A 115,343-nucleotide genomic window follows, 5' to 3' on the forward strand; every position below is an offset into this window, starting at 1 on the left:
GCGCTCACCTGGCGGCAATACATTCGCGCCATCCCCGACTCCATCGCATTCTCCGCCCTCTCCATCATCGGCCGCTTCATCGTCCTCGTCTTCTTCGTTGGCGACGTCCTCATGAGCGCGCGCCTCATCATCGTCGGCATCTTCGCAGTCATCGATCGCCTTCGCCGGCCCCACCGCCAGGCCTCTCCGGGCTTCAATCCCCGCGTCGCCGTCTTCATCCCCGCATACAACGAAGAGAAGGTCATCGTCCGCACCATCCGGTCCGTCCTCAACTCGGACTACCCAAATCTCCACGTCATCGTCATCGATGACGGTTCCAGCGATCGCACCTTTCAAGTTGCCCGCGACGCCTATGCAAAGGACATCGCCCTGGGACGCGTTCAAGTCCTCACCAAGCCAAACGGAGGCAAAGCGGCGGCGTTGAACTTCGCGCTAGACCGCATCGACGAAGACTTCTACGTCGGCATCGACGCCGACACCGTCATCGCCATGGACGCGATCTCCAAGCTCATCCCTCACTTCGAAGATGAGCGCGTCGGCGCAGTTGCCGGCAATGCAAAAGTTGGCAACCGCGTCAATCTATGGACCCGCTGGCAGGCCCTCGAATACATCACCAGCCAGAATTTCGAGCGCCGCGCGCTCGACGCTCTCTGCGCCGTCAGCGTTGTGCCGGGCGCCATCGGTGCATGGCGCGTCTCGGCAGTGCGCGAAGCCGGAGGCTACCACCTCGACACCGTCGCGGAAGACGCCGATCTCACCATGGCTCTGCTGCGTCGCGGCTATCGCGTTGAGTACGAGGATCTGGCCCTCGCCTACACCGAGGCGCCGACCAACGCGAATGGCTTGATGCGCCAGCGCTTCCGCTGGTCGTTCGGAATTTTGCAGGCCGTGTACAAGCATCGAGCAGTTTTTGCCCGCAAGGGCGCGCTGGGATGGGTGGCGCTGCCGAACATCGTGATATTCCAGATTCTGCTGCCGCTGGTGTCGCCGCTCATCGACATCATGTTTGTCGTCGGCACGATCTGGTATTACGTTCAGAAACATTTTCATCCCGACTCGACCGACCCAGCCGACTTCCACAAGCTGGTGCTGTTTTTCTTCGCATTTCTGGTGATCGATTTCATCGCCTCGGCGATCGCTTTCGCCCTGGAACGCCGCCATCCCGACGACAAGGAAGACGCCTGGCTCCTCAGCCAGGTCTGGCTGCAACGGTTCGCCTACCGCCAGCTATTTTCGATCGTCCTCTTCAAGACACTGAAGCGGGCGCTGGAAGGGCGCAAGTTCGCCTGGGACAAACTGGAGCGGACAGCGGCGGTGAACTATGTGCCGGCGGAAAACCGCGACCACGTCAATGTGCCGTAAGCACGCTTTGTCATTCTGAGCAGAACAATTGTGTCGAGGAATCCCACACTCCTCACCGGAACAGCAGCGGTGCAAACTCCGTCAGATTCCTCCGCCAAACCATCCAAGTATGCATCCCCGGCGTTTCGATATCGACGTGCTGCACGCCCTTGGACTTCAGCCATCCGCGCAACTTGCGGTTCACGGTGATCAGACGATCTTCAGTGCCGCACGCGATCCAGAGCAGTTTCAACTGTTGATTCGCCTTGATATCGACCCCGGGAAAATCTTTTTCAAACTCGTCGGGAAGTCCGCCCGAGCTGAAGGCTCCAACCCACGCGAACTTGTCGAGATTATTCAGCCCGGTCAGCAATGACTCCGATCCACCCATCGAAAGCCCCGCTATTGCACGCGACTTGCGATCAGTAGCCACGCGGTATTCGCTTTCAACCTTCGGCATGACTTCCGTCAGCAACGCTTCGCGGAACTTCGAGAAATTCTGTTCTCGCACTTCCGGATGGTTAGCGAGGCCTCCCCAGCCGTTGCGAATAATCTCCATGGTGCCGTAACCGAGCGGCATCACGACAATCATCGGCTTCGCTTTGCCCTGCGCGATCAGGTTGTCGAGAATCACGTTGGCGCGTCCTACCGCGGTCCATCCGCTGGCATCGTCGCTATAGCCGTGCAGCAGATACAGCACGGGATATCTCTTCTTCGCTGCAGAATCGTAACCCGGCGGCGTGTAGACATAAAAATCGCGCTGATCGTCGGCCACGGCGGAGCGATAGAAGTGATGATGAATCTCTCCGCGCGGGACATCCTTCGTTTCCCACGGCATCGACTGCTCGCCGGAAACCTGCACCATATTCTCGGTCGCAAGCAGATTCGGCTTCAGCAGATGATTGTAAGGATCAATCATCCGCACGCCATCAACGATGATCGAGTAGCCGTAAAAATCCGGCGGCAGCGGCGTCGTCACGATCCAGACGCCCTTGTCGTCTTTTGTCATCGTGGCGGGTTCCGCGCCTTCGCGCGCCAGCTTTACTTCCTGCGCGTTGGGTGCGAGAAACTGGAACGTTACACTATCGTCCGCGTGCACTTGTGGAGTATTCAGCGAGGGCGGCCGTTGCGGAGGTTGTGGTTGCGCGGGTTTGGCGTCCTGCGCGGTGGCGAAATTCAAAAGAAGGAAAGAAACAAGATAAACCGAAAGTTTCACGGTGCCGTCTCCACGAGCGCACGAATGACGAAACTGCACCATTGTAAGCCGAGGATGTAATCCGAGGAGCGGGCTTTTGGATTTGCGCTATTTTTTCTCGGCAACGTCGAGACGGGTTTCGGCGCGATGCAGCGCGTCGAGGGCGCGCTCGACGTCAACTTCGGTGTTGCCGCTGGCTAAGCGTTGTTCCGCCCGCTCTTTACTTTTCCGCGCGCGCTCCACGTCGATTTCAGTCGGACGCTCGGCCGTCTCCGCCAGAATTGTCACCTTATCCGGTAGTACTTCCGCGAATCCCCACGCCACCGCCAGCAGAAACTCTTTGGAGTTTTCGCAGTACTTGATTTCGCCGACCGCCAGTTCGGTAATGAGCGGCGCGTGCCCCGGCAAAACGCCGAGATAGCCGTTCTTCCCGGGAATCTGAACTTCCTCGACCGCCGCGTCGACAACTTTCTTTTCCGGCGTCACGATCTCGAGTTTCAAGGAATCTGCCATAGGTCGTTGGTCGTTGGTCGTTGGCCCTCAGTCCGCGTCAGCGATGCTATGCCAGCGACTAGCGACCATTGACTAACGACGCCTTTACGCTGCCGCCTTCATCTTCTCTGCCGCTTGCAGCACTTCCTCGATCGGGCCTTTCATGTAAAACGCCTGCTCAGGGATGTCGTCGTACTTGCCTTCGACAATCGCCTTGAAACCCTTTACAGTGTCGGCGATTTTCACATAACGTCCCGCCGCGCCGGTGAACTGCTCGGCGACATGGAACGGCTGCGACAGGAAGCGCTGGATTTTGCGGGCCCGCGCCACCGTGAGTTTCTGATCTTCGGTCAATTCGTCGATGCCCAGAATCGCGATGATGTCCTGCAAATCCTTATAAGTCTGCAACGTCTTCTTCACGGTCTGCGCCACGTCGTAATGTTCCTGGCCGACGATGCGCGGATCCAAAATGCGCGACGTCGAGGCCAGCGGATCGACCGCGGGATAAATTCCAATCTCCGTCAACGCGCGCGAGAGCACCGTCGTGGCGTCGAGGTGAGCGAATGTGGTCGCCGGCGCGGGATCGGTCAAATCGTCAGCTGGCACATAAATCGCCTGCACCGATGTGACCGACCCTTTCTTCGTCGATGTGATGCGCTCCTGGAGTTCGCCCATCTCCGTCGCCAGATTAGGCTGATAACCGACGGCGCTCGGCATGCGCCCGAGCAGCGCGGATACTTCCGAGCCGGCCTGCGTGAATCGGAAAATGTTGTCGATGAACAGCAGCGTGTCGGCGCCCTCGGCGTCGCGGAAATATTCTGCCACCGTCAGTCCGGTAAGCGCTACGCGTAAACGCGCCCCAGGAGGCTCCGTCATTTGCCCATAGATCAATGCCGCCTTCGACTGCGCTGGGTTGCCTGGCTTGATCACGCCCGACTCCGTCATCTCCAGCCACAAGTCGTTGCCCTCGCGCGTGCGCTCACCGACACCGGCAAACACGGAGAAGCCGCCATGATTCTTGGCGACGTTATTAATTAGCTCCATGATAACTACGGTCTTGCCCACGCCCGCGCCGCCGAACAAACCAATCTTGCCGCCCTTCAAGAAGGGCTGAATAAGATCGACGACCTTCACGCCGGTCTCGAACATCTCCGCGCTCGTCGCCTGTTCGTCAAAGGCAGGCGCAAGACGGTGAATCGGATCTCGCTCTTTAAACTCGATGGGGCCAAGGTTATCGACCGGTTCGCCGATCACGTTCATGACCCGCCCCAACGTCCCTCGGCCAACTGGCACGGAGATCGGGCCGCCCTGATCGATGGCCTTCATGCCGCGCACCATGCCATCGGTCGGTTGCATGGCGATGCAGCGCACACGTCCTTCGCCGAGATGCTGTTGCACCTCGAGAATTACACTGATAGGGCTGGGCACCGTGAACCCATCGCTGACGACTTTAACGGCCTCGTAGATCGGCGGCAGCTTGCCTTCATGAAACTGCACGTCGACCGCCGGTCCCGCGATTTGAATTACATGTCCTACGTTTTCCATAAAACCTCAGCTCTGGCTATTAGCTCTTGGCCTTTAGCTTGAAACCTTTTCACGGCCGCTTGCCGCCACCTCGACTCAGACAATTAGGCGGCCCGCCCGAACCTTCACGGCAAAGCTAATAGCTAAAGGCTAATAGCTAAAAGCTTCTTCCCTACATCGCCGCCGCGCCGCTGACGATTTCGATGATCTCTTTCGTTATCTTCGCCTGGCGCGCGCGGTTCATGACCAGCGTCAGCGAATCGATCATGTCGGTGGCGTTGTTCGTCGCTGAGTCCATTGCGGTCATGCGCGCGGCATTCTCGGCCGCGACCGACTCCAGCAGCGCACGAAAAATCTGGATGCTCACATACTTCGGCAGCAGCGCGCGGAACAACTCTTCCGGCGGCTGCTCGTAAATGTAATCCACCTGCGCCGTCCCGAACTGCGTGGCGGCTTCCTCCACGTTGCGATCCGGCCCGCGCATGCCCACACCGGCGGTAATCGCCGCCTCTTTGGCTTTTTTCTTCTCTTCTTCCGTCATCTCTTCGGACATCCGAACTGCCTGCTGCCCGATCTGCTCGATGGGAAGAATCTGCTCAACGACAAGCCGTTGCGCGATCACCGACTTGAATTCGTTGAATACCACGTAGACCGCGTCAATGTCTTCGTGCCCGTAGCGCTCAATCACGTTCTCCGCGAGCGCCGAAGCCTGCGCGAATTCAACTTTCCCCAGCACGCCAACGTGCTCGCCGGTGATCTGCGTTTCTCCGGCCCGGCCGCTCGGCTCTGCCTCGGGCTCGTTCGATTCCCCGAGTTCCGCCAGACTTTGCGTCTGCACCTTCGCCGCGGGATATCTCCGGCGCAGAAAGTCGCGTCCCTTGCGGCCGATGGCCTCAATGTCGACGTTCTTGCCTTCTTTCGATTCCAGAAAGCGCGCTGCGGCTTTCGTAATGTTCGCATTGAACGCGCCCGCTAAACCTTTGTCTCCGGTCACTACGATCAGCAGAATATTCTTTTCTTCGCGATGGGCCAGCAGCGGATGCTTGGGCTCTCCAGTCTCAGGATCGTAAATCTCCGTCCGCGCCACCAGCGACTTCAGCACATTCGTCAACATCTGCGCGTACGGACGCGCCGCCAAGGCCCGATCCTGCGCTCGGCGCAACTTCGCCGCCGAGACCACCTTCATGGCCTTGGTGATTTGCCGCGTGTTGATCACGCTGCGGATGCGGCGACGAATGTCGAGGATGTTTGGCATGAATCAGTCGTTGGTCGCTAGCTGTCAATCGTTAGTCGTTGGCCGTTAGTCGTTTCTCGCTAGTCGTCGGTCGTCAGTCGTCGGTCGTCCGCCAAAACCTTGTCATCCTGAGCGGCGATCTTTGCCGCGAAGGACCTATGCATTTACTTCGCTACCGCTTGCCGCGACGCTACAAACTGCTGCTTCGCCTCTTTGATCACACTCTGCAACTGGCCCTTCAGGCCGTCGTCGAGAATTTTCTTCTCCATGATCGTTCGCAGGATGCCGGGATTGGTCGAATCCACGTACTTGTACAACTCTGCTTCGAACTCGCGCACCTGAGCAACCGGCAAGTCATCCAGGAATCCGCCGGTACCGGCCATGATGATCAGAATCTGCTTGGAGAAGGGCAGCGGCGAAAACTGATTCTGCTTCAGCAGTTCGACCAGTCGCTGTCCGCGATTCAACTGCGCCTGCGTCGCTTTGTCGAGATCGCTGCCGAAGGCCGCAAATGCTGCCAGTTCGCGATACTGCGCCAGTTCCAACTTCAACGTACCAGCCACTTGCCGCATCGCTTTGATCTGCGCGCTGCCACCCACGCGGCTTACCGACAGTCCGACGTTCACCGCCGGGCGCACGCCCTGGTTGAACAGATCGGTTTCCAGATAAATCTGGCCGTCGGTAATAGAAATCACATTAGTCGGAATGTACGCCGAAACGTCGCCCGCCTGCGTCTCGATGATGGGTAATGCGGTCAGCGATCCTCCGCCGTTCTTGTCGCTCAATTTCGCCGAGCGCTCCAACAAGCGCGAGTGAAGATAAAAGACGTCTCCAGGATAGGCTTCGCGTCCCGGCGGCCGTCGCAACAGCAGTGAAATTTCGCGATACGAAGCCGCGTGTTTCGACAGATCGTCGTAAATCACCAGGGCGTGCCGCTTCGAATCGCGGAAGTACTCACCCATGGCGGTCGCAGCGTACGGCGAGATGTACTGCATTGGGGCCGGTTCCGACGCCGATGCGGCGACGACGATGGTGTAGTCCATCGCGCCCGCGTCTTCCAGAATCTTCACCACCTGCGCAATCGACGAACGCTTCTGCCCGATCGCGTTGTAAATGCAAATCAGATCGTTGCCCTTGCTGTTGATGATGGTGTCGAGAGCGACGGCGGTCTTGCCAGTCTGGCGGTCGCCGATAATTAACTCACGCTGGCCACGGCCCACCGGAATCATGCTATCGATGGCCTTCAGTCCAGTCGCCATTGGCTCGCGCACCGGCTGCCGGTCGATCACGCCCGGGGCAATGCGTTCCAGAGCGACGAACTGATCGGTCGCGATGGGCCCCTTGTCGTCGATCGGCTCGCCGAGCGAGTTCACGACGCGGCCGATCATGGCGTCGCCCACGGGCACGCTCATGATGCGCCCGGTGCGCTTCACTTCATCGCCTTCCTTCAGTTCGGTGTATTCGCCGAGGATGACCACGCCGACCTGATCTTCTTCCAGGTTCATGGCGATGCCGGCCACGCCGTGCGGGAACGAGAGCAGCTCACCGGCCATGACCTTGTCGAGTCCATAGACGCGCGCTATGCCGTCGCCCAGCGTGATGACCGTGCCAGTTTCGTCTACGGAGATCTGCGTCTCGTAGTTCTCGATCTGCTCGCGGATCAGCTTCGAAATTTCGTCTGCCTTGATTTGTGCCATAGAATCAGCTCTTAGCCTTTAGCCATTAGCTACATCGCTCTAGCCACATCCCAGTCCTCTCCTCGGAGTCTGGTTCAAGGGGACTCGGTTCAAGCTAAAGGCACAAAAGCCAATAGCTAAGAGCTAATAGCATCTTTAATCTTCTCCAACTGCCCCTTCACCGAACCATCGTAAATCGTGCTGCCTACTCGGACTACTGCTCCGCCCAGCAACGAGGCATCCAATCCAAACTGCGCGTGGACTTTCTTGCCCGTAACTTTTTCAATCTGCGCTTCGAGAGTCCGCTTCTCCGCGTCGCCCAATTCGCGCGCGCTGGTGACGTAGGCCTCGGCAAAACCCATGCGCGCGTCGAGTTCTTTTTTCAGTTGCTCGACGATGCGTCCCAGAAACTGCACACGCCGGTGATCGATCAGCACCGCCATCAGATTGCGCGCGTGCTGCTCGATGCCCTCGCGGCGCGCAATCGCATCCAGCAGTTTGCGCTTCTGCTCGGCAGGAACCGCGGGATTCTCCCACACCCGGCGCAGATCTTCGCTGTCGGCCAGCAGGCCCTCAATCCGCCGCAATCCGCCCACTTCCCGATTCGCATCGAGATGCGCGCTGAAAACTACGTCCGCAAAAGCCCGGGCATAGGTGCTGGCGACAGAAGCCATGGCCTAATTCTTGTCCTTTCCCAAATCGCCGGGAGATGACGACGCGCTTAACTGCCCGGCGAAATTCCGCACCAACGCCTGATCGGTGGCGGCGTCCACGTGAATTTGCTTCCGCGCCAGGCCGACTGCGAGATTGGCCGCATAGGCAGTCAATTGCCGCCGGGCGGCCTTGGCCGCAGCCGCAATTTCCTGTTCTGCTGAAGCAACAATCTTGCGCGCATCTTCTTCGGCCGCGGCCTGGATCCGCGCTTCCTCGGCAGCGCCTTCTTTTTCGGCGGCATGGCGGATCGCTCCGATTTCGGCATCCAGCTTCGCCAATCGCGACTCGATCTCGGTCAATCTGCGGCGCGCCTCTTCGCTCGCCATCTGCGCCTCCTGTATCGCTTTCTGAATCGCCGCAGTGCGATCGCGGAACATTCCCGGCAGATATTTGCGCGCGGCCCAAATTATGACAGAGGCAATCACCGCAAAGTTCAGCAACAGGCTCAGCCAGTACGATTGCTGCAGATTCAGTCCGGTTACCCTGGCAATTCCGCGCACTGACGCCGATTGCTTGAACTCTTCCATCTCATCTTTTCCTTCTCCGGCGGCTTCGTTGCTTTCATGCGCGAGTTGCCGGCCCGGCCCCTGGCCTCGTTCAGCGGAAGCGCCGGTTGCCTGCTTCTGCTCGGAAGTGACGGGAACCTTGGGCTCTGAAGAAGAAGAAGGCGAGGAAGAAGGGGAAGCTGGCTGGCCCTGTGGGGGCCGATCTTGCGCATATAACGATCGCGCCGACGCGCCACTCAACAGCAGCAGCGCCGCCAAACCAGCTCGGACGATCCAGCTCGCGGCGGCAGGTTGAGCGGCCTTCACTCCGGCTGATCTCATCATCGTCCTGCCCCAGATCGTCCCGCCCCAGCAGGTTGCAACACGCGGCGCACAATTTCCTGCGCCAGCGCGTTCGCTTCGGCCGGCAAGCCGGCCTCTGCTGCCGCGCGATCTTTTTCAATGTCTAGCCTCGCCGCCTGCACCTGCGCCTGGGCCTTGCTGCGCGCGTGGCTCAACGCGCCCGCTCGGGCCTGGAGCGCTTTCTGCCGCTTCGCTTCCTGGTCCCGGAAAATCACGGAACGCGCCTCGCGCATCTTTTGTTCGTACTCCGCGGTGCGCGATTCCGCCGCGGCAATATCCGCCCGCGACTTTTCCACCGCACCTTCAGTCTTGCTGCGCCGCTCCGTGAGCACACGCTGCAACGGCTTATGGACGATCAGGGCATAGAGCACATACAACAGCGTCAACAGAATCACCGTCGGAACCGATCCGAGCAGTAATTCGCCTAGTTGTTGAAGCGTCTGATCCATGTGGTGCTGAACTTAGTGCGTTGACTAGCTGACTTAATTAACTGATCTGGAGCGTAGACCAGATTCGTTCTCCAGATCGGTGATCCAGAATCGTTGATCCGAACCGCAGTAATGAGGGCTTTGAAAACTGATAAGTCTAACGTCCCGAAGGAGTTTATGTCAACGCAAAGAACGTCTTTTTAGCCGATGAGGGAGGACCCTGCGGCGAAGGTGGCTCTTCAGGATGGCGTCATGCATGCATGGCAGCTGTAAACCTCGGCCGTCATGATGGGGGTTAGGCGTGGCTAGGAATTCTTGTTAGCTATGTCGGTAAGCCTATAACAACAATGGTTTTAGCAGATCATTAATATTTTACGGAAGCGCCCTGCAGATTCCTGCACATAATCCTTGACTTCGTCGCAAAGAGGATTAGCATTGAACTATCACCTCCGATCCAATTCAGGATCGAATGGGCCGATAGCCAAGGAATGTCACCGCTTCTTGGTTGCCGGCCCATTTAAATTGCAGCCGTCTTCGCGTGATCCGGAAGCGCCAGGATCCAACATCGGGCATCCCTCGTGTTCCGCCGCAGCAAGCAAAGATCTGTCAGAGGAGATTGAAGATTCTGGGAGATTCGCAGCTCTACTTCCTTGATGCTCAAACTGCGCATAGACTCTTGCGCACCTGTCAAGGGCAATCTTGCTCTCGGCGCACCACGTAGTTGGCCATTCTCCTCACCACGGATTCAGCAGCCTCCACGTCCAACTCCACCGCCCCATCCTTGTACTTTCGCGAATAAATCCGCGCCTTGGCTTCCAGCAGCGCCAGCGTCTTTCCTTCTTTCTGCGGCACGCGCAGATGCACGCGGCTGACGCGGTCTTCTTCGATCAATGAATCGATGCGCTCTAACAGTTTGTCCAGGCCGGTGCCTTCCGCCGCCGAAACGTAAACCGTCCTCGAATCTTCACGCATCGAATCCGCCAGCAACGACTTCGCAACTTCATCGTCCAGCAGATCGACTTTGTTCATCACCCGCAGGCGCGGTTTCTTCTCCGCTTCCAGTTCCTTGAGAACAATTTCCACCTGCGCATCCTGCTCGGCCGAAAGCCGGTTGCTCGCGTCGGAAACATGCAGAATTAACGACGCCCGCTGCACTTCCTCGAGCGTTGCGCGGAAGGCCGATACCAGAGTGTGCGGCAGGCTGCGAATGAATCCGACGGTGTCTGACAGCAGAACTTTCCGCTTGGATGGCAATTCCACGCCCCGAATCGTGGGATCGAGCGTGGCGAACATGCGGGACGATTCCAGCACCTTCGCATTCGTCAGCGCATTAAACAGCGTGGACTTGCCAGCATTCGTATAGCCGACCAGAGCGATGGTCGCCACCGGCGCGGATTCCCGCCGCTGCCGCTGCTGCGTTCGAATGCGACGCACGTTCTCGATTTGTTGCTCGACATGCCGCACGCGCCGCGCGATTTTACGGCGATCGGTTTCGAGTTTGGTCTCACCCGGACCGCGCGTGCCGATGCCGCCGCCCAGTTGCGACATCTCGATACCGTGCCCCGCCAGCCGCGGCATCATATACTGCAATTGTGCCAACTCCACTTGCAACTGGCCTTCCCGGGTGCGCGCGTGCCGAGCAAAAATATCGAGGATGAGTTGCGTGCGGTCAATCACCCGCCGCTGGATAATTTTTTCGATATTGCGCTGCTGTGAAGGACTGAGGTCGTGATCGAATAGAAGGACATCCGCGTTGACCGCGGCGGCCGCACCGCTGATTTCTTCGAGCTTGCCCGCGCCAATCAAGGTCGCGGGATCGGGCCGGTCCCGCCGCTGCAATATCTCGCCCACCACCTGCGCCCCGGCGCTCTCGGCCAGCGTGCGCAGCTCCGCCAGCGATTCATCGGCGTCAAACTCAGGAATCGTGGGCTTCGACTTGGCGGCCCCACCCGGTTGCATTGCCGCCGCATCGCGCGCGGCTCCAGCCTGAGAAGTAACGGCCGCGCCTTTGGCACCGCTTCGTCCGCGAGTGCGCACTTCCATCCCCACGAGAAAAGCGCGCTCGCGCTCCGGCTCCGCGGGTGCGGCTGCACGTTTGGCATCGCGCCAAAGCGGCACACGTTTCCCGGCACGCGCCGAACCGCGGGATTTCATGCCACGAGAACTCGACAACCGAAAACGCCCTATCCTTCGGTCCCCGAAGCGCTTGCCGCCGCCGTCGATACAGGTCCGGCGCTGGCCACTGCCTTCTCCGGATGCGAAACGTGAACGACATGCGTCGACGCCACCCGTCCCATCACCACGGTCGAGATGGCATGCTTGAAAATGAGTTGCTCCTGACCGTTCGCCTCCAGAACGACCGAGTACTTGTCAAAGGAGCGGATGCGGCCCGTCAACTTCACTCCACTCAGCAGATAAATCGTAATGCTGAGTCGCTCCTTGCGGGCCGTGTTAAGGAAGGAATCCTGAATGTTCTGCGCCGGCTTATTGCTGTCCATCGCCGATCTCCTTGATCTAATCGAGAACGTTCGATCGAGAACGCTTTGTCGACAACGAGATTTGTAGACTGCGAACTTGCCACCATCAGCCCACAGGCGCCCATGGACCGCTCAATATCACAGCATATTCCTCGCGGCCTTCCCGCTGCCACTGGAACAAGGGAACAACCCGGCTGAGAATGCGCCCAAATCCGCGGACCGCATCGCAGCAGGTGGATGTCAGTACCATACGGCGATCTCCGCCGCTTTTCAACTGGAATTGGAAAGTAGCCTAAACTGCTTTGTCATCTTCGGTGCAGCCGTTCTTCTAAGCCGAAGGAGTCTCAGGCTTATCCAGTCCGGCGCGTGAGCGGAACGAACCTGCCGCAGACGGACTCCAATCTGACCCGGTTGACACCGCCCGCAACAAAAGCGCAGACTTGGCGAACAATTTTACTGCGGAAAATTTCTTAGCGAACCGTTGGGTGGAGGAAATCCTATGCACCATTTCGCCGCGGCAGCATCTGTGGTCATGCCCACCATTACCGGCAAGGAAGCTGCCCAGCTCATTATCCGCTGGTTCCACATCATCGCCGGCATCACCTGGGTCGGTCTGCTCTATTTCTTCAATCTGATCAACGTCCCGTTCATGAAGCAGGTGGACGCCAGCAGCAAAGCCAAAATTCTTCAGTACCTCACTTTGCCCACTCTGAACTGGTTTCGCTGGAGCGCGCTGGCGACGGTCTTTCTCGGCTTCTGGTATTGGGGAGAGTTCTACGTGGGAGCCGACGCGCAACGCCAAGGCGGAGGCGAAGGCGCCACCATGGGCCTCTTCTTGCTGCTCTGGATCGGCGCATGGGCCATCCTGTTTCTCATCATTAAGAAGATGACCCCCAGCGGCTACGTTCTGGGCGCGATCACGACCGTGCTCGTCTATGCCGCAGGCTGGATCTTTGTTCATTACACCCCCGTCGGCGGAGACGACAATCACGTGCTCGCCATCGGCGTCGGCGGAGGCATGGGCATCGTGATGCTGTTCAACGTCTGGGGCATCATCTGGCCCAACAATAAAAAGATCATCCGCGGCACCCTAGCCGGCACTCCACCCGCCAACGCCGCCATCATGGCCCGCCAGGCCTTCCTGGCCTCGCGCATGAACTTCTTCCTGTCGGTGCCACTGATCTTCTACATGGCCGCCAGTTCGCATTTTTCAAGCACGGTAATCTTTGGAAAGTAGGACGTATAATCAGTACCAGCAACTACGAACCCGCCGGGCAGCAACCTTTCAAAAGGCCAAAACGCTCGGAGAAGGATTTTTGCTCCCATGAAGGTGCTTTCGATATCTCCGCTTCTTTTGCTGTTGTGTAGTCCAATTCTAGTTCAGGGTGCTACCACTCCTGAGCCACCGCAAGTAGGCACGACTCAATCACAGTCTGAAATGCCGGCTGGAATCGATGTCGCATTGAAGAAGTACATCTCCGCGTATGAACAGCGAAATATGCAAAATCTCTTGGCGGTTTGGCCCGATTTGGAAACCGACAAGAAGGAATTCGGCTCAATCAAGAAGCATTTTGATGATGGCAGCGTTTCAAATGAGCACATGAGCCTGCATCCGCTTGAGACGAAGTCCATGAACAATGAAGCAGTCGTCAAGTGCGAGCGCACTGAGAAATTTGCGAAGGCTGAAACTCTGGAGAGCGGCGGCGATCTGATGATGAACCGTTCCCCAGCCCAGAATCCGGGCAACAGGGAATCAACGAAGACGGTAAAAAAGACGGACAAGGTCTGGATGAAGCTGCACAAGCAAAATGATGACTGGGTCATCACTGCGGTCAGCAGCAAAGAGCTTTCGCTCTAACAGGCGGCGGAAAAACTCCCATTCAATGGTGCTTTGAAAGGCGCCTTTCAGCACTTGATGCCTTCAAGTGAGTGGACGCGTCTGCCCACATGGCTCTGCGTTTGTCTGCCGCTTGTAAGTAACTCTCTTCAATAAGCATGAACTTTGCTTTAATAAAAGGGGCGGCCTCATTCGAGGCCGCCCAAGTTTTTACAGTTGCCGAATCGGTTAGAAGGTCAACCGAGCCTGCACTTGCAGTAACCGTCCAGATACCGCAGATCCAACGAACGCACCATACGGGCTGGTCGGCGGCTCCACAGTGGACCGAATTGTTCCGAATTGACTGCTGCTGGTATCCGAAACCGGGTTTGCGAAGCTCGGGTGGTTGAACACGTTGTACGCGTTCGCGCCGAGCCCAAGACTGATCCGCTCCGTCAACGGAATATTTTTCAAGATGCTAATGTCCGAATTGAAGTAGTGAGGGCCGCGGAAGGAATTCCGAGGAATATTACCGAAATTGGTTTCAGACCCGACTGGGGTAAACTGTGAGCCCTGAAGGCACTGGGTCGGATTCGCCCCGATCCCGGGATACAGGCAGCTCGGCGTTGAGCCGCCCAGGAAGTCGGGCAGAATCGTGAGACTGCTTGCATTGCCAAGTCCAGAAACAGCGCCCGCCGGGGCGGCGCTGTCGTAGACTGTGTATGGATATGCGCTGCGCCAGAAGAAGGTCTCGGAGAGTACCCAACCGCTAACCGCTTTGTTCAGGAATCCGTTCGCCTTGAACGGAAGCTCCCAAACATAGTTCGCGCTGATGTTGTGTCGCACATCATAATCCGAATTGCTGTAGTTCAGGCTGCGCAGGCTAATGGGACTAATTTGGTTGAGGAAGCTGTCGCCATTGCTAAAAGGCAGGACTCCACCGTTGGAGACGTCATCCAAAGCATGTGACCAGGTGTAATTGAAGGTGCCTGTAAACCCAGCCGTGAAGCGCCGGGTTACGGTGCCAGTCAGACCATTATAGTTGGAAATGCCGCTGTTGTTCAGCAAGGTCACAATCCCGAAGTGGTCATCGGGCTTCGTGCTCGGCAAGCCAACAAAGCCATTCGTGCTATACGAGTTCTCGAAAGCGTTATTGATGAACTCGTCATATCCCTTGTTTCCGACATAGTTCAGACTGAGCGACGTCTTCGGGCCGATCGCCTGCTGAACCTCGAAGTTCCATTCCAGATACTTCGGGTTCTTGAGCGTGTTTACGACCGAATTGTAAGTGGGGCGAGCAGCTCCTGGAGGTAAGGTTTGCGAATTGCCTCCATTCGTGAAGTTGGCGGCGAATGCAGCATTCGTGCTCTGCGCTGTAGCTTCTGCGCTAATCGCTCCTTCGTCCGGAGAATACGGCAGCCCACCCAGGACGAAGCTGTTGAGGTTCGGAGAAGTGCGTGCGAAGGTATCCACGATTGTGCCGGGATACAGGTCGGAGAACAGGCCAACCCCTCCCCGAAGCACCGTTTTCTGGTTTCCTCTCGGATCCCAAGCGAAGCCGAACCGGGGCTGCATCACAACTCTCTCGATATTGGGGAAGGCCGAATGCTGGTTGGCGATAATGAGTTGGTTGTAGGGTGTTGCGGTGTCATGCGTGATCTGGCTGAAATCCCCGCCTGCGAGTTTAGAGAAGCAATTCGTTTGGCAGACCATGTCTGAGTTGCGATCGGCTCGCAGAGTCATGGTCAGCTTGAGATTCCTATTCACTCGCCATTGGTCCTGGAAATACAGACCCATGCTGTACATCGCCATGGGCTGTTCCAATCTCGTCGGAAACCGCTGGGCAAAAATGTCAATGAACCCTGAGACGAGATCGGTAGTGGAAAATACCTCGTTCAGAGGCGTGACCGCGCGGACGCCGAAAATTCCGTCGGTAATGTCGAGACGCTTGAAGTTGACGCCCATTTTCAGTTCATGCGAGCCTCGCGTTATTGAGAGGTCATCCACGAACTGAGCTTGAGTTACATTTCGTCCCTGCGGAAAATCATAGTTTATGCCGCCCACATCCGACCACGAGGAAGTGTCGAAATCCAGCATCGCGTAGGGGAAAAGGGCAGTCGCCGCCGATTGGTTGACCGATTTGAAGAATGCGCTGTAGTAAAGACCCGACATGATGAAGGAGTTCAACACCCTGGGACCAAAGGTGTGCGTCCAGTTCATCTGACCTTCGTCCTGGGGCTGACCGCTGTTGTCATTAAATACCGGACTAACAGGGTCGGTGTACGTAGCTTGCAGTCCACGATCGGCGCGGAACCTGAAGTTCAGCTTGTCGCTTTCAGAAGCAACCCAATCCACCTTGCCCACGATAATGTATTCGTGGCTAAGCTGTCCGGCATTGGAGTGGAATTGCTGGGAACAGGGAACCCCACCGCCGCCGTTGTTCACGCCGTAAGCTGAGTTGAAAGTGGTAGGAAGACCACCGAATTGTGCCAGCGACGGCAGGAAATTCCCACCCACGTTCAGGTCGCCGCAGCCAAGATTAAGCGTCGAATCGAAACTATCGTCGACAGGCACCGCTCGGTTGATCCCGGGCGCGCTAAGGTACGCATTGAACATCTGCGTGTAAAAAGCCGACGAGTTATTGAGTGTCTCCCCCGCCAAAATCGTGGAGTTCGCCGCTAGATTGTTCTCCACGGCCGTTGCAAAAGCTGCCGTCGGCAGCACTGTCTGCTGGGCGGTCCCGAGGATGTACCGCAGACCTTCCGTATCGAAGAAGAAAAACAGCTTGTCCTTCTTGATCGGCCCGCCAATAGATGCCGCCCACTGATTATTATTCTCCTGCGGAAGCGGAGTTCCCGACTGAACGTTGAACCAGTCGTTGGCGTTCATGCCGCCGCTGTTGAAAAAGTACTGAGCGTTTCCGTGCCAATTGTTGGTACCGGATTTGGTTGCGTAGTCAACCTGCGCACCCGCCATGCGACCGTATTGGCCGGTGTATCCGTTGCTGACAACCGATACTTCCTGAACTTCGTTCTTACCCAGCAGCAGGTTGGTTGCGCCAGAATTGTTCAGGTTCAGGTACGGATCGTTTTCGTCGTTGCCATTGACCGTAAACAGGTTCGACGTTGCGGGGAGGCCGAAAGCCGTGAAGTTGCCGTAACCACCGCCGCTCGAAGTGTTGATTTGAACTCCAGGCGAAGTATTGGCAACCGCCGTCAGATCGTTGCCGCCGTTGGGGAGCAAGTCGACCTGCTTGGCTGAAAAGGTGGTGGAAAGGTTGGCATCCTCTGTTTGGATGAGGGGGGCTGCGCCGCTAACTTCCACAACTTCCGCGCCGGATCCAATCACCAGTTGGATATTTACCGTCGTCGTCTGTCCTACCGCTACTGGAGCCGACTTCTCGGTGGTGCGAAACCCCTCACGCTTGACACTGACTTTGTAAGCGCCGGGCTGTAACAGTGGAAAGCCGAACGCTCCCGAGGCGTTCGTGGTCGCGGTAGCCGTAACTCCAGTCTCGCTATTCGTCAACGCGACCGTCGCGCTGCCGACCACGGCATTCGACGGATCGGTCACCGTGCCCGAGATCGCGCCTGTCGTTGCACTTTGCGCCAACAGCGCACCGGGGATCAACAGGGCTGTCACCGTCAAAATTACGAGCAATTTGCTCAATTTTGTAAACCGCATTTCCTGCCTCCTTCGAAATTTTTCGCCACTAAAGACTGACAATGACAATCGGATGCCAGCGCCTTGGCCGGTTTCCCTGGGCACAAGCGGGCGTTCCGCTGAATTGCAAGCCTAGACTGCAACCACTGGATTGCAAGACCTCTGAGACTTCTTGAAATAATGTGAGAGCTTGGGCTTTCAAGCGCCTGCAAATTACTCACCCGTCTATGCGGGCTTCATGATATCTGTCGTACAACAACAATGCTCACACTGGAACGCAACCTTTAGTGCAAGTCACGATCCAAACACTCCTACAAACAAACAGTTTGTTTTCAATGATTTAGTATTGGAACGACTGACTCGAATACAAAAATCAGTAGAAGCTATCGAGGAATGGTATGACATTTGGAAGGTGGCGGTGGCCGAGGCTTGTCGCGAACCAGCTTGCCCAATGGGGAAAAAATGTGACGGAAACTGCCGTTAGCGCCGTCGTTTCGTCGTTCCTCGCGACAGGACTTCACCGGGCGCCAGCACTCTGCGGACGATCGGCGTGTTCAACTTGTACTTTCGCTCAGTAACATTGCCCGCATCGTCTTTCACTCGCAGGATGAACACTGGCAAAGTTCCTTCTTTATCGAACTCCTGCTTGGTCACCGTGACCGGGAGAACTCCGTTAAGACCGTGCTCGCGATATGCCGTTTCATAGCGATGCTTGCGGGTGTTCCAGGTAAAGACGCGCACCTGATCGTAGTCGTAGGGCAGGCCGTCGTGCGGATCGGTCATCACGCAAAGGTATTGCGGCACCTGTTTCTGCACTCCCTTGTCGTTGTCGGGCACCTCGTTCAGCGCGAAGAAGGCGACGAAGCGCTGGCCTTCGGCATATTGCGCGATGTCGAGTGGGACGTCAACATCCACCATGCGCGCCAGCACCCATCCCACGCGGCCCTGCTCGTCGCGCACCAGCCACCAATCCTCTAGTGGCGGGCCCGACGGTGCGGCCTTTCCGGGCTTCGAGGCTTTCAGAGCCGGCGCCGCGCCCGGCTGTCTCTCGGCAGTCGCCCGTTTCAGGATCGCCACCTTCGCCCCCGACGCCAACTGATAAAGATGTTCCGTTTCGCGGCCCGGCGTCACGTGCATATTCGTTTCGTTGCGCAGAATTCCCGGGGCCTGGATGGGATCCGCCTGATTATCCGCGCTGAGCTTCTGGAGGGCGTCAAAGGTTTTCTGGTCGACCAAAGAGCGCTGTTCAATCCAGCCTTCGAGTCCGCTGCCAGTGCGCACCCGGGCGAAACGCTTCTCGCGCTCCAGCACCTCGACGCGTTCTCCATTTTTTACGCTGCCCACGCGACTAAAAGCCACCGCAACCTGGTCGCGCAGCGACGCCTGTGGGGCCGAGACATACGCCACCTCCAGCACCCGATGCCGGCCCCGGCTACACCCTGGAACAAGCAGAAGCGAAAGTACGACGGCCGCCGGCAAAACCAGCAGAACGAGTCTGCCTGAGCGGAAATGAGCACGAATTCGCATGATGAGTGCTAAGTGCTAAGCCGCAAACTTTTACTATAGCGCGTTGCCGGTGTGAGTTTGCTGGCTGAGTAGTGACGCTCTAGGGACAGCCCAAGCATCCTTTTAGGCACTTTGACTATCATTCTTGGCACTGCGGTTTTAAGATGCTTCACCGCAAAAACGCGAAGAACTGCCGCGCAAGAACGCGCAAGGATCCGCAAATATCCAACAACACAATCTTGAACGATCAAAACATCGGAACCGGTCTCGGTTATCATCGTTTGGCAAGGCGTCGTTGGCAAGACGTCGAGGTAGGGAAATTCCTGGACGCGGGCTGCCGCTGGAAGGGCTCCAGCGTTTAAAATAGAAGCGGTTAATAAGGAAATAGCTCCGCCATCGACAAGTATCGCTGATAAAGATCTAGAGATCCCAATGAAGAACAAACAGTTTCGCACTCGTCTGGATATCTCGTTCCTCGTCACTTGCCTCGCACTCGCCGCCGCGGTTTGCGCCTCGGCCCAGGATACCGTGGATACCGTCCTGCGTCCCCCCAAGGGATCGCAGGTTGCCATTGTGGTCTTCGAAGACCTACAGTGTCCTATGTGCCGCCGCCTGGCTCCGCTGGTCGAACAGGCTTCCAAGACCTACAAGATTCCCGTGGTGCGACACGATTTTCCGCTGCCTATGCACAACTGGTCGTATCAGGCCGCGGTGATGGCGCGTTATTTCGATACAAAATCTAAGGCCCTGGGCAATGAGTTCCGCGATTACATTTTTGAGAACCAACTCGAGATCGATCCATCGAACCTGCGCTCTTACGCCGAAAAATTCGCCGCCGCGCACAAGGTGGACCTGCCGTACGTCATCGATCCCGGCGGGAAACTGGCCGCCGAAGTGAACGCCGATCGCGATCTCGGCAAAGCCATCAAGCTCGACCACACCCCCACGGTCTACATCGTCAGCAGCCGCAATCCCAACCGCCCTTACGTCGAAGTCAAAGACAACAGCCAGCTTTATTCCACCATCGATGCGGTGATGAAAGAGTAGTCGACGATTGCAGATCTTTTGATTTTTGGATTGCAGAATGAAAAAAAGTCAAAAGCATGTCCTGGCCGCGTTCAAGCGCATTCGCGCGCGAGCTCATCGGCTGCACAAAACTCGGCTGCACGAGACGAAGACCGGTAGAACTGCCTTTGACTGGCCTGCTCTGAAGAAGCTGAGAGATGAAGATCGCCCGTAATTAAGCTCCCGTAAACCTTCCTGCTGGGTGCGTGATGTTGCCCGTTCGGCTTTCGTAACAGAAGATACTTTACTTTCTTTCAGCATGCATCCGGCCGAGTGCTAGGCTCGGTCCCTCTGGCTAGCCCAAACACTGAAACTCAACGTGGTCGGGACGGCCGACACCGCCATGTCGCTGGGCTGGTCGGGGACTCCTGCGGACTCCGCGACGTCGGTGTCCCTCGTCGGCTACGACGCGAACTGAAGGCCGACTCGGATGCTCCCAAGAGAGCGCAACGCCCCATTTCTCGCGCGAAGAACGTGAGAAATGGGGCCGCCTTGTTCATCTTGGCGTGCGTACACCTATTGTGTGACGTTCAGAGTTGCTTTACCCACTGCGTTGGTACCTGGATAGCTGGCAACGACGTTATATTGCGCGCTTGTTGCGCCAATCAACGGCTCAAACCCTTCGCCTTGGCCAGCCACGTAGGTAAGCGTGAAGTTCGCGGTCTGATCGGTGCCACTCAAATCCTGAACGGTCCAGACTGCACCTGCGTTGGTAATATCGGTCCCGCTGGGCTCAGCGGTTGCGCTGAAATAGGCTGAGGTTTGATTGACTGTGGCACTTCCGCTGCTCGGGCTGACCGTGATCGAGGTCACGTTGGTCAGGACGACGGTGACCGTCGTCGATCCAGTGCACGCGGAACATGAGCCAGAGGAAGCTGTGATCGTAGCAGATCCCGTTTGGACTCCATCCACTATGCCGGAGGATTGTCCGACAGACACGGTCGTGGAATCACTGGATGACCACGATACTCCTGATGTCAGCGTCTTCTGGCTGCCATCGTTATAGGTACCGGTCGCGCTCATTTGATAGGTCTGGGCTACGTTCAGGGTTAGACTCTGGGGACCGACCGAAACACCGGTTAGTGTCGGATTCACGAAAAATCCCCGGCAGCTTACTGCCAGGGCTAGGGTTGCCAGCGCGGCCAAGGCGCCGATCAGCCGGAGTTTCTGCTTCGTCGATGACATAAATGATTGAGACTCCTCGGTCGCGCCCCGCTGCGATCTTTAGAACGATATCTATGGATTCGACCCGCTAGATCTATCCGCCCACAACCTGCAAAAATTGTAGCAGAGATGATTTCGCCTGGCAGACACCGTGGTACCTAGGCCGCGGGCGCGGAACCATCTCTGCTAATCACCCTCCGACCGCCCTAGCCACTTGCTCCCGGTTAGAACGCCGAGGGCAATTCAGCTTGCAGAAAATGTCAGGCCTTCACCAACTCTCGGTTCGGTGGAACAAGAAATTATGTGGGGACAGCCGCCCTCGGCTGTCCGGCCGGGCAAAGCCCGGCTGGGTCTTTGCATAAAAGTTAAGGATGGGGCAAAAGTCAAAAACCAGCGGAGCTTCGCTCCGCCGGACAGCCGGGGGCGGCTGTCCCCACATTGCTCTTTATTCTCTTTCGTCTAGTAATTCCTTATCGCCCCTTCTTGGGACCACTCTGCTTTCGGGGTGGTGGACTTGATCTGTGGGAATTCTGCCTCGGCGCGCTCGGCTTCGACGCCGTGGAATGGTGCGCACTCGATCCGTTATTTTTCGATGGCGGCGTAAACGCCCGGAAGCCGTCGTTCGATGCCCCCTTATTCCCCGCGGGCGCCCCTACCCGCGCCTCTTTCGGAGACATCGCGGGCGCGTGATATTCTCCGCCCGCAGACCGCGCCGGAACTGCCGACCGGCTGCTGAAATCGGCAGCCCTGGACGTGGCCGCAACCGCCGGACGCCCTTGATTTTCCGACGCGAAGTTCTGCCGATTCTGGCTGGCTGCCTGCTCGTGCTGCGTCTGCTCCGCCAGCGGAGCGGTGTGCGGTTCGTGCGCAGCCGCTTCTTCCTGCGGAGTCGGCGCGGCCTTCACTCCGCCTTCGCCGCCGTTATAACTTGTGGTGTTCGTTGTGTCGACCGCGACCGAACGGTTGTAGACCGTGGTCACGTTCGTCACGCTGACGTTGGTGACATAGCGGTTGTAATAGAACCCTCCGCCGCGCCACTCGCCGCCGACGAAGCCGACGCCGCCATAACCGAATCCGTAGTTAATTCCGCCATAGAAGCCGACGTGCGGCCCCCAGTATCCCGGATGCCAGGCATAGAATCCGCCGCCCCATCCCCAGTAACCGGGCGTCCACAACATGCCGACCGGCGCCATCACCCAGGTGCCCGGCACCCAGTAGTAACCGCCATCATCGCTCCAACCCCAGTACCCCGGGGTCCACAGATATCCCGGCCCGGGGCAGAGCGGCTGCGCGTAAACCGGCAACGCCGGCGGACCAACGCGCACCGAAACGCCCACCCCGATCTGCGAAAACGATGTAACCGAAAACGACAAAAACGATAAGATGACGACTGCCACCAACAGCCACCGCACCGCGGCCCGATTCGTGTTCATCGCCGATCCCCTTGCTAAGATCTCAGGTTTAAGGAAGCTGCTTCATGGAAGCTTGTCTGCACAGATTCAGGTCTGGCAACTCCACCGGCCCTCATAAAATTGTGCCAGCCTATTGTGCCGCAATAGTCCGTGTTTGGCCTGATTGCACTTCTAGCCTGTAAACCCTGAACTTTGGAGTATGTTGCTGCAAGATAAGAAACTTTTTAGATTCGAGCAGATTTAAGAGGCAGGCGTCGGCACTGGGCGTCAGTTCCAGCGAGGAAAGGTCTGAGGTCTGAGGCCTGACGCCTGACGCCGACGCCTGCCCTAATTCGCCCGCTTCCCACGCGCAATCCGCTCGTCGATCGGCTTGCGCCCCGCGAATCCTTCCTGCGTCCCATGCCAGTGGGTAATGGACTTCTCGCCCATCTTCCAGCACAGCAGAATCACCTGGCCGTCAATGTCGCAGGGAAAGTCGAGTAGCCCGATGTCGATGTCTTTCACCTGCACGCCGATCGAGTCGATCTCCGCCAGCGCATCTTTGGCGCGCTGCTCGGCTTTCACGCGCTCGGCCTTGCGCCGAGCCAGAGGCACGACATCGACGAACATGCCGCCATTGAGAAAAATCCGGTGGCCGAGAGCCTGTTGTTCGGCCTCCACCGCTTCCATCAGGCTCTTGGCCGCAATCGCGGTGCGCAGCAGGGACTCCAGCACCGGCAGCAACGACTGCGCTTCCTCCAAAGTAAAAGTACGCTCCGCCATGCCTCTATTCTACTGCACGCCGAACGTAGCCTCGCCGCTTGTCGCCCTAGTGTTGCGCGACTACGGGAAAATAGGCGAGACACCGGTGCGGGCAAGCTTGAATCCCCATGGGCTATAATTTTGTTCGTCCTTGGAGGTGTGATTCCAATGAAATATCTTGCTTCTGGCGCCTTGGCGCTCGCCTGCGTGTTACCCATGATCGCTAAGTCCCCCGCGATGCGAGTAATACAGCTAATGAACGCGGAAGGGAAATCTGTAGGCACGATTGATCTATGGACGCAAGGGCAGGGTGTCGGCCTTGAACTGCATTTGCATGACCTGGCTCCAGGGGAACATGCCATACACTTCCATCAAATTCCCAAGTGCGATGGTCCCGACTTCAAATCGGCGGGGGGACACTTCAATCCCGGTGGCAAGAAGCACGGGTTCGATAATCCAGATGGACACCACGCCGGCGACATGAAGAATTTCATCGTCGATGCAATGGGAAAGGCGAACGGGATCAAAATGCTGGACAACGACGTGACCCTTGGCGGCGACGGCCACTCGCTCTTCAGCAACGGAGGCACGGCGATTGTGATCCATGCCAAGGCCGACGATTACAAGACCGACCCGTCCGGCAATTCCGGCGACCGGATAGCGTGTGGCGTCGTCACGAAAGTAGAGATCACGAAATAGCCTTTCCTCCGCTCCATTATCATCAGGATGCTTTGTCATTCCGAGCGCAGCGAGGAACCCGTTGTTCGCCGGGCAACTCCTCTGCTCTGTTCCTCTGTGCGGGCCTGTGAACTCAGCGCGTCAGCTTGCGCAGTTTCACGGCGGCCGCATCCAGCGTCTCCGGCCTCTTGCAGAAGGCAAATCGCACCTGTCGCGCCCCGTCTCGCGGATCGCGATAGAAACTCGACCCCGGAACACAGGCCACGCCGATTTCCTGCACCAGATATTTCGCAAACGACACATCGTCGTCGAATCCGAATGCCGAAATATCCGTCATGACGTAATATGCCCCGCGCGGGCGAAAGCATTGAAAGCCCGCTACCGTCAGCGCCGGCATCAGATGATCGCGCCGCACACGATATCCCTCCGCCAGCTTCGCGTAATATTCCGCGGGCAGGGTCAGCGCGACCGCACCCGCTTCTTGCAACGGCGCAGGTGCGCCCACCGTCAAAAAGTCATGCACCTTGCGGATCGCATTGCTAATCTTCTCCGGTGCAACTGCCCATCCCACGCGCCATCCCGTTACGCTGTAGGTTTTTGACATGCCATTGATGGTCACCGTCCGCTCGCGCATGCCTTCGAGCGATACCATTGAAATATGCTTGGTGCCGTCGTAAAGAATATGTTCGTAGATCTCGTCGGTAATCGCGAGCACATCGAACTCGACACACAGATCGCGAATCAACTCCAGTTCGGCCCGCGTGAAGACCTTTCCGGTAGGATTGTTGGGCGTATTTAGTATGACGGCCTTGGTGTGTTTGTGGAAGGCGCGCCGCAGTTCCCTTTCGTCGAACGTCCACTCTCCGCCATCGGTTGCCGGCGGACGTAGCTTCACAAACTTGGGCCTCGCCCCACTGAGAACTGAGTCCGGCCCATAGTTTTCGTAAAACGGTTCGAAGATCACAACTTCATCGCCCGCGTTGCACACGGCGAGCAGAGTCGAAATCATCGCCTCGGTCGAGCCGCAGCAAACCGTAATTTCTTTTTCGGGATCAACCGTAATCCCTTGCCACACGCCCATCTGCCGTGCAATCGCATTGCGCAGATTCTTCGCGCCCCAGGTGATCGCGTACTGGTTCACGTCGGCTGCAACCGCCTGCTGCGCTGCCTGTTTGATCTCCGCCGGAGCGGGAAAGTCGGGGAAGCCCTGCGCCAGATTAACCGCGCCATGCAGCATCGCCTGCCGCGTCATCTCGCGAATGACGGACTCGGTGAATTGCCCGACCTTATCGCTGAGAAATTGTTTGCTGGTCGTTACTTTGGGTGCCCCATTTCTCGCGTTCTTTGTGAGAGGCGGGGATTTGGATTGGGAAGATTTCACTGAAGTCCGCGAGCGACTTGCCTTGCCCTTGCTGGAAGTTCTGTCCGCCATATGAGGCAGACTAGCATACCGTTATGCGCGAGAGTCGGCTCTTTACGCTCCTTCCAGAATGTTTTCATATCCATGACGAAACTCTTGCTGGCGCGGCCGTCAAGAAACTACTTTTTCACTGAAATTCCCAACTCCCTCAGTTGCTTCTCATTCACCGGCGTCGGGGCATCCACCATCAGATCCACCGCGCGGGCAGTTTTGGGGAATGGAATCACTTCGCGCAGGCTCTCCGCTCCGGCCAGAATCATCACAATGCGATCTAGGCCCAGCGCGATGCCGCCATGCGGAGGCGTGCCATACTCCAGCGCTTCCAGAAAGAATCCGAAACGTGCGCGGGCTTCGTCTTCGGTCATGCCGAGAGCGCGGAAGATTTTGCTCTGAATGTCCTGGCGATGAATACGAATCGAGCCCGAGCCCAGTTCGGTGCCGTTCAGCACAACGTCATAAGCCAGGGCGCGCACCGCGCTGAGCGGCGATTGCGGATCGTTCACCGACTCCACGCCCGCCTCGAGCAATCCCATGTCCTGCTCGTGCGGTGATGTAAACGGATGATGCGCTGCCATCCATTGCTTTTCGCCTTCGTCCCACTCAAACATGGGGAAGTTGGTAACCCACAAGAAACGGAAGTCTTTCGCGGGATCGCCGCTCTTTTTGAAAATGCCGTGGCGCTCGGCATATTTCTGCGCCAGCGCCAGTCGCAGCAGACCGGCCGACGCATAAATCGACAACTCCGCAGGCGTCACCTTGCGGTGAATGGGCATTGCAGTCTGCGGCCCAGCCTGCGCCGACCCGGCCACCAGCACGACGAGATCTCCATCTTCCGTTGCGATCTTCTTCGAGATTGCCTCCGCCGCGTCGGGAAACTTGTTGCCGATGCGCTTGAAGTCTTCGAACAACTTCGCGCCGCCCTTGGAGTGGAACATCGGTTTGATGTCGTCGCGCTCTTTGCGGGAAAGTTCGCCAACTTTCGGCGTGCGAACGGCGATGACCGGCAAATTTGCGTTGATCGCCAGTTCCTGCAAATTCTCCGCCGTGAAGCAGTCGCGCACGTCGGTAAAAGCCGGCAGCCGCAAATCTGGCTTGTCGATACCATACAAGCGGATGGCCTCGTCATAATCGATGCGCGGAAACGGAGTCTCAATTTCACTTCCCGCCGCGCGAAACGCAGCCGTCAGAAATCCCTCGACCACTTCCCACACTCGTTCCGCCTGCGGATACGACATTTCCAGATCGATCTGCGTGAACTCCGGCTGGCGATCGGCGCGCAGGTCTTCATCGCGGAAGCAGCGCACAATCTGAAAATACTTGTCGAATCCGGAAATCATCAGGATCTGTTTGAACAACTGCGGCGATTGCGGCAGCGCATAGAACGACCCCGGCTGCACGCGGCTGGGCACCAGATAATCGCGCGCCCCCTCGGGCGTCGAGCGCGTCATGAACGGCGTCTCGATCTCGAAAAATCCCTGAGAGGAAAGATAATCGCGGATCGCCTTCGCCACCTTGTGCCGCGTTTCAATGTTGAACTGCATCACGTCGCGCCGCAGGTCGATGTAGCGATACTTCAGCCGAGTCTCTTCGTTAGTGAGCGCCGTGTCGGAAGGAAGGAATGGCGGCAGCTTCGATTGGTTCAGAATGCGTAACTCGTCGACCACCAACTCGACTTCGCCCGTGGGCATATTCTTGTTCACAGTGTTGGCGTCGCGCAGCTTTACCGTTCCGATCGCGGCGATGACGTACTCGTTCCGCAGCTCACCCGCCTTTTCGTGAATCGCCTTGTCGCGCTCGACGTTGATGACGATCTGGGTCACGCCCGTCCGGTCGCGCAGATCGATAAACAGCAGATTGCCGTGGTCGCGCCGCTTGTTCACCCATCCCATAAGCACGGCTTTGTTGCCGGCGTCTGAAGCGCGCAGTGCCCCGCACATATGAGTCCGTCGTAAATCGCCTAAGAAATCGAGCAAAATGTGTCCTTATCGTTAAGGCCAGATCGTTAAGGCCAGGATTGCGGCAGAGTGCCGAAACTCAAGATTATATCTGGACTTGCTGTATTGGACTCGTGCGGAGCTCGCGAACAGAATCCGATCGGCCGGATCGAAGATCACTTAGCGATGCTAGCGCCCTTGCGTTTTTCCAGGGCTGCGTAAATCGTAGGGTCGGTGCAGACTTCGTAATACTTCCGCTCCGTCCATCCTTTCAACGAGAAATCCGCTGGATCGATCCGAGGGATGCGGCTTTCTCGCACCACGATCTTGCGGAAGATATCGCGATCGACCGGCACCGTGGCATTGAAAAGGACATACTCGCCCTTGTCCGAAGAAGCGATCGATGCGGGCAGGCGCACCTTCAAGGGCTCGAGCGTAATTTCTTTCTGCAATTTGTTAAAGGCAGTTTCATTCATGCGAATTCCGCCCAGGTTGAAGCTCACGATTACGTCCTCCGGGTTCCCATCCTCGTCCAGTTCCGCCGACTGAAAGGCGTAGACGTGGAAAGGCCCCGCCAGGGGCTCCATGACCTTCCGCGCTCGCTTGTTGCAGGAAGATAGCCGGTCGCTTTCGTTTAGCGCTTCGGAAATCATGATCTGATGCTCGCCATCCATCAGATAGAGCGGAGCCGAGTCCTGCGCCGTGATGCCGAGCCCCAGTTCCAACTGCGGCATGCCGGAGCGCTGCATCAGTTCGTTATATCCGCGCACGATTTCGATGATCTCGCGAGCCAGTACGCACATGCGGCTCACGGCCAGCCCCGGCTCGCCTTCGCGCTCCAGGATCGCCAGAATGATCGCGTCGCCTTCCAGGAAGACCTTCCGAGCGCCATACTTCTCCAGCAGTTTGTTCACCGGATCGTAAAAATTCAAGCTGAAGTATGACGCTGGGTTCAGGCCCTTTTCCATCATCGTCCGCGTCAGCCGGGTTGAGTCGCGCACGTCAGCCTTAAGTACAACGTGCCTCAGCACGCGGTCGGAATCGGTCTGTCCCTGCTCTTCCGGAAGCAAAAACTCATAAAGAGTTCCGTTCACCAGCGACAATTCCCGAATCCGCTCATTGCTGACGAGGCTTACGGTATCGAGCGCGGCGTTCATAACCTCCAGACGCCGCAAGTCGCGATGGTAGTGAAAGAAATCCCCCAGAAAGCGCGCCGCCACTTTCGCCCGTTCCGCTCCGCGGCAACTGGCGACCTTGGCCACCGCCGCATATAAGCTGCTTGGAGAAAGCTTGCCGTGCTCCTGAATCATGCGCTCCACGCGGTCGCATTCGGCGCGGTCGATCAGCGCATTTTTCAGCTGCTGCGCATTGATTCTCGGCGCATACTCGTTCAGCAGAGGCACCACGTGATAGGAAGCGATTACGTTTTCCATCACCGCTTCGTCTTCCAGCAGGCGTACCCATGCCGCGAGCCGATCCTGCTGCGCCAGCCCTTCGTCGGAATTGTCCGGCGTGCCGGTCCCCACTAATTCCCGCGCATTGTCCGGCACGTTCATCCAGGAATCGAGCGTGTCGGCGCTTACCTCTTCGCCATATTGCGAGCGCAGAAACGCCGACGCCACTTCCCGTATGCGGCCATAACGGTCCGGGTCGCGATCCCAATTGCCCAGCATGACGTAGTGTTCGGCGCATAGATGGTCGTCCCGCCCGTCTTCGGAAAACAGCAGCCGGTTCAGGAACAGCGGATAAGTAAAAAATGCCCCGCCAGTCGACTCCTCGCCGAAAAGCGACCGCCGCATCCGGGCCAGAGTACTCTTTTCCACTTCGCGCAGGGTCTCGAAGATTTCTTGTCCGGTCTTGCGCAGGATGACTTTCTTTCGCACCTGGAAAGCCGCCAGCCGCTCGCGATATTCGTGCGCCTTGCCCTGCCGCATTCCGTCATAGCTTTTCAGCAGCAGGCGGCAGCGCTCAAGCACCTGCGAGAATTGCACGTGCATCTCGGTGCGCAGAAACTTGGTAACGGCCAGCCGAGCAAGAAGGTCCACCGACAATTTGAATTCTTTTTTTGCCCGATTGAGCGAATTGACTTGTAGTTCGGTCAGCGCCGACTTCCACGCGCTGGAATCGTTTTTCGGCCTCACTGTCTTTTCGGCCTGGCGTGCCATCCACGAGGGTCCCTGGCTCACCCGCGTAGTCTCTGCGGAAAGCAATCCTTCGAGATCACCGTGACGTGCGATCAAGTGCGCAATCTGCGCTCGCGCGGCCTCTACGAACTTCGGACTCAGCACGACGTCGTGCCGCAGGTTATCGACCCCAACCGAAATTCCTTCGAGCGAAATGAACGGAGTCGACGCTGCCAGGTTCGGCGGCGCCGGTTTATCCGGCGCTCCACCCAAACGAAAAATGGGAATTCTCGGCATCCTAAGTCAGGAATCTTTGCGGAAGTTGCTGATTTCAAACGGACATGTCGAGGTTAACACGCTCCGAGAGAGGACCAAAGTTACCTAGGTTACCGGGATAATGCGCTGGGTGCCCCATTTTTCGAGTTCTTTGCGAGAAGTGGGGCTTTTCCATGAAACTAGGATGTGGAAATTTGGGGGCTATAAATTTTACGTGCTGCCCGCTATTGACTCTTCATCCTTGCGGCTTCGAACTCATCGCCCTTCAGCCATTCCACCCGTTGTGGCAGGCTCGCCGCCTCCCATCCCAGGGCAAATCCAAACCGCGCCATGGCGGAGTCGCCGACGAAATCCATCTCCGGATGGTATTCGTCGCTGGGCTGGTGATAGTGCTTTTCCACGTAGTCGCGCTCCTGCTCGAGCCCCCAAGCTTCGGTGTGGCCCTTGTACTTCATGCCTTCATTGATGGAGAAAGACGGAATCCCGACGCGCGCCAGGCTGAAATGATCGGAGCGGTAGAAGTGCCCGGCCTCGGGCAGTGCATCCGGACGAATCGCGAGCCGAAATTCCTTTGAAGTCGCTTCCACCGCGGGATAAAACGTCGTCCGCTCCGCTCCGGCAACTTCCACTTCTTCCGGCGCGCCCAGCGGCTTCACGTCGTCATAGTTCAGATCGAGGGTAATCTTTCCCGCCGGAATTGGCGGATGCTTCCCCAGATATTCCGATCCCAGCAACCCCTGTTCCTCAGCCGTAACCGCGGCAAAGATGATCGAACGTCGCGGCCGCTGGGCTGCGCCTCCGAAGGCTCGCGCTAATTCGAGCAGAATGCCGCAGCCGGTGGCGTTATCGTTGGCCCCATTGAAAATGTTGTCCCCCGGCATATCGGGACGAATGCCGAAATGGTCGTAGTGCGCCGTATAAATGACGGCTTCATCGCTCTTGCGATCCGACCCCGGCAGAATCGCTACAACATTGCTCGATTCGAAATTGCGAATCTTGCTGACCATGTGCGCCTGAAGCCGCGCGCCCAGATTCACAGGATGAAAATCTTTCGATTGCGCATCCTTCAACATCTTCTCCAGACTCGTGCCCGAGGCCGAAGCCAGACGCGTCGCCGCATCCAGATGCACCCACGCCGCCACTTTCAGCGGCGAGCCCTCGACTCTCAGAAACGACTTCTCGCCCGAAAATGAATTCCTCACTACATCCCAGCTATAGCTCGCCATCTGCGTCTGATGGATAAGGATCGCCCCGACAGCGCCCTTGCGCGCGGCCTCCTCATACTTGTAAGTCCAGCGTCCGTAGTAGGTGAGGGCCTTGCCTTTGAAAAACTTCGGATCGTCCGAGGGCGGTTCGTTCACCAGCATCAGCAGAACTTTGCCGCGCACGTCGATGCCCTTGTAGTCGTCCCAGCCATATTCGGGCGCTTCGATTCCATAGCCCACAAAAACGATGTCCGCGTCCACATCCGACTGCGCCTGCTGAGTGTGATCAAAGGCCACGTACTCGTCGAGCGCTTTCAGATGCATCGTCTCGCCGTGTTTCGGCACCAGCGAGAATTGCGTGTCGGGAAGCGTCGTGATACCCACTAGCGGCACCTTCTGCATGTATGTGCCGTGGTCGCCGGCGGGCTTGAGTCCATATTCGGCGAACTGTGTCGCTATGTATTCCGCAGCGACATCGCCGCCGCGCTGCCCGGTGCCGCGTCCCTCAAGCAGATCGTGCGACAGGTAACGCACGTGCCAGCGAATGTGGTCGGGAGTAATCGTCTCTAGAGCGTTAATGGCCGGGCTCGGCAATTTCGCCGACGCCACAATCTTCGCTCCCTTGGAACCGCCCGCCCCGCCCTCGGCCCATACTGGTTTTGCGCAGACCAAACTCGCGCATGCCAGCAGAGCAGCCGAAATGGAATTCAGCATTCCTCGCATAAAACGGATCTCTCCCCTAACCAAGCGGCGCGGCAGATGGAAGTTCTTAATGAAAGTCTTACAAGAATTGTAAAGCAGCGTTTATCGCGAACAGCAGGAGAAATGGCCTGACCGCAGCACGAGAGTTCACTACACTGTCGGAATCAGCGTGCTTCAGGCGAGCGACCGGACATGTCTGCAACGCGAGGGTTACTCAGTGTCCCTCCGCGGGCCTCTGTGGTTAAGATTTTGATTTGGTATCCCGCCGACCGGCGGTCAGTTTTTCGATCCTCAACCAGCCCGAAAATCCCGCACATCTTCACCGGGATTGAACACCGACGCAGGCGCTGTTTTTCCCGCGTCCGCGATCCTACGGTTAATCTCTTCGAAATCCGCTTTCACCCACCCAACGCTGGAGACTTCGATCTCCGAGTCCTGCGCGACCCAAAACACAGTCGGAACGTTGGTTAGCCCGTAGGCATTCGAGACCGGATAGGAGTGGATGTCATCGAGCAGCACCGGAAGGGTGATGCCGAACTCCTTCTTAAACGCCGCCGTATCTTTGGCGCTGTTCTGTGAAACTCCAAACAGCCGCACTCCCTTCGCCCCATAGATCTCATGCAACCGCTCGAGAAAAGGCAGCGCATACTGGCAAGTCGGACACGACACTTTGAAGAACGCCAACACCACCGGCCCGCGAGCCAGTTCCTCGCTGAGCAAGAATTTCTTCCCATCCAAAGTCCTTAACTCAAAGTCGGGAGCTTTCGTCCCCGTAGTTAGTGCCGCCATTGATCGTTCCCTCGGTTTTAAGAATGCTCGCCTCGTGCGGGTCTTCGCGCGCCGCATCAGTCTTGGTTTTAGATGATGCGGGGCCTCATTTGGAATCGAGATAAGCTTCGCTTCAATAAGAGGCTTCGGTCTCGACGCACGTAGTTGATACCAGAATTGCCACTTGGCCTTGCGACTGTGTCACTGCTGGGGGCCGGTTCTCGGGACAAAGCCAGGAAGTGCTTCGTCGCATGCCGCACTTCCACAAGAAGAGGCATTTAGACGAATGCACGCTTCGCTCCTGATCAACCTTTCTGTAGCCGTTGTCCAGAAACCCGAACGTATAGGTCAATGAATATGACATCCCGGAGTCGGTACACCTACGGCACTCGAACTGCGACTTCTGCGCGCTATCCAGCGCCGCCTGCTTGAGCATGGGATGCCCGCTGACCACCTCGGCAGATTCGACGCTTCCATCCGTCCCGATCGTGAGCTGGATTCTGACGTCGCCCACAACCCGCGCCTGCCGCGCCAAGGGAGGATAGACCGGCGGAAACAACCTGGTCATCACGACGCCGGTCGGCGAATCTTGTGCTGCTGCCGCGTTCGGCGTGTCAGCGTTCTTAGCGGACACGGAGATCGGCAGGGAAACAAGCAGCGCCGAGAGTAGCAGAAACCGTCTCATAGGCAAGAGTTTAGACGTAGTTGCTCGCAGCAACGATGAGATTCGCCTTGCGCAGAATCTTCCGTGCCAAACCGGTTAGCGCAATCCGACTCAAACGGTGCACTCCAACCCATTCGCCGTGCAGTCCTTCCGGTGCAGCCATCCGCCAAACCTGCACCACATAATCCGTGACCGTGATCGAATGCCGCAGCGTCATTGAAGGTTTGTTATTCCGAGCCTTAGCGAAGCGAAGGGGAGGAACCGGCTTTTTCCTCGCCGATGGCTCCGGCGCTGCCAGTTCGGGCAAGTCCCACATCCCCGCCATCAGCCGCGCATCGCCCGCCCGTTGCACCAGAAAAACCGCGCCATCACGAAAGTGAAGCGCATAATGAATTTCCCGTTTCTTCTGCCGCTGCGATTTTGCCGATCCGGCAATCTCTCCGCGAGTGGCGCACAATTCCACCACCGGACAAGTAAGGCAGGTCGGCACTCGCGGTGTGCACACTGTCGCCCCTAATTCCATCATCGCCTGATTGAAATCGCCCGGCCGCGTGCGATCCAGCAAAGCGTCGGCTGCCCGCCAGAAATCCTCCCCTACCAGCCGCCTCCCAGAAAACCGCTGCAATACCCGCTCCACGTTTCCGTCAACCACTGCAACCGGCTCATCGAACGCGATACTACCGATCGCCGCGGCAGTATACCGTCCAATCCCCGGCAACTCGCGCCAATCCGTCGAACTCTGCGGAAATCTTCCGCCCAATTCCCGCACGATAACCTTCGCCGTCGCATGCAGCATGCGCGCCCTCCGGTAATATCCGAGGCCGCTCCACGCCGCCAGTACCGAAGCCTCGCGCGCCCGAGCCAACTTCTCCACGGTCGGGAACCGCCGCAGAAATTCGTGATAATGCGCAATCACCGCTGCGACGCGCGTCTGCTGCAGCATGATTTCCGATACCCACACCCGATACGGGTCGCGGCTTTCCCGCCAAGGCAGATCGCGCGCATGCGCGTCATACCACGCCAGCAGCTGCCCACGAAATGCCGACTCGCGTGCGGTATACGCTTTCGTTTCGGAATTCATCGTCAGAGGCTGCATTTTAGCGCAGGCGAGAACCACCGAATTCCGCTCTTGCCCATTGACCCTATCTCTCAGTCCACGAAATAATAACCCTGCCTGGCATCCGCTACACCGCGTGGACCAATTCACGCCGAATTTTCGCGAGGAGCACCATGAGCGACTTCAACCGCAAGGTGGAAGGCGCATCGGCACGCGTCAGCCAAACCATTGGCGACGCTGCCGAGCGCCTGGAAAAAGAGATTCCCGAATTCATCAAGTATCTCAACGACGAAGTGGTTCCGGCGGTGCGTACGCACTCCACCAAAGCCCTGCGGACCGCGTCGGAGAAGCTCGCGGAATTCGCCGACTACATGGAGCAGCACCCGCATCCACACAAGTAGAGCATCCAAGCACTCGACTCGCAGGCACGCCACGCCGCTTCGTCAAAATGGCTATGCTGTTGATCGTTCTGATCGCGATCCTATTGCTGAGCGGCTGTGGTCATCCCAAGCAGGCGCATGTCGATGTACCGCCGCCTCCGCCGCCAGCAACCAATCCTGAGCCTGTAGCTCCACCGGTCGCCAACGTTCCCTCCGCCAAAGCGCCTATCGCTTCCCGATCAGAGAGAGAAGCGGACCAACCCGACTCCGACCTCGCCGAGCCCACGCTTCCCGCCGACGCCAAGCCTCTCGCCGTCGAAACCGGACTCGCCAGTTGGTACGGCCCTCCCTATCACAACCGTCGCGGATCGAACGGCGAAGTCTACAACATGCACGCCATGACGGCCGCACACCGCACCTATCCCCTCGGCTCGATCGTGCGCGTCACCAACCTCAAGACCGGACACACGGCCCTCGTGCGCATCACCGACCGCGGTCCCTTCATTTCCGGACGCGTTCTCGATCTCTCTCTGGCCGCCGCTCACAAGCTCGACGTCTGGCAACCGGGCGTGGCCGAAGTGAAAGTCGAATTGATGCAATCGGGTGCATCGCCGGGTTCACCCGGCAAATGGGTCGTGCAAATCGGCGGATTTCCCCACGAGCCCGCCGCGCGAAAACTCGAGTCCCGCCTGAAGCGCCGCTATCGCACCGCGCAGGTCTTATGTTTCGCGAGTCCCGCCGGGGATTGGTGGATTCGCGTCCGCGTCCTCAACGACGATCGTGACCGAGCCCAAAAACTTGCCGCCGAAACCGCAACCCCCCAAGGCGCCGTTTTCCTTGTCCGACTCGACTAGTGTCCTCCCTCGTCATCCTGAGGCCCGCGCCCTTTGCGGGCCGAAGGACCCATGCAACTTGTCTCCTGTAGCACATTAAGAGACTACATCCCGTTTGCATATATCCCTCGACCGCTCAGGCTGGCTCTTCGCTTCCTCGCGGTTACAAACTTGGCACACTCGCACGCGTGCTGACATTTGGCTGCGTCCAATGCTATCGTTGCCGAAAAGGTGATCAAACCATGACCGATCCCGACTGCCTCTTCTGCCGCGTCCTCCGCGGCGAGATTCCCGCGAAAAAAGTTTACGAGGACGACCACGTCTACGCCTTCGAAGACATCAATCCGCAAGCCCCCACGCACGTGCTCATCATTCCGAAGAAGCATTTTGCGGGACTAAAAGAAGCCGAAACCGCCGACGCCGAGATCATCGGCCGCTGCCATCTGGCCGCCGCCCAGATCGCCCGCCAACGCAACATCGAGCAGGGATATCGTACAGTCCTCAACGTCGGCCCCGGCGCCGGACAGTCCGTGTTCCATCTCCATGTCCACCTCTTAGGCGGACGCCCGTTGTCTTGGCCTCCGGGATAATGGGAACGAAACTCGGATGACGCGACGATGTTGGGCAGTCCTACTTTTGACTAGGAATTCGGCAATCCAGCCGCATTTCGATGGAGAACATGAAAGTCTTGAGAATATTCGTCTCGGCGGTTCTCATTGTCGTTCTCGTCGGAACGGTTATGGTTCTTCTTTTGCTTCGGCGGGGCTTCCGAGCAACTGCGACGCCTTCTCCGCTGGAAGTTGCCGTCGCCCGCGCCGCCCGCAACGCGGCAATCCCGAGTGATGAGCGGCACAAGACGAATCCGTTGCCCGCAACTTCGGACGTGAAGCAGCAAGGGCGTGAATATTTTCTGAATCAGTGTGCATCGTGTCATGGCATTGATGGCAGCGGGAAGACGCAGATCGGCCTGAATCTGTTTCCGAGGGTTCCCGATCTACGTGCGGCTGCGACGCAAAATCTTACTGACGGAGAAATTCACTACATCATCGAAAATGGAGTTCAACTCACAGGAATGCCCGCTTGGGGGAATCCGCATACTGAATCCTCTGGCACCAGTTGGAAACTCGTCAGCTTTATCCGAAGCCTTGGGGCAGTTACGAATAAGGAGCAGTCACAACAGTTGACCGCTGCTGCGAGGCATTACGTCGGATCCCAGGCGTGCGAAAAATGTCATGCGGAGATTTATGGGCGTTGGAATAAAACGCCGATGGCCAATGTCGTTCGTGATCCACGTACACATCCCGACGCCTTTGCCGCTGATCCGTCCTCGAGCACGATAGCGAAGTTCACGAAGGATCAAGTGGCCTTCGTCTACGGAAGTATCTGGAAGCAACGTTATTTCACCAAGGTCGGTGACGATTATTTTCCTCTTTCTGTGCAGTGGGACTTCGCCAATCACACATGGTTGCCCTATATGGTCGCAAAGGGAGGGGATTGGTGGGCTTCGCTGTACCCTCCCGACAACATGCAAAGACCGACTGGCCCGCTTTGCGATGGCTGTCACTCCGTCGACTATGACATTCACACGAAGCAGGTCGCGGAGTGGAATGTCGGCTGTGAACGTTGTCACGGGCCGGGAAGCGAACACGTCGCACATCCTTCACGAGCGAATATCCTCAATCCAGCCCAGATGGACAATGTCGCCGGGACGGACACATGTATCTCCTGTCACTCGCAAGGACAACCAGTCCGCAATCCGATAGAAGGGAAATTTTACGACTGGCCCGTCGGCTACCACGTTGGCGCGAAGTTACAGAGCTACTGGCGACTCGAAGATTGCACGCTCGGGCAAACGACGTTCTACTACTTCCCGGACTGCACGGCGCACAAGAACCGGATGCAGGGGAATGATTTCGTCCAGAGCGTGATGTACCGGCATGGAGTAACGTGCGCGTCCTGTCACGATGTCCACGGCACAGCGAACTATGCACAGTTAAGAAAGCCCGCCAATCAAATCTGCTTGGACTGCCACGGGCCGTCGTCTCCGAACGGGCCGCACACGGCGACACGGGAAGAACATAGTCACCACAAGGATGGTAGTCCGGGCAGTGAATGCGTCTCGTGCCACATGCCGGCGATCGAAACTGAAGGTGTACCGGGAGCGTTCGTCCATGCTCACACGTTCCGAGTGGTCTCACCGAACATGACCGAAAAGTACGGCATTCCCAACCCGTGCACATCCTGCCACAAAGACAAATCGACAGGGTGGGCCCAGGACGCGATGCGACAGTGGCCCGAGCACTCGTGGCAAGAGAGGTTCTGAGCCGGGACGACCAAAACTTGCTACTGCACCGTTGGCTCCGAATCTTCCGGCGCTCCATGCCGGCGCAGCAATTGCGGGAGGTTTTGCGAGAATGCCGATCGCGGCAGCACCATGTCGCAGCCCACTTCGTGGGCTTTCTGCTTTAGGTCGCCCTGCACGTGCGACAAGAAGCCGATGATCGACGTCCCCTTCTTCAGCTTGCTTTTCAATTTTGGAATCAGGGTGAGCGGTTTCACGCTGGCGTTATTCAGGTCAAAAATAATCAGCGACGGTTTCTCTTCGCCGTTCTGCTCCATGCGCTCCATCAGGTCTTTGTCCGATTTCACGAACTCGACTTTGACATTGAGCTTGCGCGCCGTTTCTTGAATCTTCGCCATAAAAAAAAGATCTTCGATAAAGGCGAAAATGCGCGAGTTCGTCTCTTCCGCGCTGGCCGGGAGCGGCTCGGGATCTGGTTGAGCGTACGGCGCGGCGAACCCCGGCCTCTGGCGTCCGCCTTTGTGGCCATTGCTGCTATGGTTGCCTCCGGCCAGTGCCGCGCGGTAGCTGTGGTCCATGGGCGCGGTGTAAATGCCGTCCTTGTTTTCCCGGCTCAAGCCCGGTCCGGGGCGCTGACCGCGTTGGTTGTGGGGACGGCGTCCGCGCCGTCGTCTTCGTCCTCCTCCGCCACCGCCGGAGGGTCTTCCTGGTCCTGCGTTCATAGTCCTCTCAAACTTTTTCGCACCTGTTGCGGAATTTTATAGAATCCTAAGGTCCTGCTCGTCGCGCCAATCCCCGCTGCTGAAAAGCTTCCGAGCAAAGCTCCGCACGGCCAACAGAATCGCATCTGCGCAGTTGTGGGTACTGACTGGACACACTATGGAACGAACCCCAGCTCTTGAAACAAACTGCTATTCGAGAATGAAACCTTTACTTTTTGACTTCGTATCGCGATTTTCCGTTTATCGGATCCGTCAGGCGCCGCCTCGGATCGGCTGGCGCGGAAGGCCTGCGCGGGAACGAGGCCTAAATGAGAACATCTTTATCGTACTCGTCCTTCCTATGGAGCGCAAGGCCCATCCCCCTCATGTTTTGCACAGAGGGGCATGAACGACCGGAGGCGTACCGGCTTCAGGCTTTCGGCTTCAGGGAATCTCGCTTTCGAGGCACATTTGCGACTTGGACAAAAGCCGGAAGCCGAGAGCCAAAATCCCATTTCACCCTCCCGCGGAAACCTGGCGCGCCCATTGCTGCGCCTGCCAGTAGTATCCGGCAATTTCCTCCGAATCCAATTTCACGCTCCGGCTCAATTCTTCGGCCGCTTCCCAGTCCCCGCTCTCATGCGCCAGCATCAACTGAAACACCGGACGCAAGACGCTCGGCTGTCCCAACAGCACGGACTTGGTCGGCTGATCCACAGGAATCCTGTCGAGCACTTCTGCCATCGGCATTTCCAGCATGGCATCGATCAGCGACAACAGGCCCAGCAGAAATAAATCCGATTCGCCGTGGGCCACGCGCGGAGCGAGTAACTCCCCAAATCTTCCTCGCACCAGCGCCGACAAAACCAGATCGGTGGTTTTTTCCTGACCCGCACCCACGGCCGCGACCAGCCGCACCCATCGCCGCGCATCGCGCTCCCCCAGAACTGCGAGCGCATGTCTCACCGACTGGATGTGCTGCTGGAAGCCGAAAATTGCAGAATTCAAATATCGCAACAGGCGATAGCACACCGACGCCTCTGCCTTCACCAGCTTCTCTAATTCTTTCAAATTCAACTCAGGACGCGAAACCTCCTGCAGCATCCGCAGATAATTCATCCGATTGGCCGGCATGTCCCGGGTATTCATGATCTCCGGACGCCGAAAAAAATAGCCCTGAAAATATTCAAAGCCCATATCCTTCGCGCGCTGAAACTCGGCGTGGGTCTCAATTTTCTCTGCCAACATTCGGCAGCGCCAGGGCCCGAATCTCCGGATCAACCCCGCTCGCTCCTCTTCCGTCGTCAACTGCATTTCCACTTTAATGATGTCCGCGATCTCCGCCAGCGCCGCCCGCGGATCGTTGGCCACGTAGTCGTCCAAGGCGATCATGTATCCCGATTGCTTCAAACTCTGACAGGCCCTTATCACCTCGGAATCGACGGCAACTGTTTCCAGAACCTCGACGACTGTCGTGGTCGAAGGCAACAGCGTAACCAGTCCCTTGACCAGAGTGTCGCGCGTGCAATTCACAAACGCCCGGCGCCCATCGCACAAAATGTCGAGGCCCATCAGCAACGACCGGTCGAGCGTTGCGCGGGAAGCCTCATCCGTGTCCCCGTGGAAGGTATTTTCCAGGCCGTCGCGAAACAACAGTTCATATCCGAATACGTTCTCTTCCCTGTCGAAGATCGGTTGCCGCGCTACATATCGCAACGGTTTCAGATTCTTCGCCGGTGCGGCCGCCGCACCCTGTCCCCCAGACATATTTCTCACCTTCTTTCTATCGGCGACAACGCGGAAAGCGTGACGGAAGGGTTGGCGGGCATAGATGAAGTGAGAGCATGAGAGTGCTCTCAGGTGGCTCTCTTTTTGGGCCGGACACCATTTCTCGCGGCCTTTTCGAGAAGTGGGAATTCTTAGTTGTGGTCCGCTGAAACTTCTTCCTAAATCCTCTGCATTCCATTCAGGGCGGTAAGCACAGAGACGATCTTCCCCGACCATTGCGCCACTTCATCCTCGCGCAGCGTCCGCTCTTTAGACTGAAATGTTACGCGCAGTAACACCGAATATTTTCCCGGCGCGATCGATCGGCCGCGAAAAATCTCCACCGGACGAAACTCGCGCAGATCGAGAATCCGCAAGTCTGCCACAGCTTTCCTGATCTCCTCAAATGACAAGCTATCGCTAAATACAAACGAAAAATCCCGCTCCACCGCCGGATACTTTGCAATCGCCACGAACTTCACCCGGCGCAGCCCAATTTCGTACAACCGCTCCATATCAAAATCCGCCAAAAACACATCCTGCCGCAATTTGCGGGCCGCGGCGACTTCCGGATGAACCTGCCCAAACTGCGCCACCACCGTCCCATTCACTCGCGCCCGCGCAGATCGTCCGGGATGAAAATATTCCCCCGTCTCGCGGTCGTAGCTGACCTCGCCGGAAAACTCAGCCAGCAGGTTCTCTACGTCGCCTTTGAATCCCCGGAATATTTCGCCAGCTGTCGCATGTACGCCCTGGCTCACGTCGAGCGCATTACCTTTGGGCAAAGAACTCTGTATGGCCGCAGCCGTTGCGCCGAGACAGGCACGCTTCGGTTCGATTCGGTCCATGCCCGATAGTTCGTAAACGCTACCCATCTCAAAGAGCCGCACTTCCGCCACATCGCGATTCAGATTCCACGCCAGCATGCCGAGCATGCCGGGGGCCAGCGACGTTCGCATCACCGAGGCTTCTTCGCTTAGCGGATTTTCCAACTCCAGTACCTTCGCGCCTGAAAAGTTCTCCGCATCCACATGCGAAATAAACGTCAACGACAGTGCCTCGTTATATCCGAGCGCCAGAGCCCGCCCTCGGAAAGCCGCGTCCATCGCGGCGTGTGGCGGCTCGGCCACGGCTCCGCTGTACGCCGGCAAGGTATTCTCAAACTTGTCATATCCGTGCAGCCGCGCGATTTCTTCGATTACGTCGATCTCGCGCTCCACATCCAGCCGCCAACTCGGAATATGTACGCGAAACTGCGCGTCGTGCTGGCCTTCAGGAATGAGCGTGAAACCCAGTCTCTTCAGAAGGCTGAATATCCGACTCGCGTTAAGATTCCCACCCAGGATGCGGCGCACATCTGCCAAATGCAACACGACCGGAGCCTGATCCATGCGCCTGGAAATCGCATCGACGACATCGCCGGCCAGTTCTCCCCCGCCCGACTCGAGAATCATCTGCGCCACCAGATCGCACGACAGCACGGTCGACTCAAAATCCGCGCCGCGCTCGAAGCGGTGCGAAGCGTCGGTATGCAGTCCATGCCGCCGCGACATTTTCCGCACAATCCCCGGATCCCACCACGCCGACTCGATCACGATGTTCCGAGTCTTCTCCGTAATCATCGTGTCGTAGCCGCCCATCACGCCGGCGAGGCCGACCGGTTTCTTCGCGTCGCACACCACGAGATCTTCGGAAGTCAGCTTGCGCTCCACGCCGTCAAGAGTGTTCAGCGTCTCCCCGTCGCGAGCCTTGCGCACAATTATCTTCCCGCCCTCCAGCAGATCCATGTCGAAAACGTGCGTAGGCTTCCCCATCGCCCACAAAACGTAATTCGTAGCATCGACGGCATTCGAGATGGGCCGCTGATCCAGCAGTTGCAGTCGATGCGCGATCTTCTCTGGCGAAGGCTGGATGCGAGTCCCGCGAATCACGCGCGCCGAAAACCGCGGACAAAGCTGCGGCTCCTCGACAAAGATCGGAAATGCCGTATCCGAGGTCGGGGCTGAAAGCTGAAAGCTTAGAGCTGAGAGCTGTTTCAGCGCCCGATCATAAATCGCCGCCGCTTCCCGCGCCACACCGTAATGATTCATCGCATCCGGCCGATTGGTCCCGATCTCCATCTCGAACACCGTATCGGCGCCGCTCCCGCTGATTCCCTCAACCGATATCCCAACATTGGTCAAGTCCTCAGCCAGCCGACGGTCATCGACGGAGAGATCAACGAATTCGCGAATCCATTCTGCGGATAACTTCATGATCGAGAACTTAGGACAGATCCAGTATTTCCGCCTGCCAACGACTAACGACTAACGACCAACGACCGACGACCAACGACGGTTTTACCCAAACTGCTGCAAGAACCTCACGTCCCCCTGAAAGAACAGCTGAATATCATCCACGCCATATTTCAGCAGCGCGAGCCGGTCGACGCCCATGCCGAACGCGAATCCCGAAATCTTCTTCGGGTCGTATCCGTTGTCCTTCACGAACTCGAACACATTCGGATCAACCATCCCGCATCCCAGCACTTCAATCCATCCGGTCTGCTTGCATGGACGGCACGGGTCCGCCCCGCGCCTTCCGCTCCCGCCGCAAATGAAGCACGTGACATAAAGTTCCGCGCTCGGCTCGGTGAATGGAAAGAACGAGGGACGAAAATGCGTCTTCACCGACGATCCGAACAGCGCCTTCATGGCGTGATCGAGCGTCCCCTTTAAATCTCCGAATGTAATATTGGTGTCGACGGCGAGCCCTTCGATCTGATGAAACATCGGCGAATGACTCGCATCGGGAGGATCGTTGCGGTGCACCGTCCCCGGAATCACAATGCGAAGCGGCGGACGCATCTTTTCCATCGTGCGAATCTGCACCGGAGACGTGTGCGTGCGCAGCAGCAGGCGTTCGCGTTGCGGCTTCGACTGCTGCCCGGCGATGAACAAAGTGTCCTGCGTATCCCGCGCGGGATGGTTCGGCGGAAAATTCAGCGCCTCGAAATTATAGTAATCGGTTTCAATGACGGGGCCTTCCGCGACGGAATATCCCAGCTTCTGAAAGACGCCGACAATTTCATGCATCGTCCGCATCACTGGATGCTCGGCGCCAATCGGCCGCCGCACGCCGGGAAGCGTGATGTCCACGCGCTCCGCCGCCAGCAAATCTCCGCTGCCGCCTACGTGCGCGCCCTCCACTAGCTCTGTAATTCGCGCCTTGAGTTCATTCACGCGAATTCCGGCCTCGCGCTTTGCCTCTTTCGGCGCGCCCTTCAGCCACAAATCGTTAATTTGTGTGAGGAAGCCGTTCTTGCGTGCCATCCAGCGATCGCGAAACGCTTTCAGATCCGCATCATTACCGACCTCTGCCGCCTCAGTCCCACACGCAGCAACGCATTCGCCCGAAGCCTTCTCCAGCGCCGCCGCCGAATAGTCGGTGAGTTTGGGAACGGTATATGTCACGTTGTATATGAAAATGCATTGTCATCCTGAGCGCGCTCTATGCGCGAAGGATCTATGCAACTCCGCGCGGAATGCATAGGTTCTTCGCTTCGCTCAGAATGACAAGTTGAGTATGACGAAGTTAAGTATAAAAACGAACGGAAGGCACGGCTGAAGCCGTGCCCTTCCCGGTTTTACTGAAAGCTGAAAGCTGACGGCTGAAAGCTTCCTACGCCAGCGCGCCCTTGGCCTGCGTCGCCAGGCTCGCAAAACCCGCCGGATCTTTCACCGCCAAATCCGCGAGAATCTTGCGGTCCAGTTCGATTCCGGCAACCTTCAAGCCGTGAATGAACTGGTTGTAGCTCATCCCATTCAGCTTGGCGGCGGCGCCGATGCGCACAATCCACAGCGAGCGATACTGCCGCTTGCGCTGCTTGCGTCCGGAGTAGGCAAACTTCAGCCCGCGCTCGACCGCTTCTTTCGCCGAACGGTAAAGCTTCGACTTAGTCAGGAAGTAACCGCTGGCGCGGTCTAATATTTTTTTGCGCTTGGCGCGGCGTTTGGTTCCGCGTTTTACACGAGGCATTGGTATTCTCCTTTTTATTTCACTTTAACGGCGGCTGGAGGTAAGGACGATTCGCCGGATTTACTAGGGAAGGCCGGCGGTCTCTGACCTCTTCACGCGCCTGAGGAAACCAATTGTTGATTTGATGATTGTCGATTAAAACCCAGACCAAGCTGGTCTTTTCAATCAACAATGAACAATCAAAAAATCAACAATAGCTTCTACTGGTACGGAATCATCCGCTTGACCTTGGCGAGATCTCCATCGCTGACCAGAGCGGACTTTCCCAATTTCCGTTTTGTCTTCTTGTCTTTCGATGTCAGGATGTGACGCAGTTTCGCGTGTCCCCGCTTCACCTTCCCTGTCCCGGTTAGCTTGAAGCGCTTGGCAGCGCCTTTGTGCGTTTTTAATTTCGGCATAAGTTCCTCAAAACAGCAGTTAGTAGCTAGCTATCGGCACTCAGCCAAAACAAAATCTACCCCGAAGCATTCTCTCGACTGGCCAAATGCCAAGTGCTAATCGCTAATTGCTTTGAATTTGTTACCCGGCAGCCGCGTCCCTACGACGCTGGCTTGGCGACCTGCGCCGACGGAGCGCTGGGGCTCGGAGCACTTTGCGCCGCTGCCTTTTCCGCCTTCTCAGCTTTGTGCTTCTCTTTCTCTCGTTCCTTCTCCGTTTTCTTCGGAGCCAGGATCGCGTGCAGCGTATTGCCTTCCTGCCGCGGACGAAATTCCACAATGCTGTGCGGCTCGACGTCTTTAATCAGCCGCTCCAGAATCTGCCGGCCGAGCCCGGTGCGCGTCATCTCGCGTCCGCGGAAAAAAATCGTGGCCTTAACCTTGTCGCCTTCGTCCAGAAAGCGCAGCACGTGATTCCTTTTGGTCTCGTAATCGTGGTCGTCCACATTAATGCGGAACTTGACCTCTTTTACGGTGATGGTTTTCTGGTGCTTCTTGGCTTCGCGCTCTTTCTTTTCCTGTTGGTAGAGATACTTCCCGTAGTCCATAATGCGGCACACGGGAGGCTGCGCGGTGGGCGAAATCTCAACCAGGTCCAGATTCTTTTCGCGGGCTTTCCTGATCGCTTCGTAAGGCGGCATGATACCCAGTTGCTGCCCTTCGTCGTCAATCACGCGGATTTCACGCGCCCGAATGCGATCGTTGATGCGAATAAAACGTTTATCGATACAATCCTCCGTGCTCTAAATGGCTAAGAATCAAGAATTATAACACGGGGATTCCTCCTTTGCGGTCTGTCGGCAGCTTGAACTTTTAATCTGAGAGATCGAATTGGAGCGACCGAACTCCAGCGAAAGGTTAAGAGCGTAACAAACGCAGCTTCTTGCGAGAGAATATCCTAGAGAATATTCTGAAGATCGACGCACGGACGTAAACGAGGTCGACCGCAGGCGCCCAATCCCAATCTTATGTGCAGAAATATCAAAGTCCTCTTCAATTTCGCGCCGCCTGTCACCGATGACGAGGTTCATGCCGCGGCGCTTCAGTTCGTTCGGAAAATCACCGGCTTCAACAAACCCTCCCAGGCCAACGAAGCCATTTTTCTGGCTGCTATCGAGCAAGTGGCCGCGGTTTCGACTTACCTGTTGCGTTCGCTCGAAACCACAGCGCCTCCGAAGAATCGCGAAGAAGAATCCGCCAAAGCAAAAGCGCGCTCCGCACTCCGCTTCGGCAGATAATTAACCGCAAGTCCGCAGCGGGCACCGGGGCGCCTTGCCCGCCCCAACAAACCTTGTCTTAGCCGTCGAACAAAACTTAAAGGCAGAAAGGCAGGAGTATTAGATCCCGACGCCTGACGCTTATTTCCCGCCTCGGTCCGTCTATCCAAGCAAGGTCTACAGTACGTACGGTATAGTACACTTCGCGAAGTTGAGGCATGATGTTGTCGGCGCGCGCCCAAACAGCGATTGCCTCCCCCTTTATGCCTAGCCGCCGCCTCGACGACCGTATTCGAGATTTGTCTGCCAACGTTGCGCGTGCGGCCAACGGCGACGTGGAAGGAATTCTCCAGGAGTTGCTGGCCGCCATTCACGAAAAACTGGAGCGTCTCCGCGCCCGCGCGGCGACCCGTTTCCTCACGGGTGAGTGTCTCGAAGAAAGACGAGCCATCGTACCCGATCGCTACCTGCGCACGCCGCAATAACAATAATCACGCCGCAATATATTGTTGCCCAGTCCCCATTTCCGCCACTTTGCCGCCGTTCGGTAGCCTACCCTACGCTTCCTTGGTTGACTCTTATCATTCGTTTGCGATACCTATTTCCGCAGCATTTCAGAAAGACCCATGACCCCTGAAGAACGTACGCGCATGAACTCTCTGTGTGAACAGATCGCAAAAGAACGAGATCACGAAAAATTCGTGAAACTGGTTCAGGCACTCAACGAACTCCTGGAGAACAAGGAGCAGCGGCTCGACGACCCGAACCGAGACCCATACTAGAGATCCGGATAAGGGCACAGTCGAAAAGCCGTGAATTGGACGCGAGGCCTACTTCCGGGCTGGCTCGGTTGGGCTGACGCTGATTCCGATTCGGCCTACTCCGTTTCCCAGTCCACGGAATAAACATCCTGGGTTCCGGTATCGCGAAGCAGCAGCGGTGAATCGTCGGGAGTGAGTGCGAGGCTGCCACCGTAGCGGCCCGTAGTCGCCAGACTCTTCAGATCGGCGACCAGCTCCGTCTTGCCGTCGCTCATTCGAATTCTGACCACGGTATCGTTGCCTTGATGATCCAGCACATAGACGTAGTGGCCATCGTGCGACCAGTTCAGCCAACTGAGCGAACCATTCGCCAGTTCGCTCCATTTTCTGGTTTTAAAATCAAACGCCAGAAGACGCTTCGAGTCGGCGGAGAATGCGGAAACGTAGCGGCCATCGGGCGACCAGCGGGGCGAGTAGAAACCTTGCGAATCGGGCAGGTCGGCAACCTGATGAGTAGCGACGTCAAGAATGTGAATCGCCGATAAGGGATCGTTCGATTCGTTGCTGAAAATGATCTTGCTCCCATCTGGCGCCCAGTTCGGGTCCAGTTGCTGGTGCGGATCTTCCGGCATGAGTTGCCGCGGATTTCCGCCGCCGGCAGAGACTTCATAGATTCTGGCAGGCTTCGCCGCACTCAACGCGAACTCAAAAAAAATGATGTTCTTGCCGTCTGGCGACCAGCGCGGCAACACAGGATACATGGGAGGATCGGTCAGTTGCAGGCGCTCGCTTCCATCCACCTTGCTTCGCCAGAGCCTACCTTCGGGATAGGAGACGTAACTCACCCACTGGCCGTCTTTCGAGAAGGCGACATACTCTGCTGAAATTCCGCCGAGAAAGGGTACGAACTGGACCGATTTCGCGTCGTAGCGGGTCAGTTCGCCGCGATAGGTTCGACCGATCAGAAAGAGCTTCTTGCCATCTCTGCCGGGAAGCGGCGAGGAGAGCGATAGCGGGCTGGATGTAAGCTGGACCGGCTTGGGAGCGGAGCGCAGAAAGCCGCCGCTCTTGGGGACAGCCCAAATCTGATTGTTCGATTGAAATACAAAGTATCTTCCGTCGGCCGTCCATTTGCCGCAACATTCGTCGGGAGGATCGTGCCAGCCTTCGAACAAGCGATGCAAATCGGTTCCCGCCAGCGATACTTCCCATTCAAGCTGCTGCCCGGCCGTTCCGGCTGTGCTCGAAGAGTCAAAGCGGAGGCGGCCGCTATCGGGCGACCACGCGAGATTCAGGATGTCGCCCTTCACGCTCAACAATTTGCGCGATTCGGCTCCATCGGGCCGGGCCACGAACAGGTCGCCCAGGCTGTTATAAGCCAACCATTTACCGTCCGGAGACCAGGCACCTGTTTCGCCCACGAGATCGCCAAGTTTGCGTGCAGAGCCGCCCAGGATCGGAACACTCCAGAGGGGGCCTTTCGGAGGCGCCCCTTGGCCATTGACCACGAGAAGATCGGATCCATCCCGCGACAGATCGACGGCGTCCATGTCCGGCAAAGGCAGAATCGAAAGTTTTCTCGGCTCCCCGCCGCCGACAGACATCTCGGCAATGCCCTGGGAAGAGAAGCTTCCTGCCCTTACCTCGCCCAGGTTGATGTAAAGACGGGAGCCATCCGTTCCAATGAGAGATTTCTGCTGGCCGTCATGGGTGAGCTGAGTGTAGTTCGAGATCCGCGGAGTGGGCGGCGGTTGGGTCAAGAAATACGTGAGAACCGCCAGTATCCCTACAACTACCAGGGCCGTAGCAGCGAGCGCGGTGCGTCGCCGCTGCGGCTCGACTTGTTTTTGTGTCGCTTGCTGTTTTTGCGGGGCGGACCTGATGGAATGTGCGCTTGTCGGCGGTGCGTTTCCGGAATCTGACAAGGCCTCCAGCGCGAATGCCAGATCGGATGCCGATTGAAACCGCTGCTCCGCATTCTTCTCCAGACAACGCAGGATGACTCTCTGTAACGCCATCGGCGTATCGGGCGCCAACTCCGACAAGGGCACCGGCTCTTCGTTCAGGATCGCGCTCATCGTGTCGGCCGAGGTTGACCGCTCGAACGCCCGTTTCCCTTTCACCATTTCGTATAGGATCGCGCCAAACGCAAAAATGTCGGTGCGATGGTCGGTCGCCAGCCCGCGCACCTGTTCGGGAGACATATAGCCCACGGTCCCCATCGCCACTCCCGGCATGGTGAGCGTTTGGGCATCCGTGGCCGAATCTTTCGGCTGCGTCACTTTGGCCAAGCCGAAGTCAAGGATCTTAATCCGTCCATCTTTGGTGACGAACAAGTTGTCCGGCTTCAGGTCGCGATGCACGATTCCCTTTTCGTGCGCCGCCGCTAGCCCCTGTGCAATCTGCACAGCGTAATCGAGCGCCTTGCGCATCGCCAGCGGGCCGCGCCGTACGCTCTCGGCCAGAGTCTTGCCTTCCAGCAACTCCGATACCAGATAGGGCACGCCCGCGTAGGTTCCCATCTGGTACACCGCAAGAATGTTGGGATGATTCAGCGCCGCCGCGGCCTTGGCTTCCACCTCGAAGCGATGCAGCCGATCAGGCTCGGACGAGACCAACTCGGGCAGAACTTTGATCGCGACCTCGCGCTCCAGGCGCGTATCGCGCGCGCGGTACACCTCTCCCATGCTCCCCGCTCCAAGCGGCGAAAGAATCTCGTATTGACTGAGTCGTGTCCCGGCGGCCAGAGGCATGAGTGCGACAATTATAGTCCCGCACGAAAACTAAGCTGCCAAAAACGCCCGATTACAACCAACTGCGGTGTCCGGAAAATCCCGGCAGCGGCTACGGTCGCGTGATGCTCTACCGCCCGGTGCGCTGGAATTATTTCTATGACAATGACGGGCAGCCGATCATCCGGCTGATTCGAAAGCTGACAAAGTTACGCCGCGGCGGACCGCAGTTTAGCGATGGCCAGCACTACTTCTACAACGACTACAGCAACTTCAACTCGAAAGGCTTGATGGCTTTCTCGCGGCAGCTCGGAAACACGTTCAGCCTGATCGTTGTCAACTTCACAGATCAGCCGCAGATCACAAGTTTTTCTTTTCCCGTTAGCGGCGAGTACGTTGAGCAGATTGAGGGCGCGCAGAATTTAGCTGCGATAGTCGCCGGCACGGCGCAGGCGCTGACTGTGCCCAGCAACTATGGTTGCATCTGGACGGTCACAGGAGGAACATAGCCAATTTCCTACCCTCTGGAGAGTCCGTAACCGTGAGTCAACAGCCGGAAGCCCGACGCCGCTTTACGCCGAGGAAAGAGCCGTTCGAGCAGTTATGAAACCTTGCGGATAATATTGCAATGCGCAGACGTTCCCGCCAGCTTTCCGCAGGTGAGCGCGCTCGTGACGAACACCGGCTCGTAGCGAAACGCGGGTTTCAGATAGGGCTTTTTTTGGATGTACGCCGCCGATTCATGGAGGAGATGGATCGGTTCTTCTACTTGGCCCATATGGGCTCAGTGTAGACCACTTTGTGTTCGCTTTACGGCGCAACTGCTGTCGTCGTTAACTGGATTGGTTCCACACGCGCCGGCGGCGCCGCCCAATGTCGAGAAGTAAAGACTGGATGCTTCACCCGACGTACTGATGTTGTCCACCACAATTCCACTGGTCCCCCCTTCCTCCGCGGCGGTGCTGTCGAACACCGCTGGAGGTCCGGCGGTGATGCTGAACGACATCACGCACCCAGTCGCGGAGCCGCCGGACGCGCAATTCTTTGGGGCGCCAACGAAAAGCCAATCGATCCCCTGCGCCGTGTTGTAGATCTCGTTCAACGGCGAGCACTCTTCCTTGTCCGTCGTCACCGCAGGACCCGCAGTCGCCGTAGTGCTCATCACGCCCGCCGCGATCGGGATGCTCCATATCGTGGACGGGTTACCCGCAACGCTGGTGCTGCTGCACGCGTACAAATTCCCGGTGCCGTTGGCGCTGCTGTAAAAAATGTTGTCGAAAATGCCGTCATGCAAGGTTTCCTCGCCCGCCGGTCCGAGGTTGGCGACTTTTACGCTGGCGACGTTGAAGCTGGCCAGGGGAATCTCCACGACGGCGGCAGAGCTCGTATTAGCGGGCTGAGTATTCCAGTCATTGCCGAATACAAAAGCGTCGCCCGTGACGATATCGACGATGGGCGGATCCGCAATCGCGCTCTTAAAGCCCGAAGTCGTTCCCGCCTGCGCCGCAACCGTCCCGCAAGAAGCGGCAGTCGTGCCGTTGTCGGTTACACAATAAACATTCCCCAGGTTGTCGGCCACGATCACGCTGTTCGTACGACTGTCAAACACCGGGCCCGTCAGTACTTTACCTGCGGATATAAGGTACGTCCAGCCGGCCCCCGGCGTCCCGTTGAAGATGCCGGTAACTTTGTAGAGGTACCCTCCATTGTCCCCGAGGAAAGCAGTATCGGTGGTGCCGTCAGGGCCAAAGTTCGGGAATATCGACGAGTTCGTGACTTCGTTGCCGTGGGGGTCGGTGAGGTTGATCATGCAGGAGGTGTTGGCCGGACAACTAGCCCAATTGGTTAGCGTTGTGTTCGTGGGAGTCGCGGGCGCACTCACGGTGCCTTCTCCCGCCTTCCATTTCAGCAGGTGCATGAATCCCCCGCCGTTATTTTGTTCGAGAAACGCCACTTTGGTTCCATCGTAAGAAAGGGTGGGCCACGTAGTGACCGGGCTGGTGGTTACGTTGTAAGCCCACATGACGGTGGGCGCTCCCACCGTTGCAGGAGACCCGGCGCACAGGCCCGAAGGGGCGGTGTTGCCGGTGAAACTTGACCACGAGAAGCCGGTTGCGTCGGTCGAAAGGGCGATGGTGTTTCCTGTGCCGTTGGGCGGCCCAAACACCGTCACCAGATCGCTATTGGCGCCGGTGCCTTGCACGGCGGTAAAGCCAACGCCGCTTCCGTTGTTGTTAATGATGCTGGTGAGGTTTGCGGCCAGCTGCGTGGTAGTGTCCACGCCTGTGCTTGAGGTGTACTGAAAATTCGTGCCCAGGTTTGAGCCGTCCGTGCCGCCGGTCAGGGTCGCCCCGCTCAGAGTGATCTCCGCAGCGGTGGCGTTCGAGGACAAGGCGGTGAAAATGGTATCGCCTTCGGAGCCCGGGACCCTCGACGTCAGGTTGACTTGGTTCCCGGTGCCAGTCGCCCCGACCGCAGCATTCGGATTCGCGCCAGCGGCACACAAGAAGGTTGTCGTGCTGCCGGCTCCAGAGTCGATCGCTGAACCCAGGTTGGCGGCCGCAGTCGCTGTCGATGCGACCAGACCCTCGTAGACGTTACATTGTCCGGCCGGCGGCGTTAGCACCGGGACAGCCGAAAAATTGTACTGTACTTTTTGCACACCCGTGCCAATGCTCACTTGCTTGCCGTTTAGTCCGGTAACGGAGTCCACGGTGATGCTTCCCGTTGCGGTGGTGGAAGTCGCGGTTAAGACCAGCGATGCCGAACCGTTACTGATCGTGATGGTTTGGCCGTTGTCGATTCCGTTGCTCGAGAAGGTTCCGATCGCGCTGCCTTGCGTCCCCGGCGCGACGTAGAGGTTGTTGAATGCGACGATGGAGGGCTGGCCTTCCTTGCCATTGGCAAAAACCGTTACGTTGGCGTTGGTGCTGGGAGTTGACGAAACCGCCAGAGGAAGGCTGTTGCCCGCTTCACCGCCGAGTTTGGCCGTCAGGTTGACGATGTCATTGGGAGCTGTGGGGTTCGCAGCCGTGACGTTCGCGTTGGCCGAAGCGGGGTCGCAAGAATAGTTGGTTCCGCCGGAGTTATTAATAGCAGCCGTCAGGTTTGCCGCTGAACCTTTGCCGTTATCGCCCGCCGGGATTTTCACGTTGCAAGTGTCGATCGTAGTGGCGGTTGTAAGAGTCGTCTGAAAACTGTAAACCACTGCTCCCACCTGAACTTGACTGTTGTTCGCTGGCGGCGAATTGCTCGCCTGTCCGAAAACCAGGCTGCCTGTGGCCGCCGTAGCCGCGGCACCTTTTTGGTTCAGCAAGAAAGTTACGTAATCGTTGGCGCAGCTGGGCGTGGCATTGATGTTGTAGGAATATTTCGCCGGATACAAACCGTCGTTCACACCGGCATTAGCAGTGCCACCGAGGAAGTAACTCCAATCGCCCTGTGGCCTCGACTTGAGCTTGCGCCGCAGCCGTCTCGAAAGCTCGCCCCGCTCCGCTTCTTCGATTTCGAAAATCCCCGTTGGCTCCTGCTGGTGGTTGCGCCGAAGCTCCTGCATCCTGTAACGCACGTCGGATTTAATCTTCTCCCGCTCTTCAGGCGTCAGCAGAGGCCAACCCTGCAACCCGCCCTCGCTCCGAACCGCCTCCGGATTGGAAAAAACCACATGCTGTGTGGTCCAGTCTTCGATCAGCGGGACTCTCTCCGCTTCCTGACCAAACATAAAAATGCCAAGGCTCATCGGCGCCAGAAAAGCCGCCGCGAGAATCGCAAGTTTGAAAATCGGTTTCACAGCCCTCGCTCCTCCTGAGTCGGCAAAAGAACGGTTTTCGAGACAATTATTTGCCACACAACGGCTTGCGAAAAAATGGCTTCCGAGGCGGCTCAGCACGTTTTCAGACGGCATTGTAAGGCGATTTTACCCTGCCACAAACGCCTGGGTAAGACGTAAAGAAGGAACCGCCATGACTAAGGGAACCTCGATCAATATGGTCAAAAAGAGCCCCTTATGAGCGCAGATTTCACGCCTCCATGGTGAAGTGGAATGGACTTACCGCTATTGCGCAATGAGTTGCAATAGAAACGAGACTTTTACAATCGACGGGCTCAATACTACTTGTCCACGTATAGGCCCCATGCTTTACTGAATGGCACTTTAACTGTGGGGATCTGTGGTGAGGAAATCCAGGTTATGAAGAGATTTGCAGCATTGTGGTGGGTCCAGAGGGCGGCAGCAGTCGGTTTTCTCGCTGGTCTTCTTGCGATGAGCGAGCTGGCCACGGCTGGTACCCAGTACGTGGTTGCCAACGATGACGCGGCGTTTCCGTTTCCCACCGGCGTCAGCTTTTACACCGTGGGAACCAATGGTGCGCTGGTCTTTCAGCAGCAGGTGCAGACCGGCTTGTTCGGCATTGGCGGCGGATACTTTGGCATGAATCGCCTCGCCGAGCTGAATACTTCCGATCAGCAGTGCGTCTACGCCTCGGAAGCCGGGAACGACGATATTGTCGGCATTAATGTGAGCACATTGACGGTCGGCGGCAACGCCAGCGGGTCGCCAACCGATGGCGGCACGTCGAATGGCATTGGCCTCGCCATGAACACCAATTATCTTTATGCCAGCTTCAGCGACTCCAACACCATCGGAACCTTCGCCGTGCAGTCGGGCTGCGGCCTCGCCTTCATCGGCGATACTTCGGTGAAAGGTTTACACGCCGGCATCATCAACGGCATGGCGGCGCACGGAACCATGCTGGTCGCGAGCTATACCGACGGCTCCATTGAATCGTTCGACATTTCCGGAGGCACTCCGGTTCCGAATGGCGACGAACAGTCCGCCACTTCATTCGTAACCGCACAGGGCGCAACCTACCCGAATGCAATTGACATCACGAGCAATGGCCACTTCGCGATCTTTGGCGACACCTCGACGGCTTCCAGTGTCGAGGTCTCCGACATTTCGTCCGGCAAGCTGGCCAAGACGACGGTCTACCGGTCTACCACGAGCATCAACTCCAGCAACCTCCTGCTCAGTCCGGACGAAACCATGGTGTACGTCATCAACACACAAGGCGCAACGGTGAGCGCTCTGTTTTTTGACAAGAGTACGGGCAAGTTGACCACCGGTTGCACCTCGCCGCCACTCGGCGGCTTGTCGTCCAATTGGTCGTATCTTGCGGGCACGGCGCTGATCAGCGAGATCGGAAACGGCGGCGGAGTCTACGTCGCTGAATTTTCCACAATTCCAGGAATTGCCACCGTGACCCTGAGCGTATCGAATCGGAAATGCAGCCTCGTTGAAGCACCCGGCTCGCCCGTCTCCGATCCCAATAGCACGGGGTTACTTTCGATTGGCGCATTTCCGCCCCGATCTTTTTAAGATGGTCTCTGGCAGCTTCTTAAGATTTACAACCGGATGAAGGAGTCGGATATGCGCAGGAAGTCGACGTCGAAGTTCTTGCTTGCGATCGCAGTCTGCGGGTTTTCAGTCTTAACCCTCGTGGCGCAAGATTGTCCTGCTCGTCCCGCATCCGGGACCGTAGTGGCCGATCCCTTCAACATCGTCTCGCAAAATGGCGCTCTCAACGCCACTTTCACTATGGGCCACTCGGTCGACAGCGGCGGCTACACCCACTTTTGCTACAAGTACCAGGCTCCGGGTCAAGTCGTCGAAGCTCCCACCTTGCGCGTGAATCCCGGTGATGTGCTGAATCTCGACGTGGTCGATGGAATTAAGAACAGCGGCATCGTCTCGAAGATGAACATGGCGCCGCCCACGGGCCCCGCTTGCGGCGATGGCGGCGCGGCCACCATCAACTCGACCAATGTGCATTTCCATGGCATGAATGTTGCCCCGGTCTGCCATCAGGATGATGTGCTGACCACTCTGATTCAGCCCGGCACACCCGGCTTTCAATACAACGTGCAGATTCCCACGACACAGCCTCCGGGACTCTATTGGTACCATCCGCACGTACATGGCTTCACTGAATTTCAGGTGAACGGCGGCGCCGCGGGAGCGCTGATCGTCGGGGGAATGGAGAAGGTTCGCCCCGAAGTCGCGGGCCTGACCGAGCGCGTCTTCGTAGTTCGCCAACAGTATCTCGTTCCCTGGATTCCCGGGCCATACCTCTTGACGCTCAATTACCAGACTGCCCCATTTCTGGGCGCGTCCCCGATCATCAACATGAAGCCCGGGGAGAAGCAGTTCTGGCGAGTGGCGAATGCAACCATCCAGGATTTTCTACAATTGCAGATCCAGCAGAACGATGTGCTGCAACCCATGCAGATCATCGCGCTCGACGGTTATCCTCTCGCGCAGACGAGAAACGAAACCACAATTCTGATCCCTCCGGCGGGTCGCGCCGAGTTCATCGTCACGGCGCCGCCGTCGGGACAGAGCGCAGTCTTTTTCACCAATGTGTACGACACGGGCCCAACCGGAAATCTCGACTTGTCGCAAAAATTGGCCAATATTGAGACCAGCAGCAGCGCCGTCGAAGTTTCGCACATGCCGAAGGCGTCGGCTCCGGCTTCGGCGGATGAATCTAAGTTCCTAACTCTGGCGACGCAGCCTGCGACCGTCCAGCGCAAACTCTACTTCTCGGAAGAATTTGGCGGGACCAATGGCCCCATCCAGTTTTACATCACCGTCGATGGCCAAAAGCAAAAAGTATTCGAGCCCAACGAAGCGCCGGTAATCACGACAAAAGTTGGGGCGATCGAGGATTGGACGATCGAAAACCGCGCCCTCGAGACTCACGCTTTTCACATTCATCAGATTCACTTCCGCGTGCTCGAGATCGACGGCAAGCCCGCGCCCGATAACGATCTGCGCGACACCATCGAGATTCCTTACTGGGGCGGAAACGGGCCCTACCATAGCGTGAAGGTTCGCATGGATTTCAGCAACCCAGTCACCGCGGGCACCTTCGTGTTTCACTGCCACATTCTGCTGCACGAGGATCTCGGCATGATGCACAAGATCCTGGTCGAGCCTTAACCACTGAAGATTTTGGTAGTTTTATCGTGATGTCCTGAGCGTAGCCGTTCTTCAGGCGGAGCGAAGAGCCTGCCCTGAGCCAAGTCGAAGGGATCTCACTCTAAACTGGCGTGGCGCGCCAGCCAAACTGCATCACGAAACCCAAGTCTCTAACGAGGGAAAAATCATGAGCAAACGAATCCTGTTAATTGCGGGAAGCGTATTTCTATTACTGGGCGGATATCTGGCCGGCCAACGCAACACCACCCCCGATAACACGACAACGTACGCGAAGACACACGGCGAAGTCCCGAAATCCTACGGCCGCCTCGCCGCCGCATTCCCGGATAACATCGGGACAGGATTGGTCTTCGAAGGCACGGACGGAACGATCCGCTTCGTCAGCGTCACTGGCATGAAAGAAGGAGAACTCGCGCGCTACGATCAGACTCCCGTGCAAGGCGGCATTCCCAAATCCTACGGCCACCTGGTCAGCGCCGTCGTGAACCACGGAACCACGGGCCTTGTATTCGAAGATGCGCAAGGCGTAATTCGCTTCGTAACCCTCACGGGGGTGACCGAGAGCGAACTCACGCGCGAATAAAGTCGCAGAGCAGTTACGCAAAACAGTCTGCCACCTCAGGATGTCATTAGGATGTTATTAGGATGTCATTCCGAATCGGCGCAAAGCGCCGGTAAGGAACCTGCTTTTTGATTCGGCTCTCAAGCTGCCAAACGACATCAAAAACCTGCAAAATCGCCAAAAGCCCGAAATCTTGTCAAGCCCCCTAACGCACTCGATTCCCTCCATCCCATTGTTTGCAAAAGAAATATAAAGTTGCCAATTTTTCCGGTTCACCCCACCTAAATCGCTAAAATAGATATATAGACAAAATTTTTCGAGAGGGAACCAAAGGCGCAGCCTCCGGGCTTGCGCTTTTTGTGTTGTGAGGACCGAATCATGGGAAGAAAAGGCAGCGAGCATCGCGGGAAATTTGCCACTTACAAGCAGCGCGGCGAATGGGCGGAGTTGCTCTTTATGAAGCGCTACGCTCTCGATCAGGAGGTCGGTCCCACTATGGGAACCGCGGCTCTAATTATCGGAGCGTTGACCATCATCGTGGTAGGCGGAGTGGTCAGTTGGGCGCATAATACCAGCTCAGTACAGAAAGCAGTGGTGACACAATGGGCGAAGTAGTGAAATTCATTGTTATGGCGGTGGGCAGCGCCGTATTGGTCGGGGGGTTTTTGAGCTTGGTCGTAAGCTCAATAATCAAGTCGAGCCAGACGAAAGGCACCCGCAACGGATATGGCGCATCGCCCGATGCGTCGACGGCCAGAACTGAATCGTACCGCTCGAACCAGGATGGAGAGCGCGAAGTAGCATTCTCTCCTGTGAACTTGTAACTTTTCCCTCTAAATGAAGGGTCAGAAACGAAGTCCTTAACCGATTGTTGGCGATACTGCCTCAGAAGACGTCGGACTTTTATCAAAATCTTTCATCCCGCGCAGGGCGACGCCGATCACCTCTGCTACGCGTGCTTGTACCCAATGATTGCCCTCGTGTCTTCCGCGCAGACGAAGTTTCAAATAATTGTCGGTCAACGATTCGGTAAACTCACCGCCCGCGTCGCTGCCAATCACATTCAACGTGATCGCCTCAACCGACCTGCCGACGAAGCCGCGCATAAACGCCAGCTTCTTTTCCTCTCCTAGCTCCCGCAGAATACGGTTACGCTCGCGAGCGATGTGAACCGGCACTTGGTTCGGCATCGTTGCCGCCGGAGTTCCGGGGCGCGCCGAATAAGTAAATACGTGCAGATAGGTCAATGGAAGTTCTTCGATCAGGCGGCGCGTGGCTTCGAATTCGGCGTCGGTTTCGCCGGGGAACCCGACCATCACGTCGGCGCCGATCGCGGCGGTGGGCATGGCGGCGCGAATTTTTTCAATCTTCTCGCGATAGTGCCACGGGCGGTACTTGCGATGCATGCGGCGCAACACCGCGTCGCTGCCGGACTGCATTGGCACATGCGCGTGCTTGGCAATACGCGGAGACGTCGCCACGAGTTCGATCAGTTCTTCGGTCCAGTCCATCGGTTCGACAGAAGAGATGCGGAGCTTTTCAAGGGCGGTCTCGGAAAGGATAGCGCCAATGAGCGACGTCAGTCGTCGGTCGTCAGTCGTCGGTCGTTGGTGAGAATCGCTGACAGCTGATGGCTGAGAGCTGAGACTTAAATCGCGTCCCCACCTGCCCAGATTGATCCCGCTGACCACGACTTCGCGGTAGCCGTTTTTCACGAGCGTGAAGACTTCCTGGAGGATGCGATCGCTTTCCAGCGAACGGCTCTGGCCGCGAACGTACGGGATCACGCAGAACGAGCAACGATTGTCGCATCCGTCCTGGACTTTCAGGTTGGGCCGCGTGCGCTCATTGGCGGCGTCGAAGACCGGCGCAGCCAGAAGTTCGGTGTGGGCAAAAATGTCGGAGACGAAGATCGGGTTTCCAGCTTCTGGCTCTCGGCTTCCCAGCGCAGTTAGGGCCGTCAGGGGGACGAATGTGCTTGACCCTGCGGCTAGTGGCCGGTCTTTTCGTAACACGATTTCGGCGAGTTCATGTTTGTGGGAGTTGCCAATCACCAGGCCCACTCCGGGCAGTGCGGCGATTTCTTCCGGAGCGCGCTGAGCGTAGCAACCGGTGACCACAATTTGCGCCTCGTGGTTCTGGCGGCGGAGACGTCGGATCGCAGCGCGGGCATCCTGGTCGGCCCCGGCCGTCACGGTACAGGTGTTGAAAATCACGACAGAAGCTTGCGCGGGTGTTGACGCGCGCGACATGCCGCGCTCTTCGAACTGTCGTTCGAGAGCCGCGCCGTCCGCCTGGGTGGCGCGGCAGCCAAAATTTTCTACGTGGTATCCGGGCACATGACTATGTTATCGCAACGGTTTATCGAACAAGCTACAGAACATGACACATCAAGCCCGGCGTCCTGCCAGCAGGGCGGGCAGACGAGGCATCATCAACGACCGCGGGCAGGAGCGCCCCGCGCAGGGACAGAATGAATCAAGGGCCGCAGACGGGGGTCCGCGCCAAACTTCCGATCAAGCCGAGGCGGCGCTTCTTCGCGACATAAAGCACTCGCGACAGAAAACCGGGCGGCCCTGCGTGGGACGGAAAGGGACTGTGGTCTGCTTTCCGCATCCAGAGCAGGTAGCCTGAGTCTCGACCTTGGTGTAGCGATAGCTTTGTCCAGGCGCGGGGGGGGCGCCGAGTACGGAGACCCGCTTGGTTTTGCAAGCCTTGCAACGCTTGGGTTCATTCTTGAATTGCTTGTCGTGAAAGAAAAGCTGTTCCCCGGCAGTGAAAATGAAATCACTCCCACAATCGATACACTTCAGCACCTTGTCCTGAAAATCCATTTGAGGATGGCTCCCTTCAACCCGTTTCGGCGCGCCCACCCGCGGGGAAGGAACTGCGGTGGATTCACCGAAAATACAGGTCTGTGTACTGCTCCCCCTCTTTACTGCCCCTTGGACTCGGCCCGCCACGCGCTCAGGAGAGGCGTGGGTTACAAACTATCGTGCTTTTTATGCCGGAAGAATGATGAGTATAAAGACCCTGTGTTGCTCAAAAGGTGGGGGCCAGATTTGAGCAGAGCCGCCCCGGGAAGGAGCGGCTCTTTGGTTCGTTAACTTCGTTGTTGCTTTCGCGTTAGTCTTGTTCTTTCCGCGTTTTCTTGCGAGCTCGCTTGCGCGCTAAAGCGGCCTTCACACGTTTTTTTTCGCCGGGCTTCAGGTAGAAGGAGTGGCGTTTCACTTCCTTGATAATGTCTTCCTGTTGCACCTTGCGTTTGAAGCGGCGCAGCGCGTTCTCTAAACTTTCACCCTCTTGAAGTCGTACTTCCGCCAAACCGACACACCCCCAAACTCGTCCGGATGGACCGAATAGTTATTACAAGGATTCGACTGCAAGTCAAGGGAAAGTGGTGAAAATTGTGGGACGGGTCGCATAAATGTGGGAATTATGGGTCATTTTGAGACGGATTCATGGTGAAAGATTATCTAGAAAGGCAAATGATCAGGCGCTCCGAATTTGTACGCTTTCGCGCGCAAACCCCGGACGAGGGGCGTCCGGGGGCTCCATAGTCTGGGTTCCAAGTCTGCGATGGTTTGCGGCCTACCGCGGAGCGGAGAATACGTATGCCGCGCCCGGCTCGGAAATACTGACCTGAGGCGCCCCTGCCACGGTCTGGATGCCGCTCATGGAGAGGGCGTCGCCGAGGTCATTGCCGGAGACACCGTCGGAGGCGGCGAACTCGGCGGTTTGCGTCATGTTAGCCCATCCGGTGGATGACTTGACGAAGGTGTAAATCGCGCCGGTGCTGGAATCCCAGCCCGAGGCGCCAGCCGAGATCTCGTTACCGTTGGCACCAACGGCGACGGAGTCTCCAAGGCCGTTGTTGGCGGCGCCGTCAGAGGCGGTGAGCTTGGCGGTCTGAGTCATCGAGGTCCAACCCGACGCCGGCTTGACGAACACATAGACCGCGCCCTGGCCTGCGTTGCTCCCGATGGTGGCTCCAGGCGAGCCGACAGCTATTGTGTCGCCCACGATACTGACTGTCGCGAGCGGATCTCCGTTGGAAGCGCTCAGATCGGCATCCTCGGTCCGCGTTCCAAACCAACCATTTTTCGGGGGCCTGGTGTAGACGAATACCGACTGGAGATACGGGCCGGAGACGACTATCGTATTGCCGCTGATGGCGACCGACGTCCCAAAGTATGTAGGAGGGATGGCGGTGGTCAGCTGCGCCGTCGGTGCAGCCATGTTGGTCCAGCCGCCGGCTGGCTCGACAAAGACATAGGCTACACCGCTGAACGTGCCACGGATCGAGCCCCAAGGCATACCGAGCACAACCGTGTTGCCGCTGATGGCCAATGACGGGGGATGCCCGCCGCCCGAGTAGTCAAGGGGCGTGTTCAACTTGGCGGTTTCGGTCATGTTGGCCCAACCGGAGAGTGGCGCCACATAGATGTAGACTGCGGCGTGTACAGGGTTGCCGTAGCCGGCCTCAACCGCGATCGTACCGCCATTGATGGCCACAGCCAATCCGAGGTCACTGTTGGTTATCCCGTCCGAGGCGGTGAGTTTAGCGGTTTCGGTCACGTTGGCCCATCCGCTGGCGGGCTTGACGAAGACATACGCCGCACCCTCGTAGCCGTTGTCTCCAATTTTGGAGTACGGTGCTCCAACGACGACAGTATTGCCGCTCATGGCGACGGAAAAACCGAAGTAGTCCCCCGGCTGGCCTTCGCTTGCAGTTAGTTTGGCGAGTTGATTTGTGATGCTGAACTGTGCCTCTTCGGGCAGGTCGGCCAGCGTGCCCTGAAATTCGCTCGGGCCGGGTTGCGCGGCTGCTGAGAGCTTCGGAAACGCGAGAAAGCAGGCTAGTCCCAAGATCAGCATGCAAGCGGATAGGGAATGAGTTTTCATTGGCTTCTCCTTCAAAATTCACAAACGCTGATTGATCGGACTTCGGCGCGGCACACCCGCAGCGACACCCGATTGTGCTTTCTATTCCGGAAGACCGCGAGTTCGAAAACTCTTACTGCAACTCAACTTGGTGGGGGCCAGATTGAGTAGAGTCGCTCCGGGTAGGAGCGGCCTTTCCTGCGTCAGTTCTAGATCCTCAAGCTGCCGATGGACGGGTTAGTTATGTCAGGGAATCAGGACCAAGTCAAGAAGAGAAATGTTAATTTTGCATGCACGGGAAGCATAACTTCTGGGCGAGATTGTCCCGCGCCGGCGCAGGCAAAAAGCAGGTTCCTCCACTTCGCCAGCCCTTCTCTTCGAGAAGGTCTGGCTCCTGCCGGAATGACAGATCTTCTAACGTAGCAGGGACTAGAAGATGAGTTTCATCGCCAGTTGCACTTGTCTTGGGGGATAGGCGGCGTTGGGTTTGGTGAAGTTTGTGGGAAGCGTGTAGTAGCCGGGGTAGGACGCGAGGGTTGGCGTCACCGAGCTTTGCACAAATGTAGTGGCGTTCGCGACCAGTCCGTTGGAGGTGATGACTACCCGCTGGTTGTCGCGGTTGAAAAGGTTGAAGGATTCGGCGATCAGGTTGAGTTTGTAGCGCTCGTGCAGGCGCAGGGTGCGGGTCAGACGGAGGTCGGCGGTGGCGTAGTCGGGCCCGGTGAAGCCGTTGCGGCTGTAGCCGGGGAGGCGGTCGTTGAGATCATTGCCATCCTGATTGGGATCGCCGGAGACGGTGGCGCTGAAGGGACGTCCGCTGCCGTAGTTGATGAGGCTGGAGATTTTCCAGTCGTTGAAGATGTGTCCGAGCATTTCGTTGCCGCGATGGAAGGGGTGGGGTTCGGTGGAGAAGGCGACGACGAGGCGATCGCGCTGATCGGTAACGCTGGCCCCGCGCTCGGCGCTGGGATCGTAGGAATTTTGAACGGTGGCGGGTTGTCCGGCGACGAGGGCATCCTGGCCGTCGTCGATGGCGTGGGCGTAGGTGAAGGACAGGCGAAGATAAGTTCCGCGGGCGACGCGGCGATTGATGGAGAGTGTGGCCCCATTGTAATAGCTGGAGGCGGCGCTCTGGAATTCGTTGATGGCGCCGAGTTGGGCGATGGGGCGGCCGAGCGGGTTAATGCACGGTGGGAAGGGACAGGTGAGCGATTTCGTGAACTGCCAGGTGGCAAAAGAGTCGACGGTATAGTAGCTGCCCTGAAAGATGGAACCAGTGGAATCGAAAATGGGATAGGCCACGGGAGTGGGCTGCGGCAGGTTTACATCGAGGGCGCGAATGAGGTGTTCGCCGTGAACGGTGAGCACTGATACGGCGACGGTGGTGTGGTCGGCGACTTCTTTTTCGAGAGTGAGGTTGGCTTGCTGGACGCGCGGCGTAATGAAGTTGGGAGCGAAAGCTGAAACCTCATTCGTTACGGCAGAGGGATCGTTCGCTATTCCTCCAGTCAAGGCCGGAGGCAAAGCACAGTTCGCTGCGAAGAGCGGGCAACTCGCCAGCGGATTGGGATAGCTCGGGAAGACCTGCTGATCGTAATAGTTCGTGTTGTTAAGGAAGACTTGCGAGTCGGTGATGCCGTTTTCCGTTTGAACGACGGAGTTGTAGATCTGGGGGATGCGGACGTAGAAGATGCCGAATCCGGCGCGCAGCACGAGCGGGCGCTTGTTGCCGAAGGAGTAGGCGAGCCCGGCGCGCGGGGCGAAGTTGTAGGGCTGGAAGGGAACTTTGCCCGAGGGCGGGAATAGCGGGTTCGACAGAAGTCCGGCGGTCGAGAAGGTTTGCAGATCCCAGCGCACGCCGACGTTCACGGCCAGATGGTCGGTGACGCGAACCGTATCCTGGGCGAAGGCGGCGTATTCGTTGGTGTTGGGATTCGAAGTGGCGCTGCCGAAGTTTTGCAGATAGTAGTGCGGCACTTCGTGGGCGTAGGCGCGCAAGGGAGTGAGTTCGAGGCCAGCCTCCTGGGGCGCGAAGGTAAAAGGATTGACTTTGATTGGGTAGAAAAGATATTCGCCGCTTTGCTGGCTGGGGAAGAAGTCGTAGATCCAGGTGAGCAGCCCGTCGCCGCCAAACTTCAGCGAATGGCGCGAACCTTCGTGGCTGACGGTTTCGGCAAGGTGCAGTCGATGTTCGCGGGTCTGGCGGGGAAGAAGATTGGAGCGGCCCATCCCGTCAAGGATGGTTGGAATCTTGACGAGTACGTCGCTTGTGTTGGTGAAAGACTGTTGATTATCGCGGGAGAATTGGGCGCGGAGATGGCTGATCCAGCGCGGCGTGAAACTGGAAGTCAGGGAAAGCGATGCGGTCTCGGCGGCGACGGTCTCTTGGCCGTTGTTGCTGATGGAATCGTAGGTAACGGGGCTGGAGGGATCGAGGAATACGTTGTTCGCTCCCCAATACCTGGTGGTGTTCAAGCGCAGCGTCAGTTGCTGACGCGGGTTGAGATTGAGATCGAGCTTGATATAACTCGTGTTGCCGATTTGGGCCGCGGGATATTCTCCGGCGAGCGAGGTCAGTTGCGCGGCGGAGGCGAAGACCAGGGCCTGGTCGGTGGATTCGTAGTCGCCCGGCGTGAACGGTCCGGTGCCGGGCTGCGGGATGACTTGCGAACTGCCGTTGAGGAATTCGACGACGTTGGGCGAGTGGATGAGGTGCTGATCGAATCCTGCGAAGAAGAAAATCTTGTTGCGCTTGAGCGGACCGCCGACGGTGCCTCCGAACTGCTGCTGGCGGTTGTGCGGCTTGAAGGCGAGCAAAGGATCGGCCGCGCCGAAGGAACTGTCGCGGAGATAATAGAAAGACGTGCCGTGCAGGTGATTGGAGCCGGACTTGGTGACGACATTTATGACCGCGCCGCCGGAACGGCCCTGCTCAGCGCCGTAGGAATTGGTGGAGACGCGGAACTCCTGCACGACTTCGGTGGAGAACTGGTAGGGCGCGCGATAGCGTCCGCGCGCCTGCGCGAAAAAGGCGTTGTTGTAGTCGCCTCCGTCGACCAGAGTTGTGTTCTGGAATCCGCGGATGCCGCCGAAGGCGAGATCGCCATTGGTGGAAGAAGTCAGGCTGCGGGGATCTTGCGTGACGCCGGGGGAGAATAATGCGAGATCGGAGAAGCGGCGGCCGTTGAGCGGGACGTCATTGAGGGCGCGTTCATCGAGCAGCGTAGACACGGCGCTGGGCTGGGTTTCGACCAGAGCGGGTGCGCCGGAGACGGTGATTTTTTCCTGTGCTCCGGCGATGGTCAGGTGAAATTCAAGAACGGCTGCGGCGCCGACATCGACATGCAACTGCGGCGTTACTTGCGGTGACATGCCTTGCGCAACCACGCGGGCGGAGTAATCGCCTGGAGGCAGCAGGTCGAGAGCGAATGCGCCTTCGGCGTTGGTGGTCGCGGTGTAGCGTGCGCCGGTCGCCGCGCTGACGACGACAATGGACGCCTGCGCGATGTGCGCGCCGGAGGAATCGACGACGGTGCCGCGGATGGCTCCGGTGGCGGAGTCCTGGGCGCAGGCGGAGATTGCCACAAACAGAAAGATTAGTGCCGGAGAAACAATCCGCGTCCAGGACATGAGTTCGCCTCTGCGTGCGAGTAAAGCTCGGAGAGGCGATCCGACTGGCGTTAACCGGACGCGAGGCGGAAAAGGCCGCGGAAAGGGCTTCCGGATGTCACCTAGGAATGCCACCCGGAAACCATTCTCCGCGGAATTGGAGAAACCTAGGTCTGTATAGCACGGGGAATGCGAAAACGGTGCGATCGGCGGCAGACTTTTTTAAGATCGGTTCCGGAATGGGAAATAATGGCTTCTTCAACGTCGAGGAGGCGGAGCACGCATAGGATTTCGTAGTGGATCAGTTTGGTTTCTTAAAACGTCTCGTCATCCCGAGCGGAGCCGTTCTTCAGGCGCAGAGAGGGATCTCCCGCTGCTCCGGCCTGCCGCGAAAGCCACACCGCACCACTGCCGAGCGGCTGCAAGACTTACGTCAGACTGAGCTCTCGTGGTATTTTCAAGTTCCTTAGGAAACAGCGTCTATCGAATCATGATCCGCTCTTATAAAGGTGTGCAGCCGACAATTCCGGCCTCCTGTTACGTCGATGACTCGGCGCAGATTATTGGCGACGTTGTACTCGGCGAGCACGCCTCGGTATGGATGAATGCGGTGCTGCGCGGGGATGTGCACGAGATCCGCATTGGGGCATACACCAACGTTCAGGACAACAGCGTGCTGCATGGAATGAAGCAGCAGTGGGGCGTTTATCTGGGCGAGTACGTGACCGTCGGGCATTCGGTGACACTGCATGGGTGTGTGATTGAGGATCGCTGCCTGATCGGCATGGGGTCGATTATTCTGAATGGAGCGCGAATTGGCGCCGGATCGATCATCGCGGCGGGGACGTTGATTCCCGAGAAGACGGTGGTCGAGCCGGGATCGCTGTGGATGGGATCTCCGGGAAAGTTCCGGCGGAAGCTGGAGGCCGCCGATCAGGAAACGATCATGCGCTATGCGCGGAATTATCTTGGGTATAAGGACGAGTATTTGAAGGAAGGTCGTTAGTCGTTGGTCGTTAGTCGTTGGTCGTCAGTCGTCGGCCGTCGGCCGTCGGGTCCGGGAATGGATTAAATGATCAAAGCGGTTCGAGGGACTCGGGATTTGCTGCCGCCGGAGACGGCGCTCTGGAATTTTGTGGAGGCGGCGGTGCGGGATGTATTTCGCGCCTACAACTTCCAGGAAATTCGCACGCCGATTTTCGAGGCGACAGAGTTGTTCGCGCGCGGGGTGGGGGAAGAGACCGATATTGTTTCGAAGGAAATGTTCACCTGGGAGGATCGCGCGCGGGCGGCGAGCGAAAAGGGCCAATCTTTGACCTTGCGCCCCGAGAATACCGCTGGCGTCGTTCGGGCATACATCGAGCACAAGCTTTGGGATCGCGGGCTCAACAAGCTCTATTACATCGGTCCGCAGTTTCGGCGGGAGCGGCCGCAGAAGGGGCGGTATCGGCAGTTTTATCAGATTGGGGCGGAGGTGATTGGGCCGGCTTCGGCGGGGAGCGAGTCTCCGGCGCGGGATGCGGAAGTGCTGGAAATGCTGGCCACGTTGCTCGACCGACTGGGAATCACGAATTGGAATCTCGAGTTGAACTCCGTCGGAACGCCGGAGGATCGCGCGAAATTTAATGAGGCGCTGCGGGCGGCGCTGGCTCCGGTGAAAGACCGGATGTGCGCGGATTGCCAGCGGCGGGCGGTGACCAATCCGCTGCGCGTGTTTGACTGCAAGGTGCCGGAGGATCAGCCGATCATCGAGACGCTGCCGCGTATCAGTCAGTTTCTCGGCGAAGATTCGCGCAAGCACTTCGAGGCCGTGCAGGAAATTCTGAAGGCGGTTGGGGTCGAGTTTCATATAAACGACCGGTTGGTGCGCGGGCTCGACTACTACACGCGCACGGCATTCGAGTTCACACACGGAGCGCTGGGGGCGCAGAATGCGATCCTCGGCGGCGGACGTTACGACGGGCTGTCAGAGGCGCTGGGCGGGCCGGCGGCTCCTGGGATTGGGTTTGCGATTGGCGAAGACCGGCTGGTGATGTCGTTGAAGGAAACGGCTGAGGGTGTGCTCCGCAAGCCGGATGTTTACGTGGCCGCAATGGCTGGCATGAACGGCGAGGCAGCGCGACTGGCGCGGGAGTTGCGGCGGCATGATCTGGTCGTCGAGTTGGGAGATGACTCATTTCGCCTAAAGAAATCGTTCGAGGCTGCGACTAAAGCAGGGGCGAAGTACATTCTGATTGTGGGTGAGAATGAAGTGAAGGCCGACGCCTTTGCGCTGAAGAATCTGGCTACCGGGGAGCAGGTGCAGGTAGCGCGCGGGGAGTTGGCGCGGAACATTCGAGGGGCGTAGTAGTTACTGAATGCTGATTATTGATTTGAGAACAGGGCGGCTTCGGCGAAGAACTTACGGTTTGAGTACCTCTGCGGACGAAGGCCGTCTATTAAGGCGTGGCGCTGAAGCGCTGACGGCAGCCTGAAGCGGTTTGCGGCGCGGCGCGTGGGGAGAAAACAGCAGGTCCCTCCACTACGCTCGCTTCGCTCAGTTCCGGTCGGTATGACAAGTCTGTTATTGATTCTTTCAAGGGAGACTCTGGATGAAATGCCGGTTGGTTGTCTTCATCTGTTTGTTTTGTTGTGCTTTTGGTTTTGCGGGAACCGAGCAGACGAATGCGCCGGCGAAAGAACTCACTCCGCTGGAGCAGACGCTGATGGCGGCTGAGAAAAGTTTCGTCGAGGCGGCGAAGAAGGGCGACGTCGCTTACTTCAAGCGGACTCTGACCGACGACTTCTCTTTCGTCGAGTTCGACGGGCAGTTGTATGACCGGCAGGATATGCTCGACCAGTTCGGTGAAGGCGGCGGCGTCGATATTCTGCCATACGAAATGAAAGTCATCACGGCGGGCGATGGCGTTGCAATTGTGACTTACAACGTCGTGCTGCGCGTTCCGGCAGTGGAGGATCAGGGGCCTCCGCCGCGCTATCAGCATTTCAGCACGGTTTGGGTCAAGCAAGGGGACGCGTGGAAGATGAAGTTTCAACAGATGACGGCGTCGCATTGGGGAGACTGGTAGGGTAAAGCGGGCGTCGGGCGTCAGGCAGCCCCAGTGCAGTGAAGATTGGCATTTTTCGGAGGTATCTTATGAAGCGACATGGAACGATTCTTGCGATCTGGCTGGTGTTAGGAGCGGCGGCGGCGGTGGCGCAAATGCCGAAGCCCGGTGCGGAACTTAAGAAGCTGGATACGTTTGCCGGCTCGTGGACGCTCGAGGGCGACCTGAAGCCGAGCGAGATGGGTCCGGGCGGCAAGATGACCGAAACCCAGACGTGTCAGTGGATGGAAGGCGAGTTCTTTCTCGTATGTCACAGCGACTTTAAGAGCGGCATGGGGAACGGAACTGGAATCTCGGTGATGGGGTATTCCAATGACGACAAGATTTATACCTACCGCGAGTTCAACAGTTGGGGAGAATTCGACGACTCCAAAGGCACCGTGGACGGCGATACGTGGACCTGGACCAGCGATGAAAAGATGGATGGAAAGGCCATGAAGGGACGATTCACCATGAAGCTTACATCGTCGACCTCATATACTTTCACATTCGAAATGTCTCCGGATGGAAGTAAATGGACGACCGTAATGGACGGCAAGGCGGCCAAGGGAAAATAGTCACAGGCGAGTGACAATTGTCATGAGCATCGGCTGACGAATCGCACTGGGCAGGGCAGATTCGGCTGATTAGTATCCGGTTGTTGGATTCTCAACCGAGGGGTGCATCGATGAGTCTTATACAGCGGGTTCGTAAGGCGATCTTGGTTTCAAGTCTAATTCTGGTCGCGGTTTCTGCCTGGGCGCAGATGGGCGGCGCGCCGGGTGCGGAAGTGAAGAAACTCGATTATTTCGTAGGCACATGGAACGCAGAGGGGGCGATCGCGCAAGGACCGTGGGGAGCAGGAGGAAAATTCACATCAACCGGCACGACAGAGTGGATGCCCGGGGGATTCTTCCTGGTGCGACACTCGGACGTTACGATGCCCTCCGAGTTGGGCGGGGCCGGTAAGGAAACGGCCATCGTAGGCTACGACAGCGACCAGAATGTGTATACCAATGACACATTCAACAGCCAGGGCCGGCACACAGTGTCGAAGGGAACGGTCAGCGGCGATACCTGGACGTGGACGAGTACGGCGAACTATGGGGGGCAGGACATCAAGCACAAGATGACGATCAAGACGTTGTCACCGACGAGTTACACCTTGAAGGTGGAGATATCAATCGATGGCACAAATTGGATTACTTTCATGGACGTGAAAGCGACGAAGAAGTAGCCGGGGTTATGTTCGGAGAAGTGAAGGCTTCAGCCTTTGGGCTGGAGCTTTTTTAATTTTCAGGTAGAACTTGCGGCGGTTCGTTTGGTGCGAGGGTGTGCGGGCGGGGCGCCCGCACGACAGCCGCCGGGACGGCGGCGCTACTTTTTTCGGCACGCGCCGAGTCCCTAGTTCATGTCGCCGAGGGAGCAGGCGCCGGGCCCGCGGGGGTCGCCGCACGATCCGCACGCTCCGGTCGGGGACGGTACTGACGAAGAACTCTTCGCCGAGACCGCGAAGACCGAGAGCTGCGGCTCCAGTTTGGTGGCATGGCACTTCGGGCACTCGGCTTTTTGTTTACCGTAAACCAAGGCCTCGAACTGATGCTGGCATTCTTTGCAGACGTACTCGAAGATGGGCATGGACAGCTCCAGATCACTCCATAAAAATCATCCTCTATTAGAATCAATTTGTGGCCAGTTCGCAAATTCCCGATCCTCCCATGGCGACTCAATCTCCAGACAGCGCCGGCCAGGCACCGCGGGTGGCCGAATGGTCCAGGCGACCGCCGTTTCGCGCGCGGCGCTGGCTAGCCGGTGGGCATGTCCAGACCATTGCGAGCTTTCTGGTGCGGCGAAAGATTCATCTGCCGGCGACGGAGGAGCGACTGGTGGAAGTCGCTCCTGGAATCAAGATTCGCTGCTGGTGTTATTGGCAAGAAAAAGATCGGACGCGGACGCTGACGATCATCGTTGTCCACGGGCTCGAAGGTTCGTCGGATTCGCAATACATGCAGGGCATTGCGCGCGACGGGCTGGCGGCGGGGATGAATGTCGTGTTGATGAACCAGCGCAATTGCGGCGGCATGGACGATTGCGCGCCCACGCTCTACAACTCAAGCTTGTCGGGTGACGTAGCCGCGGTGGTGCAGCATGTGCTGGAGAATGACGGCGTGTCGCGCTTCGCTCTGATCGGATTTTCGATGGGCGGAAACCTGGTACTGAAACTTGCCGGCGAGTGGGGCAGCAATGGTCCAAGGCAATTCCGGGCGGTGGCAGCGGTGTGTCCGGCCATGGACCTGGCGGCGTCGGCCGACGCTCTACACCGGCCGGCCAATCGAATTTATGAATATTACTTCCTGATGCAGTTGTTCCGGCGCTTCCGGCTGAAGGCGCGGCTGTTTCCTGGGAAATTTGACGTGGCGCGGCTGCGCGGAATCTCCAGCCTGCGCTCGTTCGATGACCGCATTACTGCGCACTACTGCGGATTTGCCGGCGCCGACGACTATTATGCGCGGGCCGCGGCCTCCAATGTGGTGGACCGGATTGCGGCGCCGGCGCTGATTATTCATGCGGCGAATGACCCCTTCATTCGCGTACAACCGGAGACGCTGCGGCGAATCATGGCGAATCCGAATATCAGCTACATCGAGACGGTCGACGGCGGCCATTGCGCGTTCCTGGGTGAACGAAATGGCGATGCCAGCAATGACGCGCGATGGGCCGAGCGCGAAGTTGTGGAATTTATAAGGCAAGTAGGATAATCTCGCCGCCCGGTCCCTTCATTCGCTGTGAATCGGGTGCGAATCGGTCACGAATCAATCCGCAATTTCTTGGTCTAAAAAATGGCAAAGATGTAACGAGCCCGCGCTAATATCTTCGCAGCTTCTTCTTAAGATTTCCCCGGGAATCGCTCCTGGCAAAAGGACTCATTCACTCATGTCGGCGGCGCTGATTCTCGGACTGGTTGGCGGATTGCTCATCCTGGCGTTCCTTGCCAACCGCGTTTTCAGCATCAGCCGCATTCCGGATGTCGTCCTGCTTATGGGCTTGGGGGTTTTGCTCGGGCCGGGGCTGCACCTGCTGGACGCTCAACGGTTCTCCACTGCCACCAATCTGCTGGGAACTCTGGCCATTATTCTCGTGCTGTTTGAGGGTGGACTGGAGTTGAACCTTGGCAATACTCTGCGGCATTTTCCCGGAGCGCTGCTGCTGGCGACTCTGGCTTATCTGTTCAGCACCGGGTTAGTGGCGCTGGTTCTGGTGAAAGGCCTGCACGTTCCGTTACTGGCCGGCGTTATGGTCGGGGCGGTTCTCGGATGCACGAGCAGCACTGTTGTTTTGCCCGTGCTGCAGCAGATGGGGGCGGACGATGCGGTCAAAGCCACGCTTACGCTGGAAGCCTCGTGGGGTGACGTGCTGGCCGTGCTGACGGTCGGTCTGCTGTTGGGGCTGAAAGACCAACCGGGCCCGGTCGCCAGCGGACTGGTGCGCGGTTTCGCCGTGCAGGTGGGCGTGGCACTGGTGTTCGCGGTCGCTGCGGGCATTTTGTGGTCGCGATTGCTGCACGCTCTTTCCGAGCAACGGTTCTGGCAGGTGCTGACATTTTCGGTTGTGCTTGTGCTCTACGCCGGAATGGAGGCGATTGGCGCGAATGGCCTGATCGCAGTATTGGGGTTTGGACTGACGCTCGCCAATTTTCCCGAAATTGACGCGGGCCTGGGCTTCGGAGACGCCGTGGCCACGTCGGTCGAGTCGCAGCAATCGTTGTTGACCTTTCACTCCGAGCTGGCGTTTTTAGTGCGGACATTCTTCTTTGTCCTGATCGGGGTGGTGGCGGAACTGAGAGTTTTCCGCGAGCATCCGCTGCTCACGGCGGGCACACTCGGGGCGCTGTTCGTGGCGCGCTGGCTGGCGATGCAGTGCAGCCGCTGGTCGTGGAAGGATATCGGAGCGCAGGGCCGCGACGTCATTCTCTGGATGCTGCCGCGAGGACTCATCACGGTCGTGCTGGCGATCGACGTGGTGAAGGCGCGGCCCGTCGAGCTGGAATTCCTGCCGGGACTGGCTTTTGCTGTGATCCTGGCCACGAATCTCCTGCTGGTCTTTGGCAGCGTGTTAGCGCGTCGGCGGCAGCCGGCGGCGGCTGCTGTCACTGCTTTGAATCTGGATTCGACCGGCGATGCGAATGATGCTCCAACGCAAGAGGAGCTGACGGCAGCCACGGGAGCGGCTCATCAGCGCCGCCGCCGAACGATCAACGTGGCTTTACTCGCGCTGCTCGCCCTGGGCGGCTTCGTTTTCTGGTATGGCAGCCGGCCGGCGAACTCGCCGCAAGGACCGGTGGAGGCCTGGATTGCTTCCCACCTGCACAGGAAGCATTAGCAGCATTAGCTTTTGGTCGAGCTCGCAGCCGGAGCGGGACTGGGACGTAGCCACGCTAGAATTTCCTCGCCACGGCCTTTCATCCTGATACGAACGTAGGCCAGCGCCAGCATCGCGAGCGAAATGACCAATAATCCCGCGGAGGCGCCGACGATTCCCATGCTCCGCTTGGGCAGGATCGAGACCCGGCCGTAAACGAATTCCAGGTGCACCCAATACACCAGCAGCGATGCCTGGCCGAGTTGAATTACCGGACTGAATCCCCAGCGCGCTTTACTTAGAGAGGTGAGCCCCCAGCGGCACCACGAGTAGACTACGCTCAGAATCACCAGCAACATGCCCACGCGGATCAGGAAGAAGCTTGGGCTGGTGTGCCAGTAATCGGCGACGGCATAAAACTGGCGCGGCTGCCGGTCGAGCCAGCGCGCGAAAACGATCAGTATGCCGCCGACTAGTCCCATCGATAAAAATGCTCGTGACTCCCGGCTGCGCGCCCATTGGCTGTGCAGGAGAAATCCCACGGCAAGGCCGGCAAAGGCGAAGCCGGTCCAGGGAAAGATGGGGAAGATGTTGGCTTGCGGGACTCCCAGGTTGTGCACGCCGTCGACGTAGGACTCGAGCGGCCAGGGCAGCCAGCGGGGACGCCAGGTGGTCCACAGGGGTGGCGTGAGGAGGGAAATCAGCAGGGCGGTTCCGGTGGCGGTGAAAATCGAAAGGACAGTCCGCCGTTGCCAGCCTTGCCGCAAAGAACGCCCCAAGGATGGGGCAGCCAGACATACGAGGCTTACCAGCCAGCAGACAGCGCCCATCAACATCATCGAGAGGCCAATCGTGTTTAGCACGTCAACCCGCAGCAGATCGGACTTGGGCGCCCAGCCCCAGGCGATTAGATATTCTTGCAGACGGAAAAGCAGGCCGTAGAGGAAGATTTCCGCGCCGCGGGCGATCGTCGTGCGGGCGATCTGTGCGGGCGGAAGACTCTTCTGCCAGAGTTTCTCCGTGACCAGGGCAAACGAAATCCCAGCCAGAAACAGAAATAAGGGTGCCGGAAAGGTCCCGCCCAACTGCGAGTACATGAAGAACCGGCTCTGCCGCGCCGCCGGGCTGAGCCAGGAATCGTAGCAGTGGGTCTGAAACATCAGCAGGCAAGCCAGCCCACGCGCCCAGTCGATGTAAGCAAGGCGGGATTGGGCAGCGGGCACAGTCATGCGGCTGAAATCGCAGCGGTCAGTATACGCTGGACAGTTCCCGGTTCCCGGTTCTCAGTTCCCGGTTCAGTTCTCAGCTCTCAGCGAACCTGCTCGCAACTGCTTCGGGCCGCAACTTCGCGCTCGGCCCCGGGTTTGTTCTAAGCTGAAAGCTGAAAGCCTTCTTGTTAACTTTCTGTCTACCATACAACCATATCGGCAAGAGTGTTGATCGAATAGGCATAAACCCGTTATAAGCTTAAGACACAGCACACAACCCCGTTCTGCCCGGAGTTTCCATGCGAATCGTGAAGTTGAGCGTCCCAGCGCGATTGCCCGTCCTGTTCTCCGCAATCTCGTTCTCGGCCATCTTGCTTGCCAGTCTTTTCTCTTTCTCCAGCCTGAGCTATGCCGAAACGCCGGACCGCATCTCCGGCGCATTGGCCGGGGGCCGGACCGTGGCGCTAACCGGGAACGTCCACCGCAAAGCGCTGCCGCAGTTCGACCAGGGCCCGGCGGACCCGGCGCTTAAGCTGGGCTACGTGACTCTGCTGACCGTGCCCACAACCAGCCAGCAGAAGGCGCTGAAACAGCTTCTCGCCGACCAGCAGAACCCGAAGTCGCCAAGCTTCCGAAAATGGCTGACGCCGGAACAATATGCCGATCGCTTTGGTCTGAGCCAAGCCGATGTTCAGAAAATCACGACCTGGCTCGAGGGTCAGGGATTCAAAGTCGTCAACGTCGCGCGAGGCCGCAACTGGATCGCTTTCAGCGGCACCGCGGCGCAGGTGCAAAGCGCCTTCGGCACGGAGTTTCACCGCTACAACGTGAACGGCGAAATGCACGTCGCCAACGCCACCGCGCCAAAGATTCCCGCGGCGCTGTCGGGGATCGTCGTCGGCATGCGCGGGCTGCATGACTTCTATTTGAAACCGAGGGCGGCGAAAAACCTCCGCGCCGCGCATCCCGATTACTACGACACCTTCCTTCAGCAGTTTAATTCCGCTTCTCCCCCGGATTTCCTGGCGCCGGGCGATATCGCGACGATCTACGACATCAATGCGCTCTACACCGCTACGCCGGCTATCGACGGCACCGGCCAAAAACTGGTCATAGTCGGGCAGACCGACATCTATCTGGCCGATCTTAACGACTTCCGCTCGGGCTTCGGGCTAACCCAGATCAGCGGCTGTACCAACAATGTTTCTACGGGTGTGATCAGTAGCTGCAATACCACGAACTTCCAGTATGTGGTGCCGACGGGCGTGTACGATCCGGGAACTCCATCGCTCAATGATATAAGCGAGGCGGATTTGGATCTCGAATGGTCCGCCGCGGTTGCGCGAGGCGCGCAAATCATCTACGACAACGCGCCATACGACAGCAGTAATCTCAATAGCGGCGTGTTCGGCGCGTGGTATGACGCCGTCGACAACGACAGAGCGCCCGTAATTAGCATGAGTTATGGCGGCTGCGAATTCGACGACAATTTTGTTCTTGATGCGTCGGGAAATCCCTTGAACGACGAACTGGAACTTATGCAGGCGAACAGCCTTGGCATTACCTTCTTCAACTCCAGCGGCGACAGCGGCGCGGCAGAATGCGACGGCGGCACTAATACCAACACTACTCCCGCGAATCTTGCCCAAGGTGGTGTGGCGGTCAGCTACCCGGCCGCCAGCCCTGAGGTCACCGGCGTAGGTGGCACGGCGGTGGACTGGACAACGGGCTTCACAAGCACGTATTGGGGCGTAGTTAATGCCACAGATGGCGGCTCCGCCCTGGCCTACGTTCCGGAGACTTCCTGGAACGATGACGAAGAACTTTTCGTCGCCTATCCCGCCAGTTCTTTTCAGAACGGCTATACCAGCGCAGCGGACGTGCAAGAAAGGTACGCCATCGTGGCCAGCGGCGGCGGTCCGAGCAATTGCGCGCAACAGTCTGCCGATAACGCAACCTGCGTCGCGGGCTTCGGTCAGCCATCGTGGCAGACCGTAACGCTTTCAGGGCAAGCCCCGGCACGATTCAGTCCCGATGTCTCGCTGTTAGGCTCGCCGAATTTTCCCGGATACATCTTTTGCACCCCGCAGAACGCATGGGTTCCTAATTCCACTAACACTTCGAGCACCTGCGTTTCCGGAATCAGCGGAGCATTGAGCCTTACCGATCCGTCGGGCAATCCAGCTCCATCACTGGTAGGCGGCACCTCAGCCTCGTCCCCGATCATGGCGGGCATCTTGACTCTGGTCAATCAGTACCTGGGTACGACGACCGGGCTGGGCAATATCAATCCCACTCTCTACGTGTTGGCCAGCACTCCGAGCAAAGGAGTCTTTCACCAGGTGACGACCGGAGACAATAAGGTCTATTGCGAGGTGGGCCAACCCGCGGGAACGACTGCCGACCCATGGCCCACCGCCATGCAGTGTCCCACCTCGGGGGTCTTCGGCTATAGCGCCTCGACCTCCGACTCGACGACTGGCTATAACATGGTCACCGGTCTGGGTTCCGTCGATGCCGCCAACCTCGCGAGCAATTGGAGCGCGGCATCGTCGACGGCTGGGACAACCTTTACCCTAAGTCCGACGGTTGCCAGCTACCAGGTGTCGCAGGGTTCCACCGCGAATGCCACGATCAATGTGACCGTGCCCAGCGGTTTCTCCGGCACCATCGTCTTTACCTGCACCGACGGCGCGCCGGCATCGACTTGCACGGTGCCTCCATCAACCAATGTCTCGGGACAGGTGAGCTTCAGTATTTCGACCACGCTTCCGACTGCTTCTTTGCACATGCCTTCGGAACGGCCCAGCCGCATCTTTTACGCGGTTTTGCTGCCCGGACTGTTCGGCATCGTCTTCGTGGCGGGGTCGCGGCGAGGTTCGAAGAGAGGTAGGGTCCGGGGTATGCGATTCCTCGGGCTGATCGTGATTCTGGGCTGCTCAACGCTATGGCTGGCCTCGTGCGGGGGCAGTAGCAACAGCGGCAACTCGAACCCCGGAACCGCGGCGGGAAATTACACCATCACTGTAACCGGCACCTCAGGCTCGACGACAGCGTCCACCAGTTTCACGCTGGCGGTGCAGTAGGCTTGTGAAATCAGCAACGAATCGTATGAAAAGCCCAAGGCGCTCCGTTTGATTGCGGGGCGTCTTTCTTCTGTGGCTGCAGACATAAGGCGCCGGCATGTTAACGTTGAATCTGTTCGCGATTCAAATCAGAGGTTCGATGAGAAAAATTTTGGGTTGTGTCGTGCTTCTGCTTGCCTGCCTCGCGCTGCTGGCGGCCGCGCCCGACGAAAAATCTCCTAAGCCGCAATATGACGGCAAAGGCGAACTCCTTCGCCCGGCAGACTATCGCGAATGGATGTTTCTCTCCGCTGGTTTCGGGATGAATTACAGCCCCGAGCCCGGCAGCCATGAAATGTTCACCAACGTCTTCGTGCAGCGCTGGGCTTACAACGAGTTTGTGAACTCGGGCAAATGGCCGGAGCAGAGCATGTTCGTGATCGACGAACGCGACACCGCCAGCCGCAGTTCCATCAACCAGAAAGGCCACTATCAGACTGATCTGGCGGGCCTGGCCGTCGAGGTAAAAGATTCGGCGCGCAATCCTGACAAGTGGGCCTACTACGGATTCAATGCCGACGGCAAAACCGCTGGAGCCATGCCCCATGGAAACGGATGCTGGTCGTGCCACGAAGCCCATGCCGCAGTCGAGCATACATTCGTGCAGTTCTATCCCACGCTGAAAGTGGTCGCGAAAAAGTTCGGCACGTACAACGAATTGCGGGAACAAGTCACGGACGCGAAATGATCGCGTAGAGGCGGACGCATTCGTCCGCCGCCCTGACTTTGTTCTTGCGCGCAAAGCGCTCTTAATTCCATTGGCGCACGAAGCGGCGAAATACTTAGCCGCGGCATCGCCGATGCGACCCTTCGATCACCGCATCGGCTTTGTTTTTTCCACCTCATCTGCGAAACTGACCATTGCTCTCACACAGAAAGCTAGAAGCTAAAAGCTAGAAGCTAGAAGCTGAATCCATGGGCCGCATCCACGTTCTTTCCGAGACCGTTGCCAACCAAATCGCCGCCGGCGAGGTTGTTGAGCGCCCGGCCTCGGTGGTCAAGGAGATGCTGGAGAACTCACTCGATGCCGGAGCAACGCGCATCAAGATCAGCGTCGAAGCAGGGGGCAAGAAGCTCATTCAGATCACCGACAACGGCTGCGGCATGGTCCGCGACGACGCCATGCTGGCCTTCGAGCGCCACGCCACCTCGAAAATCAAGAACACCGAAGACCTGCTGAGCATTGCCACGCTGGGATTTCGCGGCGAGGCGCTGCCCTCCATCGCGTCGGTGTCGCGACTGCGGCTGGAGACGCGCGCGGAGGAAGAGGCTGCGGGAACGGTCGTCGAAATCAACGGCGGAAAGATTGCCCGCGTCGAAGAGGCGGGCCTGCCGCTGGGCACTTCAATCACGGCGCGCGATCTCTTCTTCAATACTCCGGCGCGCAAAAAATTCTTGAAAGCCGAATCGACCGAGTTGTCGCACATCGCGTCGCTGGTCACGCACTATGCGTTGGCGCATCCCGAAAAACATTTCGAGTTGCATTCGGCCGCGAATGCCATGCTGGTCGCGCCTCCGGTGGCGGGATACAGCGAGCGCGTTTATCAGGTATTCGGCAAAGAGACGCTCGATCAATTGATCGCCGTGGCGTCGCGGCAGGCGCTGGAGCGGGTGGGACTGCCGCAGCTCCCGCCATGGCGCCGAAAGGAGGTCGACGAAGACGGCGAGCCCATCGCGGCCACCGATCTTTCTACTAAAGATCTTTCTACTAAAGATCCCGGCGAGATGCGCATCCACGGTTTCGTTTCAAAGCCCGAAATCCAGAAGCTAAATCGCAATTCGATTTTCGTCTTCGTCAATGGCCGCACCATCCGTGACCGACTCATTCAGCACGCCTTGACCGAGGCTTACCGTAACATCATTCCGCCCAGCGTATATCCGGTAGTGCTGCTGTTCCTGGAATTGCCCGCCGGCGAGGTTGACGTGAATGTGCATCCCTCGAAGACCGAGGTGCGCTTCCGCCAGCAGAGCGTGATGCACGATTTTGTGCGCGACTCGGTGCGGGCAGCGCTGATGAAGGCGCGCCCGGTGCCGCAGTTTGTGACCGAGATGCACGCCCACGCCACCGCCAGCGCGTCGCTGACTTCAGGAGCGCTGACTCCGGGAGCGATGACGCCCGGAGCGCGGGAGTGGGAACAGTCGTCGAATGAAACACCGCTTTCGGCTTCCGGCTTCCGGCTCCCGGAAGGCGAAAGCCGGGAACCGGAAGCCGCTCGCGGATTTGCATTGCACGCGCCCGCGCTGCCGCCGGTTTCGGCGCGGTTCCAATTCGAAGGTGGAATCGCGGTGGAGGCGAATGCCGCGCTATCCGTAGCGCGCGGGACAGAGTCGATTCCGGTTGATTCGCAGAACATTCCGGAAAACGTTCCGGGAAACGACCGCTGCGCTCCGGCACTTGAGGTCGGTGAAGAAGAGCCCACGCTTTCGTCACTCGGAACCCTAAAGCCGCTCGGCCAAATCCGTAATTCGTTCATCCTCGCAGTGAACGAAGACGGCCTGTGGATTATCGATCAGCACGTCGCGCACGAGCGCGTGCTGTTCGAACGCATTCTGAAGCAGCGCGCGGCTCACAGAGTCGAAAGCCAGCATTTGCTGATGCCGCTTGTGCTGGAGTTGTCTCCAGCGCAGCAGGCGGTATTCGCGGATATCTCCGACGAACTGCAACACAACGGATTCGAAGCCGAACCTTTCGGAGCGCGCAGCGTGGCGGTGAAAGTTGCTCCGGCCGGAGTAGAAGCGTCCGCCGTCGAGCATATGCTGCACGAACTGCTCGACCAATTCTCGCGCGAGGAGCAGTCGCTAAATCTGGAAAAGATTCGTGCCCGTATTGCGGCCTCGATCGCCTGCCACGCCGCCATCAAGGTCAACATGCCGCTTGAACAAAATAAAATGGAATGGCTTCTGGCCGAACTGGCTAAAACCGACCACCCGATGTCTTGTCCGCACGGCAGGCCAGTGGTTCTAAGGTATTCTGTGAAGGACATTCAGAAGGCGTTTAAGAGAATCTAGCTGTCAGCTGTCAGCTTTCAGCTCTCAGCCAAGAGCAACAGAGAACCGGAGCGACTTCGGAGGTTTCAGGATTCGGAATTTTCGGTTTTAGCTGAAAACTGAGAGCTGATGGCTGACAGCGGTTCGCATGACTGATCAAGACCTACAGCAATTACGGCGCGAAAAGTGGCGACTGGATGGGAAGCCTATCCGGACGATCGAGCAGGCGCGCACTTTTTTGGAAGAGGTCGGCTTTTGCCTGATGTATCCCAAGCGGCCGGCGTTGCTGGTGCCGACGTTTATTGGCGCGTTTGTTGGATCGGACGACCGGCTACCGGGGTGGCAACATGCCTTCAAGGATCCGCGGGCGGCTGAGGCAACCGAGTTGATGGTGCGGCTGCTGCGCGAGCGGACGGCCTTCGAGGCCAATCTTTTTGACGAGAACAACGGATTTCTGGTAACGGCATCGGCGTTTCCATATTTTTATGCGCTGGCGGGTGAGCGCAATCCCAAGCAGGCGCCGAAGGCCGGGTCGCGGTCTGCTTATTCCGCGCTGGCGTGCGATGCATTCGAGTTGATCACGCGCGATGGCCCGATTTCGAAACAAAAGATGCAGGAAGTGCTTGGTGGAAGCGTATCGTTGGCGGCTCTCGACGGCGCCCTTGGCGAGTTGTGGTCGAAGCTGCGCATCACGCGCGTCGACTACAAGGCCAGCGAAGGCTCGGTCTGGGATGTGCTCTACCGCTGGGCCCCGGAGGCGGTGAAAGAAGGTGTGGGCCTCTCGGTGCAGGAGGCGCTGACCGCGCTCTTGTCGAAGTATCTCGATTGCGTGATCGCGATCGAGCAGGCGGATTTGGAATTGTTTTTTGGAAACTTCATCGCGCGCTCGAAGGTGAAAGAGGCGGTGAAGGCGCTGCTGGCCGCGCGCGAGTTGAGTTTCGTGCATGTGAGTGGACGGTCGATGCTGCACATTACGCCGGAGAAAGTTGCGGTGGTTGCGGCTCCGATTCCGAGGCCTAAGGAGCGAACCTCCATGCCCAGAAATCCGAGAGTGACGAATAGCCGGTCATCGGGCCGCTAACGAGCGGGTACGCTCAAAATCAAGATTCTCCGCAGCCTTCCAGAACCCAGTGACCGCATCCTTGCCAAATGCTCCCAACCTGTATCGCGGGCGCCTAGCGCCTTCGCCGACCGGACTGCTTCACCTTGGGCATGCGCGTACGTTTTGGGTTGCGGCGCAGCGCGCAGCGGAACGAGGCGGGCAGCTTATTTTCCGCAATGAAGATTTGGATTCACAGCGCTGCCGTCCGGAGTTCGTGCAGGCGATGTTTGAAGATTTGCGCTGGCTGGGGATTGAGTGGAGCGAGGGACCGGATCGCGGCGGACCGGTGGGTCCGTACGCGCAGAGCGAACGGCGGGAGCATTATTTCGAGGCATGGAAGAAGCTGCGCGATGGGGGATGGATTTATCCGTGTACCTGCTCGCGGAAGGATGTGGCGACTACGGTGGATGCGCCGAATGATACGGATGATGAGCCGGTTTATCCGGGAACATGCCGGCCGGACGCTGCTGTGCCCGAGGCCGCTCCGCTTCGCGATCGCGGGACGAGCCAGGCGGCCGTCGCCACATGGCCAGTTGCGACGTCGGCCTTGCAAGCCTCAGAACCTAGAGGGGTCAATTGGCGGTTTCGCGTGCCGGACGGGGAAGAGATTTGCTTTACCGATCTCCATCTGGGGCCGCAGAGGACGGTAGCGGGCCGGGATTTTGGGGATTTTATTGTATGGCGGCGTGACGATGTGCCAGCTTATCAGTTGGCCGTGGTCGTCGACGATGCCACGATGGGCATCACCGAAGTTGTGCGCGGAGCGGATTTGCTCAAGTCAACGGCGCGGCAGATTCTTTTGTTTCGCGCTCTGGGGCTGCCCAAGCCCGATTATTATCACTGCGATCTGGTGCGGGATGAGGCGGGAGTGCGGCTGGCGAAGCGCCATGATTCCTTGAGCATCCGCAAGCTAAGGGAAATGGGGTGGACGGCGGAGCGGGTGCGTGCAGGATGAGACAAACAATCTGTCAGGGGGAACCGACACTAGGGCGTGTACAATCTTTAACTCGCTGACTTACCGAAACATGACGAACGAGGGAAAAGACGGAGCGGGCCAGCGCAAGCTGATCATCGCTATCGACGGCCCGGCGGGAGCCGGCAAGAGCACGATCGCATCGCGACTGGCGCGGAAGCTCGGCTATGTGAATCTGGAGAGTGGGGCGATGTATCGGGCGCTGGCGCTGAAGGCGATCGATCGGGATGCGTCGTTCGATGATGAAGCGGCATTGCTCAAGCTGGCCGAGAATGCGCACATTGAGCTGGAGCCGACCATCGGCGGCAACCGAACGATTCTCGATGGCAAAGATGTCTCTTCGCGCATCCGCGAGCGCGACGTTTCCGAGGGAGCTTCGCGGGTTTCGGTGCATCCTAAGGTTCGCGAATGGATGGTTGCCCGGCAGCGGGAAATGGGAACGGACGGTGGAGTGGTGATGGAAGGCCGCGACATTGGAACCCAGGTTTTTCCCGACGCCGATTTGAAAATTTTTCTCGATGCCGACCCCGTGGTGCGCGAGCAGCGCCGCATGGCGCAGCAGAAGATCAAGGGCGATGTGGATGCGAGCGTGGCTGCCGACCTGCGTGAGCGCGACCGGCGCGACCGCACCCGGGCGGCGTCCCCGCTGGTGGCGGCCGAGGATGCGGTGGTGATCAACTCGTCTTCGATGAGTGAGGACGAGGTGCTGGCGCGGGTGGAAGAATTAGTGAGTCGGAAGCTGTGCAGTTGAGCGGATGAGGGTCACAGTCAGGCTTCAAAGTTTCAAGGTTTCAACGTGCCCGGCAAACTCGACATCATCCAAACTCTGAAACCTTGAAACCTGATCCCATCAGTTTTCCGTCGGTTCTACTTTTTCTTTCGGGGCGGGAAGCGTCTTCCCTGACTTCGGATTCGGCGGCTCCGGCGGTTTCGGTGGCTGCGAGCTGGCTTTGCGGATCTCAATGCCGTCGTGTTCATTGTTGACGACGATGTGGGACGATCCGTTGCCGACGCTGCCGCTGGCTTTGGCCTCATGCTCGCCGTTGTCGACCTTCAATTCAGGGAAATCCGACTGAATTTCTCCGTCGCGCGTACGGGCGTCGAGACGGAATCCCGCTTTGTCGGGCAAGCTCAACTGAATGTCGCCTCCGCGGCTGTCGATCTGTACGTTGCCCAGCGTGCGCATTCCTAGTTCAATGGCGCCGTTGTCGTCCTGGAGACGCACATCGCCTGACACGTCTTCCAGCCGAATATTCTTGGAGCGGGTGTTGAGGTGTAGCGGGCCGGTGATCTGCTCGGCGTGGAGTTCGTCGGAATCGAGGTCGAGCGTGCCCTCGATGTGAGAGAACTCCATGTCGGTGCGCGACGACTTGAAGGTCACGGTCTTCGCGATGCGGGCGAGTTTCACGCTTTCCTGGAATTCGCCGTCGAGTTGCACCGATCCTTTGATGTCGGCGACCGAGATCTCGTCGACTCGGCCTCCGACGTGTACGTCGCCGGCGACCTGCTCGATTTTCACCGAGCCCTTTTCCTGACTGACTTTTACGTTGCCGGTCACTTCTTCGACGCTCGTGTCGGAATGCTGCGCGGAAATGTCGACACTGCCGTCGCGGCCGACTACGTTCACATCGCCGCGACGGGAAGCAATGGTAACCGGCGCTTTCCGCGGCAAGGAAATGTCGAGGTCGGTTTCGACCGCATGATCGCCGGAGGCTTCGGACTTCGCGTCGAGCGTAACCAGTCCGCCGATCGTGGTAATTGTGGGCTTGGTCTGGCCGTTGTATTTGTTCGCGTCTTCCTGGTTCTCGGCGCCCACGCGCTTGCGCACGACCACGGTGATCTTGTTGTCGTCAGAAGCGTGTACGCTTACCGCGCCGCGTGCGTCGATGACCTTCAGGCTGGCCCCGGCGGGAAAGTCCTGCTCGAGATGGTCGTCAAAGTTGTAGCTTTGGCCGAACATGTTGGAGAAGTCGCTGTCGTCGATGTTGATCTGATCGCGCAATCCCGACCAGTTGACGCGTTCAAGCTGAGTCGCGATCAGGCCGAAGACGACGATCATGACGACCAGCAGAATTCCTCCCGCGCCGATTCCTGTGGTGCGAGTGCCCTCGCGTTGGGCGCGCTGATGTTCAAGCAGTTTGATCACCCCCCAGAAGATCAGCAGGACCGGCCAATAACTCGCGAACAGATGAGCCAAGCGGGCCAGTGAGAGAACGTGTGAGGTGGCAAGCAGAAAGACGATTCCTAGAACGATCAGAACGAACGCGCCTGCCATGGAGCGATGACGCCGCGGCGGCGGAATATAGGGCGGAACACTGGGCGGCGGTGGAAATCCGGGAGTTGCACCTGGGCTAGACATTTTTTACCTCGCCAGAGGAGGGTGGCTGTTCTGAATTCTGCGGAGCCGCGGGCGGAGCGACATATCCTTGCGGAAAATTCGCCGGCGGATAAGTTGGGGGAACGCTGGGCGGGATGCCCGGAGGCAGCCCGATGTGTCCGTCGGATGAGGCGTTGCTTTGCGCCAGCTTGACCACTCCAATCACTAACAGAATTGCAGGCCAGGTCTTGCCAAAGTCGACGTTGGAAATATTGTCGAGCAAAAACAGGACGCCCAGAGTTACTAGAATTGCGGGGCCCATGAGCTTACGGGTTCGGCAGCGCTCGCATACGCAAAATGGCCGGTAAGATCCGAGCAAACCCCAATGTTTCGCGAACAGCCACACGCCGAGAACAATCAGAATCAGCGGCCAGTAGCGGTGAAGGCTGAAATCGAAAACGGTGTTGAAGAGAAAGAGCAATCCCAGACCGATGAGAACGGCTGCTCCTACCGGGACTTTGGCGCTCTCAAATCTCTCGTGTGCCATGCCTCCGACGGCCGGGCCGCTGCTGAACATCGAACCCAGGCCGAAAGGATCCGGCGCGGGCTCGCCCGTCTGAATGGCTTTGGCCGTTCGTATGGAGTCAATGATCTGGTAGACGTAGAAGAAGCCCATCGAGATGCCGACGATCATCTTCACGTACCATGGCACGTCGGAACTGATGATGATGAGCATCAGAACGGTGATGCCGAGGTGCGTGAGTCCCTTGGCGTACTGGCCGGTGTAGACGGCGCCGACTCCGATGGGAAAGAATCCGGCGAGAATTCCGGCGACTGCGGGATTCGGTCCCGAAGTTGGTCCGGGCGGAACTCTCACTCCGGCTCCCTGCACTCCCGGTCCCTGATCCACGAATTGCTGATATCCGGCCTGCGGCGCAACGTATGGCGGAGCGTACGGCGGAACACCGGGCGGAACAGTTCCCGCAGCCGGCGGTTGGCCTTCCATGCGCGCGGCCAGGCAGGCCTCGCAATAAATCACGCCGCGGACGTCGCGGGTGCATTGGTTACAAAGTGGCTTTCCGCAAGTGCGGCAGAAGGCCACTGCAGCGGTATCGCTGTGAGTGGCGCAGTTCATACGAGGCTCCTGTACGTGGTCACCGACACTACAGGCAGATCGCAGGCATTCAACTGATTGAGACTCGGACCCACAGGAGCGCTGGCCAGAAAGAGATTGCTGTTAGTTTGGCTGTAGTTGCGCTCCTGTTTCTGCTCGGGCTGTTGTGTTGTGTCGTTCTTGTCGTCTTTCGGTTTGGGCTGTGATTTGCGCCCAGGTTCGGCGGGCGCGACGCTGCGCTTGAGTTCGTTCACGCGCGACTCGACTTCATAAACGATCCGGACATTCTCGTAGTAGTGGACGACCCGCGCTTGAGTGGCATAGTACGTGTGCCGGATCGCCGCCGGCCGCAAGCTGATCTGGCGCAAGTCGGCGGGTTTCACCCCGGCTACGGTCAGGCCCACCGACAGCGCGAAGAAGGCCATGCCAAACGACATGGCAAAGCGCGGCTGGCGGACGATATCCCAGATCGGCTCAAGCACAGCTCCAAACAGCGTGGCCTGCACGTGTTCCCACCACGAAATTCGTGGCTGGACGCGCACCGCAGTCCGCAGGCGCTGGGTGTCAACGCCCGTTGTGGATGCCAGAATATTCGTGACCAGGCTGGCTGGAGGCTCCACCTCCGTGAGACCTTTCAGCCAGTCGCGGCCCGCTTCAGCTTCAGCAAGCAGCGGCCCACACAGCGGACAAATTCGGGCATGGGCATGGAAGCGGTCGAGTCCGGTCCCGGTCAGAACGCCGTCGATGGCGTCCGAGAGCAGGAGATCGAACTCGTTGCACTGCATTCCGTTATGGGTCAGGTCTGGCATCACATCACCTGCCTATAGGTACGTTGTAGCAGGCGTGCAAGTTCCGCCCGCCCTCGATTTATTCGTGATTTCACGGTGCCCTCCGGTACCCTCAAAACAACAGCAATTTCGCGGTAGTCCATATCTTGTAAGTCCCTTAGAATCACTGCTTCCCGAAGCTCTGGCGAAAGCTTGGCCAATGCCGCGTGAACGGTCTCGCCGACCTCCCGGCTGCGTACGTGGGCGTCGGGCGGAGCGGATTGGTCCGGGATTTGCTCACTGAGCGGCTGAGCGTCTTCGTGGTCGGAGGCGGCGGTGTCCATGGAGTCGGTCATCCGGTCCTGCTTGGTCTTGCGAAAATGATCCACCAGCAGGTTGCGCGTGATAGTCGTCACCCAGGTCACGAACGCGCCTTTGGTGTGGTCGTAACTGGAAAGCGTGCGGTACATCTTGATGAAAACCTCTTGCGTGAGGTCTTCGGCATCGTCCCCCGATCCTGCAAAGCGGTAGCAGATGTTGTAGATGCGCCGGTTGTAAGTCTGCACAATTTCCTCCCAGGCAGCGGCGTCCCCGGCAATACAGCGCCGGACCAGCATCGCAACAACCTGGACGTCTTCCACTTGCACTCCCCGGAAATCTGCTTACTGAGACTTAAATGCGCGGGCTCGGACTCAGACGATCACAACGCTCGAGACTTTACCCAAGCCGTGCCCATTAGACAGTACGTGATTGCAAGCGTTGAAGTTCGTCCGCCGATGCATCCTGAGCATGAAACAGGGAATTGTAGCAGTGCCTTCCCCTCGATCCTGTACGAGATGTATGGCTACGATGGAGTCGGCAAGCTGACGTCGAAGACCGATCCCGGGCGGGTGGCCCATTCAAGCCCGGTTTTGGCTTGAGTGGGGAAGTTCAGCCACTCGATCTCGCTTACACCCGCTTCTAATAAAGCGGGAATAAAGCGGGGAATAAAGCGGGGACAGAATAAAGCGGGGACAGACGAATAAAGCGGGGACAAATAAAGCGGGGACAGACGGGACGTTTCACTAATATAATAAAGCGGGGACAGACGGGACGTTTCACTAGTTTTCCCGGGTTCGATTAACCTAAGCAATGAAGGTTAGGCTCGGCTGAGGCACATCTCTTGCTGGGCGTTTTGGGCGGCCTCCCTTTTGCGGGACCAGCGATTCGCAGGGTGAGCTTTTCCAGCCCGGCCAAAAACTCCGGCGTCCCCAGCCGTCGACGCTTTGCTTTCTTAATCTTAGCTGTCATGACACAATCGTACACCCGCTATCGTCATGACGATGTGTTCCGGCAGGAACACATTCTATGAGTGGACGGTCGACGATCCGGAGACTGTCCAGGGGCGGGTGGCCCAGCCTCTTGATCCCGTGGACACAATTTGGCCAGCCTCCCGAAAACTCCAAGTGCGCAGATTCCTGCAACGCTGGCCAATTCTTTCTCACTATCCCTTTAAGCTGGTATGCTGAGCGCACTTGCGGGGACGGGGATGATTGGGCAGCGGTTGTCGCATTACAAAATCGAAGAGCAGATCGGCGCAGGAGGCATGGGTGTCGTCTATCGCGCGCACGATGAGCAACTCGACCGCGATGTTGCCATCAAGGTGCTGCCGCCCGGATCTCTGGCCGACGAGGCCGCTCACAAGCGATTCCGCAAAGAGGCGTTGTCTCTCGCCCGGTTGAATCATCCCAACATTGCAACCGTACACGAATTCGGCAGCCAGCACGGTATCGCCTTTCTGGTCACCGAATACATTCCCGGCATAACGCTCGATGCGAAGCTTGCAGATGGACCGCTGCCACCCGCGGAAGTAATGCGCCTGGGAGTGCAACTTGCGGCGGGACTCGCGGCCGCACATCATCAGGGCATTGTGCATCGCGATCTGAAGCCGGGAAACCTGCGCCTTACCGCCGACGGGCGTCTAAAGATTCTGGACTTTGGCCTGGCTCAGTTGATGCCTCGCGCCAGCGAACTCGGCGAGACAAAAACCGCGACGCAGTCACTGGAAACCAGCGGCACGCTGCCGTACATGTCTCCCGAGCAACTGAGTGGCGAGGTCGCGGACGGCCGCAGCGACATCTGGGCCGCGGGCGCGGTGCTTTACGAAATGTCTACGGGGAAACGTCCGTTCCCGCAGACGGTGCAGGCGCTGCTGATCAATGCGATTCTGAACCAGGCTCCCCCGTCGCCCACCAGGCTCAATTCGGCCGTCCCGCCCGGTTTGGAAGCGGTCATTTTAAAGGCGCTCGCCCGCGAGCCGTCACAACGCTACCAGGCGGCGGGCGAGTTGGGCGCCGATCTTGAGCGGCCCATGGCCCTTACCTCGGCGACGATTCCGATTGCACCGAAACCAGGGTTGAGCGGCAGTGCGTTCGTAGTGGCGGCGGTGGTGCTGGCGATGGCGATCGGAGCATACTTTATTTTCGTGCTTCGCCATCAGCGGGAGAATCCCACGTCATCGGTTTCGCCCGCGTCTGCGGCGGTAAAGAATCGCCGCTCGATCGCAGTTCTGGGCTTCAAGAATCTCTCGGCGAATCCGGAGAAGTCGTGGCTTTCGACCGCGCTTTCGGAAATGATGACCACCGAATTAAGCCAGGGAGATGAACTGCGCACGATCGCGGGGGAAAGCATAGCGCAGATGAAGGCCAGCCTCGCGCTGCCCGATGCCGACAGCTTCAGCCGGCAAACGCTCGCTCGCATTCGGCAAAACTTGGGCAGCGACGACGTGGTGCTGGGCTCTTACGTGCCTCTGGGCAACGGTCTTCTGCGGCTGGATGTGCGCTTGCAGGATGCGATCGCGGGCGAGACGTTGGCGTCGGTCTCCGAAAAAGGAAACGAGTCGGAGATCGACAATCTGATCAGCAAGGCGGGCGCGGAGTTGCGCGCGAAGCTGGGTGTGGGCGCGCTATCTGACGAGCAGTCGGCCGTGGTGCGGGCGTCGCTGCCGTCCAATCCGGAGGCAGCGCGGCTGTACTCGCAAGGTCTGCAAAAGTTGCGCCTGTTCGACGCCCGCTCGGCTCGCGATTCGCTGGAGAAAGCGACCCAACTCGATCCCAACCACGCGCCCACACACTCGGCCCTGGCTGAAGCCTGGTCCATCCTGGGATACGATGCCAAGGCGAAGGAACAGGCCAAGCAGGCGTTGTCGCAGTCGGCAAATGTCTCCCGCGAAGATCGCTTGCTCATCGAAGGACGCGCCCATGAAGTCCTGACGGAAACTGCGGCGGCCGTTGAAAGCTATCGTGCGCTGTACGAATTCTTTCCCGACAATGTCGACTACGGATTGTTTCTCATTCGAGCCCAGGTTGCTGACGGACACGGTAAGGACGCGGAGAAAACGCTGGCGGAGTTGCGCAAGCTGACCGTCTCCGACGCAGACGCGGTACGAATCGATCTGGCCGACGCCACCATCGCCTACTCCCTTAGCGATTTCAAGCGGGAGCTGGCCATGGCGGAGCGGGCAACGCGCCGCGGGCAGGCGATCGGGGCGAGCCTGCTGGTGGCGCAGGGTTTACAACATGAAGCGGAAGCCCTCGAGCGCATGGGGGATTCGAAGAAGACCATTGAACTTTCGAACCAGGCGAGAGAACTCTATATTTCCGCGGGCGATCGCCGGGGAGCGGCCCGCCAGGTTTTGCGGGTGGGCGATCTCCTGTTCGACGAAGGCGACTACCGGGGCGCCAAAAAGCAGTTCGAAGACTCTATCCCCGTCTTCCAGGAAGTGGGCGCTGCCAAAAGCGTTCGCGCTGCTCGCGAGCGCATCGGCAATGTCTATTACGCCACCGGAAAACAGGCCGAGGCCGAGAAAGCTTACGAACAGGTACTAAGCTATGACCAGACGATCAATGATCCGGTCGCGCTGGCCGGGGACTATGGGAACCTGGCGAATGCACTGGACGCTCTTGGCAATCTGGCGGGCGCGCTCAGGATGCAACAACAGTCGCTGGCGGCTTTCAATCAGGCCGGCGATCGCCGCGGGGCCTCCGCTACTTTGAATAATTTGGGCGACCTGTTCGTGGAGGTCGGTAATCTGGAGGAAGCCAAGAAATACTTCAATCAATCGCTGGCGTTGACTCGCGAAATCAACTACCGCCGCGGGGAACCCTATCCCATGTCTGGCCTCGGCGACACCCTGGCGGCTGAGGGCGATTTGGCGGGCGCGCGCAAACAATACGAACAGGCGCTCCCGCTTTGCAAAGAAATGAACGACGACGACTTTACAGCCCAACTCAACGCGTCACTGGCGGGGATCGCGCTGGCGGAGAAACGCTACGCCGACGGTCAAGCGCTGGCTCATTTGGCGATTTTGGGATATGAAAAAGCAAATTCGCCCGGCAACGCCGCCTGGTCTCAGGCAATCTTGGCACGAAATCTTCTCGGTGCCGGCAATGTGAGCGAGGCGCAGAGCGCATTGGCGAAAGCCGTCACCCTGGTCCAGACCAGCACCAGTCAGAGTCCGCACTATGAAGTTGCGCTGGCCGACGCGCGCGTGAAGGCCCGATTAGGCAAGTTCGCCGAAGCTCGCAAGGAATTGGAAGCGACGCTCGCCTCGGCGCACAAGTTCGGCTATCGGCTGTATGAATATCAGGCGCGCCTCGCGATGGGAGAGATTGGGCTGTGGGCCGGCTCTGCGTCCGCCCGGGCGGACTTGGCGACACTAGAAAATGACGCAAGGGCGCAGGGTGCGCTGCTGATCGCGAACCAAGCCCGAGAACTGCCAGCAGAACCGCGGAGCAAAGCTAAGTGAATGTTCCTCTCTCATCGGCAAACCTCTCTTCGGGCGATTTCCGGCACTCACTTGGCGGAATGCTAGCTAGTTCTCATCCCTGCTTTTCTACCGGCGGCACATACTCTTTCGGCTTGGCCGAGCCTTCGCCGAAGAAGAATTGCTCCATCTGCTTGACGATGACTTCCTGATCTTCGCGCCGTGCCGGATTTAGCCGGTATTCGTTTAGCAACATCTTGCAATGCTCCGTCCACATCCTCCAGGCCTCCTGCGAAACGTTGTCGTAAACTTTCTGACCAAGGTCGTTGTCGAACGGAGGCTCGTCGAGTCCGGGCATATCTTTCTTAAACTTCACGCAGAAAACAGTGTGCGCCATAAGTTCCCTCTAAAAACTAAACTAATCGATGGTTTGAATCTCCATGCCGCGAATCAAACCGTCTCGAATTTCGTACACGTGACGGACCATCTGATCCGCGACTAGCTTTCCGCTCTTGTCGTGAATCACCTGATGGACCCCAACCGAGATTCGACCGTCGGCCTGCCGCGTAAACTTTTTCGGCTCAACGTTGGGGTCGAGCACATCGAACTGACGTGTCCAATAGTCCCGCACTGCGGCTTTGCCCAGCACGCGGCCACCTTCCATCCCGTTGGGCCAGTCGACATCATCATGCATCTCAGCGAGTACGGTCTCGATATCGCGCCGGTTAAACGCCGCATAGACGCGCTGGAGCAGTTCAGTTTCCGCCGGCACGGTTTGCAGTTCCGCCATATAGCACCCCGAAAGATTATCTTACAGGAGATCGCCGAACGAGATCATTGCGGGCTGGCGGTAAGAGAGGAGGTTGCTGACGCGCCGCGCTCGTTGAGCGGGAGATCCTTCCCTTCGCCTGAAGAACGGCTCCGGTCAGGATGACATGGGGGCTCTGCGAACGATTCGCCGCCAGAGTAGAGCGGCAACGGCCCACATCCCGAACAGTGGAATCAGACTTGAAAGCCCGTGCAGTCCGAGCAACTGACCCAGATTAAACGCAGCAAGGTTGAAGGCACCGTCCTTCCCACTCGTTGCTGCCTCAGCGGCCGTAAGCATCGATACTCGGTTGGTCGCAATTTGACCAGACCAGAACGCGGGCCACGTGGAGTGCAGTAGCGGACAACTATCCTGCATCGACAATTGCGAAGTCGTCGACACGACCGTGAGCGTCATGAATATACTGCAAGCTGCAAGCACGGCCAGCAGGATTCGCCCGCGCGAGGTTGCGTGCTTCCCCGCGACGGCCAAGCCGACGCACAATAACGGAATGCAAGCTCCGGCGTAGCGCGGACCGAACGACAGTCCCGACTTCCACCAATAGAACGAAGCATTAAACAGAAAGTAATATGCCGGGATCGCCGCGGCCACCAGCGCGGGCGCCGAATAGGACTTCTCTTTTCGCAACTTCCATAATCCGAACAGGCTGGCGAGCATTACTGGAGACGCGAAGAACAGCCCGCGCGAACATCCGAAGAGCAACTTGAGCAGACGGTCGGGGTGAGGATAAGTCAATCCCATGTAGCCTTGCTGCTGCATGAACGAAAAAGAATTTGGATCGTAATAGGAGTAGCTGGGCCGAAGCGACCCAAACGCCGCGTGTAGATATGCGGCCAGCACAAGGACGCAGATTCCGGCGCCAACGCTGACCCCCGCGAACACTCGCCAGCGCGCCGCTTTTCCGCGCGGCCATGCTTGCGACAGAGCCAGCAATGCCAGCATCGCCGAAGCTGGCGCCGCGGGATATTCGGTGACCGTGGCCCATCCCGCCGCAAGCCCTGCCGCCAGGGACCAGCCGAAATCAGCGACCGCGCTTGAGCTGTCGCGTAACTTCAACGCACATGCGAACGCGAATAGCAGACAAGCTCCAACCAGCGCATGCGCCCAGAACAAACCGGCATACGCCCAGATCGGAGTGCCCAGACACATGGCAAGTGTTCCGAGGGCTGCGGCTTGCAAATCGCCTCCAAATCGAAGCCCCAGGAAGAACAGGCACATCCCTGCCAGCGCGGTCGGCAGCGCCGCCGCGCCCGCAATCGCTATATGGGAGAGCGCGATCTCGCCTCTCGGAGATTGCGGATTAATGCCAGCCAGTCGCAACACGGGCCTGGCGGCCAGAGCGAACGGCACGGCCAGAAAAACCAATCCCGGCGCTTTGTCGGAATAGTAATGTCCGTTGAAGTGCGCTTTGTCCTGAGTGTTTTCATGATAAGCGTCGATTTGCAGCGTGTGCTGCTCGATAATAGCTCGCAGCAAATCGAAGCGAGAGTTCTGATTCCATCCGCCGCCCTCGTAGAAATAAATGAATGAGAGAAAAGTTACAAGACCGATGAGGATGGCAGCTCTGTGGCCGACGGAGGATGGTTGTGCGGCAGGGCTCATGGGATTCGCGGGCTCGACACAAAGGCCGGTTGTGGTCCGCTCAGAAGTCTCAGTTCAACACGAGTGATGCGAAGAATGTTTCGGTTGAATTCTTGTCGACCTCGCTGCCAAGCTTGCTACCGACTGACATCGCATACCATCGCGTTCCCCTAAGGCCAACCATGAGCTCAGTTGCAGTTTTGTCTCCAACGATCCGAAGCCGGCGCGCCGAAACTCCCGGGACCGCCTCATTGCTAACGACCTTCCCATGATAGGGCGAGCCCATGCTGGCAGACTTCTCTTCCAGAAACTTGTTCGCGTCCGCAGGCGGATGCATCAGCTCGCCCACCACCACAAAAAACGCATAGTTGGAAAGGCTCACTGATCTTGCAGCGGCATTGGCTTGTTGAATCAACTCGGGAAATCCCGGCATCTTCACAGAAAAATTCCATCCCGGAGGCGCGAATGCAATCATCTCTCCTGGATTTACATATCTCGGATCGCTTATGTGAAACGAATCGAAGACGCGGTCGGCAAAGGCCGCATGATTCTTGAGGCTGGAGCTAAAGGTTACTGTGAACTCCCGATTGCCGGTAAAAACACTCAACATGCTTTGTTTGAAGTTTCCGTCTTGCCTGGCCCATTCAGTACGGCGCGCGGGCAACTCCTGAACGAGAAGCTCGGTTTGGCTCACTTTTTGGGATTCGAGGACGGCAACATGTCCCTTAAGTAGGGAATCGATAAAGTGTTGGGCATTGTCTCGAGACTCCAGCGAAACGGGCAGGAAGGTCACTGACACAGTGCAGCCGAACTTCTCGCCGGACGGAAGGCGGCCCTCTTTCGATGCCAGGTCAACGGTGACCGTCCTCAAAGGACGGGTAACTTGGGACTCCGCAGCGGCGCCGGGCATGGAAATGCTGAAACCGCCGGCTTGCGTCTCGAATGGGGTCCAGATAGCATCGCCCTGCGCCGCCTGCGCCGCGGCGAATCTCACCAGCATGACCGTGACAATCAAACCGCAACGGACTTGAGGGCTGAGTGCGCCGACGGTTTTAGGGTGCGAAAGATTATTGGCGGGCATAGTTGGGCGGAGATTGTAGCACCAGATACTCACCCAGCAACCAACCGAAAATTTTATTAATTTTCCGGCGGCGCAGGTAGTTTGAGACGATCTTTCTCGATTTCTGCGCGCGATTTTTAGGCGAACAAACAGCGAATATTGTATGATTAATCGCTCATGGCACGGCGACGCGATTTCTCGAAGAAAGAGGAGATGTGGTCTCCCGAAGAACTGAAAGAGATCATGCACAACCTGTCGCTCCTCAGTGAACATGGCGTGCGCGAGTTTTATCAGAGAGCCTACCGCGAGTGCGCCATCATCAACAGCAGCACCTTTCCTGCGGCTCGGGCGGTGCAGGAGATGGTGCAGGCCTGGAAGCAGTTACGGAAGTGGAGGAAACCATAGTGCGCTGTCGCCGTGGTAGGCCCACCAGGATTTGAATCCAGAACTAACGGATGTTCATGGCGTCTAAAAGCCAACGATTTTCATGTCGTTGACCGCAAGCCAAGCGGATACTTCGGTAACATTTGTTTGACCTTTGGAGGGTGCCTCTCGGCATCTTGGCACGTTTGCTGTTAGCTGCGACGATGCTTTGAAGCTGAAGGTCACCTATGCCATACAGGAAATATCTATTGGAAGCGTGGGAGAGTGGCAACCGCAAGACATTCCAATATCTTGGCCTGTTTTGCTTTCTCGTCAGCGTCTACGCCATCTATCTCGCGATCCTTTTTAGGATGATCCATGTTGGCGGTGCACCCGATTCTCTTTTCGGGCCGCTGACTTTGAAACTGTGCTTTATCTCGGCATTGCCGGTGGCTGTTTTGGCTTATTCCGACAAGGACTGGGGCTCGAATGATGCCGCTCCGGTTTGTGTGGCGGCCTGGATTGCCGTGTGTTTCGGCTTTTCGCTCCGCTGCACATTGTGTGCGCTTGGAATGACTACCGTCTTTTTCCCCTTCATCCTTTCGGCACTGGCTGCGCACGGATTCGGTACACTTTGCCGATTTGCTAAAGATCGCGTCTATCAAGAGTAGTGGCTACGAGTCGCCAACTGTTTTGGTGGGCCCACCAGGATTTGAACCTGGAACCAACAGATTATGAGTCTGCTGCTCTAACCGTTGAGCTATAGGCCCGCCGAGACTCAATCTAGTATATTCGGGCGCCCCCGAATTTTGCGCCGCTAGCGCCGAACGGGAAATCTTACGCAGTCGCCGGCGGTTTGCCGCCGGTCTCATTCCAGATACGATTGCCGTGAGTTTCTTTGAGCAGCAGGCTGCCGACGATGAAGGTCAATCCCGCGATCGCCATCGGATAGTAGAGGCCAGCGTAGATATTTCCCGTGGCCGCTACCGACGATAAGCCGATCAGCGGCAACAGGCCGCCGAATACGCCGTTGCCGATGTGGTAGGGCAGCGATAGCGACGTGTAGCGAATCTTGGCCGGGAAGGCTTCGATGAGATAAGCGGCGATGGGGCCATACACCAGGCATACGTACAGCACCTGGATGAAGACCAGCACTACCAGCATTGGCACATTCGGCGATGGCGCTTCTTTCGCCGGTACGAAGGCGCCGGTTGCGTCGGTGGTCATGGCAGTGAGCGAGATGGCTCCGGTTACCTTGTTGCGCGCCGATTTCACCGTGATTACATTGTTTCCCGCGGCGCGTTCCATTGCTTTGTAAATCGGAATGTAGGTCAGCAGTCCGAGCAGGCATCCCGCCATCATGAGCTTTTTGCGGCCTATACGGTCCGAGAGCGCGCCCACCACCGTGAAGAAAGGCATGGCGCACAGCAGCGCGATGGCGACGATAATGTTGGCCGTTTTCACGTTCACTTTCAGAATGGTCTGCATGTAGAAGAGCGCATAAAACTGTCCCGTATACCAGACGACTCCCTGGCCGGCGGTGGCCCCGAACAGCGAGATCAGAACCTGTTTCAGGTTCGGCCACTTGGTGAACGCGTCTGTCAAAGGCTGTGTCGAAGTCATGCCGGCGCTTTTGAGCTGCGAGTAGATGGGCGACTCTTTCATCTTCAGGCGAATGTATAGCGAGATGAGGACCAGGATGATCGAAATGAGGAACGGAATGCGCCAGCCATAGGCGGCGAAATCGTCCTTGGACATGGCATTCTGCGTCGCCAGAATCACGATGAGCGACACGAACAATCCCAGCGTCGCAGTGATCTGGATGAAGCTGGTGTAGAAGCCGCGCTGGTGGTCGGGAACGTGTTCGCCCACGTAGACAGCGGCTCCGCCATATTCTCCGCCCAACGCTAAGCCTTGCAATACACGGATCAGAAGCAGCACGATGGGCGCGAACCATCCAGCCGTTGCATAGGACGGAAGAAGTCCGATGGCGAAAGTGGAGAAGCCCATAATGGAGAGCGTGACCAGGAAGGCGTACTTGCGGCCGACGAGATCACCGATGCGGCCAAAAAACAGAGCGCCGAACGGCCGCACTAAGAAGCCGACAGCAAAAGTGGCGAGATACGCGATGTAAGCAAATGTGTCATTGCCGGGAGGATAAAATTTCGGCCCGAGAATCGCCGCCAGGCTGCCGAAAATGTAGAAGTCGTACCACTCGATCATGGTGCCGACCGAGGAGGCCATAATCACTCCCCAGATGCTGTAACCGCCGGTTCGATCGACTGCTACTGCTCCTGATTGAGTTGACATGATCGGGCTCCCGATTTCTCGTGAAGGGATGTGAGTCTCGTTTTTTCCCGCCGCGAATGCCGCGGCTGGGCGGGAGATATTTATACCCTATCTTGGCGATCTGTAGGGAAAAACGACTCCCGAAGGCGTCCTGGCGAGCCGGGAATCCACCAAAAACAAACGGCGTCCCCTCGGGGACGCCTTGAAACGGCACACACTCTCGAACTTTCATGCCCCGGCCGCGCGCCGGGACTTGCCAGCGGCCGCCAACTCCTGTAGCGAAGGCACCGATTCCGGATCCGTCACCTTGCGCTCCGGCATGGCCACGCCCTTGAATGCCTCGACCAGCATTTCAATCGCGAGGTCGGTATTCTGGCGAATAAATATCGTGGCTGCCAGCGTGCCATTACGCACCCAAGCCTGGCCGGTCTTCGGCATGCCATCGCAACCGGTGATCGGAATCTTCATCCAGCGCGCACGGTCGCTCTCGGCGATCTCGCTGAACGCTTTTCGCGCGCCTATGGCCATGCTATCGTCCTGCGCCCCCACCAAATCGATACGGCTTCCCTGCGAAGTGCTCAGTCGCAGCCACGAATTCACGGTGCGGTACGCGCTCTCTTCCGTCCAATTGGCCCGCATGGTTTTTACTTGAATGTTGGCTGGCTTCGTCATCAGCATTCCGGCCGTCCGTTCTTTCGCCGCGGAACTGTTTGCCGGACCCTCGATGTAGAGAATGGATCCGCCATTCGGCAGCAGCGCCGCGAATTGCTGCCCTTGAATCTTGCCTACTTCTGTATGATCCGAGCTGATGGCAAATACGGGAACTTTGAAACTGCGGCGCAACTCGGCGATGTAGGCGACATCATGATTGAGCACGACCCAGCCGATTCCCGCTGCCGCCGCCGCCCGCGCGACTTGCGGGAATGCGGTTCCACCCGCGGGTTCGAACATGATGGCATCGGGACGCGCCACCGAAGAATCCTGAACGTAATGCAACAACTGCTGGCTCTGGGCGAGCGCGTCGTTGTTGGCGTGAATGACCTTCACGTCGACACCAAGGCGACGCCCGGTCTTCTCCGCCGCGGAAGCCTGCTCCTGTTGATAATCGTTGTCGTTGTTGGTGAGTGAAACCAGAAAACTTAGTCGTTTCATGAATAGGGGCCTATGAGCCGATCATAATCCCCACCGGCCGGGTACCCAATGTAACGAGGGTAACCAGGCTTTGCCTGATAGTCAGGGCAGTAGCACTAGCTTGGCGAGAATGCGAGTTTCCTGGGCAGAACTGTCCTGAACGAAGCGACAGATGCATTTCTAATTGCAACCCGTGCCTAAGAAGATCGTCGGAAGACCGCTCGAGCTTATGAAAGAACCGGCGATATCTCCTTTGTTGTTGATGGTAGCGACGCTTGGGTTCTGTAGGCCCTGGACCAGTACCTGCCGGAACTCGCCGTTGGCGTAGATAAAGCCTCCGCCGTTGCCCGCAGCGTCACTCCAGCTTCCGGCAATGAGTCCGGAATTGTTGATCCCGCCCAGATTCGTATTCAGCGCGCCGGGATAGTTGACCGTCGTGAATTGTCCTGCTTCGTAAACAAATCCCTGGCTGTCGAAGTTGCTGGTGAAAAAACGGCCGACAATGGTTCCCGTCTCGTTTACGCCGGTGGGAATAGTACTGATTGCCCCCGATACAACGAGTGAAGAGTAGCTGTTATTCGCGTAGAGAAAACCGCCGGCCATTTGACCGGTGCTATAGGAACCGACAATCTCGCCCGTGTTGTTGATACCCAGGGCGCTGGTGTAGGGCACCCCGGGATAATCGATCGTCGTCAGAGTATTGCCGGACTTGAGAAAGCCATTGCTGGAGTAAGTCCCTACCACCTGGTCCTGGTCATTGATGCCGCCGAACATGGTGATGTTCTGCGAGTTCGGAACCGAGTAGCTATGCAGATCTCCATTGGCATAGCGCACGAAGCCGATATCCTGGGGATTCTTGTAACTTACGAACCATCCGGTAATCGTGTCCTGATCGTTCAGGCCAGCCACCGAAGGCGGGTTCTTGCCTGCCTGGGGAATGGAAAAAATGCTGACGTTGGCACATGTGTAAGGTGAATTCTGCGCGGATGCCTTGGGCCCGGAAATCCCTGCAGCAAGGGCCATCATGCAGGCGGAGACAAGGAGTCTCTTCAACATTGGTACACCTCCGTGAGAATGAGACCAGGAATAGATGGTCAAACCCGCAGCGGCGGTTGGCATAGCCCATGAATTTTCCATGAAAACTGGAGCCGTGGGAAATGGGTTTTCAAACTCCCGCGGCGGCGGCGTTTACGGTTTCGCCCAGAAAGGACTTTAGTTTCTCGTCCAGCTTTTCGCGGCTGTCCGCGGCAAGGTTTACGAAGCGGAAAGGCTGCATCCAGCCTTGCGTCGCCCACATGGGGAACAGCATTTGCGCTTTGCCGCGAATCGTCGCTTTGCGGATGTGAAAAATCAGTTCGACTTCCAGTTTCTCATCCAGCGGTTTTTCCAGATGAACGACGCCGCCCGAGGTAGAGAGTTGATGGATCGCCGCTCGTACCGAACGCCGGTTGGGCAAGCGAACCAGCGCCAGCACCGACCCGCGCAGCTTCACGCGAAAGGGACGCGCAGCCGCCTTGTTTTCCTTACCCGACTTAACCGGCTCAGAGACGACTTCGTTAGGCGGAAATTGCTCGGGAGCAGCTTGCTCGGGAACGACTGGTTCGGACGCGACCGGCTCTGACACGGCCTTGTGGGAGTCGCCTTGGTCAGAAACGAGCGGCTGCGACGCAGCCTCCGAAATCAGCAGCTCGGGCACAGCGTGATCCGGCGGCATCGCGCCGAAAACGACCGGTTCGGACGCTATTTGCCCGAACAGAAGTTGGTCGAACGCAAGTTGCTCGGGCACGATGGGGTCAGACATTCCGGGATCCGGCACCTTGGGGTCCGACACTGCGGGCGTCGTTGAATGGAGCTCTTCAGACATGATTCTTAGGACATGATTCTTAGGACATGATTCTCACGACAAGGTTCTTAGCGAGAGTATGGCAGCGGTTGGGAAGTTTAGCGAAGTTACGAAAGAACAAGACCGAGCTGTTTTGGGTGTGGTTTGCGCTGTTGGAATTGCGGTCGAGCACTTTCTCACTTGCGGCCAGGGTGCACTTCGGCGCCATCAGCAAAAAGATTGTACGGCCATGATTTCTTGTTCACCATCAGCTTCGGAGCGCTTACTGGCATGGTGTGTGCGGGCTGCGGCACGGGATCGTTCTGCGCGGCGACGCTCCAATCTTCCGGAGCATCGGCAATTCCCCAGACATTTCCGTGAGTGTACAGAGAAGCGCCAATCAGGAAATATTTTCCATCACTTCCGAGCGGCAGACAGTTCGCCACGCGCGCCGTTACGCTTCTTCCGCCAGGCAGATCGCTCAGCAGAACGGGCGTCTCGACCTGAAGGGCGCGTGAACTTCGAAAGCCGCAGCCTTGCGCACTTACGACCAGAATTACGCAGTTCTCGGTAAAGGGTCGCCGCCGGTCGAGGCTGGTTATACAGGTTGGAATTTCCACGCGCAGGCGGGTGCTGCGTCGAGTCGTATTGGGTGTAAGCACGTTCATTGCAGGTGGTGAGCCGCTTAATAAGCGGCAACTGGCGCGCTTAATTGTGACAGACCCGCTTGCAGATCAATGGTGACGAAGGTAATTAAACGGCAGGCCTCCCGCCTTCCGTCGTTCTCAGCGCCTAGCGTTGCGCCGCGCCTGCTGCATGCCCGCTCGAATTCCATTCCTTATAGCCCTTGCGTATCCCGATGAATCCATCGCGGCTACGGTCGCTGCGGCAGTCCCGCCGGGAGTGGCCGCTTCTTGCAGCAAGTCGGAAAGCGACTCTCCGCTTTCCCTCCAATACGCAATGCCATCGCACAAGGCGTGGGCCGCGGCAATCTGCGCAGTCACAGCATCCAGGCCGGCAGCGTGCGCGGCCTCAGCCAAGGTCGACAATGCATGGTAGCCGTGGCTGGACGAAAACGTCGCGGTGAAGACGTCCAATTGCTTTTCAGGAATTTCGAGAATGGCACCCACGCGCGCAAAGAAATCGCGCACCTTTTTGCGATCTCTCTGCGAAACGCTGCGATCGAAGCTCAGCGCCGTCAACCCGCGGCCTACGCGACACACTGGGCTGGGCATGGCTCGCGCCCAGCGTGCTTTTGGTCCCAGTCGTCCGCGTAATTTATGGAGCGGAACGCCGGCTGCCAGGCTGACACATAGTCTCGGGACTGGCAATCCGCTGGCCTCGATCTTCTTCTCGATCGAATCGAGCAGATGCTCTACGGATCGCGGACGCACCGCCACGATCAACATCTCCGTGTCGCGAAACAATTCGGACGTCAACTTGTGACTGGTTTCCACCTGCCCTGCGCGCCGCAGTGCACGCAACTTTTCAGGATTTCGATCAAAGACGAGGATCAGCCGGTCGTCTCCGCCGAGGCGTAATCCCGCGATCAGAGCGCTCGTAATCCGACCGCCCCCGAGAAAGACTGTCGTCGTCTTCATTCTTCTGAGACTACTGTCCGGCGCGAATAGGCGAGAGGCTCAGGCGGCCGGGTGCTTTCTTGCGGACGCCTTCGGCGGAGTAGACCAGATCGGGGTTGCCGTCGGAGTTGGAGGACGCTTCGGCCAGGGCCGCGGCCAGCGCGCGGTACGAGCGGCTGATTTCAGGGCCATCCTGCAACACGATCGGCGTGCCATGATCGATAGAGGGCGAGACCGCCTGAAAAGCATTAGGGACTTTCCACAACACCTTGCAGTTGGTGACCTGCTCGACGTCCTCTTCAGTGAATCCTGGAATCTTCTTGTAGCGATTCAAAACCAGGCGCAGACGATCGCGGCCAGTGCCTTCTTCGAGGAACGAGTGCATGCGTCCCGCGCTCCACAGCGAAACTACATCGGTTTGCGCGACGACCAGCACGGCATTCGACAGATCGGAGAGCAGGCGGGTGGTAGGGTCGAGGCGGCTGGAGGCATCGACGATCACGAAGCGGTAATGATTGACCAGAAGATCGAAGAGGCGCGCCAGTTCGCCAGGCGTCGGTTCGGTGGGATAAGGCTGCTGCGGCCCGGCCAGAAGATGCAAACCTTCTTTCGTGGGGCTCATGAGACCGTCGAGCAAAGAGACATCGAGTCGATGCAGGTTTTGCAATGCGTCGAGCACTCCGAATTGTGGGCGTAGATTCAAATGCAGCGCAGCGTGGCCGATGGGAGCAAAGTCGACGAGGACCACATCGCCGTGCGATTGCTGGAGCGCGACGGCGGTATTGACGGCGGCGGTGGTACAGCCGGAGCCGCCTTTGGCGCTCAAAAAAGTAAATACCCGGGCCTTGCCTTCGCCCCCGAGACTGCGTGTCCGCGAGGAACTGAAACGGGTGAGAGCTTCGAGCAAGGGCTCGGAGCCGGCGGAGTGATCCAGATATTCGCCGGCGCCAGCGCGCATGCTGGCGACGATCGTAGCCGGCTGAGTCATCTCGCCATTGGCGAAGATGCCGATTTTCTGAGTGGTTGCGCGAATCAGTTCGATGCTGCGGATGGCGCGCTGTGCGTCGTGCGCCGATATGTCAATGATGACAACTTCGGCTCGCGAATCCTGAATCTGGCGGAGAATGGCGTCGGTAGGCCCGGCTGGAAACCCGACATGGCTGAACACCGCCTGGCCGAGGCGCGTCGCTTGCAAACGATTTTGCAACGTGGATAAGCGGTCGTGGTCCTCGCCCAAAAGGGCGACGGAGATGCCATGCATAGCGCGGTTCTCGCTGATTTCTCTCGGTGTCTGCATGTTAAAAAGAGAACCCGCTCCTCGCCAAGTGACCTAGGTAACAGGCAGCGCCCTGGCACGCGCTACCAGCGCATGCTTCAACATCGCGGCCGCTTGATGCACATCTTTGGGGGGAAAACAAAATGTAGCGAAACCGAGGTAGCTGGTCACTGTTGCGAAACATTGTATGACAGGATGGGAAAATTTGAAAAGCGGTTGAGCGGGAAAAAGGTTTTCAGACCCGAAGCCGGAATCCGCCGGTTTTTACGGAACAAGAATCACCGGATGCAGGAAGCCGTTAACCCAGGTCAGGGCGGGAGGAATGAGCAACCGGGCGGGCGTCATGAGGGCGAGGGCGACGGTCGTCCTGAGGATGCAGTGCCGAAACGCGTGGGAAAGTGACGCCGGTTTCGGATTCGGGCAGATATTCATATCCCTCGAAACGGACGGCGACTCCGATTTTCGGGCTTTGAGTTGAATCGTGTGCAGCATCGGACGACGATGCAGGCCGGACGATCCGCAGAATATGGCCGCGGCAGCGTACGGGCATACTTTCGCCGAGCGTGATTTCGGAGGGCATGCGCAGCGTGAGCTCGATTTCCGAGCCTTCGGTAAGCGCGGCATTGGTAAAGAAGAACACTCCGCGAGAACTGAGGTCCTGCGTGAAACCGACGCCTTCCATGGAAGTGGCGGACTGGCGAAGCGAAAGCGGAAGCAGATACGGGAACCGCTGTCCGGCACGGCGTTCAATCCCAACTGGAGGGGCGGTCATAGTTCGTCACTTCGTTTCGTGACTTCCTTTCCTGACTCTCCTTTGCCGAATCGCCGAAAGTGCAGGCGTTACTTTAGCTCACCGCGAGCAATAAGAGAAGTTCCAAATTGGTCTGGTTGGGAACTTTTTCCAAGCCGTTCATGGGCTAGGACTTGGCGGGATGGCCTAAAGGCGGATACCGCCGCCAGGGCCGAGGTGCTGTGGAAAAGTCCGAGCAAAGCTGTTTTTGGGCGTGTCCGGGGGTGGTCCCGATCACGATATAGTGGTGCTTGGGCGGGCGCGTCATAATCCGAAAATGGTCATTCCCAAGCTTGTCGTACTAAAAGCGAGTCATACTAAAAGAAGGAAAACGTGGCGGAATCGAACATTCCAATTCCAGAGAATGCATCGGAGAGGGCCGGAACGGCAGTTGACACTCGCACGCCGCGCTGGCAAGTAGCTGGACGCGCCCTTCGGCATCGCAACTTCCAGCTTTTTTTCAGCGGACAATTAATTTCCCTGATCGGCACCTGGATGCAGACCGTGGCCCAGTCGTGGCTCGTCTACCGGCTGACCGGCTCAGGATTGGAGCTGGGGGCGGTGGGTTTCGCCAGCCAGATTCCGGTATTTCTCTTTGCGCCGATCGGCGGCATTGTGGCCGACCGCATCAACCGCAAGCACGTGGTGATCGCTACGCAGGTCTCATCGATGCTGCTGGCGTTTGTGCTGGCGGCGCTCACGCTAACGCACAGAATAACGGTCCCGGAAGTTTTCGTGCTGGCGGCACTGTTGGGCGTGGTGAACGCCTTCGACATTCCCGGACGGCAATCCTTCCTGGTGGACATGGTGGGCAAGGACGATTTGATGAACGCCATCGCTCTGAATTCTTCCATGTTCAATGGGGCGCGCGTGGTAGGGCCGGCAGTGGCTGGAATTTTGGTAGCGAGATTGGGCGAAGGCTGGTGCTTTTTCGCGAACGCGGTGAGTTATATCGCCGTGATCGCGGGATTGTTGATGATGAACGTTCACGCTCCGTCGCGAATCTCGTCCAAGGCGCCGCCCTGGGAGCACATCAAAGAAGGATTTCAATTCGTGAACCGGACTGCGCCGATTCGCGCGCTGGTGATTTTGTTGGGGCTGGTGAGTGTCGCGGGAATGCCGTATTCCGTGTTAATGCCGATTTTTGCCGACAAGATTCTGCACGGCGGGGGTCAGGGATTGGCGTCACTTATAGGGTCGCATGACCTGGGCGCGGTGCGACTGGGCATACTGATGGGGGCGGCCGGAGTGGGTGCGCTGCTGGGCGCATTGACTCTTGCCGTGCGGACCGGCGTGAAGGGTTTGGGAACCTGGATCAGCGTATGCTGCGCCGGGTTCGGCATCAGCCTGATGTTGTTTTCATTTTCGACATCATTCTGGTTATCGGTTGTGCTGCTGTTGCCGGTGGGATATTTCATCATGCTGCAAATGGCTTCGTCGAACACATTGATTCAAGTGATGGTACCCGACGCGCTGCGCGGACGAATGATGGCGGTGTATTCCATGATGTTTATGGGCATGGCGCCGATCGGGGCGTTGCTTGGCGGCGCGCTGTCAGACCGACTGGGTGCGCCGCTCACGGTCGCGATCGGCGGACTCGCCTCGGTTCTGGGAGCGTGGTGGTTCAGCGTGCAATTGCCGAAAATTCGCGTGGAGGCGCGGCAGTTGATCATTGCGCAGCAGATGGCCGGCGGCGAGCCATCGGAAGAGATGACGGCGGGGGTAGCTAAATAGAGGCTAAACATTTTCCGCATCGTCGTAAGAAGTAGCAGGCTTACTTTCGCAACGCGCTGCGTCCGAGCGCCACCAGGAAGATTGCGCTCTTCCCGCGGGCGTGGGGAGAGAAGAAGCTGACTACGTCGTCGTCATAGAAAGTCAGGCCGGTGGCGCCGAGATGTTGCGCGTATGCGCCGAGATAGAGCTTACCGCCCAGGATGCCGGCCTCCAGCTGTACAGCGCGATATCCGCGGTTGCCGTAGCGGCCGAGAATCTTTTTCAAATCGGCGAGGAAGAACACGTCAACGGCCGCGTCGGCAGGGAGTTGTTGTTCCAGGCCGAGGTATCCGGCCTTGTCGCGGAAGTCGCCGGGCTTCAGCAACTCCAGAATTCTTTTCTCCCAGTGATAGACGTAGGCTCCGGAAGCCAGCCCGACCACGCTGTTAACGATCAAGTAGAGATCATTCAAATGAAGATCGCTGAGGTGACTTCCAGCAGGATCGAGGAAGTCGGCGGGGATGCCGCGCGTGGCGCGGTCGAGCGTGGTGGAGAGTTGCGGAAAAGTCATGGGATCGCGGGCGAACTGACGAGTGGATCCACGGCGCGAGATAACTTGTTCGATGGTATCGCGCGGAATGGCGGCATCGTCGAGTGGTTGAAGAGGAGTGGTGACTCCTTTGGGCGCGGGAAGTTCGTGCGCGGGCGTGTTTTCGCGCCAGGCTGCCACTTCGTCGGCGGAGTCGAACGACGAGGCTTCGTGCATCTTGCGCATCGCCGGATAGTCGACCTCTTCCGGCGAATAGGCAACGATGGGCAGGTCAAGTGGCGCGATTACTGGCGCGGCGGTCGGCGCGTGATCTGTGTAGCCGATAGGCACCAGCGAGAACGCGACTTCGCGCTTGGTATCGAGGCTGAGCAAGGCATTCACTTGCGAGTCGACGAAGCCCGCGACGATTTTTGCCGGAAGCGTCATGGCCGCAGACATCGCAAGAAGGTTGGCGAGGAGGGTGCCGTTATCCCAACCGAAATGGCGATACGTGCGGGAGTGATATTTCCAGGCATTGCGCCAGTAAGTGCCTGTGCAGACGATCGTGACCGGAGCGTGAGCAACGGATGAGTCACCTCCGGTGGCTTCAACCAGCGCCTGACGGAAATCACCAGAGCGTAATTGGCGCAACCCGAATTCGGCGGCGCCGAAGTGATAGACGCCGGCGGCAAGACCCGGAGAATCCTTGCCGCCCGGCAGATCGGTACAAACAATATAAAGTTCGATCTCGTAGAGCGCACCGGTGCAGGCTGCGGCGCGGAAGAAGGTCTCGCCTTGCGGATGTTTCTTGCTGCGAATGACTCCGGCGGAAAAGAACAAAAGTTGCGCCAGGGTTTCGACGGCGGGGATAGCTTCCGGTTGCGCGGGAACGTTCCGAGTTGCGATGGCCGTAAGCGCGGGGACGCCGGTATCGCGGAAATCGCGGGGCAGGCGCGTCACTTCGAGCGTGGGATAAATCTTGAACAAAAGCGGCTTATTCTCCCAGTCGAGAAAATGCGGATGCATCCGAATGCTCTGGTAGGAGTGCTTCGTGCCGCTGTGGTACATCCAGGCGGCGTCGAGGTTTTTGTTCTGGCTCAAGACGGGTGCCCTTGGTAGTTCGTGCTTTTCGCAGCCACTATCGATAAGCCGAGCTCGGCAGGCCGGTGATGCGAATTCCGGCGTGGCCTTTGTGGCGGATATTCATACCGATCAGTAACGCGGTGATCTGCTCCACGATGCGGGCGTTTTCAAGTTTGCCCCCGTCAAGGGCGCGGACGCCAGGAATCTTTGCCGCCAGTTCGCGCGTGAGCTGCGCGGCGTCAGGATCGTCGCTGCATACGATCACGTCGCAATCGAGTGGGGCGTCGCCGTTCAGGACTTCGGCGGAAACATTGTGGAAGGCGGCCACGACGCTCACTTCTTTGGGCACGAGTTCGGCGGCTTGTTGCGCGGCGCATCCTTGCCAGACTCCGAGAGTGCGCGAGGCGCGCCCGCCGACGCCGGCCGCCAAGGGCACAGTCGCGTCGATCAGGATGCTGCCCTCCGTTATGGACGGTTTGAGCTGCTTGAGCAGCGTGGCCTGGCTTTCGAAAGGCACGGTCAGCATCAGAATGTCCGCGGCGGCACACGCTGCGCTGTTCTCCATGCCGGAAACGTGAGCGTCAACTCCAACTTTTTGTTGAATGGATGCAGCAACCTGCTCTGCGCGTTCTTCGTTGCGGGAACCAATGATGATCGTTTCTCCGGCGCGGGCCCAGCGCAGAGCGAGTCCCATGCCCGCCGGACCGGTTCCACCGATCACTGCGATAGGGCGGACACCTGCGGGATTGGCGCTCATGCGAACTCCGCCTCGCACGATTCCTCGGCAGTGATCTCATTTTCATTCATGGGCAGCTTGATCTGGATGCGGGTATAAGTCGTGTTGCGCTCGGCGGGAATGCGGCCCATTTCAAGAATCAGCGACTGAAAATCCTCAGGGCTGGTGTACTGGCCGGCAGTGGCTCCGGCTTCGCGGGAAATATTTTCTTCCATCAAGGTGCCGCCGTAGTCGTTGGCCCCGGCATGCAGACAGAGTTGCGACAGGCGGCGGTTCAGCTTTACCCACGATACTTGAATATTGTTAATCGAGCCCGCGAGCAGTAAGCGGGCCAGCGCATGCACTTTAAGATGCTCGGCGAGCGTAGGCCCGGTACGGGCAAGTCCCTGATGAAAGAGCAGCGTGTTCTGATGAATGAAGCCGAGCGGGACGAATTCGGTGAAGCCCCCGGTCTCGGATTGAATCTCGCGGAGCAGGCGCATCTGGCGGACCCAGTGGGCGGGAGTTTCCGCGTGCCCATACATGAGCGTCGAGGTGGTGCGAATGCCGCAGCGGTGCGCGGTGCGGATCACCTCAACCCATTGCGCGGTTGAAAGCTTATTGGCAGAAAGAATATGTCGAATCTCGTCGTCGAGAATTTCCGCAGCCGTTCCGGGCAGCGTGCCGAGGCCATTATCGCGCAGCATCGAGAGATAATCCGCCAGCGGCATGCCGGTCAATTCAATACCGTAGACAATCTCCATCGGCGAAAAAGCATGAATGTGCATGCGCGGGACCGCGTTTTTAATTGCACGCAGAATATCGCGGTAGTGAAACTTGGGCAGGTCGTGCGGAAGGCCGCCCTGAATGCACACTTCAGTGGCGCCGAGTTGCCAGGCCTCGATCGCTTTCTGCGCCATTTGATCGAGCGTGAGGAAATAAGCGTCGGCTTCGCGCGGACCTCGGCTGAAGGCACAAAACTTGCATCCCACGAAACAGATATTCGTAAAATTGACGTTGCGGTTCACGACGTAGGTCACAATGTTGCCGACGATTTCGGCGCGAAGCATATTCGCCGCGACCAGAAGGCCGAGCAAGTCGTCGCCTTCCGCGTTGGCCAGCGCGTAAGACTCTTCGAGCGATAAATCGCCTCCATTCTGTGTTTCGAGAATTTTCTCCAGTGCGGCGCGCGCGTTGTTGGTCAGGCGCGAGGCGATGTCAGACCAGTCAAGAGAGGGGAAACTTTCCAGTTCCGAAAGTGCGAGTTCGCGGGGCATAATGTCAATGACCTCGTACGGCAACAGTCTACCGGAATAAATCGCCGGCTGCCGGTCGGAGCATTCCGCGAACGCTGCCGGGGCCCGGCTCATACCGGAATCCCCGCACAATGCAGGCCGGCCTGCGATTGAGTTTGCCGCAGACGAGTCCGGCGGCGCACGCTAATTCGTCGGCCACGGCTTCGACACTGGCTTTCAGCTTGTAGCCATGCGGATCGCGGCGGCCGCGGTCGTCGCGCAGGGGTTTCATACCAGCGATTCCGATGGCGAATTCGGTGAGGCCTTCGCGCCACGGGCGTCCGAAACTGTCCGTGATGATGACCGCGATTGCCAATCCCGTGCGCTTCCTTACCGCGCGGCGGAGATTGGCGGCGGAACGGTCAGGATTTTCGGGAAGCAGCAGCGCGTGCGTGCCTCCATCGACATTGGAGACATCGACGCCGCTGTTAGCACAAAGAAAACCGTGGCGAGTTTCGGTGATGAGCACGCCGTTTCTGCGGCGAATCACGGCGCGGCTCTCGCTCAGTGCGAGCTCGACGAGACGCGCGTCGAGAGCATATTGCTTCGCCCAGGCGATCGACTCGGCCGAAGGTTGAATCGTCGATAGCTCGATGATTCGGCCCTCTGCCTTGGAAACGATTTTGTGTTTCACGATAAGGATGTCGCCGGCTTTGAGGCGGAGGCTTCCGCGGAGAGGCTCGAGGAGCTTATCGGCGAGGCAATCGCCAGGACGAATTTCGTCGGCTACAGGGATGGGAATCAGGTGGATTTCGTCAGATGAGGCGGGAACGGACTTCTTTCGTTCCTTTAGCCTGATCTGCTTCGCGGCAGCACCGGATCTGCTCATAAGGCAATATTATCCGGTTCTTCAGCAATGCCTATGTGGGGACAGCCGCCCCCGACTATCCGGTCGAGCGAAGCCAGACTGCTCTTGGGCAGGGCCACAAATCAGCGACTTACCTCCGCTTCGCGGCGGGGGCGGAGGAGGCGTCCGCGCCTCCACACGCGAACTGGCGGGCCAGTTGCTGAGAATGAGTTTCGCCCGGAAGGGAGATCAATTGTTGCAGGTCTGCCGGACTGTCGACATCAACGGCAATACCCGGCAGCTTCAGCACCACGCAAAGTCTACCGGTCGACTGCGCGGCGGCATGATGGGGTTTGAAACTGTCGTTGCCGAAGCGTAGCGGAAACAGATTCGCCGGCCGCCGGAAGGCGGCGTTAGTGCCGCGTCCGTCCGCGGCGGGGACCAGCACACTGCCTTCGGTCGGCGACTGTTTCAGAATTTCGTGGAGCTCCCATGCTTGCATCAGAGGAATATCGGCGGGAATCACCAGCGTGCTCTCGACGCCGCGCTCCACGCAGATCTGTGTGGCCATTTCTATTGCGCCGGTCTCTCCCGGATTGAGCTGGTCGGGGATAATTTCAAATTCATATTCGCTGGCGAGTTCAGCGGCATAAGGATCGCTGGATACGATGGCGACCGGCGGGCGATGCTTGCAGCCGTGCAACGTGGTAAGCACGTCAAGGAGCATGGCTTGCGCAAGCGCGGTGCGGGCGGGTTGATCGAGGGCGGTTGCCAGACGCTGCTTCGCAGCCGACAGACTCTTCACCGGAACGAGAATCACGGCTGGGGATCCAAACGTCGCAAGGCGGCGCCGTGCAGCCGAACCTCATGCCTCGGAGCGGTGGCAACACATGCCAGCGCCGCGCGGACCAGCCCCGCTTTATCTTCGGCGCTGCGCATGATGGTTTGCGTACACTGCACACGCAGGCCGTTCTTGCGCAACGGTTCCGCAGCGCGCGCGTCGCGCGTGTCGCAGATCAGAACGTCCAGGAAATCTTCATAGGCCTGAGCAACGCCGGCGATCGAGCAGGGCAGTCCCTGCGCAGCCATCAAAATTCCCGCTGGACCCGCGACCGGAGCATTGCCCACGATCGGGCTGACCGCGGCGATTTTTCCGGTCGCGCTTACCAGGGCCTCGCGAATGCCCGGTACAGCGAGAATCGGACCGATGCTGGTGATGGGATTACTGGGCGCGATCAAAACGGCGTCGGCGGATGTTATGGCCTCGATCACGCCGGGCGCGGGCTCTGCATCAGACGCTCCAGCAAAGCGCACGGAATTCACCGGATCCTGATACCAGCGCTGCACAAAATATTCTTCAAAACTCAACTCGCCTGCCGGCGTGTCGACTCGTGTCTCAACTCGCGAATCGCTCATGGGCAGAACGCGCGCTTTGACGCCAAGTTTTTCAGAAATTACCGTCGTGGCGTCAGAAAGCGTCTTGCCTTCCGCCAGCAGGCGCGAGCGCAGCAGGTGCATGGCGAGATCGCGATCGCCGGTGTGGAACCAGGTCGGCTCGCCGAGTTGTCCCATGGCTTGCAGGCAGAGAAAAGTATCGCCCTTCACGCCCCATCCGCGCTCGCGGCTGAGCATGCCGGAGAGTACATAGGTAATCGAGTCGATGTCGGGCGATACGTAGAGTCCCCACCACAGCAAATCGTCACCGGTATTGACGATAAGCGTGATCTCTTCGGCAGGCATCACCTGGCGGAGGCCGTCGACGAACTTCGCCCCGCCCGTGCCTCCGCTCAGAACGCAAATCATGCCGCCCTCTTTACTGCTTTCGCGAGACCATCGCGGTCGGCGGCGGCGAGTAATTTTTCAGACAATCTGCCTTCCCGAGGCGATACGGAAGAAATAAATTCCGGGTACACGGGCAGCCGTTGCCGCAAGGCCAATCGCTTGGCCTCGGTGCGCAGGCGCAACTGTTCCAGGTGCGGCCAGGGCTTTTCCGGATTGATGAAGTCAGGAGTCAGAGGCGAAATTCCTCCCCAATCGTTGATGCCGGCGTCGATCAGATCTTCATAGTCATAGTAAGGCGCAGAGAGATTGGGGGGAGCCTGAATATTCATGTTGGGTAGTAACAAGCGAGCTACCGCCACGGCGCGCAGCATTTCGCCGCGCGTGGGCTCGGGCCAGTTGGCCATAGGAATTGCTGGCTTAACGCGAAAATTCTGTACGATTACTTCCTGGATGTGGCCGTAGCGCTCATGCAAATCGCGGATGGCGAGCAGCGTGTCCACGCGATCTTCGAGCGATTCGCCAATGCCAATCAGCAATCCGGTCGTGAACGGGACGTTCTGCTTACCCGCTTCCTCAATCGTGCGCACACGCTTGGCCGGAACTTTGTCCGGAGCGTTATCGTGAGCGGCGCCTGGAGCGAGCAAAGCGGCATTCGTAGTTTCGAGCATGAGGCCCATGCTGGGGGAAACAGCAGCCAACCGCCCGATCCATTCAGCGCTGAGCAGACCGGGATTGGGATGCGGCAGCAGGCTGGTCTCGCGCAGCACCAGTTCGCACATGGCTTCGAGATAGTGCAAGGTGGACTTGTAGCCGAGACGGCGCAGCGTTTCGCGCATCTCCAGGAAGAGCAGTTCGGGCTTGTCGCCTAGACTAAAGAGAGCCTCGGTGCATCCCAGTTTTTCGCCGGCGCGGGCGACTGAGAGCACTTCATCGGGAGTCATCGTGTGCGCGCCGGGATCGCCGGGATCGCGGCGAAAGGTGCAGTATCCGCAATAGTCGCGGCAGAGATTAGTCAACGGCAGGAAGACCTTGCGCGAGTAGGTAATAACGCCGGGCTTGAAACGATCTCTTGCGGCGCAGGCGGCCGCGAGGAGCGCAGGAAGATCGTCGTCGGCGCAGCGGATCAGGCGCAGCGCGGCTTCGCGCGAGATGGGCTCGCTGCGCTGGAGAGTGGATAGCACCTCTCCGGACGTGATGGCGGTCGGAGTCACAGCTGAATCGAATCATACAACGGTAGGGCATGGTAATGTAGGCGGTTGCGAGACCGGCGGCGACATCAATGGGCCTGAATCCATCCGAATTCCGACGGGCGATGGGGTGCTTCGCCACTGGCGTGACCATCATCACGGTCGATCTCGAAGGTGAGGTCCACGGCATGACGGCCAACGCCTTCGCATCGGTGTCGCTCGATCCGCCGCTGGTGCTGGTTTGCGTGGATCATAGCACCCGCACTCACGCGCATCTGCACGCCAAGAAACGCTTCGGAGTCAACATTCTCTGCGAAGATCAGCGGGCAATTTCGGAATATTACGCCCGCATCGATCGTACTCACGAGAACGCCGAGGCTGAGGCTGCCGCGCGTTTCGAGCGGACTGTTCATGGAACTCCCATGCTCGACGGATCGCTGGCCTATCTCGAGTGCAGGCTGCACTCGGCGGAAGTGGCGGGCGACCATACGATTTTTATCGCGGAGGTCGAGGATGTCGTGGTGCGCGAGGGCGGCCCGCTGCTGTTCTCTCGGGGAAAATATCGCAAGATCGGCGGCGACGTGGAGAAGTGATTGCGGATCCTTGTCACATTTGGAGACCTAAAACATCTAATGATCGTTAAAATAATCATTGAAACGAGGTTGATTCATGGCTGAAAAGATTGCTGAAAAAGTTGCAAAGACCGAAGCCGAGTGGAAGAAGCAGCTCACCGACGAGCAGTATCATGTCACGCGCGAAGCCGGCACGGAGTGTGCATTCACCGGCAAGTACTGGAACACGAAAGAGCCGGGGATGTATCACTGCGTGTGCTGCGGATCACCACTGTTTGATTCGCAGACCAAGTTCAATTCCGGGACAGGTTGGCCGAGTTTCACCAAGCCCGCCGAGGGCGGCGGCGTGGTCGAGCATCGCGACACGAAATACGGCATGGTGCGCACCGAAGTTCGCTGCGCCAAGTGCGATGCGCATCTGGGTCATGTGTTTGAAGATGGTCCAGCGCCCACCGGGTTGCGCTACTGCATGAATTCAGCCGCTCTTGACCTGCGCCCCGCGGAGAAGAAGTAACGGCAGGAAGACGTGGAAAGTGGCAGCAAGACGTGGCAGCGAGACGTGGAAGAGCGGCCCTTTAGGGCCGCGTAAGCTATCCGAAATGCTGCGGGCTTTAGCCCCGGAGACAAAACAAAAAGGACACGCACGAGCGTGCCCTTTATTCCCTACTCGATAGTCGTCGCGACAACGCGCCAACTACGCGCTGGCCGTCGCAGCCAGAGCCTTGGGAGCCTCAACCGGCTTTGACTGATTCTGGTTCTGCTTGCCTTCGCTGCGCACCTGAATTCCACCCTTTAACGCGGCGCCATCTTCCACACTGATGCGGACCGTCGAAATGTCTCCGCTGACCGAACCTTCACTGCGAATGTCTACACGATCGCTGCACTCGATGTTGCCGGTAACTTTGCCCATGACCACGACTTCGCGGGCCTGGATGCTGGCATCGACCTTGCCGTTGCGGCCGATGGTGACGCGGCTCTCGGGCATAATAATTTTGCCTTCGATGCGGCCATCAATATAAAGAGCTTCGGAGCCGCTGATCTCACCCTTGATGACCAGCGTGCGGCCAATAGTAGCCTGATCGATCGGGGCGGTAACGGTTTTGACTGGGTTGAAAGCGTTGGGGTTGGGCGCCGGCGTGCCGGCCTTGGGGTTGAACGAGTTCTCCGACGACTGAAGCATTGCGACCTTCCTTGGATTCCCGCGCAGCGCCCGCTCTGCGGCTCCGGACACCTGCATATGCGGTTGGTCTTGAAATTTGTGGCCCCGCCAGTTGCTGGCCACTTGGCCAACCTGAATATCGCACAGGCGTAAGCGAAGGTGAGAGATTACGGAAGATGTTGTACGCCTGCGGAGGGTGGCGGCGGAAGGACCTTTTACCGCAGAGGAACGCAAAAAAAAACATTGGAGAACTGAACCCCACCAAATCTTCGCCCACCCCTAAGCTTTGTCATTGCTGGAGCTCGATAACTCCTCAGAATATTCCTCCCACTCTTTCATCAACGCGGCATGATTAGTTTTGTGCAGATCCAGTTCCTGCGCCTGGCGCTGGCTTTCCTCGGCGCTGACGAAATTCTGCAGCGCCGTTTCCAGATTCGATATGGCGGCTTCCGCGCGGCTTATATCCTGTTCCAATTCATGGACGCGATCTTCCATTTGCTTGCGCTTGATGGGATTCAGGCGTCTTTTGTTTTCTGAGGCTCGATCTCCGTTAGTCGGCTGATCGGACGTGGCCAGACCTGTCCCACTTCTCGCAACTGAAGCGAGAACTGGGGCACCCGCTGCTGCTTTGCCACCCGCCGCGTTTTTCGCGTTCTTCGCCCCCGGCACATCATCCAGCGTGGGCGCGACGT

Annotated in this window: 100 protein-coding genes and 1 tRNA gene (1 of these 101 running past the window's edge); 36 read left to right on the forward strand and 65 right to left on the reverse strand. The window is 58.1% G+C overall.

Annotation, left to right across the window (positions count from 1 at the left end; genetic code table 11):
- The coding region (locus tag VGM18_00005) for a glycosyltransferase (protein ID HEY3971349.1) at positions 1–1,362 on the forward strand (1,362 nt) is incomplete at its 5' end.
- A 52-nt stretch (positions 1,363–1,414) separates the two neighbouring features.
- Here the strand turns inward: VGM18_00005 and VGM18_00010 are convergent.
- The 10 genes from VGM18_00010 to hfq all read right to left on the reverse strand — a co-directional run bounded on the left by VGM18_00010 (position 1,415) and on the right by hfq (position 11,950).
- Positions 1,415–2,557 (reverse strand): alpha/beta hydrolase-fold protein, encoded by a 1,143-nt coding sequence (locus VGM18_00010; GenBank protein ID HEY3971350.1) that lies wholly within the window; start codon positions 2,555–2,557, stop codon positions 1,415–1,417.
- An 87-nt stretch (positions 2,558–2,644) separates the two neighbouring features.
- Positions 2,645–3,049: a F0F1 ATP synthase subunit epsilon gene (locus VGM18_00015; GenBank protein ID HEY3971351.1), complete on the reverse strand. Its 405-nt coding sequence runs from the start codon at positions 3,047–3,049 to the stop codon at positions 2,645–2,647.
- Between the two features lie 84 nt (positions 3,050–3,133).
- On the reverse strand, positions 3,134–4,573 hold the full coding sequence (gene atpD, locus VGM18_00020; GenBank protein ID HEY3971352.1) for a F0F1 ATP synthase subunit beta: 1,440 nt from the start codon (positions 4,571–4,573) through the stop codon (positions 3,134–3,136).
- 151 nt (positions 4,574–4,724) lie between these two features.
- Positions 4,725–5,807, reverse strand: a complete 1,083-nt coding sequence (locus VGM18_00025; GenBank protein ID HEY3971353.1) for a FoF1 ATP synthase subunit gamma — start codon at positions 5,805–5,807, stop codon at positions 4,725–4,727.
- 143 nt (positions 5,808–5,950) lie between these two features.
- Entirely contained in the window at positions 5,951–7,483 is a 1,533-nt protein-coding gene (atpA, locus tag VGM18_00030) for a F0F1 ATP synthase subunit alpha (GenBank protein ID HEY3971354.1), read from the reverse strand.
- Between the two features lie 116 nt (positions 7,484–7,599).
- A complete protein-coding gene (gene atpH / locus VGM18_00035) occupies positions 7,600–8,136 on the reverse strand; it encodes an ATP synthase F1 subunit delta (GenBank protein HEY3971355.1) in 537 nt (178 codons plus the stop codon).
- A 3-nt stretch (positions 8,137–8,139) separates the two neighbouring features.
- Positions 8,140–9,006 (reverse strand): ATP synthase F0 subunit B, encoded by an 867-nt coding sequence (locus tag VGM18_00040; protein HEY3971356.1) that lies wholly within the window; start codon positions 9,004–9,006, stop codon positions 8,140–8,142.
- Positions 9,003–9,473: an ATP synthase F0 subunit B gene (locus tag VGM18_00045; protein ID HEY3971357.1), complete on the reverse strand. Its 471-nt coding sequence runs from the start codon at positions 9,471–9,473 to the stop codon at positions 9,003–9,005. Before VGM18_00045 ends, VGM18_00040 begins: the two co-directional genes overlap by 4 nt.
- A gap of 666 nt (positions 9,474–10,139) precedes the next feature.
- Positions 10,140–11,606 carry a GTPase HflX gene (hflX, locus tag VGM18_00050; protein HEY3971358.1) on the reverse strand — a complete coding sequence of 489 codons (1,467 nt, stop codon included), beginning with the start codon at positions 11,604–11,606 and terminating at the stop codon, positions 10,140–10,142.
- Between the two features lie 29 nt (positions 11,607–11,635).
- The gene (hfq, locus tag VGM18_00055; GenBank protein HEY3971359.1) at positions 11,636–11,950 is read right to left on the reverse strand and encodes an RNA chaperone Hfq; all 315 of its coding nucleotides are present in this window, start codon (positions 11,948–11,950) and stop codon (positions 11,636–11,638) included.
- Positions 11,951–12,428: 478 nt separating this feature from the next.
- Here hfq and VGM18_00060 point away from each other — a divergent pair, with 478 nt between their 5' ends.
- Entirely contained in the window at positions 12,429–13,166 is a 738-nt protein-coding gene (locus VGM18_00060) for a urate hydroxylase PuuD (GenBank protein HEY3971360.1), read from the forward strand.
- 87 nt (positions 13,167–13,253) lie between these two features.
- Positions 13,254–13,787, forward strand: coding sequence for a hypothetical protein (locus VGM18_00065; GenBank protein HEY3971361.1), 534 nt, complete (start codon positions 13,254–13,256; stop codon positions 13,785–13,787).
- Positions 13,788–13,994: 207 nt separating this feature from the next.
- On the opposite strand, the gene VGM18_00070 is transcribed toward VGM18_00065, so the two are convergent.
- The gene (locus tag VGM18_00070) at positions 13,995–17,429 is read right to left on the reverse strand and encodes a carboxypeptidase regulatory-like domain-containing protein (GenBank protein ID HEY3971362.1); all 3,435 of its coding nucleotides are present in this window, start codon (positions 17,427–17,429) and stop codon (positions 13,995–13,997) included.
- 459 nt (positions 17,430–17,888) lie between these two features.
- Positions 17,889–18,935, reverse strand: a complete 1,047-nt coding sequence (locus VGM18_00075; GenBank protein ID HEY3971363.1) for an SH3 domain-containing protein — start codon at positions 18,933–18,935, stop codon at positions 17,889–17,891.
- Between the two features lie 411 nt (positions 18,936–19,346).
- On the opposite strand from VGM18_00075, the gene VGM18_00080 reads away from it, so the two are divergent.
- Positions 19,347–19,961, forward strand: a complete 615-nt coding sequence (locus tag VGM18_00080; protein HEY3971364.1) for a thioredoxin domain-containing protein — start codon at positions 19,347–19,349, stop codon at positions 19,959–19,961.
- 534 nt (positions 19,962–20,495) lie between these two features.
- Here VGM18_00080 and VGM18_00085 read toward each other — a convergent pair.
- The 3 genes from VGM18_00085 to VGM18_00095 all read right to left on the reverse strand — a co-directional run bounded on the left by VGM18_00085 (position 20,496) and on the right by VGM18_00095 (position 23,317).
- Positions 20,496–21,164, reverse strand: a complete 669-nt coding sequence (locus tag VGM18_00085) for an Ig-like domain-containing protein (GenBank protein ID HEY3971365.1) — start codon at positions 21,162–21,164, stop codon at positions 20,496–20,498.
- A 449-nt stretch (positions 21,165–21,613) separates the two neighbouring features.
- A complete protein-coding gene (locus tag VGM18_00090; protein HEY3971366.1) occupies positions 21,614–22,576 on the reverse strand; it encodes a hypothetical protein in 963 nt (320 codons plus the stop codon).
- 306 nt (positions 22,577–22,882) lie between these two features.
- Complete coding sequence (locus VGM18_00095) at positions 22,883–23,317, reverse strand: DUF2203 domain-containing protein (protein ID HEY3971367.1); 435 nt, start codon at positions 23,315–23,317, stop codon at positions 22,883–22,885.
- A gap of 147 nt (positions 23,318–23,464) precedes the next feature.
- On the opposite strand from VGM18_00095, the gene VGM18_00100 reads away from it, so the two are divergent.
- On the forward strand, positions 23,465–23,995 hold the full coding sequence (locus tag VGM18_00100) for a superoxide dismutase family protein (GenBank protein ID HEY3971368.1): 531 nt from the start codon (positions 23,465–23,467) through the stop codon (positions 23,993–23,995).
- Between the two features lie 112 nt (positions 23,996–24,107).
- Here VGM18_00100 and VGM18_00105 read toward each other — a convergent pair whose 3' ends face one another.
- From VGM18_00105 to VGM18_00135, 7 genes are all read right to left on the reverse strand, one after another.
- On the reverse strand, positions 24,108–25,355 hold the full coding sequence (locus tag VGM18_00105; protein HEY3971369.1) for an aminotransferase class I/II-fold pyridoxal phosphate-dependent enzyme: 1,248 nt from the start codon (positions 25,353–25,355) through the stop codon (positions 24,108–24,110).
- Positions 25,356–25,513: 158 nt separating this feature from the next.
- Positions 25,514–27,331 (reverse strand): aspartate--tRNA ligase, encoded by a 1,818-nt coding sequence (gene aspS / locus VGM18_00110; protein ID HEY3971370.1) that lies wholly within the window; start codon positions 27,329–27,331, stop codon positions 25,514–25,516.
- Positions 27,332–27,504: 173 nt separating this feature from the next.
- Positions 27,505–29,748, reverse strand: coding sequence for a hypothetical protein (locus VGM18_00115; protein ID HEY3971371.1), 2,244 nt, complete (start codon positions 29,746–29,748; stop codon positions 27,505–27,507).
- Positions 29,749–29,951: 203 nt separating this feature from the next.
- Positions 29,952–31,646, reverse strand: a complete 1,695-nt coding sequence (locus VGM18_00120; GenBank protein HEY3971372.1) for a M28 family peptidase — start codon at positions 31,644–31,646, stop codon at positions 29,952–29,954.
- A gap of 279 nt (positions 31,647–31,925) precedes the next feature.
- Positions 31,926–32,423 carry a TlpA disulfide reductase family protein gene (locus VGM18_00125; protein ID HEY3971373.1) on the reverse strand — a complete coding sequence of 166 codons (498 nt, stop codon included), beginning with the start codon at positions 32,421–32,423 and terminating at the stop codon, positions 31,926–31,928.
- Between the two features lie 112 nt (positions 32,424–32,535).
- Positions 32,536–33,087 carry an energy transducer TonB gene (locus tag VGM18_00130; GenBank protein HEY3971374.1) on the reverse strand — a complete coding sequence of 184 codons (552 nt, stop codon included), beginning with the start codon at positions 33,085–33,087 and terminating at the stop codon, positions 32,536–32,538.
- A 10-nt stretch (positions 33,088–33,097) separates the two neighbouring features.
- The gene (locus VGM18_00135; GenBank protein HEY3971375.1) at positions 33,098–34,147 is read right to left on the reverse strand and encodes an A/G-specific adenine glycosylase; all 1,050 of its coding nucleotides are present in this window, start codon (positions 34,145–34,147) and stop codon (positions 33,098–33,100) included.
- Between the two features lie 149 nt (positions 34,148–34,296).
- Between VGM18_00135 and VGM18_00140 the strand changes: the two genes are divergently transcribed.
- The 4 genes from VGM18_00140 to VGM18_00155 all read left to right on the forward strand — a co-directional run bounded on the left by VGM18_00140 (position 34,297) and on the right by VGM18_00155 (position 37,659).
- On the forward strand, positions 34,297–34,524 hold the full coding sequence (locus VGM18_00140; GenBank protein HEY3971376.1) for a hypothetical protein: 228 nt from the start codon (positions 34,297–34,299) through the stop codon (positions 34,522–34,524).
- A gap of 53 nt (positions 34,525–34,577) precedes the next feature.
- Positions 34,578–35,357 (forward strand): septal ring lytic transglycosylase RlpA family protein, encoded by a 780-nt coding sequence (locus VGM18_00145; protein HEY3971377.1) that lies wholly within the window; start codon positions 34,578–34,580, stop codon positions 35,355–35,357.
- A gap of 221 nt (positions 35,358–35,578) precedes the next feature.
- A complete protein-coding gene (locus VGM18_00150; protein ID HEY3971378.1) occupies positions 35,579–35,926 on the forward strand; it encodes a histidine triad nucleotide-binding protein in 348 nt (115 codons plus the stop codon).
- 89 nt (positions 35,927–36,015) lie between these two features.
- Positions 36,016–37,659 carry a cytochrome c3 family protein gene (locus tag VGM18_00155; protein ID HEY3971379.1) on the forward strand — a complete coding sequence of 548 codons (1,644 nt, stop codon included), beginning with the start codon at positions 36,016–36,018 and terminating at the stop codon, positions 37,657–37,659.
- A gap of 20 nt (positions 37,660–37,679) precedes the next feature.
- On the opposite strand, the gene VGM18_00160 is transcribed toward VGM18_00155, so the two are convergent.
- From VGM18_00160 to infC, 7 genes are all read right to left on the reverse strand, one after another.
- A complete protein-coding gene (locus tag VGM18_00160; GenBank protein HEY3971380.1) occupies positions 37,680–38,360 on the reverse strand; it encodes a hypothetical protein in 681 nt (226 codons plus the stop codon).
- Between the two features lie 495 nt (positions 38,361–38,855).
- The gene (locus VGM18_00165; GenBank protein ID HEY3971381.1) at positions 38,856–40,106 is read right to left on the reverse strand and encodes an HDOD domain-containing protein; all 1,251 of its coding nucleotides are present in this window, start codon (positions 40,104–40,106) and stop codon (positions 38,856–38,858) included.
- A 179-nt stretch (positions 40,107–40,285) separates the two neighbouring features.
- Positions 40,286–42,361 carry a phenylalanine--tRNA ligase subunit beta gene (pheT, locus tag VGM18_00170; GenBank protein ID HEY3971382.1) on the reverse strand — a complete coding sequence of 692 codons (2,076 nt, stop codon included), beginning with the start codon at positions 42,359–42,361 and terminating at the stop codon, positions 40,286–40,288.
- 84 nt (positions 42,362–42,445) lie between these two features.
- Positions 42,446–43,558, reverse strand: coding sequence for a phenylalanine--tRNA ligase subunit alpha (gene pheS / locus VGM18_00175; GenBank protein ID HEY3971383.1), 1,113 nt, complete (start codon positions 43,556–43,558; stop codon positions 42,446–42,448).
- A 208-nt stretch (positions 43,559–43,766) separates the two neighbouring features.
- A complete protein-coding gene (gene rplT, locus VGM18_00180; GenBank protein HEY3971384.1) occupies positions 43,767–44,123 on the reverse strand; it encodes a 50S ribosomal protein L20 in 357 nt (118 codons plus the stop codon).
- A gap of 200 nt (positions 44,124–44,323) precedes the next feature.
- Positions 44,324–44,521: a 50S ribosomal protein L35 gene (rpmI, locus tag VGM18_00185; GenBank protein HEY3971385.1), complete on the reverse strand. Its 198-nt coding sequence runs from the start codon at positions 44,519–44,521 to the stop codon at positions 44,324–44,326.
- A gap of 140 nt (positions 44,522–44,661) precedes the next feature.
- On the reverse strand, positions 44,662–45,288 hold the full coding sequence (gene infC, locus VGM18_00190; GenBank protein HEY3971386.1) for a translation initiation factor IF-3: 627 nt from the start codon (positions 45,286–45,288) through the stop codon (positions 44,662–44,664).
- 240 nt (positions 45,289–45,528) lie between these two features.
- Between infC and VGM18_00195 the strand changes: the two genes are divergently transcribed.
- A complete protein-coding gene (locus VGM18_00195) occupies positions 45,529–45,798 on the forward strand; it encodes a DUF2277 domain-containing protein (protein HEY3971387.1) in 270 nt (89 codons plus the stop codon).
- 242 nt (positions 45,799–46,040) lie between these two features.
- Positions 46,041–46,262, forward strand: coding sequence for a hypothetical protein (locus VGM18_00200; protein ID HEY3971388.1), 222 nt, complete (start codon positions 46,041–46,043; stop codon positions 46,260–46,262).
- Positions 46,263–46,654: 392 nt separating this feature from the next.
- Here VGM18_00200 and VGM18_00205 read toward each other — a convergent pair whose 3' ends face one another.
- Complete coding sequence (locus tag VGM18_00205) at positions 46,655–49,291, reverse strand: protein kinase (protein ID HEY3971389.1); 2,637 nt, start codon at positions 49,289–49,291, stop codon at positions 46,655–46,657.
- 104 nt (positions 49,292–49,395) lie between these two features.
- Here VGM18_00205 and VGM18_00210 point away from each other — a divergent pair, with 104 nt between their 5' ends.
- Positions 49,396–49,779: a hypothetical protein gene (locus tag VGM18_00210; protein HEY3971390.1), complete on the forward strand. Its 384-nt coding sequence runs from the start codon at positions 49,396–49,398 to the stop codon at positions 49,777–49,779.
- A 92-nt stretch (positions 49,780–49,871) separates the two neighbouring features.
- On the opposite strand, the gene VGM18_00215 is transcribed toward VGM18_00210, so the two are convergent.
- Positions 49,872–50,048, reverse strand: coding sequence for a hypothetical protein (locus VGM18_00215; GenBank protein HEY3971391.1), 177 nt, complete (start codon positions 50,046–50,048; stop codon positions 49,872–49,874).
- Between the two features lie 6 nt (positions 50,049–50,054).
- A complete protein-coding gene (locus tag VGM18_00220; protein ID HEY3971392.1) occupies positions 50,055–53,060 on the reverse strand; it encodes a hypothetical protein in 3,006 nt (1,001 codons plus the stop codon).
- A gap of 399 nt (positions 53,061–53,459) precedes the next feature.
- Between VGM18_00220 and VGM18_00225 the strand changes: the two genes are divergently transcribed.
- The 5 genes from VGM18_00225 (at position 53,460) to VGM18_00245 (ending at position 57,656) form a co-directional block, all read left to right on the forward strand.
- On the forward strand, positions 53,460–54,647 hold the full coding sequence (locus tag VGM18_00225) for a hypothetical protein (GenBank protein ID HEY3971393.1): 1,188 nt from the start codon (positions 53,460–53,462) through the stop codon (positions 54,645–54,647).
- Positions 54,648–54,698: 51 nt separating this feature from the next.
- Positions 54,699–56,270 carry a multicopper oxidase domain-containing protein gene (locus VGM18_00230; protein ID HEY3971394.1) on the forward strand — a complete coding sequence of 524 codons (1,572 nt, stop codon included), beginning with the start codon at positions 54,699–54,701 and terminating at the stop codon, positions 56,268–56,270.
- Positions 56,271–56,436: 166 nt separating this feature from the next.
- Positions 56,437–56,853, forward strand: a complete 417-nt coding sequence (locus VGM18_00235; GenBank protein ID HEY3971395.1) for a hypothetical protein — start codon at positions 56,437–56,439, stop codon at positions 56,851–56,853.
- 357 nt (positions 56,854–57,210) lie between these two features.
- Positions 57,211–57,447, forward strand: coding sequence for a hypothetical protein (locus VGM18_00240; GenBank protein ID HEY3971396.1), 237 nt, complete (start codon positions 57,211–57,213; stop codon positions 57,445–57,447).
- Positions 57,447–57,656 (forward strand): hypothetical protein, encoded by a 210-nt coding sequence (locus VGM18_00245; protein ID HEY3971397.1) that lies wholly within the window; start codon positions 57,447–57,449, stop codon positions 57,654–57,656. The genes VGM18_00240 and VGM18_00245 overlap by 1 nt, the downstream gene beginning before the upstream one ends.
- 36 nt (positions 57,657–57,692) lie before the next feature.
- Here the strand turns inward: VGM18_00245 and mtaB are convergent, their stop codons facing one another.
- The 5 genes from mtaB to VGM18_00270 all read right to left on the reverse strand — a co-directional run bounded on the left by mtaB (position 57,693) and on the right by VGM18_00270 (position 65,346).
- On the reverse strand, positions 57,693–59,171 hold the full coding sequence (gene mtaB, locus VGM18_00250; protein HEY3971398.1) for a tRNA (N(6)-L-threonylcarbamoyladenosine(37)-C(2))-methylthiotransferase MtaB: 1,479 nt from the start codon (positions 59,169–59,171) through the stop codon (positions 57,693–57,695).
- Between the two features lie 177 nt (positions 59,172–59,348).
- A complete protein-coding gene (locus VGM18_00255) occupies positions 59,349–59,666 on the reverse strand; it encodes a zinc-ribbon domain containing protein (GenBank protein HEY3971399.1) in 318 nt (105 codons plus the stop codon).
- 292 nt (positions 59,667–59,958) lie between these two features.
- On the reverse strand, positions 59,959–60,156 hold the full coding sequence (gene rpsU, locus VGM18_00260; GenBank protein ID HEY3971400.1) for a 30S ribosomal protein S21: 198 nt from the start codon (positions 60,154–60,156) through the stop codon (positions 59,959–59,961).
- Between the two features lie 267 nt (positions 60,157–60,423).
- Positions 60,424–61,737, reverse strand: coding sequence for a hypothetical protein (locus VGM18_00265; GenBank protein ID HEY3971401.1), 1,314 nt, complete (start codon positions 61,735–61,737; stop codon positions 60,424–60,426).
- A 408-nt stretch (positions 61,738–62,145) separates the two neighbouring features.
- On the reverse strand, positions 62,146–65,346 hold the full coding sequence (locus VGM18_00270; protein ID HEY3971402.1) for a TonB-dependent receptor: 3,201 nt from the start codon (positions 65,344–65,346) through the stop codon (positions 62,146–62,148).
- 469 nt (positions 65,347–65,815) lie between these two features.
- On the opposite strand from VGM18_00270, the gene VGM18_00275 reads away from it, so the two are divergent.
- From VGM18_00275 to VGM18_00295, 5 genes are all read left to right on the forward strand, one after another.
- A complete protein-coding gene (locus VGM18_00275) occupies positions 65,816–66,331 on the forward strand; it encodes a gamma carbonic anhydrase family protein (GenBank protein HEY3971403.1) in 516 nt (171 codons plus the stop codon).
- Between the two features lie 66 nt (positions 66,332–66,397).
- A complete protein-coding gene (hisS, locus tag VGM18_00280) occupies positions 66,398–67,672 on the forward strand; it encodes a histidine--tRNA ligase (protein ID HEY3971404.1) in 1,275 nt (424 codons plus the stop codon).
- Positions 67,673–67,916: 244 nt separating this feature from the next.
- The gene (locus tag VGM18_00285; protein HEY3971405.1) at positions 67,917–68,393 is read left to right on the forward strand and encodes a nuclear transport factor 2 family protein; all 477 of its coding nucleotides are present in this window, start codon (positions 67,917–67,919) and stop codon (positions 68,391–68,393) included.
- Between the two features lie 68 nt (positions 68,394–68,461).
- A complete protein-coding gene (locus VGM18_00290; protein ID HEY3971406.1) occupies positions 68,462–68,989 on the forward strand; it encodes a DUF1579 family protein in 528 nt (175 codons plus the stop codon).
- 110 nt (positions 68,990–69,099) lie between these two features.
- Positions 69,100–69,648 (forward strand): DUF1579 family protein, encoded by a 549-nt coding sequence (locus VGM18_00295; GenBank protein HEY3971407.1) that lies wholly within the window; start codon positions 69,100–69,102, stop codon positions 69,646–69,648.
- A gap of 167 nt (positions 69,649–69,815) precedes the next feature.
- Here VGM18_00295 and VGM18_00300 read toward each other — a convergent pair whose 3' ends face one another.
- Entirely contained in the window at positions 69,816–70,049 is a 234-nt protein-coding gene (locus VGM18_00300) for a zinc ribbon domain-containing protein (GenBank protein HEY3971408.1), read from the reverse strand.
- 50 nt (positions 70,050–70,099) lie between these two features.
- On the opposite strand from VGM18_00300, the gene VGM18_00305 reads away from it, so the two are divergent.
- Positions 70,100–71,170 carry an alpha/beta fold hydrolase gene (locus VGM18_00305; GenBank protein HEY3971409.1) on the forward strand — a complete coding sequence of 357 codons (1,071 nt, stop codon included), beginning with the start codon at positions 70,100–70,102 and terminating at the stop codon, positions 71,168–71,170.
- A gap of 175 nt (positions 71,171–71,345) precedes the next feature.
- On the forward strand, positions 71,346–72,791 hold the full coding sequence (locus VGM18_00310) for a cation:proton antiporter (protein ID HEY3971410.1): 1,446 nt from the start codon (positions 71,346–71,348) through the stop codon (positions 72,789–72,791).
- Positions 72,792–72,796: 5 nt separating this feature from the next.
- On the opposite strand, the gene VGM18_00315 is transcribed toward VGM18_00310, so the two are convergent.
- On the reverse strand, positions 72,797–73,999 hold the full coding sequence (locus VGM18_00315; protein ID HEY3971411.1) for a heparan-alpha-glucosaminide N-acetyltransferase domain-containing protein: 1,203 nt from the start codon (positions 73,997–73,999) through the stop codon (positions 72,797–72,799).
- Between the two features lie 278 nt (positions 74,000–74,277).
- Here VGM18_00315 and VGM18_00320 point away from each other — a divergent pair, with 278 nt between their 5' ends.
- From VGM18_00320 to cmk, 6 genes are all read left to right on the forward strand, one after another.
- On the forward strand, positions 74,278–77,064 hold the full coding sequence (locus VGM18_00320; GenBank protein ID HEY3971412.1) for a S53 family peptidase: 2,787 nt from the start codon (positions 74,278–74,280) through the stop codon (positions 77,062–77,064).
- A 139-nt stretch (positions 77,065–77,203) separates the two neighbouring features.
- Positions 77,204–77,791 carry a cytochrome P460 family protein gene (locus tag VGM18_00325; GenBank protein ID HEY3971413.1) on the forward strand — a complete coding sequence of 196 codons (588 nt, stop codon included), beginning with the start codon at positions 77,204–77,206 and terminating at the stop codon, positions 77,789–77,791.
- A 227-nt stretch (positions 77,792–78,018) separates the two neighbouring features.
- On the forward strand, positions 78,019–80,112 hold the full coding sequence (gene mutL, locus VGM18_00330; protein ID HEY3971414.1) for a DNA mismatch repair endonuclease MutL: 2,094 nt from the start codon (positions 78,019–78,021) through the stop codon (positions 80,110–80,112).
- A gap of 127 nt (positions 80,113–80,239) precedes the next feature.
- Positions 80,240–81,172, forward strand: coding sequence for a hypothetical protein (locus VGM18_00335; protein HEY3971415.1), 933 nt, complete (start codon positions 80,240–80,242; stop codon positions 81,170–81,172).
- A gap of 49 nt (positions 81,173–81,221) precedes the next feature.
- On the forward strand, positions 81,222–82,148 hold the full coding sequence (gene gluQRS / locus VGM18_00340; GenBank protein ID HEY3971416.1) for a tRNA glutamyl-Q(34) synthetase GluQRS: 927 nt from the start codon (positions 81,222–81,224) through the stop codon (positions 82,146–82,148).
- Between the two features lie 70 nt (positions 82,149–82,218).
- A complete protein-coding gene (cmk, locus tag VGM18_00345) occupies positions 82,219–82,917 on the forward strand; it encodes a (d)CMP kinase (GenBank protein ID HEY3971417.1) in 699 nt (232 codons plus the stop codon).
- A gap of 99 nt (positions 82,918–83,016) precedes the next feature.
- Here cmk and VGM18_00350 read toward each other — a convergent pair whose 3' ends face one another.
- From VGM18_00350 to VGM18_00365, 4 genes are read right to left on the reverse strand one after another with little or no spacing between them, the layout of a single operon-like run.
- The gene (locus VGM18_00350; protein ID HEY3971418.1) at positions 83,017–84,525 is read right to left on the reverse strand and encodes a DUF4097 family beta strand repeat-containing protein; all 1,509 of its coding nucleotides are present in this window, start codon (positions 84,523–84,525) and stop codon (positions 83,017–83,019) included.
- A complete protein-coding gene (locus VGM18_00355) occupies positions 84,518–85,618 on the reverse strand; it encodes a DUF5668 domain-containing protein (GenBank protein ID HEY3971419.1) in 1,101 nt (366 codons plus the stop codon). Before VGM18_00355 ends, VGM18_00350 begins: the two co-directional genes overlap by 8 nt.
- Entirely contained in the window at positions 85,615–86,406 is a 792-nt protein-coding gene (locus tag VGM18_00360; protein HEY3971420.1) for a zf-HC2 domain-containing protein, read from the reverse strand. Before VGM18_00360 ends, VGM18_00355 begins: the two co-directional genes overlap by 4 nt.
- Positions 86,406–87,005, reverse strand: a complete 600-nt coding sequence (locus VGM18_00365) for a sigma-70 family RNA polymerase sigma factor (GenBank protein ID HEY3971421.1) — start codon at positions 87,003–87,005, stop codon at positions 86,406–86,408. The genes VGM18_00360 and VGM18_00365 overlap by 1 nt, the downstream gene beginning before the upstream one ends.
- Before the next feature lie 860 nt (positions 87,006–87,865).
- Between VGM18_00365 and VGM18_00370 the strand changes: the two genes are divergently transcribed.
- Positions 87,866–91,150, forward strand: coding sequence for a protein kinase (locus tag VGM18_00370; protein HEY3971422.1), 3,285 nt, complete (start codon positions 87,866–87,868; stop codon positions 91,148–91,150).
- Between the two features lie 73 nt (positions 91,151–91,223).
- Here the strand turns inward: VGM18_00370 and VGM18_00375 are convergent, their stop codons facing one another.
- The 4 genes from VGM18_00375 to VGM18_00390 form a co-directional block, all read right to left on the reverse strand.
- A complete protein-coding gene (locus VGM18_00375; protein HEY3971423.1) occupies positions 91,224–91,505 on the reverse strand; it encodes an oxidative damage protection protein in 282 nt (93 codons plus the stop codon).
- A 21-nt stretch (positions 91,506–91,526) separates the two neighbouring features.
- Positions 91,527–91,898, reverse strand: a complete 372-nt coding sequence (locus VGM18_00380; protein HEY3971424.1) for a nuclear transport factor 2 family protein — start codon at positions 91,896–91,898, stop codon at positions 91,527–91,529.
- Between the two features lie 135 nt (positions 91,899–92,033).
- Positions 92,034–93,539, reverse strand: coding sequence for a hypothetical protein (locus VGM18_00385; protein HEY3971425.1), 1,506 nt, complete (start codon positions 93,537–93,539; stop codon positions 92,034–92,036).
- 49 nt (positions 93,540–93,588) lie between these two features.
- The gene (locus tag VGM18_00390) at positions 93,589–94,632 is read right to left on the reverse strand and encodes a hypothetical protein (protein HEY3971426.1); all 1,044 of its coding nucleotides are present in this window, start codon (positions 94,630–94,632) and stop codon (positions 93,589–93,591) included.
- A 123-nt stretch (positions 94,633–94,755) separates the two neighbouring features.
- On the opposite strand from VGM18_00390, the gene VGM18_00395 reads away from it, so the two are divergent.
- Together VGM18_00395 and VGM18_00400 are read left to right on the forward strand one after the other, a co-directional pair.
- Positions 94,756–94,983 carry a hypothetical protein gene (locus VGM18_00395; protein ID HEY3971427.1) on the forward strand — a complete coding sequence of 76 codons (228 nt, stop codon included), beginning with the start codon at positions 94,756–94,758 and terminating at the stop codon, positions 94,981–94,983.
- Between the two features lie 206 nt (positions 94,984–95,189).
- A complete protein-coding gene (locus VGM18_00400; GenBank protein HEY3971428.1) occupies positions 95,190–95,612 on the forward strand; it encodes a hypothetical protein in 423 nt (140 codons plus the stop codon).
- 23 nt (positions 95,613–95,635) lie between these two features.
- On the opposite strand, the gene VGM18_00405 is transcribed toward VGM18_00400, so the two are convergent.
- The 9 genes from VGM18_00405 to VGM18_00445 form a co-directional block, all read right to left on the reverse strand.
- Positions 95,636–95,711 (reverse strand) — tRNA-Ile (locus VGM18_00405).
- Positions 95,712–95,778: 67 nt separating this feature from the next.
- A complete protein-coding gene (locus VGM18_00410; GenBank protein ID HEY3971429.1) occupies positions 95,779–97,251 on the reverse strand; it encodes an MFS transporter in 1,473 nt (490 codons plus the stop codon).
- A gap of 207 nt (positions 97,252–97,458) precedes the next feature.
- Positions 97,459–98,382: a sugar ABC transporter substrate-binding protein gene (locus tag VGM18_00415; GenBank protein HEY3971430.1), complete on the reverse strand. Its 924-nt coding sequence runs from the start codon at positions 98,380–98,382 to the stop codon at positions 97,459–97,461.
- 159 nt (positions 98,383–98,541) lie between these two features.
- Positions 98,542–99,417, reverse strand: coding sequence for a hypothetical protein (locus VGM18_00420; protein ID HEY3971431.1), 876 nt, complete (start codon positions 99,415–99,417; stop codon positions 98,542–98,544).
- A 109-nt stretch (positions 99,418–99,526) separates the two neighbouring features.
- A complete protein-coding gene (locus VGM18_00425; protein ID HEY3971432.1) occupies positions 99,527–100,162 on the reverse strand; it encodes a hypothetical protein in 636 nt (211 codons plus the stop codon).
- Between the two features lie 218 nt (positions 100,163–100,380).
- On the reverse strand, positions 100,381–100,851 hold the full coding sequence (locus tag VGM18_00430) for a hypothetical protein (protein ID HEY3971433.1): 471 nt from the start codon (positions 100,849–100,851) through the stop codon (positions 100,381–100,383).
- A 117-nt stretch (positions 100,852–100,968) separates the two neighbouring features.
- Positions 100,969–101,784, reverse strand: a complete 816-nt coding sequence (locus VGM18_00435; protein HEY3971434.1) for a pyrroline-5-carboxylate reductase dimerization domain-containing protein — start codon at positions 101,782–101,784, stop codon at positions 100,969–100,971.
- Positions 101,785–101,794: 10 nt separating this feature from the next.
- Positions 101,795–103,060, reverse strand: coding sequence for an AAA family ATPase (locus VGM18_00440; protein ID HEY3971435.1), 1,266 nt, complete (start codon positions 103,058–103,060; stop codon positions 101,795–101,797).
- Between the two features lie 277 nt (positions 103,061–103,337).
- The gene (locus tag VGM18_00445) at positions 103,338–103,811 is read right to left on the reverse strand and encodes a PilZ domain-containing protein (protein ID HEY3971436.1); all 474 of its coding nucleotides are present in this window, start codon (positions 103,809–103,811) and stop codon (positions 103,338–103,340) included.
- A gap of 351 nt (positions 103,812–104,162) precedes the next feature.
- On the opposite strand from VGM18_00445, the gene VGM18_00450 reads away from it, so the two are divergent.
- Positions 104,163–105,563: an MFS transporter gene (locus tag VGM18_00450; GenBank protein ID HEY3971437.1), complete on the forward strand. Its 1,401-nt coding sequence runs from the start codon at positions 104,163–104,165 to the stop codon at positions 105,561–105,563.
- Between the two features lie 40 nt (positions 105,564–105,603).
- On the opposite strand, the gene VGM18_00455 is transcribed toward VGM18_00450, so the two are convergent.
- From VGM18_00455 to cofG, 7 genes are all read right to left on the reverse strand, one after another.
- On the reverse strand, positions 105,604–107,172 hold the full coding sequence (locus tag VGM18_00455) for a SagB/ThcOx family dehydrogenase (GenBank protein HEY3971438.1): 1,569 nt from the start codon (positions 107,170–107,172) through the stop codon (positions 105,604–105,606).
- 37 nt (positions 107,173–107,209) lie between these two features.
- A complete protein-coding gene (npdG, locus tag VGM18_00460; protein HEY3971439.1) occupies positions 107,210–107,911 on the reverse strand; it encodes an NADPH-dependent F420 reductase in 702 nt (233 codons plus the stop codon).
- Positions 107,908–109,239, reverse strand: coding sequence for a 5-amino-6-(D-ribitylamino)uracil--L-tyrosine 4-hydroxyphenyl transferase CofH (gene cofH / locus VGM18_00465; GenBank protein HEY3971440.1), 1,332 nt, complete (start codon positions 109,237–109,239; stop codon positions 107,908–107,910). The genes npdG and cofH overlap by 4 nt, the downstream gene beginning before the upstream one ends.
- Positions 109,175–109,993, reverse strand: coding sequence for a coenzyme F420-0:L-glutamate ligase (gene cofE / locus VGM18_00470; protein ID HEY3971441.1), 819 nt, complete (start codon positions 109,991–109,993; stop codon positions 109,175–109,177). Before cofE ends, cofH begins: the two co-directional genes overlap by 65 nt.
- Before the next feature lie 109 nt (positions 109,994–110,102).
- Complete coding sequence (gene cofC / locus VGM18_00475) at positions 110,103–110,771, reverse strand: 2-phospho-L-lactate guanylyltransferase (GenBank protein HEY3971442.1); 669 nt, start codon at positions 110,769–110,771, stop codon at positions 110,103–110,105.
- Positions 110,768–111,754: a 2-phospho-L-lactate transferase gene (gene cofD / locus VGM18_00480; GenBank protein ID HEY3971443.1), complete on the reverse strand. Its 987-nt coding sequence runs from the start codon at positions 111,752–111,754 to the stop codon at positions 110,768–110,770. Before cofD ends, cofC begins: the two co-directional genes overlap by 4 nt.
- On the reverse strand, positions 111,751–112,914 hold the full coding sequence (gene cofG / locus VGM18_00485) for a 7,8-didemethyl-8-hydroxy-5-deazariboflavin synthase CofG (protein HEY3971444.1): 1,164 nt from the start codon (positions 112,912–112,914) through the stop codon (positions 111,751–111,753). Before cofG ends, cofD begins: the two co-directional genes overlap by 4 nt.
- Before the next feature lie 98 nt (positions 112,915–113,012).
- Between cofG and VGM18_00490 the strand changes: the two genes are divergently transcribed.
- Positions 113,013–113,513 (forward strand): flavin reductase family protein, encoded by a 501-nt coding sequence (locus tag VGM18_00490; GenBank protein HEY3971445.1) that lies wholly within the window; start codon positions 113,013–113,015, stop codon positions 113,511–113,513.
- Between the two features lie 76 nt (positions 113,514–113,589).
- Positions 113,590–114,006 carry a peptide-methionine (R)-S-oxide reductase MsrB gene (msrB, locus tag VGM18_00495; protein HEY3971446.1) on the forward strand — a complete coding sequence of 139 codons (417 nt, stop codon included), beginning with the start codon at positions 113,590–113,592 and terminating at the stop codon, positions 114,004–114,006.
- Positions 114,007–114,186: 180 nt separating this feature from the next.
- On the opposite strand, the gene VGM18_00500 is transcribed toward msrB, so the two are convergent.
- Positions 114,187–114,672, reverse strand: a complete 486-nt coding sequence (locus VGM18_00500; GenBank protein ID HEY3971447.1) for a polymer-forming cytoskeletal protein — start codon at positions 114,670–114,672, stop codon at positions 114,187–114,189.
- A gap of 258 nt (positions 114,673–114,930) precedes the next feature.
- A protein-coding gene (locus tag VGM18_00505; protein HEY3971448.1) for an ABC-F family ATP-binding cassette domain-containing protein crosses the window boundary here: on the reverse strand, positions 114,931–115,343 show its final stretch. The gene runs 1,654 nt beyond the window's last position; the window shows 413 of its 2,067 coding nt (coding positions 1,655–2,067); its start codon lies off the right edge, out of view; its stop codon occupies positions 114,931–114,933.

The sequence above is a fragment of the Candidatus Sulfotelmatobacter sp. genome, from assembly GCA_036500765.1.
Taxonomy (GTDB): Bacteria; Acidobacteriota; Terriglobia; order Terriglobales; family Acidobacteriaceae; genus Sulfotelmatobacter.

Bases quoted from the DNA above. Each gene is read 5' to 3' on its own strand.
- VGM18_00375 (HEY3971423.1), bottom strand. From the start codon at position 91,505: ATGGCGCACACTGTTTTCTGCGTGAAGTTTAAGAAAGATATGCCCGGA.
- VGM18_00440 (HEY3971435.1), bottom strand. From the start codon at position 103,060: ATGCAGACACCGAGAGAAATCAGCGAGAACCGCGCTATGCATGGCATC.
- cofH (HEY3971440.1), bottom strand. From the start codon at position 109,239: ATGAGCCGGGCCCCGGCAGCGTTCGCGGAATGCTCCGACCGGCAGCCG.
- VGM18_00015 (HEY3971351.1), bottom strand. From the start codon at position 3,049: ATGGCAGATTCCTTGAAACTCGAGATCGTGACGCCGGAAAAGAAAGTT.
- VGM18_00435 (HEY3971434.1), bottom strand. From the start codon at position 101,784: ATGAAGACGACGACAGTCTTTCTCGGGGGCGGTCGGATTACGAGCGCT.
- VGM18_00115 (HEY3971371.1), bottom strand. From the start codon at position 29,748: ATGCCGAGAATTCCCATTTTTCGTTTGGGTGGAGCGCCGGATAAACCG.
- VGM18_00065 (HEY3971361.1), top strand. From the start codon at position 13,254: ATGAAGGTGCTTTCGATATCTCCGCTTCTTTTGCTGTTGTGTAGTCCA.
- hflX (HEY3971358.1), bottom strand. From the start codon at position 11,606: ATGAAATCCCGCGGTTCGGCGCGTGCCGGGAAACGTGTGCCGCTTTGG.
- VGM18_00120 (HEY3971372.1), bottom strand. From the start codon at position 31,646: ATGCTGAATTCCATTTCGGCTGCTCTGCTGGCATGCGCGAGTTTGGTC.
- VGM18_00265 (HEY3971401.1), bottom strand. From the start codon at position 61,737: ATGAAAACTCATTCCCTATCCGCTTGCATGCTGATCTTGGGACTAGCC.
- VGM18_00225 (HEY3971393.1), top strand. From the start codon at position 53,460: ATGAAGAGATTTGCAGCATTGTGGTGGGTCCAGAGGGCGGCAGCAGTC.
- VGM18_00320 (HEY3971412.1), top strand. From the start codon at position 74,278: ATGCGAATCGTGAAGTTGAGCGTCCCAGCGCGATTGCCCGTCCTGTTC.
- VGM18_00235 (HEY3971395.1), top strand. From the start codon at position 56,437: ATGAGCAAACGAATCCTGTTAATTGCGGGAAGCGTATTTCTATTACTG.
- atpA (HEY3971354.1), bottom strand. From the start codon at position 7,483: ATGGCACAAATCAAGGCAGACGAAATTTCGAAGCTGATCCGCGAGCAG.
- VGM18_00295 (HEY3971407.1), top strand. From the start codon at position 69,100: ATGAGTCTTATACAGCGGGTTCGTAAGGCGATCTTGGTTTCAAGTCTA.
- VGM18_00270 (HEY3971402.1), bottom strand. From the start codon at position 65,346: ATGTCCTGGACGCGGATTGTTTCTCCGGCACTAATCTTTCTGTTTGTG.
- VGM18_00410 (HEY3971429.1), bottom strand. From the start codon at position 97,251: ATGTCAACTCAATCAGGAGCAGTAGCAGTCGATCGAACCGGCGGTTAC.
- aspS (HEY3971370.1), bottom strand. From the start codon at position 27,331: ATGTGCGGGGCACTGCGCGCTTCAGACGCCGGCAACAAAGCCGTGCTT.
- VGM18_00070 (HEY3971362.1), bottom strand. From the start codon at position 17,429: ATGCGGTTTACAAAATTGAGCAAATTGCTCGTAATTTTGACGGTGACA.
- VGM18_00300 (HEY3971408.1), bottom strand. From the start codon at position 70,049: ATGCCCATCTTCGAGTACGTCTGCAAAGAATGCCAGCATCAGTTCGAG.
- VGM18_00380 (HEY3971424.1), bottom strand. From the start codon at position 91,898: ATGGCGGAACTGCAAACCGTGCCGGCGGAAACTGAACTGCTCCAGCGC.
- VGM18_00155 (HEY3971379.1), top strand. From the start codon at position 36,016: ATGAAAGTCTTGAGAATATTCGTCTCGGCGGTTCTCATTGTCGTTCTC.
- VGM18_00135 (HEY3971375.1), bottom strand. From the start codon at position 34,147: ATGAATTCCGAAACGAAAGCGTATACCGCACGCGAGTCGGCATTTCGT.
- VGM18_00490 (HEY3971445.1), top strand. From the start codon at position 113,013: ATGGGCCTGAATCCATCCGAATTCCGACGGGCGATGGGGTGCTTCGCC.
- cofE (HEY3971441.1), bottom strand. From the start codon at position 109,993: ATGAGCAGATCCGGTGCTGCCGCGAAGCAGATCAGGCTAAAGGAACGA.
- VGM18_00275 (HEY3971403.1), top strand. From the start codon at position 65,816: ATGATCCGCTCTTATAAAGGTGTGCAGCCGACAATTCCGGCCTCCTGT.
- npdG (HEY3971439.1), bottom strand. From the start codon at position 107,911: ATGAGCGCCAATCCCGCAGGTGTCCGCCCTATCGCAGTGATCGGTGGA.
- VGM18_00165 (HEY3971381.1), bottom strand. From the start codon at position 40,106: ATGTCTGGGGGACAGGGTGCGGCGGCCGCACCGGCGAAGAATCTGAAA.
- VGM18_00085 (HEY3971365.1), bottom strand. From the start codon at position 21,164: ATGTCATCGACGAAGCAGAAACTCCGGCTGATCGGCGCCTTGGCCGCG.
- VGM18_00140 (HEY3971376.1), top strand. From the start codon at position 34,297: ATGAGCGACTTCAACCGCAAGGTGGAAGGCGCATCGGCACGCGTCAGC.
- VGM18_00240 (HEY3971396.1), top strand. From the start codon at position 57,211: ATGGGAAGAAAAGGCAGCGAGCATCGCGGGAAATTTGCCACTTACAAG.
- cofD (HEY3971443.1), bottom strand. From the start codon at position 111,754: ATGATTTGCGTTCTGAGCGGAGGCACGGGCGGGGCGAAGTTCGTCGAC.
- VGM18_00325 (HEY3971413.1), top strand. From the start codon at position 77,204: ATGAGAAAAATTTTGGGTTGTGTCGTGCTTCTGCTTGCCTGCCTCGCG.
- VGM18_00205 (HEY3971389.1), bottom strand. From the start codon at position 49,291: ATGCCTCTGGCCGCCGGGACACGACTCAGTCAATACGAGATTCTTTCG.
- VGM18_00075 (HEY3971363.1), bottom strand. From the start codon at position 18,935: ATGCGAATTCGTGCTCATTTCCGCTCAGGCAGACTCGTTCTGCTGGTT.
- VGM18_00025 (HEY3971353.1), bottom strand. From the start codon at position 5,807: ATGCCAAACATCCTCGACATTCGTCGCCGCATCCGCAGCGTGATCAAC.
- VGM18_00130 (HEY3971374.1), bottom strand. From the start codon at position 33,087: ATGAGACGGTTTCTGCTACTCTCGGCGCTGCTTGTTTCCCTGCCGATC.
- atpD (HEY3971352.1), bottom strand. From the start codon at position 4,573: ATGGAAAACGTAGGACATGTAATTCAAATCGCGGGACCGGCGGTCGAC.
- VGM18_00150 (HEY3971378.1), top strand. From the start codon at position 35,579: ATGACCGATCCCGACTGCCTCTTCTGCCGCGTCCTCCGCGGCGAGATT.
- hisS (HEY3971404.1), top strand. From the start codon at position 66,398: ATGATCAAAGCGGTTCGAGGGACTCGGGATTTGCTGCCGCCGGAGACG.
- VGM18_00215 (HEY3971391.1), bottom strand. From the start codon at position 50,048: ATGGGCCAAGTAGAAGAACCGATCCATCTCCTCCATGAATCGGCGGCG.
- hfq (HEY3971359.1), bottom strand. From the start codon at position 11,950: ATGGACAGCAATAAGCCGGCGCAGAACATTCAGGATTCCTTCCTTAAC.
- pheT (HEY3971382.1), bottom strand. From the start codon at position 42,361: ATGAAGTTATCCGCAGAATGGATTCGCGAATTCGTTGATCTCTCCGTC.
- mutL (HEY3971414.1), top strand. From the start codon at position 78,019: ATGGGCCGCATCCACGTTCTTTCCGAGACCGTTGCCAACCAAATCGCC.
- VGM18_00255 (HEY3971399.1), bottom strand. From the start codon at position 59,666: ATGGATTTTCAGGACAAGGTGCTGAAGTGTATCGATTGTGGGAGTGAT.
- VGM18_00355 (HEY3971419.1), bottom strand. From the start codon at position 85,618: ATGAACTGCGCCACTCACAGCGATACCGCTGCAGTGGCCTTCTGCCGC.
- VGM18_00370 (HEY3971422.1), top strand. From the start codon at position 87,866: ATGCTGAGCGCACTTGCGGGGACGGGGATGATTGGGCAGCGGTTGTCG.
- VGM18_00290 (HEY3971406.1), top strand. From the start codon at position 68,462: ATGAAGCGACATGGAACGATTCTTGCGATCTGGCTGGTGTTAGGAGCG.
- VGM18_00145 (HEY3971377.1), top strand. From the start codon at position 34,578: ATGCTGTTGATCGTTCTGATCGCGATCCTATTGCTGAGCGGCTGTGGT.
- VGM18_00080 (HEY3971364.1), top strand. From the start codon at position 19,347: ATGAAGAACAAACAGTTTCGCACTCGTCTGGATATCTCGTTCCTCGTC.
- VGM18_00285 (HEY3971405.1), top strand. From the start codon at position 67,917: ATGAAATGCCGGTTGGTTGTCTTCATCTGTTTGTTTTGTTGTGCTTTT.
- atpH (HEY3971355.1), bottom strand. From the start codon at position 8,136: ATGGCTTCTGTCGCCAGCACCTATGCCCGGGCTTTTGCGGACGTAGTT.
- VGM18_00420 (HEY3971431.1), bottom strand. From the start codon at position 99,417: ATGTTGAAGAGACTCCTTGTCTCCGCCTGCATGATGGCCCTTGCTGCA.
- VGM18_00445 (HEY3971436.1), bottom strand. From the start codon at position 103,811: ATGACCGCCCCTCCAGTTGGGATTGAACGCCGTGCCGGACAGCGGTTC.
- VGM18_00500 (HEY3971447.1), bottom strand. From the start codon at position 114,672: ATGCTTCAGTCGTCGGAGAACTCGTTCAACCCCAAGGCCGGCACGCCG.
- rplT (HEY3971384.1), bottom strand. From the start codon at position 44,123: ATGCCTCGTGTAAAACGCGGAACCAAACGCCGCGCCAAGCGCAAAAAA.
- VGM18_00095 (HEY3971367.1), bottom strand. From the start codon at position 23,317: ATGGCGGAGCGTACTTTTACTTTGGAGGAAGCGCAGTCGTTGCTGCCG.
- VGM18_00335 (HEY3971415.1), top strand. From the start codon at position 80,240: ATGACTGATCAAGACCTACAGCAATTACGGCGCGAAAAGTGGCGACTG.
- VGM18_00395 (HEY3971427.1), top strand. From the start codon at position 94,756: ATGGCACGGCGACGCGATTTCTCGAAGAAAGAGGAGATGTGGTCTCCC.
- VGM18_00415 (HEY3971430.1), bottom strand. From the start codon at position 98,382: ATGAAACGACTAAGTTTTCTGGTTTCACTCACCAACAACGACAACGAT.
- VGM18_00400 (HEY3971428.1), top strand. From the start codon at position 95,190: ATGCCATACAGGAAATATCTATTGGAAGCGTGGGAGAGTGGCAACCGC.
- VGM18_00310 (HEY3971410.1), top strand. From the start codon at position 71,346: ATGTCGGCGGCGCTGATTCTCGGACTGGTTGGCGGATTGCTCATCCTG.
- VGM18_00315 (HEY3971411.1), bottom strand. From the start codon at position 73,999: ATGACTGTGCCCGCTGCCCAATCCCGCCTTGCTTACATCGACTGGGCG.
- VGM18_00350 (HEY3971418.1), bottom strand. From the start codon at position 84,525: ATGTCTAGCCCAGGTGCAACTCCCGGATTTCCACCGCCGCCCAGTGTT.
- VGM18_00430 (HEY3971433.1), bottom strand. From the start codon at position 100,851: ATGAACGTGCTTACACCCAATACGACTCGACGCAGCACCCGCCTGCGC.
- VGM18_00060 (HEY3971360.1), top strand. From the start codon at position 12,429: ATGCACCATTTCGCCGCGGCAGCATCTGTGGTCATGCCCACCATTACC.
- VGM18_00160 (HEY3971380.1), bottom strand. From the start codon at position 38,360: ATGAACGCAGGACCAGGAAGACCCTCCGGCGGTGGCGGAGGAGGACGA.
- VGM18_00195 (HEY3971387.1), top strand. From the start codon at position 45,529: ATGTGCAGAAATATCAAAGTCCTCTTCAATTTCGCGCCGCCTGTCACC.
- VGM18_00425 (HEY3971432.1), bottom strand. From the start codon at position 100,162: ATGTCTGACCCCATCGTGCCCGAGCAACTTGCGTTCGACCAACTTCTG.
- VGM18_00045 (HEY3971357.1), bottom strand. From the start codon at position 9,473: ATGGATCAGACGCTTCAACAACTAGGCGAATTACTGCTCGGATCGGTT.
- VGM18_00230 (HEY3971394.1), top strand. From the start codon at position 54,699: ATGCGCAGGAAGTCGACGTCGAAGTTCTTGCTTGCGATCGCAGTCTGC.
- VGM18_00360 (HEY3971420.1), bottom strand. From the start codon at position 86,406: ATGCCAGACCTGACCCATAACGGAATGCAGTGCAACGAGTTCGATCTC.
- VGM18_00210 (HEY3971390.1), top strand. From the start codon at position 49,396: ATGCTCTACCGCCCGGTGCGCTGGAATTATTTCTATGACAATGACGGG.
- cmk (HEY3971417.1), top strand. From the start codon at position 82,219: ATGACGAACGAGGGAAAAGACGGAGCGGGCCAGCGCAAGCTGATCATC.
- VGM18_00100 (HEY3971368.1), top strand. From the start codon at position 23,465: ATGAAATATCTTGCTTCTGGCGCCTTGGCGCTCGCCTGCGTGTTACCC.
- VGM18_00200 (HEY3971388.1), top strand. From the start codon at position 46,041: ATGCCTAGCCGCCGCCTCGACGACCGTATTCGAGATTTGTCTGCCAAC.
- rpmI (HEY3971385.1), bottom strand. From the start codon at position 44,521: ATGCCGAAATTAAAAACGCACAAAGGCGCTGCCAAGCGCTTCAAGCTA.
- VGM18_00125 (HEY3971373.1), bottom strand. From the start codon at position 32,423: ATGGCGGCACTAACTACGGGGACGAAAGCTCCCGACTTTGAGTTAAGG.
- VGM18_00040 (HEY3971356.1), bottom strand. From the start codon at position 9,006: ATGATGAGATCAGCCGGAGTGAAGGCCGCTCAACCTGCCGCCGCGAGC.
- VGM18_00385 (HEY3971425.1), bottom strand. From the start codon at position 93,539: ATGAGCCCTGCCGCACAACCATCCTCCGTCGGCCACAGAGCTGCCATC.
- VGM18_00090 (HEY3971366.1), bottom strand. From the start codon at position 22,576: ATGAACACGAATCGGGCCGCGGTGCGGTGGCTGTTGGTGGCAGTCGTC.
- msrB (HEY3971446.1), top strand. From the start codon at position 113,590: ATGGCTGAAAAGATTGCTGAAAAAGTTGCAAAGACCGAAGCCGAGTGG.